At 66.0% G+C, this 113,867-nt stretch carries 93 protein-coding genes, 1 tRNA gene and 1 pseudogene (1 of these 95 running past the window's edge); 46 read left to right on the top strand and 49 right to left on the bottom strand.

Going from position 1 to position 113,867, the window contains the following annotated elements; genetic code table 11:
- Positions 1-168: 168 nt before the first annotated feature.
- Entirely contained in the window at positions 169-1,818 is a 1,650-nt protein-coding gene (locus tag ACFFJK_RS17215; protein ID WP_379680751.1) for a M28 family metallopeptidase, read from the bottom strand.
- Between the two features lie 101 nt (positions 1,819-1,919).
- Complete coding sequence (locus ACFFJK_RS17220) at positions 1,920-5,204, bottom strand: DEAD/DEAH box helicase (protein ID WP_379680752.1); 3,285 nt, start codon at positions 5,202-5,204, stop codon at positions 1,920-1,922.
- Positions 5,205-5,428: 224 nt separating this feature from the next.
- Between ACFFJK_RS17220 and ACFFJK_RS17225 the strand changes: the two genes are divergently transcribed.
- Positions 5,429-5,869 (top strand): nuclear transport factor 2 family protein, encoded by a 441-nt coding sequence (locus ACFFJK_RS17225; protein WP_379680754.1) that lies wholly within the window; start codon positions 5,429-5,431, stop codon positions 5,867-5,869.
- Positions 5,870-5,983: 114 nt separating this feature from the next.
- On the opposite strand, the gene ACFFJK_RS17230 is transcribed toward ACFFJK_RS17225, so the two are convergent.
- The 4 genes from ACFFJK_RS17230 to ACFFJK_RS17245 all read right to left on the bottom strand — a co-directional run bounded on the left by ACFFJK_RS17230 (position 5,984) and on the right by ACFFJK_RS17245 (position 12,503).
- Positions 5,984-6,859: a class I SAM-dependent methyltransferase gene (locus ACFFJK_RS17230; RefSeq protein WP_379680755.1), complete on the bottom strand. Its 876-nt coding sequence runs from the start codon at positions 6,857-6,859 to the stop codon at positions 5,984-5,986.
- Between the two features lie 82 nt (positions 6,860-6,941).
- On the bottom strand, positions 6,942-8,294 hold the full coding sequence (locus ACFFJK_RS17235; protein ID WP_379680756.1) for a GGDEF domain-containing protein: 1,353 nt from the start codon (positions 8,292-8,294) through the stop codon (positions 6,942-6,944).
- Between the two features lie 206 nt (positions 8,295-8,500).
- Positions 8,501-11,689: a S8 family serine peptidase gene (locus tag ACFFJK_RS17240; RefSeq protein WP_379680758.1), complete on the bottom strand. Its 3,189-nt coding sequence runs from the start codon at positions 11,687-11,689 to the stop codon at positions 8,501-8,503.
- 19 nt (positions 11,690-11,708) lie between these two features.
- A complete protein-coding gene (locus ACFFJK_RS17245) occupies positions 11,709-12,503 on the bottom strand; it encodes an NF038120 family PEP-CTERM protein (protein WP_379680759.1) in 795 nt (264 codons plus the stop codon).
- A gap of 492 nt (positions 12,504-12,995) precedes the next feature.
- Here ACFFJK_RS17245 and ACFFJK_RS17250 point away from each other — a divergent pair, with 492 nt between their 5' ends.
- Positions 12,996-14,855, top strand: coding sequence for a hypothetical protein (locus tag ACFFJK_RS17250; RefSeq protein ID WP_379680761.1), 1,860 nt, complete (start codon positions 12,996-12,998; stop codon positions 14,853-14,855).
- 324 nt (positions 14,856-15,179) lie between these two features.
- On the top strand, positions 15,180-16,055 hold the full coding sequence (locus ACFFJK_RS17255) for a CAP domain-containing protein (RefSeq protein WP_379680762.1): 876 nt from the start codon (positions 15,180-15,182) through the stop codon (positions 16,053-16,055).
- 18 nt (positions 16,056-16,073) lie between these two features.
- Here the strand turns inward: ACFFJK_RS17255 and ACFFJK_RS17260 are convergent, their stop codons facing one another.
- Positions 16,074-16,616 (bottom strand): hypothetical protein, encoded by a 543-nt coding sequence (locus tag ACFFJK_RS17260; RefSeq protein ID WP_379680763.1) that lies wholly within the window; start codon positions 16,614-16,616, stop codon positions 16,074-16,076.
- A gap of 210 nt (positions 16,617-16,826) precedes the next feature.
- On the opposite strand from ACFFJK_RS17260, the gene uvsE reads away from it, so the two are divergent.
- Positions 16,827-17,723 (top strand): UV DNA damage repair endonuclease UvsE, encoded by an 897-nt coding sequence (gene uvsE, locus ACFFJK_RS17265; RefSeq protein WP_379680765.1) that lies wholly within the window; start codon positions 16,827-16,829, stop codon positions 17,721-17,723.
- Positions 17,724-17,727: 4 nt separating this feature from the next.
- On the opposite strand, the gene ACFFJK_RS17270 is transcribed toward uvsE, so the two are convergent.
- Positions 17,728-18,432: an alpha/beta fold hydrolase gene (locus ACFFJK_RS17270; RefSeq protein WP_379680767.1), complete on the bottom strand. Its 705-nt coding sequence runs from the start codon at positions 18,430-18,432 to the stop codon at positions 17,728-17,730.
- A 46-nt stretch (positions 18,433-18,478) separates the two neighbouring features.
- Positions 18,479-19,393 (bottom strand): serine O-acetyltransferase EpsC, encoded by a 915-nt coding sequence (gene epsC, locus ACFFJK_RS17275; RefSeq protein ID WP_379680768.1) that lies wholly within the window; start codon positions 19,391-19,393, stop codon positions 18,479-18,481.
- Between the two features lie 256 nt (positions 19,394-19,649).
- On the opposite strand from epsC, the gene ACFFJK_RS17280 reads away from it, so the two are divergent.
- The 7 genes from ACFFJK_RS17280 to ACFFJK_RS17310 all read left to right on the top strand — a co-directional run bounded on the left by ACFFJK_RS17280 (position 19,650) and on the right by ACFFJK_RS17310 (position 26,643).
- Positions 19,650-21,458, top strand: coding sequence for a methyl-accepting chemotaxis protein (locus ACFFJK_RS17280; RefSeq protein ID WP_379680769.1), 1,809 nt, complete (start codon positions 19,650-19,652; stop codon positions 21,456-21,458).
- Positions 21,459-21,552: 94 nt separating this feature from the next.
- Complete coding sequence (locus ACFFJK_RS17285) at positions 21,553-22,038, top strand: acyl-CoA thioesterase (RefSeq protein ID WP_379680770.1); 486 nt, start codon at positions 21,553-21,555, stop codon at positions 22,036-22,038.
- Positions 22,039-22,118: 80 nt separating this feature from the next.
- Positions 22,119-22,685, top strand: coding sequence for a lipocalin family protein (locus ACFFJK_RS17290; RefSeq protein WP_379680772.1), 567 nt, complete (start codon positions 22,119-22,121; stop codon positions 22,683-22,685).
- 68 nt (positions 22,686-22,753) lie between these two features.
- Positions 22,754-22,829, top strand: a tRNA-Phe gene (locus ACFFJK_RS17295).
- Between the two features lie 476 nt (positions 22,830-23,305).
- Positions 23,306-23,446, top strand: coding sequence for a hypothetical protein (locus ACFFJK_RS17300; RefSeq protein ID WP_379680773.1), 141 nt, complete (start codon positions 23,306-23,308; stop codon positions 23,444-23,446).
- 334 nt (positions 23,447-23,780) lie between these two features.
- The gene (gene mqo / locus ACFFJK_RS17305) at positions 23,781-25,499 is read left to right on the top strand and encodes a malate dehydrogenase (quinone) (protein ID WP_379680774.1); all 1,719 of its coding nucleotides are present in this window, start codon (positions 23,781-23,783) and stop codon (positions 25,497-25,499) included.
- Positions 25,500-26,157: 658 nt separating this feature from the next.
- Positions 26,158-26,643: a DUF2231 domain-containing protein gene (locus ACFFJK_RS17310; RefSeq protein WP_379680775.1), complete on the top strand. Its 486-nt coding sequence runs from the start codon at positions 26,158-26,160 to the stop codon at positions 26,641-26,643.
- Positions 26,644-26,651: 8 nt separating this feature from the next.
- Here ACFFJK_RS17310 and ACFFJK_RS17315 read toward each other — a convergent pair whose 3' ends face one another.
- Positions 26,652-27,065 (bottom strand): CopD family protein, encoded by a 414-nt coding sequence (locus tag ACFFJK_RS17315; protein ID WP_379680776.1) that lies wholly within the window; start codon positions 27,063-27,065, stop codon positions 26,652-26,654.
- A gap of 163 nt (positions 27,066-27,228) precedes the next feature.
- Between ACFFJK_RS17315 and coxB the strand changes: the two genes are divergently transcribed.
- The 4 genes from coxB to ACFFJK_RS17335 all read left to right on the top strand — a co-directional run bounded on the left by coxB (position 27,229) and on the right by ACFFJK_RS17335 (position 31,948).
- Positions 27,229-28,185, top strand: coding sequence for a cytochrome c oxidase subunit II (gene coxB / locus ACFFJK_RS17320; RefSeq protein WP_379681052.1), 957 nt, complete (start codon positions 27,229-27,231; stop codon positions 28,183-28,185).
- Between the two features lie 95 nt (positions 28,186-28,280).
- Positions 28,281-30,713, top strand: a complete 2,433-nt coding sequence (gene ctaD, locus ACFFJK_RS17325; RefSeq protein ID WP_379680778.1) for a cytochrome c oxidase subunit I — start codon at positions 28,281-28,283, stop codon at positions 30,711-30,713.
- Between the two features lie 3 nt (positions 30,714-30,716).
- Entirely contained in the window at positions 30,717-31,076 is a 360-nt protein-coding gene (locus ACFFJK_RS17330) for a hypothetical protein (protein WP_379680779.1), read from the top strand.
- A complete protein-coding gene (locus tag ACFFJK_RS17335; protein ID WP_379680780.1) occupies positions 31,064-31,948 on the top strand; it encodes a cytochrome c oxidase assembly protein in 885 nt (294 codons plus the stop codon). The genes ACFFJK_RS17330 and ACFFJK_RS17335 overlap by 13 nt, the downstream gene beginning before the upstream one ends.
- Positions 31,949-31,967: 19 nt before the next feature.
- Here ACFFJK_RS17335 and ACFFJK_RS17340 read toward each other — a convergent pair whose 3' ends face one another.
- From ACFFJK_RS17340 to ACFFJK_RS17350, 3 genes are all read right to left on the bottom strand, one after another.
- Positions 31,968-32,420, bottom strand: coding sequence for an FxsA family protein (locus ACFFJK_RS17340; RefSeq protein ID WP_379680782.1), 453 nt, complete (start codon positions 32,418-32,420; stop codon positions 31,968-31,970).
- Positions 32,421-32,594: 174 nt separating this feature from the next.
- Complete coding sequence (locus ACFFJK_RS17345; RefSeq protein ID WP_379680783.1) at positions 32,595-33,623, bottom strand: glycosyltransferase family 2 protein; 1,029 nt, start codon at positions 33,621-33,623, stop codon at positions 32,595-32,597.
- Positions 33,624-33,637: 14 nt separating this feature from the next.
- The gene (locus ACFFJK_RS17350; RefSeq protein ID WP_379680784.1) at positions 33,638-35,179 is read right to left on the bottom strand and encodes a hypothetical protein; all 1,542 of its coding nucleotides are present in this window, start codon (positions 35,177-35,179) and stop codon (positions 33,638-33,640) included.
- A gap of 229 nt (positions 35,180-35,408) precedes the next feature.
- Between ACFFJK_RS17350 and gdhA the strand changes: the two genes are divergently transcribed.
- Positions 35,409-36,752: an NADP-specific glutamate dehydrogenase gene (gdhA, locus tag ACFFJK_RS17355; RefSeq protein ID WP_379680786.1), complete on the top strand. Its 1,344-nt coding sequence runs from the start codon at positions 35,409-35,411 to the stop codon at positions 36,750-36,752.
- A 26-nt stretch (positions 36,753-36,778) separates the two neighbouring features.
- Here the strand turns inward: gdhA and ACFFJK_RS17360 are convergent, their stop codons facing one another.
- Positions 36,779-37,318 (bottom strand): hypothetical protein, encoded by a 540-nt coding sequence (locus ACFFJK_RS17360; protein ID WP_379680787.1) that lies wholly within the window; start codon positions 37,316-37,318, stop codon positions 36,779-36,781.
- A gap of 35 nt (positions 37,319-37,353) precedes the next feature.
- Positions 37,354-38,925 carry an AbgT family transporter gene (locus tag ACFFJK_RS17365; RefSeq protein WP_379680788.1) on the bottom strand — a complete coding sequence of 524 codons (1,572 nt, stop codon included), beginning with the start codon at positions 38,923-38,925 and terminating at the stop codon, positions 37,354-37,356.
- Positions 38,926-39,134: 209 nt separating this feature from the next.
- Between ACFFJK_RS17365 and ACFFJK_RS17370 the strand changes: the two genes are divergently transcribed.
- Both ACFFJK_RS17370 and ACFFJK_RS17375 read left to right on the top strand, forming a co-directional pair.
- A complete protein-coding gene (locus ACFFJK_RS17370; RefSeq protein ID WP_379680789.1) occupies positions 39,135-39,506 on the top strand; it encodes a VOC family protein in 372 nt (123 codons plus the stop codon).
- Positions 39,507-39,767: 261 nt separating this feature from the next.
- Positions 39,768-40,274, top strand: a complete 507-nt coding sequence (locus ACFFJK_RS17375; protein WP_379680791.1) for a host attachment protein — start codon at positions 39,768-39,770, stop codon at positions 40,272-40,274.
- Between the two features lie 86 nt (positions 40,275-40,360).
- Here ACFFJK_RS17375 and ACFFJK_RS17380 read toward each other — a convergent pair whose 3' ends face one another.
- The 4 genes from ACFFJK_RS17380 to ACFFJK_RS17395 form a co-directional block, all read right to left on the bottom strand.
- Positions 40,361-40,570, bottom strand: a complete 210-nt coding sequence (locus ACFFJK_RS17380) for a hypervirulence associated TUDOR domain-containing protein (RefSeq protein ID WP_379680792.1) — start codon at positions 40,568-40,570, stop codon at positions 40,361-40,363.
- Between the two features lie 106 nt (positions 40,571-40,676).
- A complete protein-coding gene (locus ACFFJK_RS17385; protein WP_379680793.1) occupies positions 40,677-42,641 on the bottom strand; it encodes a PKD domain-containing protein in 1,965 nt (654 codons plus the stop codon).
- Between the two features lie 220 nt (positions 42,642-42,861).
- Complete coding sequence (locus ACFFJK_RS17390; protein WP_379680795.1) at positions 42,862-43,836, bottom strand: MerR family transcriptional regulator; 975 nt, start codon at positions 43,834-43,836, stop codon at positions 42,862-42,864.
- A 192-nt stretch (positions 43,837-44,028) separates the two neighbouring features.
- Entirely contained in the window at positions 44,029-44,565 is a 537-nt protein-coding gene (locus ACFFJK_RS17395) for a DUF2058 domain-containing protein (protein WP_379680797.1), read from the bottom strand.
- A 299-nt stretch (positions 44,566-44,864) separates the two neighbouring features.
- Between ACFFJK_RS17395 and ACFFJK_RS17400 the strand changes: the two genes are divergently transcribed.
- Both ACFFJK_RS17400 and ACFFJK_RS17405 read left to right on the top strand, forming a co-directional pair.
- Positions 44,865-45,512 carry a choice-of-anchor J domain-containing protein gene (locus ACFFJK_RS17400; RefSeq protein ID WP_379680798.1) on the top strand — a complete coding sequence of 216 codons (648 nt, stop codon included), beginning with the start codon at positions 44,865-44,867 and terminating at the stop codon, positions 45,510-45,512.
- A 208-nt stretch (positions 45,513-45,720) separates the two neighbouring features.
- Positions 45,721-47,313: an FAD-dependent oxidoreductase gene (locus ACFFJK_RS17405; protein WP_379680800.1), complete on the top strand. Its 1,593-nt coding sequence runs from the start codon at positions 45,721-45,723 to the stop codon at positions 47,311-47,313.
- 109 nt (positions 47,314-47,422) lie between these two features.
- Here the strand turns inward: ACFFJK_RS17405 and ACFFJK_RS17410 are convergent, their stop codons facing one another.
- Positions 47,423-48,211, bottom strand: a complete 789-nt coding sequence (locus ACFFJK_RS17410; protein ID WP_379680801.1) for a hypothetical protein — start codon at positions 48,209-48,211, stop codon at positions 47,423-47,425.
- A 133-nt stretch (positions 48,212-48,344) separates the two neighbouring features.
- On the bottom strand, positions 48,345-49,637 hold the full coding sequence (locus ACFFJK_RS17415; protein WP_379680802.1) for a serine hydrolase domain-containing protein: 1,293 nt from the start codon (positions 49,635-49,637) through the stop codon (positions 48,345-48,347).
- A 139-nt stretch (positions 49,638-49,776) separates the two neighbouring features.
- On the opposite strand from ACFFJK_RS17415, the gene ACFFJK_RS17420 reads away from it, so the two are divergent.
- Positions 49,777-50,763, top strand: a complete 987-nt coding sequence (locus ACFFJK_RS17420) for an LLM class flavin-dependent oxidoreductase (protein ID WP_379680804.1) — start codon at positions 49,777-49,779, stop codon at positions 50,761-50,763.
- Between the two features lie 62 nt (positions 50,764-50,825).
- On the opposite strand, the gene ACFFJK_RS17425 is transcribed toward ACFFJK_RS17420, so the two are convergent.
- Positions 50,826-51,410, bottom strand: a complete 585-nt coding sequence (locus ACFFJK_RS17425; RefSeq protein WP_379680806.1) for an isochorismatase family protein — start codon at positions 51,408-51,410, stop codon at positions 50,826-50,828.
- 100 nt (positions 51,411-51,510) lie between these two features.
- Here ACFFJK_RS17425 and ACFFJK_RS17430 point away from each other — a divergent pair, with 100 nt between their 5' ends.
- Positions 51,511-52,578 (top strand): serine hydrolase domain-containing protein, encoded by a 1,068-nt coding sequence (locus tag ACFFJK_RS17430; protein ID WP_379680808.1) that lies wholly within the window; start codon positions 51,511-51,513, stop codon positions 52,576-52,578.
- A 104-nt stretch (positions 52,579-52,682) separates the two neighbouring features.
- Here the strand turns inward: ACFFJK_RS17430 and ACFFJK_RS17435 are convergent, their stop codons facing one another.
- Positions 52,683-55,502: a M16 family metallopeptidase gene (locus ACFFJK_RS17435; protein ID WP_379680809.1), complete on the bottom strand. Its 2,820-nt coding sequence runs from the start codon at positions 55,500-55,502 to the stop codon at positions 52,683-52,685.
- Between the two features lie 223 nt (positions 55,503-55,725).
- Positions 55,726-56,892 (bottom strand): PQQ-dependent sugar dehydrogenase, encoded by a 1,167-nt coding sequence (locus ACFFJK_RS17440; RefSeq protein ID WP_379680811.1) that lies wholly within the window; start codon positions 56,890-56,892, stop codon positions 55,726-55,728.
- A gap of 136 nt (positions 56,893-57,028) precedes the next feature.
- On the opposite strand from ACFFJK_RS17440, the gene mepK reads away from it, so the two are divergent.
- The 9 genes from mepK to ACFFJK_RS17485 all read left to right on the top strand — a co-directional run bounded on the left by mepK (position 57,029) and on the right by ACFFJK_RS17485 (position 63,383).
- Positions 57,029-57,568 carry a peptidoglycan L,D-endopeptidase MepK gene (gene mepK, locus ACFFJK_RS17445; protein WP_379680813.1) on the top strand — a complete coding sequence of 180 codons (540 nt, stop codon included), beginning with the start codon at positions 57,029-57,031 and terminating at the stop codon, positions 57,566-57,568.
- 4 nt (positions 57,569-57,572) lie between these two features.
- Entirely contained in the window at positions 57,573-58,382 is an 810-nt protein-coding gene (locus ACFFJK_RS17450; protein WP_379680814.1) for a hypothetical protein, read from the top strand.
- Positions 58,379-58,678, top strand: coding sequence for a hypothetical protein (locus tag ACFFJK_RS17455; protein WP_379680815.1), 300 nt, complete (start codon positions 58,379-58,381; stop codon positions 58,676-58,678). The genes ACFFJK_RS17450 and ACFFJK_RS17455 overlap by 4 nt, the downstream gene beginning before the upstream one ends.
- A gap of 31 nt (positions 58,679-58,709) precedes the next feature.
- Positions 58,710-60,179, top strand: coding sequence for a PQQ-dependent sugar dehydrogenase (locus tag ACFFJK_RS17460; protein ID WP_379680816.1), 1,470 nt, complete (start codon positions 58,710-58,712; stop codon positions 60,177-60,179).
- Between the two features lie 15 nt (positions 60,180-60,194).
- Positions 60,195-60,638 carry a thioesterase family protein gene (locus ACFFJK_RS17465; protein ID WP_379680817.1) on the top strand — a complete coding sequence of 148 codons (444 nt, stop codon included), beginning with the start codon at positions 60,195-60,197 and terminating at the stop codon, positions 60,636-60,638.
- Between the two features lie 5 nt (positions 60,639-60,643).
- Complete coding sequence (locus tag ACFFJK_RS17470; RefSeq protein WP_379680819.1) at positions 60,644-60,955, top strand: hypothetical protein; 312 nt, start codon at positions 60,644-60,646, stop codon at positions 60,953-60,955.
- 199 nt (positions 60,956-61,154) lie between these two features.
- Entirely contained in the window at positions 61,155-61,742 is a 588-nt protein-coding gene (locus ACFFJK_RS17475) for an RNA polymerase sigma factor (protein ID WP_379680820.1), read from the top strand.
- An 11-nt stretch (positions 61,743-61,753) separates the two neighbouring features.
- Positions 61,754-62,242, top strand: a complete 489-nt coding sequence (locus ACFFJK_RS17480; protein WP_379680821.1) for a hypothetical protein — start codon at positions 61,754-61,756, stop codon at positions 62,240-62,242.
- A gap of 28 nt (positions 62,243-62,270) precedes the next feature.
- Positions 62,271-63,383 (top strand): hypothetical protein, encoded by a 1,113-nt coding sequence (locus ACFFJK_RS17485; RefSeq protein ID WP_379680822.1) that lies wholly within the window; start codon positions 62,271-62,273, stop codon positions 63,381-63,383.
- A gap of 70 nt (positions 63,384-63,453) precedes the next feature.
- On the opposite strand, the gene ACFFJK_RS17490 is transcribed toward ACFFJK_RS17485, so the two are convergent.
- A complete protein-coding gene (locus ACFFJK_RS17490; RefSeq protein WP_379680824.1) occupies positions 63,454-63,936 on the bottom strand; it encodes a DUF3016 domain-containing protein in 483 nt (160 codons plus the stop codon).
- Positions 63,937-64,093: 157 nt separating this feature from the next.
- On the opposite strand from ACFFJK_RS17490, the gene ACFFJK_RS17495 reads away from it, so the two are divergent.
- Together ACFFJK_RS17495 and ACFFJK_RS17500 are read left to right on the top strand one after the other, a co-directional pair.
- Positions 64,094-64,834: a DNA-formamidopyrimidine glycosylase family protein gene (locus tag ACFFJK_RS17495; RefSeq protein ID WP_379680825.1), complete on the top strand. Its 741-nt coding sequence runs from the start codon at positions 64,094-64,096 to the stop codon at positions 64,832-64,834.
- Positions 64,835-64,991: 157 nt separating this feature from the next.
- Positions 64,992-66,497: an HD domain-containing phosphohydrolase gene (locus ACFFJK_RS17500; RefSeq protein WP_379680827.1), complete on the top strand. Its 1,506-nt coding sequence runs from the start codon at positions 64,992-64,994 to the stop codon at positions 66,495-66,497.
- A 193-nt stretch (positions 66,498-66,690) separates the two neighbouring features.
- Here the strand turns inward: ACFFJK_RS17500 and ACFFJK_RS17505 are convergent, their stop codons facing one another.
- Both ACFFJK_RS17505 and ACFFJK_RS17510 read right to left on the bottom strand, forming a co-directional pair.
- Positions 66,691-68,631 carry a GAF domain-containing sensor histidine kinase gene (locus ACFFJK_RS17505; protein ID WP_379680828.1) on the bottom strand — a complete coding sequence of 647 codons (1,941 nt, stop codon included), beginning with the start codon at positions 68,629-68,631 and terminating at the stop codon, positions 66,691-66,693.
- A 113-nt stretch (positions 68,632-68,744) separates the two neighbouring features.
- Complete coding sequence (locus ACFFJK_RS17510) at positions 68,745-69,251, bottom strand: hypothetical protein (RefSeq protein WP_379680830.1); 507 nt, start codon at positions 69,249-69,251, stop codon at positions 68,745-68,747.
- A 521-nt stretch (positions 69,252-69,772) separates the two neighbouring features.
- Here ACFFJK_RS17510 and ACFFJK_RS17515 point away from each other — a divergent pair.
- The 3 genes from ACFFJK_RS17515 (at position 69,773) to ACFFJK_RS17525 (ending at position 74,443) form a co-directional block, all read left to right on the top strand.
- Positions 69,773-70,162, top strand: coding sequence for a hypothetical protein (locus tag ACFFJK_RS17515; protein ID WP_379680831.1), 390 nt, complete (start codon positions 69,773-69,775; stop codon positions 70,160-70,162).
- Between the two features lie 119 nt (positions 70,163-70,281).
- Entirely contained in the window at positions 70,282-72,936 is a 2,655-nt protein-coding gene (locus ACFFJK_RS17520; protein ID WP_379680832.1) for a bifunctional diguanylate cyclase/phosphodiesterase, read from the top strand.
- Positions 72,937-73,105: 169 nt separating this feature from the next.
- A complete protein-coding gene (locus tag ACFFJK_RS17525; RefSeq protein ID WP_379680833.1) occupies positions 73,106-74,443 on the top strand; it encodes a DUF2254 domain-containing protein in 1,338 nt (445 codons plus the stop codon).
- Positions 74,444-74,489: 46 nt separating this feature from the next.
- Here ACFFJK_RS17525 and ACFFJK_RS17530 read toward each other — a convergent pair whose 3' ends face one another.
- Positions 74,490-74,801 (bottom strand): BON domain-containing protein, encoded by a 312-nt coding sequence (locus tag ACFFJK_RS17530; protein WP_379680835.1) that lies wholly within the window; start codon positions 74,799-74,801, stop codon positions 74,490-74,492.
- Positions 74,802-74,855: 54 nt separating this feature from the next.
- Here ACFFJK_RS17530 and ACFFJK_RS17535 point away from each other — a divergent pair, with 54 nt between their 5' ends.
- Positions 74,856-75,557: a DUF421 domain-containing protein gene (locus ACFFJK_RS17535; RefSeq protein WP_379680836.1), complete on the top strand. Its 702-nt coding sequence runs from the start codon at positions 74,856-74,858 to the stop codon at positions 75,555-75,557.
- Here ACFFJK_RS17535 and ACFFJK_RS17540 read toward each other — a convergent pair.
- The 3 genes from ACFFJK_RS17540 to queC form a co-directional block, all read right to left on the bottom strand.
- Positions 75,554-76,030: an HPP family protein gene (locus tag ACFFJK_RS17540; RefSeq protein WP_379680837.1), complete on the bottom strand. Its 477-nt coding sequence runs from the start codon at positions 76,028-76,030 to the stop codon at positions 75,554-75,556. The two genes, ACFFJK_RS17535 and ACFFJK_RS17540, sit on opposite strands and share 4 nt — an antisense overlap.
- A 45-nt stretch (positions 76,031-76,075) precedes the next feature.
- On the bottom strand, positions 76,076-76,468 hold the full coding sequence (locus tag ACFFJK_RS17545) for a DUF1622 domain-containing protein (RefSeq protein ID WP_379680839.1): 393 nt from the start codon (positions 76,466-76,468) through the stop codon (positions 76,076-76,078).
- Positions 76,469-76,693: 225 nt separating this feature from the next.
- A complete protein-coding gene (queC, locus tag ACFFJK_RS17550; protein ID WP_379680840.1) occupies positions 76,694-77,404 on the bottom strand; it encodes a 7-cyano-7-deazaguanine synthase QueC in 711 nt (236 codons plus the stop codon).
- Positions 77,405-77,568: 164 nt separating this feature from the next.
- On the opposite strand from queC, the gene ACFFJK_RS17555 reads away from it, so the two are divergent.
- Positions 77,569-79,431 (top strand): autotransporter assembly complex protein TamA, encoded by a 1,863-nt coding sequence (locus ACFFJK_RS17555; RefSeq protein ID WP_379680841.1) that lies wholly within the window; start codon positions 77,569-77,571, stop codon positions 79,429-79,431.
- Positions 79,431-83,888, top strand: a complete 4,458-nt coding sequence (locus ACFFJK_RS17560) for a translocation/assembly module TamB domain-containing protein (RefSeq protein WP_379680842.1) — start codon at positions 79,431-79,433, stop codon at positions 83,886-83,888. The genes ACFFJK_RS17555 and ACFFJK_RS17560 overlap by 1 nt, the downstream gene beginning before the upstream one ends.
- 15 nt (positions 83,889-83,903) lie before the next feature.
- On the opposite strand, the gene ACFFJK_RS22930 is transcribed toward ACFFJK_RS17560, so the two are convergent.
- From ACFFJK_RS22930 to ACFFJK_RS17575, 4 genes and pseudogenes are all read right to left on the bottom strand, one after another.
- Positions 83,904-84,590 carry a methyl-accepting chemotaxis protein gene (locus tag ACFFJK_RS22930; protein WP_446686058.1) on the bottom strand — a complete coding sequence of 229 codons (687 nt, stop codon included), beginning with the start codon at positions 84,588-84,590 and terminating at the stop codon, positions 83,904-83,906.
- A gap of 147 nt (positions 84,591-84,737) precedes the next feature.
- Positions 84,738-85,853: pseudogene (locus tag ACFFJK_RS22935) on the bottom strand (Cache 3/Cache 2 fusion domain-containing protein); the annotation flags it as partial.
- A gap of 506 nt (positions 85,854-86,359) precedes the next feature.
- A complete protein-coding gene (locus ACFFJK_RS17570) occupies positions 86,360-88,432 on the bottom strand; it encodes a catalase (RefSeq protein WP_379680844.1) in 2,073 nt (690 codons plus the stop codon).
- A 226-nt stretch (positions 88,433-88,658) separates the two neighbouring features.
- Positions 88,659-89,549 carry a LysR family transcriptional regulator gene (locus ACFFJK_RS17575; RefSeq protein ID WP_379680845.1) on the bottom strand — a complete coding sequence of 297 codons (891 nt, stop codon included), beginning with the start codon at positions 89,547-89,549 and terminating at the stop codon, positions 88,659-88,661.
- Between the two features lie 97 nt (positions 89,550-89,646).
- Between ACFFJK_RS17575 and ACFFJK_RS17580 the strand changes: the two genes are divergently transcribed.
- The gene (locus ACFFJK_RS17580) at positions 89,647-90,654 is read left to right on the top strand and encodes a sodium-dependent bicarbonate transport family permease (protein ID WP_379680846.1); all 1,008 of its coding nucleotides are present in this window, start codon (positions 89,647-89,649) and stop codon (positions 90,652-90,654) included.
- 17 nt (positions 90,655-90,671) lie between these two features.
- Here the strand turns inward: ACFFJK_RS17580 and ACFFJK_RS17585 are convergent, their stop codons facing one another.
- Complete coding sequence (locus ACFFJK_RS17585; protein WP_379680847.1) at positions 90,672-90,857, bottom strand: hypothetical protein; 186 nt, start codon at positions 90,855-90,857, stop codon at positions 90,672-90,674.
- A gap of 131 nt (positions 90,858-90,988) precedes the next feature.
- Here ACFFJK_RS17585 and ACFFJK_RS17590 point away from each other — a divergent pair, with 131 nt between their 5' ends.
- Positions 90,989-91,507, top strand: coding sequence for a CcdC protein domain-containing protein (locus ACFFJK_RS17590; protein ID WP_379680848.1), 519 nt, complete (start codon positions 90,989-90,991; stop codon positions 91,505-91,507).
- 84 nt (positions 91,508-91,591) lie between these two features.
- Here ACFFJK_RS17590 and ACFFJK_RS17595 read toward each other — a convergent pair whose 3' ends face one another.
- From ACFFJK_RS17595 to ACFFJK_RS17620, 6 genes are all read right to left on the bottom strand, one after another.
- Positions 91,592-91,990 carry a hypothetical protein gene (locus ACFFJK_RS17595; protein WP_379680850.1) on the bottom strand — a complete coding sequence of 133 codons (399 nt, stop codon included), beginning with the start codon at positions 91,988-91,990 and terminating at the stop codon, positions 91,592-91,594.
- A 227-nt stretch (positions 91,991-92,217) separates the two neighbouring features.
- Complete coding sequence (locus ACFFJK_RS17600) at positions 92,218-95,040, bottom strand: ATP-binding protein (RefSeq protein ID WP_379680851.1); 2,823 nt, start codon at positions 95,038-95,040, stop codon at positions 92,218-92,220.
- A gap of 8 nt (positions 95,041-95,048) precedes the next feature.
- Positions 95,049-95,762 (bottom strand): hypothetical protein, encoded by a 714-nt coding sequence (locus ACFFJK_RS17605; RefSeq protein ID WP_379680852.1) that lies wholly within the window; start codon positions 95,760-95,762, stop codon positions 95,049-95,051.
- The gene (locus ACFFJK_RS17610; protein ID WP_379680854.1) at positions 95,755-97,140 is read right to left on the bottom strand and encodes a hypothetical protein; all 1,386 of its coding nucleotides are present in this window, start codon (positions 97,138-97,140) and stop codon (positions 95,755-95,757) included. Before ACFFJK_RS17610 ends, ACFFJK_RS17605 begins: the two co-directional genes overlap by 8 nt.
- 198 nt (positions 97,141-97,338) lie before the next feature.
- Complete coding sequence (locus ACFFJK_RS17615; protein WP_379680855.1) at positions 97,339-98,052, bottom strand: DUF3108 domain-containing protein; 714 nt, start codon at positions 98,050-98,052, stop codon at positions 97,339-97,341.
- A 64-nt stretch (positions 98,053-98,116) separates the two neighbouring features.
- Positions 98,117-99,229, bottom strand: coding sequence for a DUF3108 domain-containing protein (locus tag ACFFJK_RS17620; RefSeq protein ID WP_379680856.1), 1,113 nt, complete (start codon positions 99,227-99,229; stop codon positions 98,117-98,119).
- A gap of 121 nt (positions 99,230-99,350) precedes the next feature.
- On the opposite strand from ACFFJK_RS17620, the gene ACFFJK_RS17625 reads away from it, so the two are divergent.
- The 4 genes from ACFFJK_RS17625 to htpX all read left to right on the top strand — a co-directional run bounded on the left by ACFFJK_RS17625 (position 99,351) and on the right by htpX (position 103,149).
- On the top strand, positions 99,351-100,052 hold the full coding sequence (locus ACFFJK_RS17625; RefSeq protein ID WP_379680857.1) for a PhaM family polyhydroxyalkanoate granule multifunctional regulatory protein: 702 nt from the start codon (positions 99,351-99,353) through the stop codon (positions 100,050-100,052).
- A 90-nt stretch (positions 100,053-100,142) separates the two neighbouring features.
- Complete coding sequence (locus tag ACFFJK_RS17630) at positions 100,143-100,481, top strand: hypothetical protein (RefSeq protein WP_379680858.1); 339 nt, start codon at positions 100,143-100,145, stop codon at positions 100,479-100,481.
- Positions 100,482-100,657: 176 nt separating this feature from the next.
- Positions 100,658-102,223, top strand: coding sequence for a TerC family protein (locus ACFFJK_RS17635; protein ID WP_379680859.1), 1,566 nt, complete (start codon positions 100,658-100,660; stop codon positions 102,221-102,223).
- A gap of 50 nt (positions 102,224-102,273) precedes the next feature.
- Entirely contained in the window at positions 102,274-103,149 is an 876-nt protein-coding gene (gene htpX / locus ACFFJK_RS17640) for a protease HtpX (RefSeq protein ID WP_379680861.1), read from the top strand.
- A 6-nt stretch (positions 103,150-103,155) separates the two neighbouring features.
- Here the strand turns inward: htpX and ACFFJK_RS17645 are convergent, their stop codons facing one another.
- Positions 103,156-103,863, bottom strand: coding sequence for a 2'-5' RNA ligase family protein (locus ACFFJK_RS17645; RefSeq protein WP_379680863.1), 708 nt, complete (start codon positions 103,861-103,863; stop codon positions 103,156-103,158).
- Positions 103,864-104,037: 174 nt separating this feature from the next.
- Between ACFFJK_RS17645 and ACFFJK_RS17650 the strand changes: the two genes are divergently transcribed.
- Positions 104,038-107,265 carry a hypothetical protein gene (locus tag ACFFJK_RS17650; protein WP_379680865.1) on the top strand — a complete coding sequence of 1,076 codons (3,228 nt, stop codon included), beginning with the start codon at positions 104,038-104,040 and terminating at the stop codon, positions 107,263-107,265.
- Between the two features lie 153 nt (positions 107,266-107,418).
- Here ACFFJK_RS17650 and ACFFJK_RS17655 read toward each other — a convergent pair whose 3' ends face one another.
- From ACFFJK_RS17655 to ACFFJK_RS17680, 6 genes are all read right to left on the bottom strand, one after another.
- Positions 107,419-109,122, bottom strand: coding sequence for a tetratricopeptide repeat protein (locus tag ACFFJK_RS17655; protein ID WP_379680866.1), 1,704 nt, complete (start codon positions 109,120-109,122; stop codon positions 107,419-107,421).
- Positions 109,119-109,826: a sensor histidine kinase gene (locus ACFFJK_RS17660; RefSeq protein WP_379680867.1), complete on the bottom strand. Its 708-nt coding sequence runs from the start codon at positions 109,824-109,826 to the stop codon at positions 109,119-109,121. Before ACFFJK_RS17660 ends, ACFFJK_RS17655 begins: the two co-directional genes overlap by 4 nt.
- A 104-nt stretch (positions 109,827-109,930) precedes the next feature.
- Positions 109,931-111,625, bottom strand: a complete 1,695-nt coding sequence (gene mnmC1, locus ACFFJK_RS17665) for an FAD-dependent 5-carboxymethylaminomethyl-2-thiouridine(34) oxidoreductase MnmC1 (RefSeq protein WP_379680868.1) — start codon at positions 111,623-111,625, stop codon at positions 109,931-109,933.
- Position 111,626: 1 nt separating this feature from the next.
- Positions 111,627-112,202: a DNA-3-methyladenine glycosylase I gene (locus tag ACFFJK_RS17670; RefSeq protein WP_379680869.1), complete on the bottom strand. Its 576-nt coding sequence runs from the start codon at positions 112,200-112,202 to the stop codon at positions 111,627-111,629.
- A gap of 159 nt (positions 112,203-112,361) precedes the next feature.
- Positions 112,362-113,051 (bottom strand): DUF4142 domain-containing protein, encoded by a 690-nt coding sequence (locus ACFFJK_RS17675; RefSeq protein WP_379680870.1) that lies wholly within the window; start codon positions 113,049-113,051, stop codon positions 112,362-112,364.
- 119 nt (positions 113,052-113,170) lie between these two features.
- Positions 113,171-113,867: the 3' portion of a DUF4142 domain-containing protein gene (locus ACFFJK_RS17680; protein WP_379680871.1), read on the bottom strand. The gene runs 143 nt beyond the window's last position; only the last 697 of its 840 coding nucleotides appear in the window; its start codon lies off the right edge, out of view; the stop codon is at positions 113,171-113,173.

Below are 113,867 nucleotides of genomic sequence, written 5' to 3' on the forward strand. Positions count from 1 at the left end.
AGAAAGGCTGGTTAGCCTTCTGAAAGACGAACGGCCCGGCCGCAAATGCGACCGGGCCGTCAAGGCAACGCCGAAGCGTTATGCTGTCCGGAAGGTCAAGAAGCTACCTTAACTGAACGGCATTACACCTTCCGGTGGCGTTTTTATTTTGCGCGAACGAAACGTCCTTTACTTTCGCTGGGACGCCGACTTGTCGCGCGCCACCCGGAACTCGGAATCGCGCGACCAGTTCGGCCAGGCGGTCGAGTTGGCCAGCTCGGAACCCACGGCGTAGAGCAGCTCCAGGTCGCGTGCCATGCCGGTGAAGGTCCAGGCGGGGTCGAATTCGTCCGACGGCTGGTGATAGCTCTTCTCGGTGTAGGCCGCTTCAGCCGCCATGCCCGCCTGGGTGCCGCCATCGATCCAGTCCTTGCCGGAGCCGAAGGAAATCGCCGGCACGCCGCGCTTGGCGAACGGGAAGTGGTCGGAACGGAAGAAGTAGCCCGCTTCCGGCTTCGGATCCGGCGAATAACGCATGTCCCACTGCTTGGCCTTGGCCACCAGGCGGTCCAGCAGATCGAGCTTGGCGCTGCCCGAGATGGTGAAGTCGCGCGCGGGGCCGCGCGGGTCGAGCGCGTCCATGTTGATCACACCCACCGTCGAGGCCAGCGGATACAGGGGATTCGAAGCGTAGTATTCGGAACCGAGCAGCCCCTTTTCTTCCGCGGTCACGGCCAGGAACACGACGCTGCGCTGCGGCGCCGGCTGCTTGCCGTAGACGCGTGCCAGTTCCAGCATCGCGGCGATGCCGGTCGCGTTGTCGATCGCACCGTTGTAGATCTTGTCGCCGGTGGCGTCAGGCTGGCCGACGCCGAGATGGTCCCAGTGGCCGCTGTAGATCACGACCTGCTTCGGCTGCTTGCTGCCTTCGCGAATGGCAACCACGTTCTTCGAGGTGACGACCTGGGACTCCGTCGCGTAGTCGGCCGACAAGCTCACGCCTTTCAACTCGACCGGCTTGAAAGCACGGGTTTGCGCCTGCTTCTTGAGCGCCTCGAAATCCAGGCCGGCCGCCTTGAACATGCCGGCCGCGATATCGCGCTGGATCCACGCTTCCATCGGCGCATGCGAGTTGCGCGGCTCCTTGCGCACCACGTCGTACATCACATTGGTATTCGAGTTCTGCACCGTCGCCCAGCCGTAGGAGGCAGGCGCGGTTTCGTGCACGATGATGGTGCCGAGCGCGCCGCGGCGCGCCATCTCTTCGTATTTATAGGTCCAGCGGCCGTAGTAGGTCATCGCCTTGCCGCCGAACTCGCCCTGTCCGGTCTCGAAATCCGGGTCGTTGATCAGGACCACCGCCAGTTTGCCTTTCAGGTCGACGCCCTTGAAGTCGTCCCACTTGCGTTCCGGCGCGGTCACGCCGTAGCCGACGAAGACCAGCGGCGCGTTCTTGAAGGATACCTGCTTGAGGCCGCTCATCGAGGCGCGCACGGCCATGTCCGGTCCCTGTGCGAGCTCGCGGCTGGCGCCGCCCTCGGTCAGGGTCAGCTTCACCGGCCCCTTGATCTCGAAACGGCCGAGCGGCACGTCCTGGGTCCAGGCGCGCTTGCCGCCGACCAGGTCGCCGCCCGGCTGCATGCCGGCGGCCTTGAATTGTTGCACCAAGTAATCGACCGTCTTGGTTTCGCCGGCCGTATTCGGGCTGCGGCCTTCGAATTCATCCGAGGACAATACTTTCACGTCCTGCGCCAGGCGCTTGGGGTCGAAACGGGGCCCTTCGGCGGCATGCGCGGTCGCCACGGCAAGGCCCAGCAGTACAAGGGTAGCGTTCTTCAATGCGTGTCTCCTACGTAGTAATAGATAGTAAGAAATAGATGGCAAGACAATTACAGTAGCACAGGTCGCGGCTTGCGGACAGCCTCTCCCGGACGGCCGCCTCATGCCAGGGGTGCGAAGATCGCCTGCAGGTCATCTGCGCCGATGGCGGGCGACAAGCCGCCTTCGGCATCGAGCAAGCCGTTCGCCAGCTCGCCCTTGCGGCGCTGCATGTCCTGGATTTTTTCCTCGAGCGTGCCGCGCGCGATCAGCTTGTAGACGAACACCGGCTGCTCCTGGCCGATGCGCCAGGCACGGTCGGTGGCCTGGTTTTCGCTGGCCGGATTCCACCACGGGTCGTAGTGGATGACGGTGTCGGCCGCCGTGAGATTGAGCCCGACGCCGCCGGCCTTCAGGCTGATCAGGAACACCCCGGCCTGCCCGTGCTGGAAGGCCGCGATCGGGGTGGCGCGGTCGGCCGTATCACCGGTAAGCACGACAAACTCGACGGCACGCGCGCGCAATTCCTCCGCGATCAGCGCAAGCATGCTGGTGAACTGCGAAAAGACCAGGATCTTGCGCCCCTCGCTCAGCAAGGTTTCCAGCAGCTCCATCAACACACCCAGCTTCGCCGAATCGACGGTACCGCTTCCGGTCTTGAGCAGGCGCGGGTCGCAGCATACCTGGCGCAGCTTGAGCAAGGCATCGAGGATCACGATCTGGCTGCGCGCGATTCCCTTGCGGCCGATCTCGTCGCGTACCTTGCGGTCCATCGCCAGCCGCACGGTTTCGTACAGGTCGCGCTGGGCCCCGCCGAACTCGACCGGCAACACGATCTCCGTCTTCGGCGGCAGCTCGGTCGCCACCTTGTCCTTGGTGCGCCTCAGCATGAACGGTTTTACCCGCCGCGCCAGCAAGTCCCTGCGCATGCTGTCGCCCTGTTGTTCGATCGGCTTGCGGAACCCGGCGTTGAAGGCTTTTTCCTCGCCCAGCAGTCCCGGCATCAGGAAGTGGAATTGCGACCACAACTCGCCCAGGTGGTTCTGCACCGGCGTGCCGGTCAGGCAAAGACGATGCCGGGCATCGAGCAAGCGGGCGGCCTGGGCCGCCTTGGAGCGGCTGTTCTTGATGTATTGCGCCTCGTCCAGGATCAGCAGGTGGTAGCGATGCCGGCGCAGCGCCGCTTCGTCGCGCGCCAGCAGCGGGTAGGTGGTCAGTACCAGGTCGGCGTCGTCGATCCGGTCGAACTGTGCCGCTCGCTCCTTGCCGTGCAGGAGCAGCACCCGCAGTCCCGGAGCGAACCGGGCGGCCTCGTCCTGCCAGTTGCCCATCAGGCTGGTGGGCGCCACCACCAGCGCCGGCGCATCGAGCCGCCCCGTTTCCTTTTCGACCAGGATGTGGGCCAGGGTCTGGATGGTCTTGCCCAGGCCCATGTCGTCGGCCAGAATGCCGCCGAAACCGTACTCGCGCAGGAACTGCATCCAGGCCAGCCCGGCCTGCTGGTAGGGACGCAGCGTCGCCTGCAGGCCGGCCGGCGCGCCGACCTCCCGGATGCCCTGGAAGTCATCCAGCTTGCGGCCCAGTTCGCGCAGGCGCTCGCCACCCATCCAGCGCAGCTGCGCCGCCCCCTCCAGCTCGGCAAGCCGGGCCGCATCCATGACCGGCAACCGCAGCGCCTCGCCGATACGGTCGCTGAAGTACAGCTCGCCCAGGGTGGCCAGGATCGGCTTGACCCGCCCCCACGGCAAGGCAACGCGCGTCAGGTCCGGCAAGTCGACCAGGAGGGCATCCTCGTCGTCGTGGGCCGCCAGGGCAGCGGCATCGAAATCCCGGGGTGCCTCGCGTATCATTTCCAGAAGCAAGGGCAGCAGGGAATGGCGCCGACCATCGACCAGCACCCCGAGTTCGAGCGCGAACCAGGCCCCCGCCCCTTCGCCTTCTTCATTCAGTTCGGCGTACCATTCCTGCGCTTCCAGCAGATCGTAGCGGTAGCTGGCGCCGAACTCGAGCCTCCAGCCGGCGGCGCGCAGGCGCGCCGCGCCGTGTCGGGCGAAATCCACCCACGCCGCATCGGTTGGCAACACCAGTGCGCCAGGCAATTGCGCCAGGACGGCGTCCACGCCTGGCGCGGCGAAGCCGAGGGCGCCAAGCGCCGCCTGCGCCGCCGCCTCCGCCCCGGCATTGCGCGCGATGAGCTCGATCGTGCTCCCTTCCACCCTGCGCAGCTCCGACTCGGCTCCGCCGGCCAGCATGCCGTCGTAATCGAAGAACAGCACGGCATGATCGTGCCACTGCAGCCTGCCGCGTACGGACACCGGCAGGCTGTCCAGGGCCAGCAAGGGAGTCGGCAGGACGTCGTTGCGGTGGCGGGTCGGCATTGCCAGCGGCGGCGGCAGCAGATGGTCCAGGCCCAGTGCCACCGAACGCTCGGCCATGACCGTACGCTGCCGCTCCGCCAGCCGCGGCGCTTGCCGCACCAGGTTCTGCAGGCGTTCCAGCGGCACCGCCGCGAGCTGCTGGGGCAGCACGAGTTCGCCCAGCAGCCCATTTGCCAGGTAGTGCACCGGCTCGGTTGCCAGCACGTGGCCGAGCACCTCACCATCGTCGAAACGCCAGCGCAACCGGACCGATCCGTCGCCGGTATCTTCCGCATGCCAGCCAAGTTCCGCGCGCCGCGACGGCCCCGCATGGACCTGCAACAGTTCGCCGCGCCGCAGATCGGTCAGCGCTGCGCTCCACCACAAGCGGCCTGCGGCGCTCAACTGATTCAGCAGGCGCGCGCCAAGCCGGCCGACGGGCAGGACCTCTTGCCGGTAGATACTGCCTGTCTGCAACGCCGCGAAGAGCCGAATCAGCTCTTCGTCTTCGGACTGGACATAGGCCGGCATCGACGCAAGCAAACGAAAGGTGTCGTTATGGACGGTCGCGCCGCCGATGCTGCCATCCTTGCGCAAGCGTGCCTTGCACAGGTACAAGTACACCATGTCATTGTTGCGATTGGGTATCAGGACATAAATGAGGCGCTCTTTCGGGGGCGGCGGCGCGCCGATCGGCATGATGGACTGCAAGGAGGCAAACTGTCGCAGCCAGAGCTCGGCCGCCGGCGGCAATCCATCCGTGGCATCGGCCTCGAATGCCTGCAGCCCGGCCAGGAGCACGGCCACGACATGCTTGCAGTCTGCCTCCATCGGACAACTGCATTCGCTGTCGAAACGAACGCCATGGCGGCCGGCCTCGACGACAATCGTTTGTTGGTAAACATTGTTCTGGCTACCCTCGACTTCGCCCTCGATCACGTTGTCGAAGAACTCGACGTTGATGACCATGTCCTCCCGGGCATAGCGCTCCCCGCGCGCGAAGGTAGTGGGGTCGAACTGGCGGACGATGTCCTCGAGAGTGAAATACATATACGTGTCGAGTGCGGCAAGTAAGAAGCGGCACGCATTATCGCCGATGCCGACCGGGCCCTGGCGCACCGCCGGTTCGGCGTTCGCGTCGTCTGCGCCATCACGGCATCTGCGCGCAAGCGGATCTGCTTGATTTCCGCGCACGGGGCACTAGGCTGGAGACAGCGGCACGCCGCAGCGGGCCACCCGGCTCCGCCGGCCGCGCCGCTCACCGAGGAGAGGCCATGGACACGCAGGACAACAAGCGCCTGGTGCTGGAGGGGTACGAGCTGTTCAAGAAAGGCGACATCGCCAGTTTGCTCGAGCGCTGCCACGACGATGCCGTCTGGAGCGGGCCGGATTCGGACATCGTGCCCTACGCCGGCGACTATCACGGCAAGCATGAGATCGCCCGCTTCTTTCAGAAGCTGGACAAGGCCTCGGCCGCCACCCGTTTCGAGATCCGGGAATGCATCGCCGAAGGCGACAAGGTGGTGGTCATCGGCGAAGCCACCTGGATGGTGCGGGCCAGCGGACGCAGCTATGACAGCCCGTGGGCCCACGTGTTCACGCTACGCGACGGCAAGGTGGCGCGGTTCGAGACCATCTACGATATTGCGGCGGCGGAACGGGCATTCGGCGCCGACTGCACGATCGCCGCGCCCACGGCGGCGCTGCATCATTGAGTCGGGTGTAAAAGAAGAATGCCACCCGGAGGTTCATGCGAGCAAGCAACGACAATCGTAGGGTGGAGCCGCCCACCCTACGATTCTCGCTAAGTCCGCCCTGTTCGCGGTCGGTCAATGCAGCACCTCCGGCGGCCGCTTGAAGATCACCGCTTCGAGGTACTCGGCCGGCACCACCAGCGAAGCGTCGCCCGCCGTGTTGTAGCGATCGAGCATGGCCGCCAGGTCCTGTTCCAGCGCCTGGCGGCCGGCCTCGTCGAGCGCGCCGAAGGCCTTGTGCACCGGGCCGTAGTAGTCGCGGAAGATCTGGATCCAGTGCCGGGTCGAGGCGTAGCGCATGTTGAAGATCCTGCGCTCGGCGCGGATGCTGGCGGCCTCATGGCCGAACAGCTGGCGCAGGTAGTCTTCGGTGCCCCATAACGACGGCGGCGACAACCCGGCCGGCGGGGGCACGTGCCTGCCGACCGTCTTGAACAACTGGCCGATGAAGCCGTCCGGGGTCCAGCTGGCGATGCCAATGCGCCCGCCCGCGCGCACCACCCGCAGCATCTCGCCGGCGCAGCGGGCGTGCTCCGGCGTGAACATCACGCCGAAGGTGGACAGCGCGACGTCGAAGCTGCCGTCCTGGAAGGGCAGCGCCTCGGCATCGGCTTCCCGGAAATCGACGCTCAAACCTTCGGCCTCTGCCCGCATGCGGCCTTTTTCGAGCAGGGCCGGCACGTAGTCGGTCGAGGTCACGCGTGCAAACCGGCGCGCCGCGGCCAGCGTGGCGTTGCCATTGCCAGCGGCGATGTCGATGACGCGTTCGCCGGCGTGGATATCGACCGCCTCGGCAAGCGACTCGCCGACGATCTGCAGGGTCACCCCGATCACCGCGAAGTTGCCGCTGGCCCAGGTGGCCTGCTGGCGCTGCTTGATCGCGGCATAGTCGGGGACAGTGGCGTCCGGCGCCTGGCGCGGCGCCGGGGTGGAAGCAACAGGTTGGTTCATGACAGCTCTCCTCGGGAATGTCCTTGAGGACAAGTACCCATTGGACAAGCAGCACGCAAAAAAGGTCGCCTGCGCCAGATGTTTAGAGCGCGTCCGCCGCGGCCTGCGTGCCGGCCACGCGCTGCGGCGCCGGCGCCGGGCAGATCCGGTTGCGGCCGCCCTGCTTCGCTTCGTACAGCATGGCGTCGGCGCGCAGGAACAGTTCGTTCTCGCTCCGGCAAGCGGGATAGGCGGCCATGCCGCCGCTGAAGGAAAAGTGTCGTACTTCGCCCGGCTTGACCTCGAACGGGATGGCACCGAAAGCCTGGCGCATGGCGTCGAGGCGGCCCCAGCCCTGCTCGAGCGTGCAGTTCCAGAACACCAGGACGAATTCCTCGCCGCCGAAGCGGCTCAGCAGGTCGCCTTCGGCCAGCTGCGCGCCCAGCGCCAGCGACAGGCGCTTGATGACGATGTCGCCGAAATGGTGGCCCCAGGTGTCGTTGATGGTCTTGAACTTGTCGATGTCGAGCACGCCGAAGGCAAGCGGCCGCTCCTCGCGCGCGGCCTGGCGGATCAGTTCCTGGGCCTTGCGCTGCAGGCCCACCTTGTTGAGCAGGCCGGTGGCGCGGTCCTTGCCGATCAGGTCCTTGTTGACGCGGATTTTGTTGGCGCGGTTGACCAGTTGCGGCGCCAGCAGGCCGGGCGTCCCGGCCGGCAGCACGGCGTCGAAGCCGCTCGCCAGTGCGTTCATGGACAGTGCATCGTCTGGCCGGCATTGCGCCAGCACCACCTCGCGCACCGGATCGGCTTCGATGTTCTTCTTCAGCACCCGCACCAGGGCTTCGGTGCGCCGGTACTCGGCGTCGGTCACGAGCACGATGTCGGGCTGCACTTCCTTGACGCGCACGTGCAGGGTCTGGGCATCGGCATGAGGGATGAGTTCGATGCGCTGGCGCAGCAGCGCGTCCGGATCCAGTCCAGGGGCGTCGCCCAGCACCATCATGCGTACCAGGTCGCCGCGCTTCTGCTGCACGAACAGGTTGAACAGCTTGTCGACCAACACATCGTTGGCGATCGGCTTTTCGGCATAGGCCAGGCAGTTGCTGTCGACCAGGCGCTGCTGCAGCAGGAAGCGGCCGCCCTGGCGTGCGCTTTGCAGGTAGACGTAGCTGTGGTCGCCCGGCAGGCGCTGCAGCAGTTCGCCCAGCATCAGGGTCTTGCGGCTGTCCTGCATGTCGGATTGCATGTTGTGCAGGGCGTCGAGGTCGATCACGTAGAGATTGCCCTCGTCGTCGCGGGCGACGGCCTCGACAAAGCGGCTCAGCTCGTCGAAAAACAGGATGTCGAAGTCGTACTTGTGGGCGTGCAGCAGCAGTTCGGCCCGGTTGTCCTTGATGAAGAAACTCTGCGATAACAGCAGGACGTGATTCCTGTAGAGCGGCGTGCCACTAGTCATGTTTCGTCAATCCCTGTACAAGTCAGGCCGGTCGTGCTGCCACTGCACAGCCGGGGCTGCCATCCATTGTGGGGTGGGCGGCGGGGAAAAGCAACAAATCCGAAGTCCGATAAAAAGCGGGCCGGCAAGAAAAAGGCCGGGCCTGCACGCGACAGGCCCGGCCCGGCATTCGCGCGCAGCCGCCGTGGCGGCTGCGCCGGTACCGATTACAGCGCGTGGATGGGTTCCGGACGCGCGTTCAGGAACATCGGCAGCGGATCAGTGGTGTCGACTTCGACCACCGTGGTGCCGACGGTCGTGGTGCCGCTCTTGTAGGTCACGACGCCCATGTGGCGGGTGCCGACCGCGAGGTCCGACCAGCTCATGCCGACGGTAGCGGTGCCGCCCGCGACCACGCGGCCCGGTGCGGTAACCTTGAAGTTGCCACCGGCCGATGCCGGGGTGACGATCCACGACGACAGCTTGTAGCTGTCGGCGCCATTCTTCGGCGCGTAGCCGATCACGCAGACGCGGTAGTTGCCCGCGGCCGGGTTGGCCAGCTGGATGTTCTCGTTCGAGGTCATGTTGCCGCTGGTGGTCACCGACGCCCAGGCATTGGTGCTCGGGTTCTGGCGCATCAGCTGCAGGTCGAGGTCGCTAGCGCCATTGCCCGAGGTTTCTTCGTCGAACAGGGCGAAGCGCGCCAGCTGGGTACCGGCCGGCACCGTGAAGTTGTGGGCATTGACACCGGTGCCGCCGCCGGCGGCGCAGGCCGCGGTGGTGGCGGCCGACGCGAGGTTCGGCGCCTGCAGCACGGTCTGCGCGTCGCGGGTGGCCGGGATCAGGCCAGCCTTGGCCACGGTCATCGAGCCGCCGAAGCCGGTGCCGACGGTGACGAACTTGCTGCCGGTGACCGCTTCGCTGCTCACCTGCGCAACCGTCACCAGCGACGAAGCGCGTGCCGTCAGCGGGCTGCGCACGACGTGGCCGGCGCCATCGTTCCAGGTCAGCCTGCCGTACACCCAGGTGTTGAACGGTGCGGTGGTACGGGTCAGCTTGACGGTGAAGTCGGCCTTGTCCCCTGGATTCAGGGTCAGCGAAGCCGGCTCGACCACGACATTGAAGCCATTCAGGGTGGCGGTCGGGGTGTAGGTCGCGGCGGTTGCGCCGACATTGGTCACGGTGCGCTTCAGGGTCTGCACGCCCAGCACGTCGGCGGCGGTCAGCGAGGCCAGGTTCAGGTCATAGGCCGGGATCGCACCAAAGCTGGCGCAGGCTGCCGACGACGGGTTGAGCACGGCGGCACCGCACATGAAGCGGATGTAGTCCGGCAGGCCGGCGTCATACACCAGGCCCGGATCGTCGGCCTTGGTCGGGCTGACATGGCCGGCGCCCTGGCCCCACGGCAGGTTGCCGTTGAAGCGCGCGCTGCTGTCCCAGCCGACGATGCCGTTCTGGGTGTCGCCGAAGACGTCGAAGGCCGTCGTCATCATTGCCGACTTGATCATGGCCGGGGTCCAGTCCGGGTGGCGCTGCTTGAGCAGCGCGGCGATACCGGCCACGTGCGGCGAGGCCATCGAGGTGCCGCTGTAGAAGGCGAAGTCGCTCTTCGGCGACACGCCGCCGGCGGCGACCGCGTCGCGCTGGTCGCGGGTCAGGTCGGCGGTGACGGCAGCCAGGATGTCGCTGCCGGGGGCCGCGACGTCCGGCTTCAGGATGTTGGCATTGGCTACGTTCGGGCCGCGCGAGGAGCTTGCGCTCATCATCGGCGCGTTGACGGTCGGGTCGAGGATGCCGCGCAGGTTGCCCATCGAGGCGCTGGCGGACGGATTGGCCGCCATGTAGGCCTTGAGCTTGTCGCCATCGGCCTGGGCCAGGTGCACGGTCGAGACCGTGTGCGCCTGGTTGATGATGGTATTGGCGCCGCCTGCCACGTTGGCGATGATCACGCCTACTGCACCGGCGTTCTTGCCGTTGGCACTCTTGTTGACCAGCACGTTGTCGCCGCGGTCGCATACCAGGATCTTGCCGGCCACCTTGGCCGGATCGAGGTAGACCGGGGTCGCCGCGCCGTCGGCCTTGCCGAAGCAGCGGTTCAGGCTGACGTTGTTCGGGTCGATGCCCGGCATGGCTGCGTCGCGTGCACGGATCAGCTGGGTCGGCTCGTTCTTGGCGTTGCCGGAAGCACCGGTGAGGACCACGCCGTCGCCGAGCACGACATCGCCGGCATACAGACGGTTGTGGGTCGCGTTGCCGACCGAGGTCAGCCAGGGGCTGAGGTGGGCGGTCGGGGTGACGCGGGTCGCGCCGGGACCGCCGTTACCGGCCGAGGTCGCCACGAAGACACCGGCTGACGAGGCGCCCAGGAAGGCTTGTTCCGTCGCTTCCGAGAAGGTGCCGCCGCCGGCGTTCGGTCCGATCGAGAAGTTGATGACGTTCACGCCGTCCTTCACGGCCTGTTCGATCGCAGCCACGCTGTTCGAGGTTGCGCAGCCGTTGGAGCCGGCGGCGCTGGTCCAGCAGACCTTGTAGGCGGCGATGCGGGCGCGCGGCGCCACGCCGCTGATCTTGCCCAGGCTCACGCCGTTGGTGAGTGCCGGCGAATTGGCATTGCCGCCGGCGGTGCTGGCGACGTGGGTGCCGTGGCCGCCCGAGCCTTCGGTACCGGCGACCGAGTCGCGGGCCGAGGAGAATTCCGTCCAGTGCAGGGTCTGGGTCGGCGTCTTGAAGTAGCGGGCGCCGATCAGCTTGTTGTTGCAGTTCGTTGCCGCGAAGCCTTCGCCTTCATCGCAGGCGCCCTTCCAGTTGGCCGGCGGCGCGCCATAGACCTGCTGGTCGCCGGTATGGCTCGGGGTGCCGGTGGCGGAATCGACGCGGTCGGCGAAGCTGGCGTGCTCCGGCCAGATGCCGCTGTCGACGATACCGATGATCATGTCTTCACCGGCTGCTCCCTGGCCGCCGAGCTTGGACCACAGTCCGCCCGGGGCGTCCAGGCCGAGGAAGCCCGGGGTATAGCTGGTGTCGAGCTGCAGGATCGAGTCGGCCGTGATGGCCTGCACGGCGCTGTTCTTCTTCAGCGCGCGCACTTCGTCGTCGGTCAGCATGGCCGAGAAGCCGTTGAACACGACACTGTATTCGTTGGTGATCGGGGCGCCGCTGATGGTGCTCATCACGTCGGCTTTCTTGGCATCGAGGTAGCCGATGTAGGCCTGGACGGCGGCAGCGTCGACGTTCAGGCGCTGGCCCGCGGCCGGCTTGGTGGCCTGCAGTCCGGCGACGTCGCCGGTATAGGTGGCGACCGGCTTGTCGGCCAGCTGGATGATGTAGGAACGGCGTTCGCCGTCGGCCTGGGCGGCGCTGGCGGCCAGCAGGGACAGCGACAGCAGGACGGCGGAAGTGATCGGACGGAGTTTCATGTTGTTGGTCTCCAGGCGCTCAGGCGTTGATAGTGGCAGCGGCGGCGGCAGCGGCAGCGGTTTTGCGGCGGCGCAGCGCGAGCGCGCCCATGCCGAGGCCGATCAGGGCCATGGTGCCCGGCTCCGGCACTTCGCCCAGGTCGATGTTGTCCAAGGCAAATTGAGCCTGATTGACGAAGGGGCTGTCGTCGTCCGGGACGATGCAGCTGGTGCCGTCGTTGACGCAGGCGCGCATGCTCAGGCTGGTCAGGGTCTCTTTCAGGAAATCGGCCGGCAGGACCGAACGGCCGAAGGTCGGCTTGCCGTCGCCGTTCACGGGCGGCAGGTCGAGTGCGGTACTGAGGATGGCGCCGGCCTGGGTGGTCGCGCTCAAGAGCAGCTGGCCATACGAACCCGGGGCCAGGTTGCCGATCGGCGCCAGGAACGCGAAGTCGAAGCCACGCAGCGTGAAGGTCGACCAGATGCCGAGGCGGCTGATTTCCACGCTGCCGTCGTTGATGCCGAAATAGACCAGGCTGTTGTTACCGACCGGGCAAGCGGCGAGCTCGCAGGTGTTCGGATCGAGGCTGTTGCCGATCCCGCCCGCGCCGGAAGTGCCTCCCGGGCCGGCATAGTCGAGGACCTTGAGCTGGAAGCCGTTTTCCACGATCACGTCCCCACCGTTGAGGGCAGATGGCAATTGGCTTTCGAAATTCATGACCGCGGCTGCAGCCGGCGCCGAACCGAGCAGCGCAAGCGAGCCGGCCATGGCCAATGCAACTTTGGTGAGCCCGAGCCGGGCACGGGAGGAACGCGTCTGGATATGTTTCGTCATTGTTGTTTTCCGCCTTGTGGGTTAGTAACGATGCGCTGTCGTCGATGAACTTCGCTGCTATTTATTCAACGAAAGTGTCTTAAACTATATCAAGAGAAATAATTCTTTTTCAAAAAATTGCACTAAATAAAATTTTTCTTTTAAATAACTAAACAGAAGAAAAGATGGTTTCCTCTATGAAAAATCCAAAAAAGCACCCCAGCTACACGTAGTTTTTTTTCTACATTTTTTTACAAATGGAAAAATTACTGGACAAGCAGCTGGCTTGCTGATAATTTTTCTTAATGTTTTCTTAACAGAAATTTTCATTGCAGGTTGCCAATAAAATAAACGGCGCGATGTGCATTGCCCAAGCCAGGCAAAGTAAAGGAAGCTGAGTCATCGCAAGCCGGAATCGTCGTTTTCACCATCCCCGAACTCCACCTTCTCAATCGAGTCCAAGGCAGATCGCCAGGGGCGCGATTGACGCTCGCATGCGTGGGAGGGGAAGCGATGACATCCGTACGTATCCTGTCAGCGGCCGGTATGGCGGCGCTGGCACTTGTTGCCGCTGCAGCCGCGGCGATTGCAGAGGCGGTAGCGGAAAATGCGCCCGCGCGCGCTGCGCAAGCCCCGGCCGAACCTGCCTTCGACCCCCTGTTCGCTCCTGGCGCCGCCTGTGCGCCGGCGCGCGCGGGCCGGCCGCCGCTGCTGGACCGCCTGGTCCTGGCGCAGGCCGAGACCGCACCATTCAAGCCCGGCCAGGCCCTGCCGCCGCCCGTAGGCGGCAGGGCGCCGGCAGACGGCAGGGATGCCCTGCCACCGCTCTACGACAATCTCGGCAGCCTGCACGTCCCGGTCACCACCGGCAATCCGAAGGCCCAGGCCTATTTCGACCAGGGCATGCGGCTGGCCTTCAGCTTCAACCATGCCGAGGCGGCGCGCGCATTCCGGGCGGCACAGCAACTCGACCCGGACTGTGCCATGTGCTACTGGGGAGAAGCGCTGGTGCTCGGGCCGAACATCAATGCGCCGATGTTCCCGTCGGCAGTCGCCCCGGCTTCCGCGGCAGCGGCAAAAGCCGTGGCGCTTGCCGGCAAGACCACGCCACCGGAGCAGGCCCTGATCCGTGCCGTTTCCAGGCGCTACCTGCCGCAGCCGCCGGCCGACCGCGCGCCGCTCGACAAGGCCTATGCCGATGCGATGGCCGAGGCGGCGCGCGCCTTCCCGAACAACGACACCATCCAGGTGCTGTTCGCGGAGTCGCTGATGGACCTGTCGCCGTGGGATTACTGGCAGGCCGGCGGCGCGCAGCCGAAACACCGCACCGCCGAGATGCTGCATGCCCTCGAGCGCGTACTCGAGCGCAATCCCAGCCATCCGGGCGCGGCGCATTACTACATCCATGCGGTGGAAGCGTCCACGCATCCGGAACGGGCGCTGCCCGCGGCCCGGGTACTGGCGCGCCAGATCCCGGGCGCGGGCCACATCGTCCACATGCCCTCGCACATCTACTACCGGCTGGGCATGTACCGCGAGGCGCTGCAGTCGAACCTCGACGCCATCGCGGTCGACGAGCAGTACTTCGGCCGCTCGCCCAGCGATCCGGTGTACCGCGGCGCCTACTATCCGCACAATGTCCATTTCGTGATGGTGTCGGCCCTGATGGGCGGCGACGGCCGCACGGCGCTCGATGCCGCCGGCAAGCTCGATCGATCGATCAATCCTGAACTGCTGAAGGAATTTCCCAGCCTGCAGCCGGTGAAGGCCGCGCCCTACTTCTCGCACGTGCAGTTCAGCTCGCCCGACGTGCTGGTGCAGCTGCCCGACCCCGGTCCCGACTTCGTCCTGGTCAAGGCCATGTGGCATTACGCGCGGGCAGTGGGTTTTGCACGCAAGGGCATGCTTTCCGAAGGCAGGCAGGAAGTCGCGGCACTCGACCACATCGAGCGCAAGGCCGACTTCAAGCCGGTCGCAGACTGGGGCATTCCGGCGCGCGAGATCGTGCAGACCGCGCACGCGGTGGCACGCGGCCGCCTTGCCGATGCGGGTGGCAAGCTGCCCGAGGCGATTGCCGCCTACCGCGAAGCCATTGCCGTACAAGACAGGCTGCCCTACATGGAACCGCCCCACTGGTACTACCCGGTACGCCAGTCGCTCGGCGCGGCGCTGCTGCGCACCAACCAGCTCGATGCGGCCGAACAGGTGTTCCGGGATTCCCTGGCGCGCACTCCCAGCAACGGCTGGGCCTTGCGCGGCCTGATGGCGGTGTACCAGAAACGCGGCGACGCCCCGGCGCTGGCGGCGGCGCAGAAGCGCTTCGAGACGACGTGGCTGGGCGAGCCGGGCGGGCCGCCGCTCGCGCGCCTGTAACGCTGCTGTCGGACAAGCCTGTTGCGTCGGCTGTAGCGGCTTGTTACAGTCGGGCGCTATGCAAGCGCGGAGCCCGCTGCTATATTGGATGCGCCGGGGCCTGCTGAATGCCGCCCGCCTGGCCAACAGAACGCTGACCTGCCGGTCGGCGTTTTTGCTTTGTACCCGACTTTATTTCCTGTCAATTTCTCTTTGCCATGCCGATGCCTGTCCCATCGGCCGGCCCCGGCATTGCGCATGGGCGTCGTCGGCGACGAGGAACCCATCTTGCAATTGCACATGTTGAAATCGCACATGGTGACATCACCAATTCGTTCCCGCCGGATGGAACGGAGCGCGCCGGCACTCCTGTTCGCGCTTGCAGCCGCATGGCCTGGCCTGGCGGGAGCCGTTGCATCCCCGACCTATGGCGCCGAACAGCTGACCACCCTGATCAATGCCTACCGCGCCGCGCCGGGCGTCTGCGAGGGTCGCGCCGCCGCCCCGGCCACGCCGCTCGCGGCGCATCCTGCGCTGGCGCGCGTACGCATCGGCCCGGCGACCTTCATCGAATCGGCGCTCGAGCGCGTCGGCTATGCCGCCGAGCAGGCAGACGCGATCAGCGTGACCGGCCCGGAGAATGCGGCGGACGCCATGAAAGTGCTACAGGAAAAATATTGCAAGACACTGCTCAGCACCCGCTTCTCGGCGGTCGGCAGCTACCGCGACGGCAAGGAATGGACGGTGATCTTCGCACGTCCGGCGCCGCCGCTGCCGTCCGAGACCTTCCCTGACTGGAACGAGGCCGGCAAGGCCATCCTGGCCGGCGTGAACGCGGCGCGCGCCAGCGCGCGCAACTGCGGCAACCGGCAGTACCCGCCAGCGCCGCCGGTCAGCTGGAACCCGCAACTGGGCCAGGCCGCACTGGCCCACAGCCGCGACATGGCCGCGCGCCGCTACTTCAGCCACCGGGGCAAGGATGGCAGCATGGCGGCCGACCGGGCGGGTCGCGCCGGCTACCAGTGGCAGCGCGTCGGCGAGAACATCGCCTTCGGCCAGAGCTCACCCGAGGAAGCCGTCGCCGGCTGGCTCGACAGCCCGGGCCACTGCGCCAACATCATGAACCCGGGCTTCACGGAAATGGGCGCCGCCTATGGGGTCGCGGCGGAGCGCCGCGCCGGCATCGTTTACTGGACCCAGGTGTTCGGCCGACCGCGCTAGCCGCCGCTTTGCCGGTTGTCAGGCGGTCGATGCGCCACCGCCTCCCTGCTTACCGGGCGGCAGTGTCGCGCCGCTGCTCGGGTCGCCGCCTGCCACCGAAGTGCCGTGACCGGACGAGGTGCCGGTACCGGTACGGGTATCGTCCGCCGATGCGGCTTCTCCCATCGCATTGCCGCCGGCGGCCGAGGCGCCAGCTGCCGGGCTGCCGCCGCCACCGAACGAGCCACCCGGGGTGCCGGGCACGCCCTCGGCCGCATTCTGCTGGCGCATGCCGGCGCCGCCCGGCCCCTGGTTGCCCGATTGCGCAGCGGCTGCCGACGCATCGGTGCCGCCGGCCGCGCCGACGATCTCCGCTCCCGGCCGGGCCTGCCCCATCACCGGTTGCGCGCCGCCTTCGGCCAGCGTGTCGCTGCGCGTGACTTGCTGGGTGCCTTCCTGTGCGCCCTGCTGGTTCTGCTGGTTCTGCTGGTTCTGCTGGTTCTGCTGGTTCTGCTGGTTCTGCTGGTTCTGCTGGTTCTGCTGGTTTTGCTGGTTTTGCGTATCGCGTTGTTGGTCGGTCATGATGTCCTCCTGTTGAGCGTTCGCGTACTGGCTGGCCGGAAGCCCGGCCCATGCAGGGCATTCTGCCGAACTTCCCCGCACACGGGCGCGCATATCGGGCCCGATACCGGCCGCCAGCCGACCCCGGCCCTGCAGGTCCTGCCGTACCTCGCCCGACATCCTTCTGGGATAGACTGCTTTCTCCCAGTAGAAAGTCACTACAGGCAAACCATGCAACCACACCTCGGCCTCGTGTGCATTACCGCGTCGAAAGATGTCCGCTACCGTACGATCACGCGCAAGCGCCTGCTCGAGCACAGCCTCGACGTCCAGCGGAAACTGCTCGAAGACATTTATCGGGACAACATCCAGACCCTCGACAATGCCATGCGTTACTGCGAGGCCGAAGACATCAAGCTCTACCGCCTGCCCTCCTCGATCTTTCCCTTCGCCGACGAAGACATCGGCCGCGAAGTGCTGGCGCCCTTCGCCGCCACCCTGGGGCGCTCGGGCCGGCGCGCGCTCGAACGCGGCATCCGCCTGGTGATGCACCCGGACCAGTTCGTCGTGCTCAATTCCGATTCCGAAGCCGTGGTGGCGAACAGCGTCAAGATCCTGCAAATGCATGCCGACATCATGGACCTGCTCGACCAGCCACGCTCGCCCTGGGCCCTGCTGGAAATCCATGGCGGCAAGGGCAACCGCGCCGATGCGCTGGTCGAGCGCATCGCGGCGCTGCCCGATGCCATCCGCTGCCGCCTGGGCCTGGAAAACGACGAGTACGCCTACGGGGCCGAGGAGATCCACGCGATCTGCATGCGCGCCGGCGTGCCGATGGTGTTCGACGCCCACCACCACATCGTGCACGACAAGCTGTCGAGCTACGAGGACCCGAGCGTGGGCGCCATGCTCCTGAAGGCGCGCGAAACCTGGCGCGACCCTGCACACCAGCTGGTGCACATCTCGAACGGCCGCGACGGCTTCAACGACCGCCAGCATTCCGACCTGATCGGCGTGATGCCCTCGTGCTACCTCGCTGCGCCCTACATCGAGATCGAAGCCAAGCGCAAGGAAGAAGCGATCCGCGGCCTGCGCGGCTGGTCAAGGGCGGGTGTCGCCGCCGGTTAGCCGGTCAAGCGCCCCGGCCGGGGAGCACCCGTTCGAGCCAGGGCACGATAACGCCGGCGAGCGCACCGGGCGCCTCGATCGGCAGCATGTGGCCGCTGTCTTCGATCACGACCAGTTCGGAACCAGCAATGCCCGCGTGCAGTTCTTCGGACTCCTCGCGGCTGCGCAGGCGGTCCTGCCCTGCGGCGATGACCAGGGTCGGGCAGCGGATGGCGTGCAGCCGGCCGAGGTCGCTCGCGCGCTCCAGCATCGACTGGCGGCGGAACACCTCGCCGCCCAGGCGCACGCTCATCGCGCGCACGCGCTCGATCATGGCCTCGTTGTCGCGTTCCTTCGGATGCAGGGAGGTGGCGATCGCGACGCGGCTCAGGCCGGAGAACGAGACCGAAGGCGCGGCCTTGCCGACCCTGCCCCTGCTCTGCCGCAGCGCGGGCGAGTCGGGACGCGTCGAGGTGGCGATCAGGACCAGCGCCCGCACCCGCTCGGGCGCGAGGCGGACCATTTCCCGGGCAACATAACCACCCATCGAGAAACCGACCAGGATGAAGGTGTCGGGAGCGCCGGACAGGGCGCGCCGGGCCATCGCTTCGATGGTGGCGTCGTGACGCAGGTCGGCGTGCACCAGCGGCCCGAACTTGCCGAGCGGCCCAAGCACGTCGTCCCAGAGCGTCTCGTCGAGCATGTAGCCGGGTACGAGGAGGATAGACATCGCGCCATGATAGCAAAGCGCGGAGTTGCCCCACCCGGGAGCAGCGTCAGGTATTGCGCGACTGCGCTTGCGACACATTGCTGCCCGGCGGGACGCTCTGCGTCAGCCACACGTTGCCGCCGATGGTCGATCCGGCCCCCACCGTGATGCGTCCCAGCACCGTGGCGCCCGCGTAAATGACGACATCGTCCTCCACGATCGGGTGGCGCGGCGCCCCTTTCACCAGGGCCCCGCTGGCGTCCACCGGGAAGCGCTTGGCGCCCAGCGTCACCGCCTGGTACAGGCGCACGCGCTCGCCGATGATCGCGGTTTCGCCGATGACGACGCCGGTGCCATGGTCGATGAAAAAGCTGCCTCCGATTTCCGCCGCGGGATGGATGTCGATGCCGGTCAGCGAATGGCCGATGTCGGCGATCAGGCGCGCCAGGAAGGGCACGCCCAGGCGGTGCAGGCAGTGCGCCAGGCGGTGGTACAGGATGGCGATGGTGCCGGGATAGCACAGCATGATTTCCGCCACCGAACTGGCCGCGGGGTCGCCCGCGAGCGCGGCCTGCACGTCCGACACCAGCAGCGCCCGGATCCCAGGCAGGCTGGCCGCGAACGCGCGCGTGATGGTACGCGCCTGCTCGGCAAGGAGCGCCTCGTCGGCTTCCGCGAACTGCGGGGTAAAGCGCAGGGCCCGGCGCACCTGTCCGACCAGCCGGTCGAGCGTCACGTTGAGCGTGTCGCCGACGAAGTAGTCGATGCTCTCGTCGTTCAGGTCCGGACGCCCGTAGTGCGTCGGGAACAGCGCCGCCGAGACGCCGTGCACCACCTGGCCCAGCACCTCGCGCGACGGCAGTTCGCGCACGCGCCCTTGGTGGCGGATGTTGTGGGTCGACTCGCGCGAGGTGCGCAGCGCGTCGATGATCGGGCCCAGGTGCCACTGCACGGAGCCGGAAGAAGAGAAATCGCTGTTCATCCGCCGAGCCTACCTGAGACCTGGACGAAAGAGAACGATTTAGATCACAGCTAGATATAAGTAAATCGTCGTATGGCTATTGGCGCCCGGTTTGATTCATTCGGCCACCCCCGGTCTGCATTTTGCTTTACGTTAATTGTTTTCCGGAATATGCGTCGTTGTCGCCGCCGGCACGGCCGCCCGTTCCCTAACGGGGCATCCCGCCGTGTCCCGCCTCAGGGGCTGCGGCATTGCCCATCACGATCCAGGAGCCGAAGTGTCCACAGCAGCCACCCATGTCCGCATGCACGTTCGCACCCAACTGCGCATCGCATTCGCGTTCGTCATTGCCATCTCCTTCCTGTCCGCCGCCGTCGCGATCTGGCGCCTGCAACTGCTGTCGCAGGAAACGGAGGCGCGCATCCAGCATCCGCTGGCCAAGGAGCGCCTTGTCTCGCAGTGGCTGCTCAACCTGTCGGTCTCGGCCAAGCGTACCGCGGCCGTGGCCCGCTCGGCCGATCCGGAACTGGCCAAGGTGTTCGCGGCCGAGAGCACCGAGTCGAGCCGGCGCACTACCGAATTGCAGGGCAAGGTCGCCGCGCTGCTCGATACCCCCTCGGAAAAAGCCTTGTTCGACGCAGCCGTCGAGGCACGCGGGCGCTTCATTTCCAGCCGCGACCGCGTGATGCAGCTCAAGGCCGCCGGTAACGCGGCCGAGGCAATGGCCCTGTACGACAGCACCTTCATGCCGAGCGCGCAACAGTACGTGGACAAGGTGTCGGAACTGCTGGCGCTGCAGTACACCACGATCGACGCCACCGGCGCCGAGGTGCTCGACGGCGCCGCCGCTAGCACCACGGTGCTGGCGGCCTTGTGCGGGCTGGCGCTGGCGGTCAGCCTGGGCGCCTCCGCCCTGTTCTCGCGCGCCCTGTTCCGGCGCCTGGGCGGCGAACCGGCCGAAGCGGCCCGGATCGCCAACGAAATCGCCGCCGGCAACCTGGATGTGCGGGTCGAGCTGCGCCAGGGCGACGACGTCAGCCTGATGCATGCCCTGCTGCGCATGCGCGACAGCCTGGCCACGATCGTGGGCCAGGTACGCGAAGGAACAAGCACCATCGGGGCATCGGTCGACGTGATGGCGAGCGAGGCGCAGGAGTTGTCGCGCCGCACCGAAAGCCAGGCGGCGGCGCTGGAACAGACGGCATCGTCGATGAACGAACTGGCGCATGCGGTCCAGCACAGCGCGGCGAATGCCGAGGAAGCGAACGGCCTCGCCGTCGCCGCCTCGAAGGTGGCGCAACAGGGCGGCGCCATGGTCGGCCAGCTGGTCGACACCATGGGGTCGATCAACGAATCTTCGGCCCGCATCGTCGACATCATCGCCGTCATCGACGGCATCGCCTTCCAGACCAATATCCTGGCGCTGAATGCTGCTGTCGAAGCCGCCCGCGCGGGTGAGCAGGGCCGTGGCTTTGCCGTGGTGGCCGGCGAGGTGCGTTCGCTGGCGCAGCGCTCGGCGGCGGCGGCCAAGGAAATCAAGGAGCTGATCGACGACTCGACCCAGCGCGTATCGAGCGGCGCCGAGCTGGCCGGCCGCGCCGGCACGACCATGAACGGCATCGTCGAGAGCATCGCCCGGGTGACCGCGATCATGGCCGAGATCGTCGACTCGAGCAAGGAACAGGCGAGCGGCATCCAGCAGGTGCATGGGGCGGTGGCGGACATGGACGGCGTCACCCAGCAGAATGCGACCCTGGTCGAGGAATCGGCGGCGGCCACCGAATCGATGAAGGACGAGGCCGCGCGCCTGGCGCAGCTGGTGGCGCTGTTCAAGCTGCCGAAAAAGCCGGCACGCGCCACAGCACCGGCGGCACCGCGCATCGCCGCGGCAGCGGCGAAGGCCGCGCCGGCAACGCCTGCCACTTCCGCTGCTCCGCCCACGGCGGCCTCGCCGGCCGCTGCAGCCGCAAAAGCCGCGGGGGCCGGGGCGCCTGCCCGACGGGCAAGGACGGGGAACCGCCCTTCCCCGGCCAGTGCGAGCGCCGAGCGCGCGGCCGCCGCCGAAGACGCCTGGGAAGAGTTCTGAGCACCGGGGGCGGCGGGCCGGCCTGGCGGCCCTTCCCCCTGCTCATCAGTATTGTGGCAACATGGTGCCGATCCCGTTCCCAGTCGAGTCCTGCATGAACCTGCCCTCCCACCAGCTGTCGATGACGGTCCTGATGACCCCGGACACGGCCAATTTTTCCGGTAACGTCCACGGCGGCACCATCCTCAAGCTGCTCGACCAGGTCGCCTATGCCTGCGCCAGCCGCTATGCCGGCCGCTATGTCGTGACGATGAGCGTCGACCAGGTGACCTTCCGCCAGCCGATCCACGTCGGCGAGCTGGTGACATTCCTGGCCTCGGTGAACTATGCCGGCCGCAGCTCGATGGAAATCGGCATCAAGGTGATCGCCGAGGACATCCGTTTGCAGGCGGTGCGCCATGTGAACAGCTGTTTTTTCACGATGGTCGCGGTGGACGACGAGCGCAAGCCGGTAGCCGTGCCGCCCTTGAGCCCGTCGACGCCCGACGAGGAACGCCGTTTCGAGGAAGCCAAGGGCCGCAAGGCAGCCCGCCTGGAACTCGAACGCAGGCACGCCGGGCGCGCCGCCGTCCGCTCCTGACCGGTCAACGCCGTGCTGGCGTGCGTCGGCGCGCCGCACGGGCAGGTACGATAGGCGCTCGTCCATTCCCGGGAGCGCGCATGAAATCCAGCATCGGCACCGCCCTGCTTGCAGCGCTGGCGCTGCTCACGCCCGACGTCCGTGCAACAAGCCCGGCGCCGGCCGGCGCCGGGCCGCTCGCCACCATCCCGGCTCTCGACCTCAAGCGCTACATGGGCACCTGGTACGAGATCGCCAAGTTCCCCAATGAATTCCAGGAAAAGTGCATCGGCTACACCACCGCCACCTACAGCCTGCGCGAAGACGGCCGCGTGGAGGTCGTCAACCGTTGCCGGCTGGCGGACGGCGGCACCGACAACGCCGCAGGCGTGGCGCGCCAGCTGGGCGGCCCGGCCTCGCCGAAACTGAAGGTGCGCTTCGCGCCGGCCATCGTGTCCTTCCTGCCGATGGTCTGGGGCGACTACTGGGTGATCGACCTCGATCCGGATTACCGGCTGGCCGCGGTCAGCGAGCCGAAACGCGAATACCTGTGGATCCTGTCACGCACGCCCCAGGTCGACCCGGCCGCCTACGGCGCCCTGCTGGGCCGGCTGGCCGCCCAGGGGCTCGACATGAAGCGGCTGGTGCTGACAAAACAGGCGCACTAGACTCGGCGAAACCGATTTCGGCAAAGCACTACCGCAGCGCGAATGCTTGTGCTAGAATGCGAGCCCTTGGCCTGGTAGCTCAGTTGGTAGAGCAGAGGATTGAAAATCCTTGTGTCGGTGGTTCGATTCCGCCCCGGGCCACCAAGAACAGTGTCAACAAAACGCCAACCCATGCAGGTTGGCGTTTTTGTTTCTGGACTTCGTCGTCCTTGCGTAACACCCGTGAACGAATCCACGTCGCTCCAGGTGTCGCGGCCCTACGCGTCCTCGTGGTTGCACGCCGGACTCAACCGGGATCGTCTTTCCCCATGTCGGTCGATCTCCGTCCGCTCCTCAGACAGCGGCTCTTGACGCCAACTCCCCATTGTCGTGCCGACCTTCCCAAGTTCAGGCAAGCATCCCGCTTCACTACCCGTTGTCTAGCCTCCAACGCCATAGCAATCGTCGGCATGGTGGCGAACTGTTGACTACGGGGAATCCACAATTAATTATATTTCCCTAGGCAAATATAATTCTTATTTTTTCAGACTTATGGCTGTATTTCAGAATCAAAAAATGAACAGTTTGGTTAGCTGATCAGCCAAGCTCGCAACGCGTTGTTTGCAGCGCTTGATAAAGAAATGCTGCCGCTGGACCTGACCGCGTTGCAGTTTGTCGTGGTCATCAGTGCGAGGCGCAATTACGCGCGGACCGTCAACGAATTTTGCCAGCTGGCCGGGATCGAGCCTGGCCCAATGTCGCGTCTACTGGACCGCCTGTAAGCCAAAGGGATCGTCCGCAAGGTGCGCGACCTGGAAGACCGTCGCCAGGTCAATGTTGTCCTGACCGATAAAGGCGCCGCGCTCTGCCCACAGATCAACGCGGCGCTCCACAAGATTACGGACAGTTGCTCAATGGGTTCAGCGAACAGGAAGCGCAGGCCTTCAGGCATGCGCTGGAAAGAATTCTCTTCAATACAAGACAGTACAACACGCATGCAGGCACCACTGCGCCATTGGTAGAAAAGTAACCCCCGGATACATCAGCTCGCGTCTGTGCACCGCCTTTGACCGACGGTTGCGTCTCGCATTCAATCTTTCCCAGGAAGCTCATCGTATGAGTCAAGAAACCAGCAAGAATCCAGCAGCGCCCGCCAGCGGCAAGCGCTTCTCCCGACGCAAGTTTATCGGCACTGCCATCGGCGCTGCAGCCGCCGTCGGCGGCTACTCGCTTGCATTCGGCGGCCAGTTCCGTGCTGCCAAGGCAGATCGCACGGTTGACGTGCTGCTGATCGGTGGCGGCATCATGAGCGCGACGCTTGGTGTCTATCTGTCCGAACTGGAGCCAACATGGACCTTCGAAGTGTTCGAACGTCTGGACAAAGTTGCCGAAGAAAGTTCCAATGGCTGGAACAACGCGGGCACAGGCCACTCGGCGCTCTGCGAACTGAACTACACCCCGGTGGACGATAAGGGGCAAGTGCATATTGCCAAGGCGATCGAGATCAACGAGAACTTCCAGATCTCGCGCCAATTCTGGGCGCATCAGGTGCGCAAGGGCGTGCTGGGCAATCCGCGTGAATTCATCAATTCGACGCCTCACATGAATCTGGTGTTTGGCAAGGAGAACCGGGACTTCATGCACAAGCGCGTTGCGGCGTTGAAGGCATCGCCGCTGTTCGCCGGCATGGAATTGACGACCGATCCGGCCAAGATTACCGAATGGATTCCGATCATGATGGAAGGCCGCAAACCGGACGAGGTGCTTACCGCCACCCGTTCGCCGCTCGGCACCGACGTCAACCTGGGCGCGATTACCCGCCAGTTCTACAAGCATCTCAGCCAGACTGTGGGCAGCAAGATCTCGACCGGGTATGAGGTCCGCTCGATCACGCGTAACGAGGATGGATCCTGGCGCGTGTCGGCGTTCGACGTCAACGACAGTTCCAAGGTTCAGACGGTTGATGCGCGCCACGTCTTCATCGGTGCAGGTGGCGCCGCATTGCCGCTGCTACAGTTGTCGGGCATTCCTGAAGCAAAACAGTATGCTGGCTTCCCGGTCGGCGGCGAGTTCCTGGTCACCGAGAATCCGGAAATTGCCTCACGCCATCTGGCCAAAGTGTACGGCATGGCGGACACGGGTTCGCCACCGATGTCGGTGCCCCATCTTGATACCCGCGTGCTGGATGGTAAAACGGTACTACTGTTCGGGCCATTCGCCACCTGGTCCACCAGATTCCTCAAGAATGGGTCTTATTCCGATATCGTGAAGGCAACCACGCCCTCCAATATCATTCCGCAACTTCAAGTCGGCGCCCACGAGTTTGCGCTTGTAAAATATCTCGCGCAACAATTGCAGCTGTCTAAGGAAGAAAAAATGGCAGAGCTGCGCCGCTACATGCCCGAGGCAAAGGATGAAGATTGGCGTTTGTGGCAAGCTGGCCAGCGTGTGCAGATCATCAAGAACGTGCCCGGCAAGGGCGGCGTACTGAAGCTTGGTACGGAAGTCGTGGTTTCCGAAGATCGCTCGGTGTCTGCGTTGCTGGGGGCGTCACCAGGTGGCTCTACTTCGCCAGCGATCATGCTGTCGCTGCTGGAGAGAGTTTTCCCGGATCAAATGAAGACAGCCGTCTGGCAGGAAAAAATTCGCGAAATTGTTCCGTCCTATGGGGAAAAATTGCATGAAAATGTGCAACTGCTGGCGGCCACTTGGGCAAGTACCGCTGAAACACTGCAGCTCGCGATCGCGTCGCCAAGCCTGGAGAACTTCACTCCAGGCTCGGCTGCAATCGTTCAACCTGGGCAAGTGAAAAAAGTGTCTGACATCGCGCTGTAATGTTGTCTAGCTGCAATTTGAGCATGTCTCATTTGAAACTCTCCATGCGTTGAGTGGCCAGACTCGATACTTGGCTAACCGTCCAAGTCGCACTTCGACGCGTACGACGGGAGCCTGGTATTGAAAATCCTTGTGTCGGTGGTTCGATTCCGCCCCGGGCCACCAAGAACAGTGTCAACAGAACGCCAACCCATGCAGGTTGGCGTTTTTGTTTGCGGCATCCACGTCAGCGTGTCCGGTCTCCTCCCGGTGCCAATCCGAACTGAGGCGTCGGCGGAAAGCCGACCGAATCGCGCAACTCGTCCGGCACCCATCATTGCGCGGACATGCAATACTCCCCATCCCCGTCCCCGCGCTCTACCGGTCTGGTCAGCGACATAGCGATGGCCGTCCTTCGTCGTGCAAGGCCGCGCTCCACGGATAACGACAGCAAATGGGCACTCAAGCATCCGACATGCGCTGCAGCTCGGCGGACGGCACAAGCGGGGGCGCTGCCAGGGAGCGGTAGATTCCTATTGAGCATCGCCGAAAAGCCAGCACTGATAAACTTGACATTCGCTCATCATTACAGGGGAGAACATCATGCAGCTCCAACTCACCTAGGAACCATCATTTCCAACGTTGTTCGAATTTGTATGTCAGCTTCTTCCCTTAGCCCATGACCATCAAAAGCCCGCTGCTCAAGCCAGCGCCAGAAAGCACGCGCAGTGCGTTTGCCATCGCCGGCCATCCGGTTCACGCGATGCTGGTGTCGTTCCCGGTCGCCTTCACACTGGGCGGGCTGGCCAGCGACCTGGCTTACTGGTGGACCGGCGATGCTTTCTGGGCGCGCCTCTCGGTCTGGATCATCGGCGCCTCGTTCGTCATGGGCAGCCTGGCGGGCCTGGCCGGCACGATGGATTTCTTAATGGTGCACAAGATACGCCGGCATGTGGCGAGCTGGAGCCACTTCATTGCCGCGGTGATGCTGATCTCGCTGCTCGCTGCGAACTGGTGGTATCGCGTCAATGATTACGAAGCAGCAGTGCTGCCCTGGGGACTGTTCATGTCGGCGGTCAGTGCAGTTTCATTGAGCGTGGTTGGCTGGTTTGGCGGCAAGCTCGTGTTCCATCACAGCATAGGCAGCGACAATGAAGAAGATTAGCCTGGTGCTCAGAATGGTTTTTGCACCACCAGGGCCACCACTGCGGGAATGAGCAGTATTGGCGCCAGCAACAGCATGCGATAGAACCATACCGAATGCACGGGTCCTTCTTCCCTGAGTTGCTCCATCAGGTTGCCGCAATACAGATGGAAGAACACCATGAACAGAACCAGGGTCAGCTTGACAGGCAACCAGCCGCCGGAAAAACCCCGCGCGAACAGCAACCAGATTCCGAAAAGGATGGTAAGCAAACCCGAGGGTGTCATGACGAAAGCGTAGAGCGTGTGCTGCATCTTGAGCGAGCGTTGCCTGTCTTCGTCATCTTGCGCAGAAGCTTGCTGAGCCAGAAGTTGCGGAAAATAAAGCAGTGTGCCGGCCCATAGCAACAGGAAGGCGATATGCAGGGTAAGCACGAGCAACATAAGCGTTAATTCCTTAAAGCAGTACCGTGGAAAATGATCAGCGCGAGCCCAGGCCATGACGTGGTTCACGCATGGATATTATTATTCTTAGCATAGAATCGGCGCCATGCATGATGTTTTACTAATTAACCGTCATCACCGAACCTGCTTGGTAGCAACGTTGATGCTGCTGACGGGCTGCGGGGGCGTCCAGTCTTCCCTTGCGCCCAAGGGCCCGGCTGCAGCGGAAATCGCACACATCAGCTGGATCATGTTCGTCGGCGCAGCGTTGATACTGCTGCTCGTGATGGTGCTGGCTTTGTATGCGATGTACCGCGCCCCGGACAAGCGTGTTCCTGTCGCGGCAAATAAACTGATTGTTGCAGGCGGCGTCGCGTTCCCGGCAATCACATTGACCGCCCTGCTGGTCTATGGCGTGTGGTCCATGGGTGCATTGCGCGGCGATCCCCAGCCCGAACTGACCATCGACGTGACTGGCAACCAGTGGTGGTGGGAGGTGCAATACCAGCGCGACGTGCCGAGTGCGGGCTTCACCACGGCAAACGAAATCCGCATCCCGGTCGGTGTGCAGGTGCAGCTGAGGCTGCATTCGAACGACGTCATCCATAGCTTCTGGGTGCCCAACCTGGCGGGCAAGATGGATGCGATGCCGGGCCGTGTCAACTCCTTGGTGATCCAGGCGGACAATGAAGGGGTATTCCGGGGCCAGTGCGCCGAGTTCTGCGGCGCGCAACATGCGCGCATGGCGTTTTTCGTCATTGCCCAGCCGCGCGACGAATTCGATGCCTGGATGGCGCAGCAGCGCGCGCCGGCAGCAGCGCCGACCAGCGAACTCGGCCGGCGCGGCCTGGAAATCTTCCGCAATAACCGCTGCATGGAATGCCATGCAGTACGCGGGGCCGACGGGATTGCCGTCAAAACGCGTCCGGGGCCGGACCTGACCCATATTGCCAGCCGGACGCACATCGCCGGCGGCACGCTGAAGAACAGTCGCGACAACCTCAAACGTCTCATCGCCGACAGCCAGGGCGTGAAGCCTGGCAGTCACATGCCCTCTTTCCCCGACCTCAGCGCCGACGAGCTCGAGGCCCTGGCCGCTTACCTGGAGGGATCACCCTGATGACATCGCCAGCTTCGCCCTCCTCTCCCGCACCAGACCGTGCGTCCCATCTGGCACGCATGCAGGCAGTCTGGGAGAACCCCTCCGGACTCGGCATGTTCACGGTGGTCAATCACTCGACCATCGGTTTGCGTTTCATTATCACCGGCTTCGTCTTCTTCCTGATCGGCGGCATTCTGGCGATGTGGATACGCAGCCAGCTTACGTTCCCTGGCAACGACCTGCTCGACCATAAGACGTATGCGGAAGCGTTCACCATGCATGGCACCACCATGATGTTCTTTTTCGCTGTGCCCATCATGGAAGGTATTGCGGTCTACTTGCTGCCCAAGATGATCGGCACGCGCGACCTGATCTATCCGCGGCTGTCGGCATTTGGCTATTGGTGCTATCTCTTCGGCGGGATTCTGCTGTATTCAAGCTTCCTGTTCGACGCAGTGCCGGACGGCGGATGGTTCATGTACGTGCCGCTGAACAGTGCACAGTTTTCACCAGGCAGCAACGTGGATTTCTGGTTGTTGGGTGTGACCTTTGCCGAGATTTCGGCAGTAGCAGCCGGCGTCGAACTGATCGTCGCCATATTAAAAACCCGCACATCCGGCATGACCATCAATCGCATGCCGCTCTACGCCTGGTACATCCTCGTGATGGCTTTCATGATCGTGTTCGGCTTTCCTCCGCTGATCCTGGCATCCATCCTGCTGGAGATAGAACGCGCATTCGGCCTGCCCTTTTACGACACCGCGCTGGGCGGCGACCCCTTGCTGTGGCAGCACTTGTTCTGGATATTCGGCCATCCCGAGGTCTACATCATCTTCCTGCCGGCCGCCGGCCTGGTCACGACGATGCTCCCCACCTTTGCGCGCCACCCCATCGTGGGCTACAACTGGGTGGTCATGGCGGTGATTGCCACCGGCTTCCTCAGTTTCGGTCTCTGGGTGCACCATATGTTTGCGGTCGGCATCCCCTTGTTGTCGCTCGCCTTTTTCTCGGCGGCCAGCATGGCGGTCGCCATTCCCACCGGCATACAGGTTTTTGCCTGGATTGCCACGCTGTGGAGCGGCAGGCCGGTGATGAGTACGCCCATGCTGTATATCTTCGGCTTCCTGTTCATCTTCGTCCTGGGCGGGTTAACCGGCGTAATGGTGGCACTCGTGCCGTTCGACTGGCAGGTACATGACACGCATTTCATCGTCGCCCATCTGCACTACGTTCTGTTCGGCGGTATGGTTTTCCCGCTGTTTGCGGCCTTCTATTACTGGCTGCCTTTGCTGTCCGGGCGCGAACCCTCCATGCACTTGAGCCGCGTCGCCTTCTGGACCATCTTCATCGGCTTCAACGTCACCTTCCTGCCCATGCACCTGACCGGGCTGTGGGGCATGCCGCGGCGTGTGTACACCTATGTGCCGGGGCTGGGCTGGGATCTGCTGAATTTCATCTCCACCGTGGGCGGATTCATATCCGCCATCGGCGTGGCAATCCTGATGGTCGACGTGATCACGCATTTTGTCGCGGGCAAGCGAGTCAAACCCAATGTCTGGAATGCAGGGACCCTCGAATGGGCGATGCCGACGCCGGTCCCGCCCTACAACTTCGCGTCGCAGCCGCACGTCGAGAGCCGCGAACCGTTATGGAAGAATCCCGATCTGGCGCGGGAAATACAAGAAGGACGCCATCTGCTGGGCCATGCCGATGTCGCCCGCCGCGAGATCCTGATGACCAGTATCACGCACGCCAAGCCCCAGGCCGTAGTGATTTTGCGCGGCAACACCGTCGTACCGCTCATCGCCGCCGGGTTGACCTCCTTGTTCTTTATCGGCTTCCTGGCGAAGCTCTACTGGCTTGCCGCCATAGGCGCAGCAGCATCGCTGGGCGCCCTGCTGGTATGGGCCTGGCAAAACGGATCGCGTCATGACCTGGGCGACGTGGATGGGGGCGCGCATGGCCCGCTTCCGGTGCATCACAAGCTTTCGCTGACGCCTGGATGGTGGGGCACCCTGTTCGCCCTGCTGGCCGACGGTACACTCTTCATTTCCCTGATCTTTGCCTATTTTTACCTGTGGACCGTGTCGCCGCAGTGGCCGCCAGCAGAATATCGCCAGGCCAGCCTGGGCCTGCCGCTTGCTGCGTTCGCAGTCCTGTTGCTGGCCGGACTGGCGGCGATTCTGGCGGAAGTCTGCATCCGCAAGTTGCGCAGCGGATGGGCACAGGCGCTGTATGCCACTGCGGCCGTGTCCGGCGTGCTGTTCATCGTCTTGCAGGTCTTGGCGCTGCAGGGTAGCGGTGTGTCCGCGAAAGAACATGCGTATGGCGCTTTGATTCATACCATCAGCGGATTCCAGATCGTGCATGTCGTCATTGCGATAGTCATGGCCCTGTTTGCCTTGCTGCGGGTGCGGCATGGCTACCTGCATCGCACCAGGCCTGGCGAGGGCAAGGTGGTATCACTGTTCTGGCAATACACGATGCTGCAATGGCTGCTGGGGTTCGCCACCATCCATGCGTTTCCCTCCGTCGTAGGGGGCTAATTGATGGATTCTTCGACCTTGAAGCGACTGCTCACGCTGGTAAGCGCGCCGCTCGTCTGGATCGTGCATTTCGTCGTCTGCTACGTCATCGTGGCGCTCGTATGCGCATCGCAACTCGATGAAACCCGCTTCATCGGCCTGAATGCCGTGGAACTGGGGGTGGCCGCCTCCACCTTGCTTGCCGGGGCGCTCATCATCGGTATCGCTGTCGTCAGCCAGCGCCGCTGGCGTCATCCTCCGGGCCCCGATCCGGACATCAGCCGCTTCTTCGCCATCAGTACCTTGTTGCTGTGCGCGATATCGCTGCTGTCCATGCTATGGGTCGCGTTTCCAACCTCCATGCTGCCAACATGCGCTTCCTGAATCCGTCTTTCTGGCGGTTTTCCGCCATCGCCCTGCTGCCGACGCAGGCACTCGCCCACGCCGGGGAACATCACGGCAGCTGGTGGACGCTGGACCCGCTGGTCGTCACGCCAATGGCCCTGTTCAGCGCCCTCTATCTCGGCGGACTGCTTTGGCTGCGCCGCAGGAATTACGCAGGCGTTGCGATGCGGCCCCTGACGCTGTCGAGCGCCGTACTCGGAGCAATCGCGCTGTTCCTCGCGCTGATCTGGCCGTTCGACGCCTTTTCAGAATTCAGCTTCGCAGTACACATGGCACAGCATATGCTGCTGATCGTGGGTGCCGCTCCGCTGCTGGCCTTTGGAAGAATTGGCATTCCCATCAATGCTGCCATTGCCGCCGCGTCGCCTGCCACAGCCGGCGCACTTTCCCTTCCACGCAAGTGGCTGCGCCTGTTGCTGATGCCCTCGGTTGCGTTCAGCCTGCACGGCGCGGTCATCTGGATCTGGCATATCCCCCAGCTGTTCGAACTCGCGCTGCGTGTCCGGTGGATCCACATACTGGAACATCTGAGCTTCCTGATTGCCGGCTACTGGTACTGGACAGTATTGATACGTCATAGCGAGGATGAAGGCTACGGATCGGCTGCGCTGTCGGTGCTGTCCACGCTGATGCATACCGGCCTGCTGGGCGCCTTGTTCACCTTTGCATCACGTCCTATGTATGCCACCTACATCGAAGCGCAAGGCAGCGTGGAAATGGCGCTACAAGACCAGCAACTGGCAGGGCTGCTGATGTGGATCCCCATGGGCGCCTGTTACCTCATCGGCGGACTGGCATTTGCCGCGGCATGGCTGCGTAATGCGGATGGGGCCAGGGAACGGCGATCGTAGAAAGGTTCCGGACTGCTTTTCAATCTTTCTTTTCCCTGAATTCACCCTCGATCACCGTATCGTCGGTGCCTTTGAAAGGATGTCGGCCAGTGAATTTGAAGACGGACGATAACATTCGATCGAATATCGCTCGCCTCAACCAGGGGTAGGTGAGAAGAAAAGCCGTCACGAAACCTGTAAACCCTGCAGACACGTATTCGCCTCGCCACAGGAAGTGCAACAAACACAGTGCGAGTAAACCGATTATGAATGGGCGACGGACAGGTTTGGGTAATACACCAACAATGCGCAGCTTACCTTTGATTATCCAGGGAAATCTTGCAAGAAGAGCGCCAAGAAGCAGTCCTGCCATGACCCGGCCCGTGCCGAGATGATCGGCCAAAACCCCGATGACAAGGAACCCGGTGTAGGTCATCGTGCTGGCCAGCGCTGCCAGCACCAATAATGCAACAGCGATCGTTAGCTTTGGCATACGCATCGCCGCTGTGACGAGAAAACGTAGGATTTGTGTACTCCGGCAAATGGGGTATCGGAAGGCTACCGCAAATTTTAACAGCACTCTCCCGTGCCAGGGTTTTCAAACAAAACGCCACCTTCGGGTGGCGTTTTGTTGTTCGCTGCAACCTGCATCCGGTATCGTGCCGACTTACCTCTCCGCGCATTCTTCGTGTGGCTCGGCCGCTGCCGCCACCGCCGGCGCCGCAAGCCGGAACGGCGCTGCGTGACGGCCGCTCTTGAGAAAATACAGCGGCCGCTTCTTGCTTTCGTCGAACAAGCGCGCCAGGTATTCGCCGATGATGCCGATGCTGAGCAGTTGTACGCCGCCCAGGAACAGGATGATCACCACGAGCGATGGATAGCCGGGGACGGGATTGCCGTACAAGAGCGTGCGTACGGCGAAATAGGCGCCATAGGTAAGCGCGACCAGGGCGCTGGTCAGGCCGGCATAGGTGGCCACCTTCAGCGGCTCCCCGGTGAACGAGGTAATGCCTTCGAGCGCAAAATTCCACAGCTTCCAGTAATTCCATTTGGTGGTGCCGGCGAAGCGCCCTGCCCGCCGATACGGTACGGCCTTTTGCGGGTAGCCGATCCAGGCAAACAGGCCCTTCATGAAGCGGTGCTGCTCGCGCAACTGCTTGATCGCGTCGACCGCACGCCTGCTCAGCAGGCGAAAATCGCCGGTGTCTTCCGGGATGGCAACCCGGCTGATTTTCTGCATCAGGCGGTAAAACAGAAATGCCGTCGCCCGCTTGACCACGCCTTCGCCATCGCGCTGCGTGCGCTTGGCGTACACCACGTCGTAGCCGTCGAGCCAATGGCTGACCAGTTCGGGGATCAACTCCGGCGGGTCCTGCAGGTCGGCGTCGATGACGATGACGGCGTCGCTGTCGGCATGGTCGAGGCCGGCCGTGAGCGCGATCTCCTTGCCGAAATTGCGGCTCAGATCGACCAGTTGCACCTGCGCCTGCCGCGCGTCGAGTTCGTGGATGACTTCCAGTGTTCGATCGGTGCTACCGTCGTTGACATAGATGATCTGGCTGTTCATGTCGAGCGTGGCGAGTACCGCGCAGACGCGCCGATGGAATTCGGGCAGGACTTCCATTTCGTTATACACCGGCACGACGACCGACAGCGACCGCCTGGTGTCATGCGTCCTCATTGATTCCCGCATCATGCCGTGTCCTTTCCTTAATGACTCGATCTGCTCGACAGGACCGGCTGGCGCGGGACGGTACGCAGCAGCACGGAATACCGCTTGTCACGGAAGACCTCCCTGAAACTGCCGTCGGTCAGCAACAACTGCCGGATCGGCGCATTCTTGTCGACGATCGCGTAGTCGATCGCGTGCCGCTCGAACTTCCGTTTCCAGTCGGCCTGACCTGAGTACATCTGCATGTAGTCCTTGATGAAGGTATCGCCATATACATCGGCCCGGCCATCGATGAAGACCTTGCGTTGCGGCCCGAGCCGATAGATCAGGTATCCGCCGTCCTTATAGACGTTGAACATGTTCCCCTGGATCCGGTTGGCAATCACATAATCCGCCGCTCCGGCCGGCAACCGTTCGGCCTGTTTTTCCGCCGTAGTGCGAAACACCGGGCGGTAGAGCGACAGCACCATGACGATGACCAGCAGCAGGAGCCAGTTCAACAGGCCTTCCGCCTGGCCGCCCAGTTGCTTCCCGCCTCCGACGGCACGCGCATACCTGCGTCCGAGCCACGAACCCTGCCACCTGGCGGCACAAGCAGCCGTGCTGCCGCGTGCCAGCGCAAGCGCGATGAAGGGCAGCATCGCCAGTACCGCAAGCGGAACGTGCCTGACCGAGACGAACCCGTTGAACAGGAAAAATCCCGGAACCAGCAGTTCGGTGATATCTGCCTTGGGCGTCGCGTAGACGTACGACAGCAGGAACAGGCCGCACAGCAGCAGATACATCTTGGGCAGGATCTGGTGGAAATCGGGACTCTGCCATTCCTGGATGTAGTGGTTCGCCTCCATGCCGAGGACCTGGAACGGATACAGCCAATGACCGACGAATTCGGGATTGACCAGGCTTGCCAGCGTGGTGGCCGCGGCAATCAGGCTCAATTCAAGCAGGCGCTGCTTCTGCACAGGCGTGCGTCCGGCGCCGAACAGGTAATTGAGCCATTCGGCGCCGGTGAACAGCGCAACGAGCGCGATTCCGATCAGGTAGCCGCCGTGGACATTCACCCATATGACCATCAACACCGGCAGCACGAACAGGGTGCGCCGGGCGCCGTGATACTTGTAAGCCAGCAGGATGGACAGGTACAGGGCGAAAAACAGATAAGTCACCAGTTGCGGACGCGGCGTCCATCCGCCGGCCAGTACGACACCGCCGCAGATGGCCAGGAGGGATGCGACGAGCGACGATTGTCCAAGCCGGCGCATCAGGGAAAACGTCACGCCGAGCGTCACCACGGCGAAGAGCGCCGTCAGCAGTTTGACGCCGGACGACCCCCACAGTGCAAACGCGCCGAACAGCATCACCTCGAACAGCCATTCGTGCAGCACCCAGGGCTGGCCAGCGTGCGTGAAGGAGAAGATGTCACCGGCCGGTAGCCCGCGGTGGTTGACAATGTATTCACCCGCCTTGAGGTGCCAGAAGTAATCCGGATCATTCAGCGGCAGGACCAGGGCCAGCACCACGAACAACACCACGAACGCCAGCCGGGTCTTGGTGAGCAATGCAGCAGCAGTGATCAACATTGGAAAGGCCCGAGGAAAATGAACAAGGACCAATATAGGTGGGTGGCGCCCTCAAGTAGTTGACGCCAAACAACATTTAAAACGCCGCTGCTTGTCGTCGGGCGGTCGTGGTTTTCGTGGCGGACAGCGTGCACCGGCGTCCATTGGTACTATTCCAAAACGGACAAGCAGCGCCAACGGCGCATCTGTCCCCTCTCGTCACACGAATGCCCTGCGCCTGAGGATCCACATGAAATACGCTTCCGTACACCAGTATCTGCAACACGTCGCCGACAGAAACCCCGGCCAGCCTGAATTCTTGCAAGCTGTTACCGAAGTCATGGAGAGCCTGTGGCCCTTCATCGAACGGCACCCGAGGTATACCGAGCAGGGCTTGCTGGACCGCCTGGTCGAACCCGAGCGCGTGGTCATGTTCCGTGTTTCCTGGGTAGACGATCACGGCCAGGTCCGGGTCAACCGCGGCTACCGCATCCAGCACAGCATGGCGATCGGCCCTTACAAGGGCGGCCTGCGCTTCCACCCGTCCGTCAACCTGTCCGTGCTGAAGTTCCTCGCCTTCGAGCAGACATTCAAGAATGCGCTGACGACGCTGCCCATGGGCGGCGGCAAGGGCGGTTCCGATTTCGACCCGAAGGGGAAAAGCCCGGGCGAGGTCATGCGCTTCTGCCAGGCTTTTGTTAGCGAACTGTTCCGCCATGTCGGCGCGGACACGGACGTTCCCGCCGGCGACATCGGCGTCGGCGGCCGCGAGGTCGGCTACATGACCGGCATGATGAAAAAGCTCAGCAACCGCGCCGACTGCGTGTTCACCGGCAAGGGCCTGAGCTATGGCGGCTCGCTGATGCGTCCCGAAGCAACCGGCTACGGTACCGTGTACTTCGCGCAAGAGATGCTCAAGACGCGCGGCCGCTCGTTCGACGGCCTGCGGGTGAGCGTCTCGGGCTCGGGCAATGTCGCGCAGTATGCGGTGGAAAAGGCGATGGCACTCGGCGCCAGGGTCCTCACCGTATCGGACTCGAGCGGAACGGTCATCGACGAGGAAGGCTTCACCGCCGAGAAGCTGGCCATCCTGATGGACGTGAAGAACCACCTGTATGGCCGCGTCAGCGACTATGCCGCGCGCACCGGCAGCCGTTTCGAAGCCGGCGTGCGTCCATGGCATGTCCCCGTGGATGTGGCACTGCCCTGCGCCACCCAGAACGAACTGGATGCCAATGATGCCGCCACCCTGATCGGCAACGGTGTGCTGTGCGTGGCCGAGGGTGCCAACATGCCCTCCACCATCGAGGCCGCCAAGGCGTTCGAGGCGGCCGGCGTGCTGTACGCGCCAGGCAAGGCCAGCAACGCCGGCGGTGTCGCGACGTCCGGCCTGGAGATGAGCCAGAACGCCGAACGCATGAGCTGGCCGGCCGAGGAAGTGGATGCGCGCCTGCTGCAGATCATGCAGGGCATCCATGCGGCCTGCCTGAAGTACGGCGCCCACCCCGACGGCAGCATCAGCTACGTGGACGGGGCGAACATCGCCGGCTTCGTCAAGGTGGCCGATGCCATGCTGGCCCAGGGCGTGATCTAGGCGCCGAGGCGCCGAGGCGCCGGAATTCAGCCCGGCACGCGCCGCATGACGAATTCCGCGCGCGGCTTGGCATGCCGCTCCAGGCGGTAGGTCAGCACGGTGCCGTCCTCGCTCAGGCTGACGGTCCAGACATTGGTTTCGGCCCCGGGGACGATGCGCGCAGTGTAGGCGTCGGCCAGGAAGGACTGGGCGCGCGCCGTCCCGCCCGCCTGCGCCATGCCGCCATACATGGTGACGGCGTCGGGCGTGCCGTCCGCATGGCGGTGGTCGTGCCGCAGTTCCAGCCCGGCCGGCGGACGGGTGAAGATCCAGGTGCGGGAACGGTCTTCGCCGACCTGCACCGGCATGCGCACCCCTTCCGCAGTACAGACCACCTGGGTCGATATCTTCTTGCCGGCGAATTCGCTGTTCGGATCGATCGCATAGGCCAGCGCGCCTTCGAAGCGCTGGCCGCACATGCCCTGCAGCGTGGCCATGAACTGGTCGCGCGTATCGACGGGCGCCGGCGTGGTGGCGCAACCGGCGAGCAGGCCGGCGGCGGCGAGTACGGGAATGATGGATTTCATCGGGTTTCCAGGATAGGGTTGACTGGCTTGCTGCCTCATGGCGCCGCCGGATACGTATAGGTCGAGCCGATGCCCAGCGGGATGTCCAGTGCCCAGAAACCGAGCAGGAACGAGGTCCACAGGACCAGCATGGCGATCGAATACGGGAGCATCAGCGCGATCAGGGTGCCGATCCCCGTCGATTGCACATACTTGCGGCAGAAGACGATAATCAGGGGGAAGTAAGGCAACAGCGGCGTGATGATGTTGGTCGAGGAGTCACCCACGCGGTAGGCGGCCTGCGTCATGTCCGGCGACACGCCCAGCTCCATCAGCATCGGCACCATGACCGACCCGATCAGTGCCCACTTGGCGGAAGCCGAGCCGACGAACAGGTTGACCATGGCCGTCAGGAGCACGATGCCGGCCAGCGTGACACCCATGGGGAAGGCCATCTCCTTCAGCCACAAGGCGCCCTTGATCGCGATGAGTGCGCCCAGGTTGGACTGGCCGAACGCGAAAATGAACAGCGCGCAGAAGAACGCCATGACGATGTAGTAGCCCATGCCGCTCATGGCGTGGCTCATTCCCTTGACAATGTCGCGGTGGTTCTTTGCGGTGCCGGCGACGTAGCCGTAGACCACGCCGGGGATCAGGAAGAAGATGAAGATGAGCGGGACGATCGACTGCATCAGCGGCGCGGCCGAGTGCGTCAGTTCGCGCGTGTCGGGCGAACGCCATGCGGAGCCTTCCGGCATGACCGACAGCACCAGCAGCGCCAGGCTCGCAATCATGGCGATGCCGGCCCAGCGCAAGCCCTTGAGCTCGTTGGGCTGCAAGGGATCCATGGTGGGCAGGCCCGCCGGATCGCCGTCCACGGCGGTCTTTTTCAGGCGCGGCTCGATGATCTTGTCGGTCAGTACCCAGCCGATCAGAACGACCAGTAAGGTCGACGCCGTCGTGAAGTAGAAATTATTCAGCGGATTGATGACGATGTTCGCGGCTGCCGGATCGGACGAGAGCCGTGCGGCAACCTGGGTCAGGCCGGCAAGCAGCGGATCGAGGCTGGACGGCAGGAAGAAGGTGGCGGAGAAGCCGCCCGACACGCCGGCGAACGCGGCCGCGATGCCGGCCAGCGGATGGCGCCCGGCGGCGTAGAAGATCACGGCGCCCAACGGGATGACCAGCACGTAACCCGCATCGACGGCGATGTGGCTCAGCACGCCGACGGCGACCAGGACGGGGGTAAGCAGCAATCTCGGCGTCACCGACAGGATCTTGCGCAGGCCGGCATTGATGAAACCCGTGTATTCCGCCACACCCAGGCCCAGCATCGCCACCAGCACCACGCCCAGCGGCGGGAATGTGACGAAGGTATTGACCATCCTGGACGTGAACTCGGTCAGGGCAGCGGGGGCCAGGAGGTTCTTGACCTGGATGGCCTGGCCCGAACGCGGGTCGATCTCGTTGAACACCATGCCGGACATGGCCCAGGAAATGACCGCGACCACGGCCAGCAGCAAGGCGAACAGGATCGCGGGATCGGGAAGCTTGTTGCCGACCACCTCGATGACATTCAGGATACGGTTCAGTACGCCCGGCTTCCGGGCGGTCGTTTGTTCAGTCATATGTCCCTTATCGGCAGATCATGCCTGTCGTATGTCGATTGATTGCACCACCAAGCCAGACCATGCCAGACTACGAAGGAACGGCCGACTTTTTGTGTACCTCGGGATATGTTACGTATAAGCTGTGTTATCGCAAAGCATTATTCACAACTGTACCGGTTTGCCCGGATCTATCCGCAGCGCAATTAGACAACCAGAACGGAGCCGCCATGCCCCATATTGCAGGTATCGACCACGTCCAGGTCGCCATTCCACCCGGCGCGGATCAGGAGGCGCGCGCCTTTTACGGCGGCATCCTCGGCCTGCGGGAAACCCCCAAGCCTGCGCCCTTGAACGCCTCGGGCGGCATGTGGTTCGTCACGGGCGCCACCCAGCTGCACATCGGCGGCCAGGCCGGTTTCGTGCCGGCCAAGAAAGCGCATCCGGCCTTCATCGTGGACGACTTCCCCGGCTATTGCGCGCTGCTGCGCCAGCGTGGCGTGGCGGTGCGCGAGGAAGAGCAGGTTAACGGCCGGCGGCGCGCCGGTATCGAGGACCCGTTCGGCAACCGCATCGAACTGATCGAGGCCGCCCGGGCCTGATGCCGGCGCCACGCGCACCCGACAGCGCCGGTGCGCCGTGGTTCCTGAAGCAAGGCTATACTGAATCATCACCATATCGCCCTGCCGAGGGACTCGGACAGGCTGGCTGCACGCGGGCGTGTTCCCAGCGTCATCGGTCCTTCACGTCCGTGCGCTGCAGGCGATTGCCGGTCCATGGCGGTTACGCCCATGCGAACACGTCCGCGTGACCTTGCAGGGCGGCGAACCACATTAACGATTCAATTACTGACAGGGGGTAGCATGCAAGCAACCTGGATCATGACGGCCAATGCCGGCCGGGCACGAATCTTTTCCGAATCCGATCCCGCACAACCGCTGCAGGAAGTGGAAGACATGGTCAATCCGGCCGCGCACCTGCGCACGGCCGAGACCGAAACCGACAGGCTGGGGCCGACTGCGGCAACCAACAGCAGCCACAATATCGGGGGCCAGGGAACGCCTGGATATTCGCACACTGCCAATGCCGGCGCACCGAACAAGACTTACCAGCCGGCTGTCACGCCCGAAGAGCACGCGGCTGAAAAGTTTGCGAAGGATATTTCAAAGTTTCTCATGCAGGCCCACCAGGAAGGCCGCTTCAAGCAGCTGATCCTCTCCGCTTCGCCGCAGTTCCTCGGCACGCTACGCGCGAACCTGGACCAGCATATCCTGTCGGCGATCACGCAAGAGTTCAACAAGGACTACACCAACTCGAATGCCCAGCAGTTGCGCGAGCAGCTGCACGCGCAGCAGGCCAAGTCCGAATAAGGCCTTCGTTGCACAACCGACGACGCCACCTCCGGGTGGCGTCGTCGTTTCGGGCCGATGCGCCCGCCGGCAATGCGCAACAGGCTTCAGCGTTTCTTGAGCGCGCTGCCCTTGTGCGCCGCCTCGGCGCCCGTCCTGTCGCTGACGACCAGGTACTCCGGATTCTCGGCCGAGGCCGCGACATGGTGGCCCTTGATCTCGGTCGGCGCGGTCAGCTTTTTCTTGACCGTGCCGTGCACGGTGCCCTGCGACGATTCCCACTGCACCTTGTCGCCGGCCTTGAATGTGTCCGTCATGATGGCTTTCCAGAAGTTGGCGGGATGGCTGTCCCGGTATTGGAACATACATCCCGCCCCTGCCCTGCACGCTTCGTCGCAGGCAGGCAAGCAAGCAGGCAATACCTTACTCTTCGGAGACGCTGCCTTCCACGATCTGGCTACCGGCAGCGTTCGGCTGCGCCCGGCCGTTGTGGTAGTCGACCACCTCCTTCTTCGACACCGGATCGGTGTGCCAGACCTTCAGGCTGATGGTGGAGCCGCCGGCCGCCGGCGCGCCGGTGCCCGTGGCCAGCCTGAACTGGTACCCGTCGACGCCGTTGACCCTGGCGCTGCCTTCGAAATGGCGGCGTCCGCCCTGCAATCCCAAGGGCTTCACGGCGACGCTGCGCAGGTTCAGCCCGGGCAGGTCGACATGCAGTTGCGCCGCACCGGCCGCCGCGCGTGCGCTGGACGGCGGCGCGAGCAGGCTGAACGTGGCCTTGCCGGACCGCTGCGGCGCTTTCGCCAGCGCGCCCTGCGGCGAGATGAAGGCCCCGGTGCCGGCCACCACGCCGGCCGACGGTTCGTACACGACGACCGTACGGCGCACGGTGGTGCTGCGGCCTGCCCGGTCCACCAGCGTCACGCCCACCGTGTAGATGCCGGGCGCCGAGAAACTGTGGCTGGCGCTGGCACTGCCGGTGCCGTTCGACTCGCGCACCCGCCCCGCCTGCGCGCCACTGCCGTCGCCCCACGACCAGGTGGCGCTGCGCGTCCCGGTCCGGTCTTCGTCGACGAAGGCGACCGAGGCGTGCAGCGGTGCGCCCACCTTGACCAGGCCGGGTGCCGTCACCGGGCCCACCGCGTGACCGCCCTTGTGGCCATGGCCCGGCTGGAGCAGCACCAGGCCGGCATTGGAGGTGGCGACGATCGCGCCGTTGTCGGAGATCTCGACGGCGTCGTCCAGCACCAGGCCGGCCGGGGCGCGGCGCAGGCGCGTGTTCAGGTCCACCAGGCCGGTCCTGGCGGTCCAGACGAAGGCGCGGTCCTGGCCGGCGCGGTTGTCGGCCGAACCGACGATCTGCCCGAGGTTGTTGACGTCGTGCGTGCGCGAGAAGCGGCCGCCGAAGGTGCCGATGTCGCGCAGGCCGGTGCCGCGGGTCCAGTAGCTTCCGCGCTGGGTGCCGTCGGCGTAGTTGATGATGCCCGCGGCAAGCCCCTTGTCGTTGATCGCGCCGAGGCCCGCTTCCACGCCGCGGCCCGTACCCAGGTCCAGCATGCCGGTGGTGCGGCTCCACAGGAAGGCGCGGTAGCGGGGGTTTTCCCGGGTCGCCAGGAAGCTGCCGACGATCTCGCCCCGTTCGCTCACCGCGGCAGGCAGTGCATACACGCTGCCCAGCGTGTCGATGTCGACCGCGCCGGTGGCCCGGGTCCAGGCGAACAGATGGTCGCCGATCGGGGGATCGCCCACCCTGCCGATGCCGGCGATCAGTCCCGCATCGTTCAGCGCGGTAGCAGAGGACATGCCGGGCGCCCCCGGCGTGCGTGCGCTCAGGGTTTCAAGGCCTTCGCTTGCGCTCCAGCGGAACGCGAGCGGACTGCCGCTGTAGATGCCGATCACGACGCCCGCGTTGTTGATGGCCGTGGCGACCGAGTAGGCTGTCGCCGCCGGGCCGCCGAGGGTGCGAATGCCGCTGCCCGCGCTCCAGATGAAAGCGCGGTCGACACCCAGGGGCGTGGCGGACCAGCCGACCACCTGCCCGGCGTTGTTCACGTCGACCGCGTGCGTGCCACCGCCGAACGAACCGATGTCCTGCACGCTGGTACCGTTGTAGAAGTAGCCGCGCTCGCCGGTTTCCGGGGTGAACAGCGAGAAGGCGACCTGTCCCCTGTCGTTCATCTCCGGGAGCGAGCTCAGGGCGCCCGAGCCCAGGTTGATCACCCGGTACGTCGTGGTCGTGGGCGCGCTCCCGGTCTTGCCGTCCTCGACGGCGCCGGGCGCCTGCACCTGGGCGCTTGCCGCGCCCACGATCGCCACGCCGGACAACAGGCAAGGCAGCCACCAGCCCAGGCGCCTGCCCGGTACGTCGTTTCCATCGATGCGTCGCATTTTTCTCTCCTGTCAAAGAAGACAACCGGACCCGCTACGCGGTGCCCGGGACAGGCCAGCCCGGCCCGACCGGACCGATCATGCGCCGCACGATGGCTGCACATTTGCGCGCAACCCGGCATCCGGCATCTTCCTGCTGGAGATCACACGTTTTCTGCTTCAGTTCAAACCAATTTCCCAGCGATACGTGTTTATTTTTCTCGACGATATTGTTTCTTCGTCAGGGCGCCTTGCCCGGCAAGGGCAGGCCCTCCGCCAGCGCCAGTCTTTCCATCGCCTCTTCCAGCACCATGCGCGCCCGGCCCGCGGCCAATCCCAGCTCCTGGTGCAGCCGCGCATCTTCCTGGTGGCGCGAAGCGCATTGCGCGCTGTAGCGCTCGAAACTGCCGACCATCATCAGGATCTCGGACAGGTGGCGCGGGCATTCACAGGTCAGGCGGTTGCCGGCCGCGGTGATGGCGGCCAGCGCATTGTCGTCGAAGCGGCGTGGCGCCACCGGTTCGGCGGGGGTTTCCGGCGCCGGCAAGCCCTGCCCCGCCAGCGCCGAGCGGCACAGCAGCACCAGCTCGCCGATCTCGGCCGGCACGCGCGCCACCAGGCAGCCCGAGGCGCGCAGGGCACGGATCGTGGCGCTGCCGCAGAACCGGTACAGCACCACCACCGCCGACGCCCGCGTGGCCTCGCGCGCCGCGGTCACCTGCGCCACCGACGCCTCGTCGAGCTCGGAAGATTCGACCAGCAGCACGTCCAGCGCCACGCCATCCGCGAGCGGGCCCACCTGGTCGAGCCGGGCGCAGTGCTGTTGCAGCTGCAAGGCACGGCCGTCGCGTCCGCTCGCAACGATGCGGCGCATGAGGCTGTCACCCACGACGAACACGCGCATCGGCCCGCTGACTTCCACGGCGCGGGCGGCGTTGGGCGCGACCATTTCCTCCAGCCGCTCGACCGGCAGCCCGGTCAGGACGCCGATCGGGTGCCCGAGATCGACCAGCTGCTTGAGCAGGCCGAGGCGGCGCACCTGTTCGGCGGTGTACAGGCGCTGGCCGTGGGCGGAACGCTGGGTATCGGACAATGCATAACGCCGTTCCCAGACCCGCAGCGTTTCCACCGGCAGCCCGGCAAGACGCGCGGCGACGCCGCTGCGGTAGGTTGCCTGCCGGATGGCGGCCTGTTTGTCATCGATGTGTTCGCTCATACGACCCGCCCTTGAACCAGTTGAGTGAGGAATGTCCCGCCGAAAAAGGTGGACGTGTTCGAGTGTAGCGCATTTGCCAATCCTGCAGCAGTTCAATACCGCTACATGGCGGGGATCTTCGCCAAAGAAAACGCCACCTTGCGGTGGCGTTGCCTGCGTCTGCTGCAGTGATGTGGCGCTTACCGGGGCACTCTACCAGGTGAAATCGTCCGGAATCTGGAACGCGGCATACGGATCGTCCGCATCCGCTTCGTTGCTGGCCGCCTTGACCTGGATGACACTGGCCGGATCGCGTTCGGCGATCTTTTCGCCGATGACTTTCGGCACCAGCTCGTAGTTCCCGTTCAGGAACACGATGACCAGGCGGCCGGCAACGAGGTGCTTCTGGATCTCGGCCGAGACGTAGATCCGTTCGATCTTGGTACCGTGGGTGAAGTTGTAGGCGATGTCGCCCTTGCCGCGCGGCTGCCGGTTCACCTGCACCAGCTGCGCGATCTGCGCCTTGATCGCCTTCTGCATGGCGGCCGCGTCGCGCTGCGCGTTCAGTTCGCGCGCGCGTTCGGCCTGCTTGCGCTGCTGTTCGAGCGCCGCTTCGCGCGCTTCGTTCACCGACTCGGTGCCGGTACGGCGCTCGATCTTTTTCTGCTTGCTCTTGTCCTGGTTGACCTTCTGGACCTTTTTCTTGTCCACCAGGCCAGCTTTCAGCAACTGCTCCGCGAGCGAGACCATCCTTGTGCTCCTTCTGAATGCTGGCCCGCACGGTGCCGGCCAGCGTAAAGCCGCTAGCATAGCAAACCGTGGGGCCGGCCTGAAGCGGCGGCGGCCGTCCACGCTAGGCACATGTCGAGATTTTTTACATATTTACAAGATTTTCTAATAGTAAGCAAGTCCTTTATTAGCAAAATCAATAGCTTAGTTGCTTGGCACGATCCCTGCTACTCCTCTTGGACTGAGCTCCGGCGCTTGCGCGTCATGGGGCTATATTTCCTGGGTGCACCTGCCCTTCTCATAACGTACGGAGGCGCTACATGATCAAGAAGTTGATGGTTGCCCTGACACTCGCATCGGCGATGGGCGTTTCGCAGGCCGCAGTCCTGCTGCAGGAAGATTTCGACAACGTCGCTTCGCTGCCCGCGCAGGGCTGGGTATTCGAGAACGCCAGCCAGCCGCCGGGCATCGCACCGGGTTGGGTGCAGGGCAACCCGGCCGTGTTCGACGCCCACCAGGGTGCGCCGGACGCCTACATCGCCTCGAGCTTCGAGAGCGCGGCGCCGGGCGGCCGGCTGGACGACCGCCTGTTCACCCCGCTGTTCTCGCTGGAGAACGGCGCCATCGCCACCTTCTGGCTGCGCGGCGCCGCCGATGCCGGCTTCAGCGACATTGTCGTCTACGGCTATACCGACGGTCCAGCCGATCCGGGCCGCTTCATCCAGCAGATGGCGATCACGGCCCCGACCGACGACTGGACGATGTTCACCCTGACGATCGCGCCGCAGGCGGGCGTCATGGCGCGGCTCGGTTTTGTCCACACCGGCGAGGAAGCGACTTCCAACTACGTCGGCCTGGACACCCTGCGCATCGAAGACATGCCGCGTGGTGCGGTGCCGGAGCCGGGTTCGCTCGCGATCCTGGGGCTCGGCCTGGCCGGCCTGGCAATGGCGCGCCGCCGCTCCTGAGCTGCCTTCCGGCGCCTTCGGTGCCGCCTGCGCCGCCTGCGCCAGCCGCCAACTGGCGTTCCAGACTGCCCGGTGCATCGTGCTCCGGGCTTTTTTTCATCACAGTAGACTGTCCGCAGGTTCCAGATGGGCTGCCGGCCGCCGCCGCGGTCCGTACCGCATTCCTGCGCGCCACAGCATCGGCGCCTTACACAGAAAGGATGACGACATGTCTGCTACGACGAACGGCGCTTCGGTTTCGGTCTGGATGGATACCGCCGAGGTGCCCTCCTATCCCCCCCTTCCCGGCGATATCGATGCCGATGTCTGCGTGATCGGCGCCGGCCTGGCCGGCCTCACCACCGCCTACCTGCTTGCCAGGGAGGGCCGCAGCGTCGCGGTGATCGATGCGCTCGGTATCGGCGCCGGTGAAACCGGGCGCACCACCGCCCACCTGTTCCCACCCGATGAATGGTACGTCTTCATCGAAGACAAGTTCGGCGCCGCCAACGCCCGCCTCGTCGCCGACAGCTACGCGCGCGCCATCGACCTGGTGGAATCGATCTCCTCGCAGGAAAACATCGACTGCGAATTCGAGCGCCTCGATGGCTACCTGTACGCCCTGCCGGGCAACGGCTTCAAGGACCTGGAAAAGGAATACCACAGCGCCACGCGCGCCGGCGTGCCGGTCGAACTGCTGCCCGGCGTGTCCGGCCTGGCGTTCGACACCGGGCCGGCCGTGCGCTACCCGAACCAGGCCCAGTTCCATCCGCTGAAGTACCTGGCCGGCCTGGCCCGCGCCATCGAACGCCACGGTGGCAAGATCTACGGCGGTACCCATGCCCACCGCGTGCGCGGCGACCGCCAGCAGCAGACCGTCAGCACCGACCACGGCGACATCCGTGCACGCGCAGTGGTGCTGGCCACGCACACGCCCTTCAACGACCGCGTGGTGATGCACACCAAGCAGGCCGGCTACCGCACCTACGTGGTCGGCATGCGCGTGCCGCGCGGCGCGGTGCCGCGCATCCTGCTGTGGGACACCGGCGACCCCTACTACTACGTGCGCCTGGAAACCCCCGACCCGGCACTGGACCACGACATCCTGGTGGTCGGCGGCGCCGACCACAAGACCGGCCACGACGACCATCCGGAACACCGCTATGACGAGATCGAGCGCTGGACGCGCGAGCACTTCCCGCAAGTGGAGGCGGTAGCCTACCGCTGGTCGGGCGAAGTGATGGAGCCGTCCGACGGCCTGCCCTACCTGGGCCGTAACCCGATGGACGACGACAACGTCTACCTGATCACCGGCGACTCGGGCAACGGCATGACCCACTGCACCATCGGCGCCATGCTCGTGACCGACCTGATCGCCGGCCGCGACAATCCCTGGAAAGACCTGTACGACCCATCGCGCAAGCCGGTGCACGGGATGGCGGACTTCGCTTCCGAGCAGGCCAAGGTCATGGCGCGCTATGGCGAATGGCTGACCGGCGGCGATGTCGACTCGGTACAGGAAATCGCCGCCGGAGAAGGCGCGGTGGTGCGCGACGGCCTGCGCAAGATCGCGGTGTACCGCGATGCCCAGGGCGGGCTGCATGCGGTATCCGCCAAGTGCACCCACCTCGGTTGCGCGGTGCACTGGAATTCGGCCGAACGTTCCTGGGACTGCCCGTGCCACGCGTCGCGCTTCGACATCGAAGGCAACGTGCTGCACGGCCCGGCGCCCGAACCGCTCGAGAAGATCGACCTGGCACCCGACGGCGCGCCGCCTCCGCGTTCGCCGCGTGCCGGTACGCGTGGCCGCAACGCGCGCTGACGGGTCCCTGCGCGCTCTCCGTAAACGACGACACCAGCCCGCAGGCTGGTGTCGCATGCGGCCCCACCGGGCCGCATGAAAGGCAGTGCTACGCCCTAGCTGCCGGCGATCAGTAGCCGCGGCCGGTCGTGCCGCCGCCGGTGCCGCCGCTGGTGGTGCTGGAGCCGGTCGTGCCGCCGGTGCTACCGGTGCCGGCGCCGGTGGTACCCGAGCTGCCCGTCGAGCCGCTGCCGGTGTTGCTGCTGCCGCTGGTGCCCATGGCACCGCTGCCGCCGGTGGCGCCGCTGGACGAACCGGTGCCCATCGAGCCGCTGGTGCCCGACGAACCGCTGGTGCCCATCGAACCGCTCGAACCCGACGAACCGCCGGTGTCCATCGAGCCGCTCGAACCCGACGAACCGCTGGTGCCCGAACGGGTTTCCGGTTCGCTCGAAGCGCCGGTGGCGGTGCGGCCGGCTTCGACGCCCGAGCTGCCCGAGCCGGTCCAGCCGCTGGTACCGGTCGCACCCGACGAGCCCGACGAACCGCTGGCGCCGGTGCCACCGGTCGAACCGCTCATGCTTCCCGAGCCGCTGGTACCGCTGGTGCCGCTGGTGTCACCCATGCTGCCCGAGGCACCCGAGCCGCTGGTGCTGCCCGAGCCGCTGGTGCCGCTCGCGCTGCTGCCGGAGTGCTGCTTGCTGCGCTTCTTGTCCTGTTTCTGGGAGCTGCCGGCGCTGCTTGCCGACGAGCTGCCGCTGCTTTGATCGTTCATGCTGCCGCTTTGGCTGCCACTCGTTGCGGTGCTGCCGCTTTGTCCGGCGGTGCTGCTCGATTGCGCATGCACGGTGGTGGCGCCAAACATTGCAGCTGCGACGGAAGCACTCAGCAGGCCTTTCAGTAGCTTATTCATCTTCATGTCGATCTCCTAATAATGTGTTCGGGGCTAAAAACTCAACAATATCAATGAGATATTGAATGTGAAACTCAGTTTAAGGAGAGCGCCACGAGGGAGGCGCACGGTAGCCTCGCGGAAAATAAATAAATTGTTTTCAGCGACGACCGGCAACCGCCGCGGATGCATCCTGCGCCTGCACCGCCTGTGCCGACAGCGTACCGAGCTGGGTGTACAGCCCCAGCACATTGCTCTTGTCGTCCGGGTAGACGCGATTGGACAGCAATACGTAGAAGGTACGCGTCTGCGGGTCGACCCACAGGATGCATCCGGTGAAGCCGGTATGGCCGTAGGATCCGACCGGGAACACCGTGCCGCGCGGACGCTGCGCATACGGCGAGTCGATGTCCATGCCCATGCCGCGCAGGGCCAGGCCGGGCGGCGACTGCACGGTGGTGAGCAGGCGCACGCTGTCCTTCGAGAGCACCCGCACACCATCGAGTTCTCCGTCGCCGATCAGCATGCGGGCAAAGCGCGCCACGTCGCGCGCCGTCGAGAACACGCCCGCGGAGCCGGCCACGCCCCCCATGCGGCGCACGGTCGGGTCGTGCACCACGCCTTGCAGCAGCTGGCCCGGCCCGAGATCGCCATGCAGCGCCGCGCCGGCGGCATCGCCCCCGCGCTGGGTCGGCGCGATGGCGCCGGCCTGTACGCGCTTCAAGGGCAGGTAGCCGGTGTCGCGCATGCGCAGCGGCGCAAAGATGCGCTCCTGCGCAAAGCGGTCCAGCGGCATGCCGGCCACGCGTTCAACCAGTTGCCCGAGCAGGATGTAGTTGATGTCGGAGTAGCGGAAGAAGCTGCCCGGCGCATGCGACACGGCCTGGGTGCAGGCCAGCGTATGTGCTGCCTGCGCGCCCTGCCAGGCGGGCGTCGCGGGCAGGCCGGCCGGCAGCCCGGACGAATGGGTCAGCAGCTGGCGCACCGTGATCGCTTCCTTGCCGCCGTTGGCGCACTCGGGAAAGTAGCGCGCGACCGGTGCTTCCAGGTCAAGCCTGCCCTCCTGCGCCAGCAGCAGCACCGCGGGCGCGGTGGACAGCACCTTGGTCAGGGAAGCGGCATCGAACACGGTGTCCGGGGTCACCGGCGCGGCATCCGCTTCGTAGGTGAAGCGCCCGAAGCTTTTTTCGTACATGGCGCCGTCGCGCTCGAGGAAGAATACGGCGCCGGGCAGCCTGCGCGCGGCGACGCTGTCGAGGATGGCGCGGTCGATCTCCGCCAGCCGCGCGGCATCGAACGGCGGCGCAGCGGTCCGGGAGTCGGCACGCACGGCCGCCGGCGCCGTTGCCGGCAGCTGGGCGCAGCCGGCGGCGAGCAGCGAGGTGCACACGGCGGCAAACAGGGTGGCGACTGGGGGCGTACGGCGGCAGCGGGCGGTCGGGAATCTGGACATGGGCAGGATAAAAGAAAGGGCTTCGCGGACGATCATAAGGACGGGCCTGCCGGGGGTCAATCTTTACAGTCTAGCAAGCACACGGCGCCGTTTCGGCGTGGCGCGCACGCGAATTGTCACATCGGCGTATCATAAAAAAATGATTCCTTTCTCGATACTCGACCTCTCGCCCATTGCGGAAGGCAGCGATGCGGCAACTTCTTTCCAACGTTCATTAGACCTCGCCCAGCACGGCGAGCGCTGGGGCTACAAGCGTTTCTGGCTGGCGGAACACCATGGCATGCCCGGCATTGCCAGTGCCGCCACGGCGGTGCTGATCGGCCACGTCGCGGCTGGGACGTCGACCATCCGGGTCGGCGCAGGCGGCATCATGCTGCCCAACCATTCGCCGCTCGTGATCGCCGAGCAGTTCGGTACGCTCGAGTCGCTGTTCCCGGGCCGGATCGACCTGGGCCTGGGCCGGGCGCCGGGCTCGGACCACACGACCGCACGGGCCCTGCGCCGCAACCTGGCATCGGATGCCGACGAGTTCCCGCAGGACGTGGTGGAGCTGATGGATTATTTTGCCGACTCGCCGCGCCGCCAGGTGCGCGCGATTCCCGGCGCGGGCCTGAACGTGCCGGTCTGGATCCTCGGTTCCAGCCTGTTCGGCGCGCAGCTGGCCGCCGCGCTCGGCCTGCCCTACGCCTTCGCGTCGCATTTCGCGCCGCAGATGATGATGCAGGCGATCGACATCTACAAGTCGACCTTCCGTCCCTCGGCCCAGCTCGACAAGCCCTACATCATGCTCGGCTATAACGTGTTCGCCGCCGATACCGATGAAGAAGCGCAAGTGCTGGCCACCTCGATGCAGCAGGCCTTCGTCAACCTGCGCAGCGGCCGCCCGACCAAGCTGCAGCCGCCGATTCCCGGCTACCTCGACAGCCTGGGCACGGCCGAGCGCATGATGCTGGAGAGCGTCCTGTCCTGCACAGCGATCGGCTCGCCAGGCACGGTGGAGTCGCAGCTGCGCGCCTTCATCGCGCGCACCGGTGCGAACGAGCTGATGATCACCTCGCAGGTGTTCGACCACGCAGCGCGCCTGCGCGCCTACGAGATCACGGCCGAGATCAACCGCAAGGGCTGAGTCCCGATCCGCGTCGGGTGGGCGGCGCCCCCACCACACCAACACTGGTCCGCAGCGAAAGCTCAGGCGTCCCCGGTCCCCGCCTGCAGCATGTCGATCAGCGTCCGCGTCGAGCGCACCCTGCCCATGCGCGGGAAGATATGCTGGCACGCAAACCGGTGGGCTTCGGCGTCGAGGCTGGTCATCGCATCTTCCGCGAACACCAGCTTGTAGTTGCGGTCGAACGCCGCGCGCGCCGTGGATTCGACACCGAAATTGGTGGCGATGCCACCCAGCACCAGCGTGTCGATGCCGCGCCGGCGCAGCAACTGGTCCAGTTCCGTGCCGTAGAACGCGCCCCACTGGCGCTTGGTGACCACGACGTCGGTCGCCTCGACGCCGGCCATCGCGGCCAGCTCGGAGGCGTCGTAAGGCGGCGCCCCCGACGGCCATATCGGGGCGTCGGCCAGCGCTGTCGGCAACTCGTTCACCAGCACGCGCACGTACACCACCATCGCGCCGCGGTTGCGCATTTCTCCCGCCAGCAACACGCAATTGCCCACGGCCTGCTCGGCGGTATAGGGCGCGAGTTCGCGCCCGACATTGCTGTTCTGAAGATCGATCAGCACCAGGGCAGTGCGTGCGAGGTTCAGGGACTGTTCGGTCATGGCATGCTCCTGCTGTCGTTTCGTCCTCGAGTATTCACGAATCGGCCTCCTCACGGCGCACAGGGCTACAATGCCCCGAACCCATCAATCTGGAGCAAGCATGCAACGTCGCCAGTTCATCCGCCTTTCCTCGCTCGCCGCCACGGCAGCCATGCTGTCCGGCTGCGCCGCGGTCGCGAACCTCACTACCCGGCCGCTGATCGAACGCCACCTGCCCGGGGACTACAGCGGCGTGGCCGCCGTGCGCAAGGATGCACGCTCGACCCTGGTCATCCATGCCGGCGGCCTGGCGCTGCGCGAGGAAAAGCAGCCCAACACCAAGGACACGCGTTTCCTCATCGGTTCGATGACGAAGTGGCTCACCGCCGTCACCGTGCTGCGCCTGGCCGACATGGGCAAGCTCGACCTCGATGCGCCGATCGCGCGCCACCTGCCGGAACTGCCGGCGGCGAACGGCGCGGTCACGCTGCGCCAGCTGATGTCGAACCGCAGCGGCATTCCGAACGGCCTGGGCGAAGCCCTGCGCAAGGACAAGGCGCTCGAGAAGCTCGAGATCGGCCCGGTCGAGGCGGCCCTGCGCTTCGGCGCCGGCGCGCTTGCCTCGGCGCCGGGCGAGCGCTGGGATTACTCGTACACGAACTGGATACTGGTAGCGGCGGTCGTCGAGCGCGTCCGCAAGGAGCCGTTCACGGAGACGGTCGAAGAACTGGTACTGGCGCCCGCCGGCGTGCGCGATACGAGTTTCGCCGCCACCGGCTACGAGGACGAAGTGGGCATGGCGGTTGCCTACAGCGCCACGGGCCAGCGCAAGACCCCGTCGGTGCCGCCGATGCTGGCGGCCAGCGGAACCCTGTACAGCACGGCACGCGACCTGGTCGCGCTCGCCGATGCCGTCTACGCTACCCGGCTGCTGTCGGACAAGGCGCGCAAGGAACTCTCCACCATTGCGGTGGCGTCCGAAGAATATGCGCTGGGTGGACGCGTGAAGACGATCACGACGAAGCAGGGTGCCCGCACCCTGGCCTGGGTGACGGGCAGCATGGGGGGCTACAAATCGCTGCTGGCCTACGACCTGGCGGATGGCCGCGCCGTCGTGCTGCTGAACAACACGGACATGCCGCAGCCGGAACTGGCGAAGATCGCGACTGCGTTGTTCGAGAATGTGTAGTGTGGCCGGCCATGCCGGCCGCGCGTTCAGGTCACATTGAATAGACGAGACAACTATTCATCGGCTGGTTGGACGCGCGGCCGGACAAGCCGGCCACCCTACGATTACTGAGCCGGCGCGCCGGCCGCCGGAGCGCCGGCCGCCGGATTCCCGTCCGTGTCGATCCTGCGCACTTCGCCGATGTTCAGCGAACGGATGCCCTGCTCGACCTTGCTCATGTCACCCACCACCACCCACACCAGGCGCTCCGGCGTGAAGCTGCGCGCCGCCAGCGCATTGGCCTGCTGCGGGCTCAAGGACAATGCCTTCTGGGTATAGGTGTTGTAGTAGTCGTCCGGTAGGCCGAACTGCACGATGTTGGTGTAGGCATTGGTCAGCTGGCCGGCGGTTTCGAAGCTGCCCGGCAGGCCCAGCGTGTTGTTGTCCACCGCAGCCTTCAGTTCCTCCGCCGTAATCGGCTTGCCGCCGGCGATGTCGCGGTACTCGCGCACCAGTTCCTGCATCGCTTCACGGGTCTTGTCGGTCTGCACCGGCGAGACGCTCATGAACGGACGCTGGCCCAGGGCCGCCTGCAGCTGGCTGCGCACGCCGTAGGACCAGTGCTTGTCTTCGCGCAGGTTCATGTTGATGCGCGAGCTGAAGGTGCCGCCGAACAGGTCGTTGACGATCTCCAGCGGCAGCGCGTCCGGATGGTTGCGCGGCACGGCCAGCTGGGCGCCGACGATCACGCTCTGCAGCGCGCCCGGACGGTCGACCAGGTAGACCACGCTCTTTTCGGGCGCGGAGACATCCGTCAGCACCTTCTTCGGCACCTCGCCCGGACGCCAGGAGGCGAAAGCCTTCTCGAGCATCGGCTTGACCTCGGCCAGCGTGGTATCCCCGACGACCAGCAGGGTCGCGTTGTTCGGCTTGAACCAGGTGGCGTGGTACTTCGCCAGGTCGTCGCGGGTCATGCGCTGCACCGATGCCTCGGTGCCGGTGCCGGTGAAGGGCTTGGCGTACGGATGGTCCTTGCCGTACAGGATGCCCGGCAGGACGCGCAGGGCCGTCAGCTGCGGCACGGTCTTCTCGCGGGCGATCGCGGCCAGGCGGTCCTTCTGCAGGCGCTCGAACTCGTTCTGCGGGAAGGACGGGTTCAGGATCAGGTCCGAGTACAGATTCAGCGCCTGCGGCATGGTGGCCTTGAGCGTGTTCATGTACACCATGCCGCTGTCGAGGTTGGCCCCGGCGCCGAACTGCGCACCCAGGCTTGCGAAGGCTTCGCCGATCTCCAGCGACTTGCGGGTCCTGGTGCCTTCTTCCAGCATGCGCATCGCCAGGCTGGCCACGCCCGGCTTGTCCGGCGCATCCGACGCATAGCCGCTGTCCACCAGCAGCTGGAAGTTGACCACCGGTGCGTCATGGCGCTCGGCCAGCACGACCTTCAGGCCGTTCGACAGCGTGGTCTTCTGCATTTCCGGCAGCTTCAGGGCCATCGGCTTGCCGAGCGCCGGTTCCTTGCTGCGATCCACGGCCGGCGCGCCCGCGGCCAGGTTGGTTGGGTACGGGTCGACCCGCAGGATGAAGTCGCCGCTGCTCAGCCAGTCGTTCATGGCCTTCTTCACGGTGGCCGGGGTCGCATCCTTGATGCGCTGCAGGTAGACCTTGTAGCAGTCCGGGTTGCCGGTATAGGTCTGGCACGAGGCCAGCAGGTCGCTCTTGCCGCCGAAGCCGCCGACGCGCTCGATCATGCGGGTGTACTGGGCCAGGATGGTGGTCTTGGCCAGGCGCAGTTCGGCCTCGGTCGGTCCGTTCTTCATCAGGGCGCGCAGTTCCTCGTCCGCGATGCGCTCCATCCTGGCGACGTCGGCGCCCGGACGCGCGGTCAGGGTCATGTAGAACTGCCCGCCGATCTCGGATGCGTTGTCGCTGGCCGACGCGCTGGTGGCCAGCTGGTCCTTGTACACGAGGCGCTTGTACAGGCGCGAGGTCTTGCCGCCGCCCAGCACCAGGCTTGCCAGGTCGAGCTGCGCTTCTTCCGGCGTGTTTGCGCCGGGAACGTTCCAGGTGCGGTAGATGCGCGACTGCGGCACGCGGTCCTGGACCGTGGTGCGGTGGGTGCCGGTGCGCTTGGCGATCCAGGCTTCATGCTTGGCCAGCGGCGGGCCCGGCGGGATGTGGCCGTAGTACTGCTCGACCTTCTGGCGAGCCACCTCCGGCGAGATGTCGCCGGACAGCACCAGCACGGTGTTGTTGGGGCCGTAGTTGGTCTTGAACCAGTCGCGCACGTCGGTCATCGATGCCGCGTCCAGGTCTTCCATCTTGCCGATCACGGTCCAGGAGTATGGGTGGCCGACCGGGTAGGTATTCGTCACCAGCAGCTCGTAGGCCACGCCATAGGGCTGGTTCTCGCGCTGGCGCTTCTCGTTCTGCACCACGCCGCGCTGCAGGTCGAGCTTCTTCTGGTCCACGGTGCCGAGCAGGTGGCCCATGCGGTCGCTCTCGGCGAACAGCGCATAGTCCAGCATCGAGGTCGGCACGTTCTGGAAGTAGTTGGTGCGGTCCTGGTTGGTGGTGCCGTTCAGGTCGGTCGCGCCGATGCCTTCCATCGCGTTCAGGTAGGTCTTCTTGAAATTGTCGCTGCCGCTGAACATCAGGTGTTCGAACAGGTGCGCGAAGCCGGTCTTGCCCGGCTTTTCGTTCTTCGAGCCGACGTGGTACCAGGTGTTGATCGCCACCACCGGAGTCTTGCGGTCTTCGTGCACCAGCACCGTCAACCCGTTCTTCAGGGTGAACTTGGTGTAGGGGACGTTCGGAATGGGAATGTCGGGTGTGCTGGCCGATGCTTTGGCCGGGGCCGCGTGGGCGGTGGACACGGCGGATACGCCAGTGGCGAGCGCGAGCGCTGCTGCCAGCTGGAGACTGCGACGAACGGATACTGCCATCTTGCTCCTCCAAAGGATCATCCGGGACGGATGGAACGAGCATTCTAGGCAGCTTTTCTAATTGCAACAATGAATGGCGGATGGATGGAGGAAATCCATGCGCAACGCATGCGCAGGGTGGCCGGCTTTGCCGGCCGCGCGTTCGACTGAACGATGAAACCGCACCACGTTCGTCTCCGCGCTGGTTGAACGCGCGGGCGGGCAAGCCGCCCATCCTACAAATTTATTGCGGCACGATGCGCAGCAGGCTGCCCTTCTCTTCATCCGTGATCGCATACAGGTGCCCGTCCGGCCCCTGGCGCACGTCGCGCACGCGCTTGCCGATTTCCAGCCGCTCCTGCTTCACGACCTTGCCCTGGGCATCGAAGGCCACGCGGCGGATGTCCTTGGTGGCCAGGCCACCCGAGAACAGGCTGCCGCGCCAGGCCGGGAAGGCCTTGCCGGTGTAGTACGTCAACCCCGACGCGCCCGTCGACGGCGACCAGACGACGATCGGATCCACCATGCCCGGCACCACCCGCTTGCCGATCGGCTCACGGGACTGGTAGTCCAGGCCATAGCTCTGCAGCGGCCAGCCGTAGTTCTTGCCGCCTTCGATCACGTTGATTTCGTCGCCGCCGCGCGGACCGTGCTCGTTGGCCCACACGCGCCCGCTCTGCGGGTCGACCGCCATGCCCTGGACGTTGCGCAGGCCGATGCTGTACAGCTCCGGCAGCGCACCCTGCTGCCCGAAATTCGGGTTGCCCGGAGCCGGCTTGCCCTCCGCAGTCAGGCGCAGGATGGCGCCGTTGTGGCTCTTGACGTTCTGGGCCTGGTCGCGCGCCAGCATGTCGCCCACGCGCGCAGGCGGGTTGCCGCCGTCGCCGATGCTCATCAGGAGCGTACCGTCCTTCAGGAACACGATGCGCGAGCCGAAGTGCTGGCCGCCGCTCTTCGCCGGCGAAGCGGCGAACAGGGTCTTCACGTTGTGCACGCGCTTGCCGTCGAAAATGCCCTGCACCAGTACCGTGCGGTTCTCGTCGGAGGTGCCGCTCGCCATCGTCATGTAGATGCGCGGGTTCGGGCCCTTGTCCGCCGGATGGACCGCGATGTCGAGCAGGCCGCCCTGGCCGCTCGTGAACAGCGACGGCAGGCCCTCGACCGGGATGTTCTCGAAGCGCTTGCCATTCAGGAGATGCAGCGTGCCTTTCTTGCCGGTGACGAGCATGCGGCCATCGGCCAGCCAGGTCATGCCCCAGGGCTGCGGCAGGTTGTCGGCCACCGTTTCAAGTTTCCATCCCTTGGCCGCCGGCGGCTCATCCACGACTTCCACGCCCTGCGCGAACGCGAGCGGGCTCAAGGTCGTGAGCAAGGTGGCAACGGCTGCCGAGATTCGTTGATAACTCGTCATCTAATCTTCTCCTTTGTTGGTCAAAGCATTAACATCGTAGCTTATTTAGCGCATTTTGCTTCATTTTGTCTGCACGTTTGACACAGGAGGGCGTAGAATTCACATTTCAGCGAACCAGCCACAAGGATTCCATCCGATGATGCAACGCCGAGCGTTTCTGAAATCCTCCCTCCTTCTTGCAGCACCCACCCTTGCCGTACCAGCACTTGCCAAAACAGCACAGCCCGACTCCGGCGAGCGTGTCCTGCGTCTGTACAACACGCACACCGGCGAAAAGATCAAGAGCGTGTTCTGGGCCGAGGGCGAATTCATCCCGGATGCGATGAAGGACATCAACAAGGTCCTGCGCGACCACCGCACCAACAAGGTCGCGCAGATGGATCCGGAACTGCTGCTCCTGCTCACCCAACTGAACGACAAGCTGGACAACAACCGCGAACTGCACATCATTTCCGGCTACCGCTCGCCGGAGTCGAACGCCAAGCTGCATGCCGCCAGCGGCGGCGTGGCCCGGCGCAGCCTGCACATGGACGCCAAGGCCATCGACATCCGCATCCCGGGCAAGGACCTCAAGATGCTGCAGCGGGCGGCCATGTCGCTCAAGGGCGGCGGCGTGGGCTACTACGCCAGCTCGCAGTTCGTCCACATGGACACCGGCCGCGTCCGTTACTGGTAATACCATGGCGCGGCCCCTCGTCCGCGTTCTCCTGGGACTGGCCTGCCTGGCCGGTCCCGCTGCCGCCCTCGCCCAGGCCGCCAATCCGGGCGCCGTGCAGCCCGCCACCGTCACGGTGCAGTCGACCCGTGATCCGGTTGATAAATCCTACCGAAAAATGATCCGGGGCATGGAACGGTTCGAGCGCGAGCGTGCGCTGGCGCCGCATGCGCCGCTGCGCTTCCAGCTGCTACCGCGCCTGCCGACCGTGAACATGCAGGGCATCACGCTGCGTATCGCGGGCGAGACCGTGAGCATTCCGGTCGCGGTCGCGCCGGACAACAGCTTCGTCCTGCCGCGTAACGAGAAAGCATTGCGCGAGGACGCCGCCGTGCTCGCCAACCGCAAGACCACCAGCATGACCTGGCGCGCGCTGATCGTCACGCCGGGCCTGCCGCCGGGCACGCGGCGCCTGGGGGACATGCGGCTCGAATGCCTGGTCGGCGTCGAGGCCGGCCTGGTGTCCAACAGTTCCCCGCTGTTCGGCTGGATCGCCAATGCGCTCACCACGCCCGAGCAGGTATGCAACAGCCCGAACGGCAATTACCTGTTCTTCGCCGACCGTCCCGTCTTCGGCGTGACGCTGCGCGCAGGCGGGCGTGTGGAAACGCTGCCGTTCAGGATGCTGTACGCAGGTGGAGAACAAACGAAAGCCGACCTGCAGTACTGCGATTGCCAGGTCATGCTCGACCGCACCTTCTACGCGCCGATCTGGGACAAGTCCTGGCCCGACGACACGCTCGTCGAATTCGAGTACATGGAGGATGCACCATGAAGCTGCGCATGCTTTTACCTGCCTTGCTGCTTGCCGGCTGCGCCAGCACGGCCGCGCCGCCCGGCACGCAGGTGGCGGGCGAGCGCCTCCAGCAGGCCGTCGTTCCGGGTACGACTACCAAGGCGCAACTGCTGGCCACCTTCGGCCCGACCAAAAACGTCGTGTTCGACAGCGGCTATGAAGCCTGGGTCTACCAGTCGCCCGCGGGCGGTGGGCGCTTCGCCGAGTTCGTCGTCCTCATCGATCCTGCCGGCATCGTCGCCAGGACGCGCACGCGCGCCCCCGCCCTTCCCTGATCGCTGGCACAATGCAGCAAGGAGGTGCTTCATGGAGGCTGGCATGCGTGTGCGGACGATCTTCCTGGTACTCATTGCCTTGTTCCTGTCGGCCTGCGGCGGCGGTGGAGGCAGTCCCGGCGCCCCGGGGCCGGCCATGCCGAACCCGCCTGCGGCCAGCACGGGTTCCCTGGCCATTGTCGCGGGCGGCCTGCCTGCCGGCGTCAACGCCTCGGTGCGCGTTACCGGTCCCAACAATTACCAGCAAGACCTGGGCGGAACGCAGACCCTGTCCGGCCTGGCGCCGGGCAGCTACAGCGTGGCTGCCGCGCCGGTCACTTCCGGCAGCGTCACCTATACCCCTTCGCCCGCCACGCAGAGCGCCGTCGTCACTGCCGGCAGCACTGCCACCGTCACGGTGTCCTACGGCGGCGGCGCGCCCGCCGGCGTGGCATTGAGCGAAGTGGCCAGCAACCTCGACGGCCCGACCTGGCTGACGGCGCCCACCGGCGACACGCGCCTGTTCGTGGTCGAACGGCCGGGGCGCGTGCGCATCGTCCAGAACGGCAATGTCCTCGCCGCGCCCTTCCTCGACATCAGTGGCCGGGTGTTCACGGGCGGCGAAGGGGGCCTGCTGTCGCTGGCCTTCGACCCGGACCATGCCCGCAACGGCTACTTTTATCTCTACTACACCGACCCGCAGCAACACATCGTCATCGAGCGTTTTACCGCCGGCGCCAACCCCAACCTGGCCGACCCGACCTCAAGCCTCGTCATCCTGCGCATCCCGCACCCGAACTACACGAACCATTTCGGCGGCCAGGTGGCCTTCGGGCCGGACGGCTACCTGTACCTGGCCACGGGCGACGGCGGCGGCGCGGGCGACCCGCAGGGCAATGCCCAGAACCTGAACTCCTTGCTGGGCAAGCTGCTGCGCGTGGACGTGCGCGCCGCCACCGCCGCGCAGCCGTACACGATCCCTGCCGACAATCCCTACCGCAACCAGGCCGGCCGGCGCCCCGAAATCTGGGCGTCCGGCCTGCGCAACCCGTGGCGCTTCAGCTTCGACAGCGGCCTGCTCTACCTGAGCGACGTCGGCCAGGACCGGCGCGAGGAGGTCAACATCAGCCCCGTGGGCACAGCCGGCCTGAACTATGGCTGGAACACGATGGAAGGCACCCTGTGCTTCAACGCAGCGACCTGCGACCGCAGCGGCCTCACCCTGCCCGCCTTCGAGTACGACCACGGCACCAACGACGCCAACGGCTGCTCGATCACCGGCGGCTTCGTGTACCGCGGCAGCGCCCTGCCCGAGCTGGCAGGACGCTATTTTTACTCGGATTTCTGCCGTGGCTGGCTCAAGAGCTTCCTCGCCGGCGGCGGCAGCATCCTCGAGCAGCGCGACTGGAACGTGGGCAGCATCGGCAACGTCGTCTCGCTGGGGCAGGACGGCCAGGGCGAGTTGTATCTCATGACGTCGCGCGGCAGCATCTATAAAATTGGCCGGTCTTCCACGCCTTGAGCTTAGAATAGAGAAATGGCACGCTTACAACTCAACTTCCCCGAAGACCAGTTTTATTATTCCACCCCGATGTCGGTACGGGTCACCGACATCAATGCCGGCAACCACCTCGGCAACGATTCGATGATCTCGATGATCTCCGAGGCGCGGGCGCGCTTCCTGTTCGAGTTCGGCGTCGCCGAAACCGAGCGCGACGGCACCGGCATCATCGTCACCGACCTGGCGACCACCTACCGCGCCGAAGCGCACGCGCGCGACCAGCTGCTGTTCGAAGTCGGCGTCATGGATTTCAATAAATACGGCGGCGACATCATCTTCCGCATCACCCGCCCGCGCGACCGCAAGCTGGTTGCGATGGCCAAGTCCGGCTTCGTCTTCTTCAACTACAAGACCAGCCAGGTGGTGGCGATGCCGGACGACTTCCGCGGCAAGTTCGATCGCGTGAACTGGGTCGATTGAGCACGATGGACCGACTCAAATCACTGATCCAGCTCGGCGTCATCCTGCTGGCGCTGGCCGTCTTCGGCTACTTCGGCGCCAAGTACGTCGGCAACATGACGCAGGACTCCACGCTGGAGCGCCTCGAGACCGTCTGGCCGGAATTCAGGACCATGCCCGAACAGGACCGCGACTTCCTGATCGAGGCTTCGCTGACCTGCAACGTGCTGGCCCGCCCCGCGGTGCGCGCCGACGTGGTGGACTGCCTGCGCTCGACTGCACCAAGATTGACGCCGGAAGCGCAGGCGAAGCTGGACGCGCTGCTGAAGGACCGTTGAGCCCGGCGCTACGGCGCCGGCGCGAGCGCCCTGTTCGATGCGCGCTACCGCAGGCGCGCCCCGGCCGTGTGCTGATCTCCCTCCGGCCGCACCCGCGGCCAGATTCTCCCGGCATTCCCCGCCAGCCCATCTTTTTCCCGTTCCAAAAATAGTTGGAACTTTTCCGCCTCCCCGGCGGAATACGGTGAAAGATGACACCATGACCACGAACGAGACACCCGACACCGAGCTGCTGCGCCAGGTCCACGCCGGCCGCGCCGATGCCTTCACGGCGCTGTACCGGCGCCACCAGGGCCCCTTGTACCGTTACTGCCTGATGCGCTGCGGGTCAAGCGACACGGCGGCCGACGTGGTGCAGGAAGCCTTCATGGGCCTGCTGACCGGGCGCTTCCGGTTCGACGCCCTGCGCGGACAGCTGCAGCACTTCCTGTTCGGCGTGGCGCGCAACCTGGTCCTGAAGCTGGAAGAAGCGCGCCAGCGCCAGATCGCGCTGCCGGAGCCGGATGAAGACGGCGAACTGGCGCTCGACCTGGCCTGCGACGGCGCCGAGCCGCTGGCCCGCCTGCTCGGCAACGAGGCGGCCGAGGAGGTGCGGCGGGCGCTCGGCCTGCTGCCGCCGCACTACCGCGACGTGGTCATCCTGTATGAACTGCATGAGCTGTCCTACCAGGAGATCGCCACGGTCTGCCAGGTGGACATCGGCACCGTGCGCTCGCGCCTGTCGCGCGGCCGCGCCGCCCTGGCCAGGCGCCTTGCCGCGCACCGGCCCGCATGTCTCGTGAATTGATGGAGCAAGGAATGGATACCAAAGACAAGCACAATGAACTGCTGGAGGCAGGCTTTGCCGCCCTGCGCAGCGAACTGGCCGCCACGGAGACGCCGCGCTGCGTCGAGAAGGAACTGATGCAGGCTTTTACCCGCCAGTTCCCGCCGAAGCGCCGCTGGTACCACGCCCTCACCCTGCCCCAGTGGGGCACCGCGGGCGCCCTGTGCTCGCTGACGGCGGTCGCCGTGCTGCTGGCGCTGTCGCCGCACCAGGCGGTAAGCGTGAGCAGCCAACCGTGGATCAGCATCGATGACGGCGCCGCCTTCATCGCCCTCGACTCGATCGAGCGCATCGAGGCCGAACCGCACGCCCGACTGGTCGAGGCCGAGGTGCCGCGCACCGCGCTGGCGCCGCTCGGCGTGCCGGTGAGCCCGGAGAACGCGGGCGACACGGTGCGCGCCGAAATGCTCGTTGCCGCCGACGGCCACCCGCTGGCCGTGCGGCTCAGTTCCACCCATTGAAACGCCAACCTACCCACACGAGGATGTGATGAAGACCAAGAAGATTCTGATTGCAGCACTGCTGGCCTGCGCCTTCACGCCGGCCCTGGCCGAAGAGATGGGGTTCGAGGACGCGCCGCGCCTCGAGCCTCGAATCGAGCGCCGCATCGTCACCCGCACCGGCGGGGACATGCAGGCCCAGGCGGGCGGCATGGCCGGCCTGCACGGCCTGCATGGGCTGGAGGCGCTCGGCGGCGACGGCACGGTCATCCACTTGGGGCAGGGCCGGCTGGTCAAGAACGCGCCCTACAGCGCCGAGATGGTGACCGAGCGCAGCCAGACGCTGGCCGACGGCAACCAGATCGTCAACAAGACCAGCGCGATGAGCTACCGCGACAGCGCCGGCCGCACCCGCACCGAAGTACGCAGCGCCGACGGCGAGGTGCGCAGCGTGACGATCCATGACCCGGTCGAAGGCGCACGCTACGTGCTGCGCCCGCGCGACAAGACCGCCATCAAGATCGCGGCGCCGAATGCCACCGCCCTTGCCGCTCGCGAGCACGCCCGCGCCCAGGCCGCCGAAGCGCGCGTGGCGGGCGCCGAGGCCCGCCTCGCCGCCCAGCAGGCGCGCGAGCAGGCCCGGGCGAAGATCGAGGAACTGCGCAAGGAAGGCAAGCTGCCGGAAGGCGTGCACGAACGCATGATCGTCAAGCAGGTCGAGCGCAGCGGGCACGGCGAGCACAAGGACGTGCAGATCCGCATCGCGCAGGTCGCGCCGGGCCTGGCGGCTTCCCGGATCGGCCCGGTGCTGGCCGGCGCGATCGGCGAGCACAAGTGGGCGGCGAAAGCGGAAACGAAAGACCTGGGAACCCGTGAATTCAACGGCGTGAAGGCCACCGGCACCCAGCGCAGCTACGAGATCCCGGCCGGCGAAATCGGCAACCGCAACCCGATCGTCGTCAGCACCGAAACCTGGACCTCGCCGGAACTGGGCGTCGTGTACCAGAAGCGTAGCGACCCGCGCGCCGGCGACACGGTGTTCCGCCTGGAAGGCTTGAAGCGCGAGGAACCGGCGGCGGCGCTGTTCGCCGTGCCGGCGGATTACACGGTGAAGGATCCGGTGTCGGTGGCCAGGAGCCGCATCGAGAAGAAGGGCCAGTAAGGATCGGCCGTTGCAATAAAAAACGGCACCTCGCGGTGCCGTTTGCGTCCGACATGGCAGGCCAGCCGGCTTACTTCTGCAGGATGGTCTTGTTGAACCATTCGTCGATCATGCGCTTTTCGAAGCGCAGGCTGTCGCCGTCCGAGAAGCGGCTGGTGCGCTGCAGGTAGCTCATGTCCGACAGGCGCTCGCTGCCGCTCTTGAGCACCTGGCCATTGCTGGTGAGCGTGTAGCGCAGCTCCATCATCGGCCAATCGGCCATGCCCTTGAGCACGCGCAGCTCGCGGCCCGAGCGTACGTTCGGATATTCGCGGCCCGCCAGGTCGATCTCGGTGATCTCGACATTCAGGTCCTGGCCCGGCGGCAGCTCCTTGCCGCGCTTGGCGAAGTGGTCCGCGATCTCGCGCAGCACTTCCTGGCGCTCCCATGGTGCAAACGGCAAGTCCGCAAACTTGTCGGATTCCACATAATTGACGGTCACGCCCGCCGAGGCGGCGCCGGCACCCAGCGCGAGCAGGCCTGCGAGGGCCACGTTGCCAACCAAGGATTTCATCGCTTTCCCTTTCATTCATCCGGACTCGTTCACGATCCAATATACGCCCTTTGTCCCGGCTTTCCAGTAGAGGCATGGCGCTGTTTTGTATCGAAATGTTAGTCCCCGCACACCGGCGTTTCAAGCCAGAGTCGACAATGGGGGCGGGAGGACAGCCATGCCGGAAGGACCGTCACTTTATATCTTGAAGGAACTGGTCAAGGACTTCAGCGGCCAGGACATCGTGCGCGCCGACGGCAACGTCCGCGCGATCGACCCGGCACGCCTAGTCGGGCAGCGCATCCTCGCGATCCATACCTGGGGCAAGCACCTGCTGATCGAAACGCCGGCCATGATCGTGCGCGTGCATTTCCTGCTGTTCGGCACCTACCGGATCAACGAGCGGCGCGAAGGCAAGACTCCCCGGCTGTCGCTCGAAGCGGCCAACGGCAATGAAATCAATTTTTACGCCTGCCAGGTCAGGGACATCGACCGCGCCACCTACGAAGCCTACGACTTCAGCGCCGACGTCATGTCGGACGCGTGGGACCCGAAAAAGGCGCGCAAGAAGCTGCGGGCGCAGCCGGACATGCTGGCCTGCGACGCCCTGCTCGACCAGGACATCTTTTCCGGCGTCGGCAACATCATCAAGAACGAAGTGCTGTTTCGCATCCGGGTACACCCGCTGTCCACGGTCGGCGCCCTGCCGGCCCCGAAACTGCGCGCCCTGGTCGACGAAGCCCGGCAGTACAGCTTCGACTTCCTGGAATGGAAGCGCCAGTTCGTCCTCAAGCAGCACTGGCTGGCGCATGCCAAGAAAATCTGTCCGCGCTGCGACATCCCCTTCCACAAGGCCAACCTCGGCCGTAGCAACCGGCGCAGCTTTTACTGCGAGAAGTGCCAGAAGCGCTACGTGTGACGGCGTTTTTCCCTGTCCGGCGCACCCTCCCCGGTTGTGTGACATTGGCAACCAACACTTTTAATATTGCCTGTTGTTAAGGCTCAATAGCCGTACTACAATGGACTTGACTTGCGGCACTTTATGTCGATGTTCAACCCAAGGTAACGGAACCCTTATGTCCTTCCTGTCTTCTGCTGCGCCGAAGCTGGCTCCATGGAAAGTCCTGCTGGTCGACGACGAGCCGGACATCCATGACATCACCAAGCTGACGCTGTCGCGCTTCCGCCTCGACGGCCGTGCGCTGTCCTTCCTGCATGCCTACAGCGGGCGCGAGGCCAAGGACATCCTGGCGCGCGAGAAGGACATCGCGCTGGTGTTCCTCGACGTGGTGATGGAGCAGGAGGACAGCGGCCTGGAAGTGGCGCGCTGGATGCGCCAGGACCTGGACAACCAGTTCACCCGCATCGTGCTGCGCACCGGCCAGCCGGGCCAGGCGCCGGAAGAACGCGTGATCGTCGACTACGACATCAACGACTACAAGGAAAAGACCGAGCTCGATCGCACCAAGCTGTTTACGACGACCTTTGCCGCCCTGCGCGCCTACCGCGACATCATGAAGGTCGAGGACGCCCGCCGCGCCCAGCAGACCTACCGCGAAGGCCTGGAGCGCGTGATCGCCGCCTCCACCCACATTTTCCAGCAGCGCAACCTGAAGGACTTCGCCAACGGCCTGCTGCAGCAGGTGGTGGCGCTGCTGCGCCTCGAGCAAAGCATGCTGCTGCGCCTGAAGGGCGCGAGCGTGATCACCGGCGAGAGCCAGTACGAAGTGCTGGCGCAGATCGGCGATCTTGGCGGCGACGAGATCGGCCCCGAACTGGTCGCCCGGCTCGACGACGCGCGCCACAACCGCATCTCGCGCCTGCATGGCGACACCTATGTCGGCTACTTCCCGAACCGCACCGGCAAGGCTTCGCTGCTGGTGTTGAAAGGGGTGGAAGAGATCGCGGAGATCGACGCCCAGCTGCTCGAGGTGTTCTGCTCGGGCGTGGCGATCGCCTTCGACAACATCCTGCTGAACCAGGAAATCACGGACACACAGGCGGAACTGATCCTGCGCCTGGGCGACGTGGTGGAGTCGCGCTCGAACGAGGCGGGCAACCACGTGCGCCGCATGGCCCAGGTGTGCCACCTGCTGGCGCAGGCTTCCGGCATGCCGGAAGACGAAGTTGCCACCCTGATGCACGCGGCGCCGATGCACGATGTGGGCAAGATCGCCACGCCGGACGCGGTGCTGCTCAAGCCGGGCCGCCTGACCGCGGACGAGTGGGAGATCATGAAGCAGCACCCGACGGTGGGCCTGCAGATCCTGGATGGCTCGCAGCGCCCGATCCTGAAGGCCGCGGCCGTGATCGCGCACCAGCACCACGAGAAGTTCGACGGCAGCGGCTACCCGCAAGGCCTGAGGGGCGAGGCAATCCACCCGTACGCGCGCATCGTGGCCGTGGCCGACGTGTTCGACGCCCTGAGCCACAAGCGCTGCTACAAGGACGCCTGGCCGGCCGCGAAGGTGACCGAGCACCTGCGCGAGGTGGCAGGCCACCACCTGGATCCGTATTACGTGGACCTGCTCATCAAGAACATGGACAAGGCGCTGGAGATCAATGCGCAGTGGCCGGATTGAGCGATTGAGGGCTGCCTTGCAAGCCTGAGCAGCTGCATGCTCACAATTGCCCGCAACCTTCGAACCGTCATTCCGGCGAAGGCCGGAATCCAATTCCAACCTGGATCCCCGCCTTCGCGGGGATGACGATTCAAGCGGTAGTGGTAGTAATCGATAATCGAGGCGCCGCCCGTGCGCCTCGTTTCGTATCCGCTTACTTCTTCTGCGACCGCGGGAACCGCAGGTGGTACTGCAAGCCCTTCCCCGGCTCGCTCTCGGCTTTCACCGTCCCGCCCAGCGCCCCCGTCACCAGGTTGTACAGGATGTGCGCCCCCAGCCCGCTGCCTCCCAGGCCGCGCTTGGTGGTGAAGAACGGGTCGAACAGCTTGTCCAGCGATTCCCTGTCCATCCCGGCCCCGTCGTCGGCATAGTCGAACACCACCTGCTCGCCCTCCAGCGCGGCGCGGATCGTGATCTGGCCGGCCCGGTCGCGCTCGAAGCCGTGCAGCAGCGAATTCACGACCATGTTGGTGACGATCTGCGACAGCGCGCCGGGGTAGCTGTCGAGCACCAGGTCCTGCGGGCAGTCCACCACCACCTTGACCGGCCGTCCCTTGAGCTTGGGCTGCAGCGACAGCAGCACTTCGTTCAGGTAGTTGTGCAGCTTGAAGCTGCGCAGGTCGCCGGACGACTGGTCCACCGCCACCTGCTTGAAGCTGCGCACCAGCGCCGCCGCACGCTGGGTGTTGGTGGTCATGATGCGCAACGTCTGGTCGACGATGTCCAGGAAGGCGTTCAGGCTGTCCTCGGTCATGTCGCCAGCGGCCAGCTCCTCGCGCGTGAGCTTGAGCTCCTGCACCAGGTGGCTGGTCGCGGTCACGCAGATGCCCAGCGGTGTGTTGATCTCGTGCGCCACGCCGGCCACCAGTCCGCCCAGCGACACCATCTTCTCCTGCCGCACCAGCTCCGCCTGCGCTTCCCGCAGCTGGGTCAGCGCTTCGTTCAGCGCGCCGTTCTGCACTTCCAGCGCTTCCTTGGTCTTGCGGATCTTGCGGTCGGCCTGCATGCGCGCCAGCGCCACCGCGACGTGGCTGGCCATGAAGGCCAGCAGGTCGAGGTCGGCCTTGGTGTACACGGTGGACGGATCGTAGCTCTGCACGACCAGCACGCCGTAGGGCTGCTCGTGCACCAGCATCGGCGCGCCCATCCAGCTGACGATATCGGGGTTGCCCAGCGGCTCCTTCACCAGTCCGTTGGCGACCAGGTGACGGACGCTGGTCGCGTCATGGAGCTGGGCCTGCTTGCTCGACAGCACATACGAGCAGATTCCCATCCCGAACGGGAAGCGCTTGCGCGGCGCCTCGCGGTCCTTCTCGTCCACGAAATACGGAATGCTGACCTCCTGCTTGTCCGGGTGGTACAGGCCGATCAGGAAATTCTTGGCGACCATCAGCTCGCCGATGATCCGGTGCAGGCTGGCGCTCAGGACGTCGGTGTCGAGCGCCTGGGCCGACAGGCTGGCGATCTGGTACAGGGCGTTCTGCACCTGCTCGGCGCGGCGGCGCTCGGCCACCTCGAAGGCCAGGGCGGCGGTGCGCTCGCGCACGGCGCGCTCGAGCCGGTCCTTGCTCTGCAGGCCCTGCAGCGCGGCCGAGACGTGGTTGGCGATCTGCGAGAACAGCGCCTGGTCTTCCTCGCCGTAGGTGACGTTCTTGGTGTAGCTCTGGATGACCATCGCGCCCAGGGCCTGCTGGTCCCGGTCGAGCAGCGGCGCGCCCATCCAGTGCTCGGCGGCGCTGCCGCGACCCCACTGCATGCCCTCGCGCTCGCGCGCCTCGAAGTCGTCGGCCGTGATCATCAGCCGCTGGCGGTTCACGACCACCCAGGAAGTCGGCGACTGCTCCGGCGCGGCAAGCGGCATCCGTGCATCGGGCGGCGGCACCTCGTGGTCGGTCTCGTCGACAAAATAGGGGAAACGGAGCGTCCCGTCCTCGTGGTCGCACAACGCCACATAGAAGTTGGCCGCATACATGATGCGGCCGAGCGCGCGGTGCACCGCGCCGATGAATTCGGTGATGTCGCTGCAGCTCGTCGACAGCTGCCCGATTTCGAGCAGCATCGACTGGACGGCTTCCAGCCGGGCGAGACGTTCCATGGATTCCCCAAGTGAGTGATGCAATAAATAATGCACTAGGGAAATAGTAACAGTTCGGCCCGGCTACTGGAACCCGGTACGGGCGCGTGTCGCTTCTCGGCTTACGGCGCGGCTCAGCCGCGCGGGGCGCGGAAATCGTTCTCGACCCAGGCATGGGCCGAGGCCGGCGTCAGCTTGAAGCTGGCCGGCACCCGCACCTTGGCCACCTGCTCGCCCATCTCGTCGGTGGCGGCCAGGATCGCGTACGGATCGTCGTCGTCCGGCACGATGTCGAGCGTCACCTTCAACTCACCGTGTTCGGTCGAGATCGTGGTGTGCTTGTGCAGGATCGCGTGCAGGTGCTGCTCGTGGCGGCGGATGACTTCCGACGCGGTCTTGACCAGGGTGTTGAAGGCGTTGACGTCGAGCGGCTTCGGGTTCTTCTTGTCGCGGCCCATGGTCCACGGACCGACCAGGGCCGGTTCCGGCTCGCCGTCCTTGAACATGGCCACCGCCCAGCCTTCGTCGTCCTCGTTCTTGATCACGCGTGCGGTCCAGCCGTTGCCCTGCCACAGGCGGGCTTCCTGCACGGGCGCATTGTCCTCGCCGCCGTCGTGGTCGTGGTCGATGTTGTCGTTCATGGTCGTGTTTCCTCGTGCTTCAAAGCACAGATCATAGAGGAAACCGGCCCCATGAAGAAGCCCGATTCACGGCGTTTTCGGCTTGACAGGTCAGGCGTAGCGCGGGCAGCGCCAGTCCGGGCCGCGCGGCGGCCGCACGGGTGGGCGCACCGGCGCGGGCCGGGGGTCGACGGCGGGAGACGGCCGCTCCCGGTTGAACGGATTGATGATGATCGGCGGTATGGTCGGCGGCGCCGATGGCGGCCCTTTGGGACCGCTGTTGGCCGACATGGGATGCACGATGACAGGCTGCATAGGATCCCCCCTTACAGAGCAGGCTGTCAGTATAGGCAAGACCTCACGCATTACAAGGTCAAATCGATCATGCTTTGCGAGTTGTTCCGAATCCACTTATCCCGCTTCGCAACGTCTCGGTGGGCAAAATGTGCAGCCTGTCGCAATCCCGTGGTTCGTGCAGACGCGTGCGCTTACAGTTCACCCATGCCAAGCGCAATTGAACACTCAACCCGATGAGGACCGCCATGAAAAAGTCTGCCCCGAATTACGCCCTGTACATCATTCTCTTCCTGTTCGCCCTGCTGCTGTGGGACGTCGCCACCGATGCCGGCGACTTCATGACCGTGAACGTCGACGGCGAGGAGATCGGCGGTCCGCTGGGTGCACTGCTGGCGCTGCTGTTCGCGGGCGGCGGCACGATCATCGCGGGCATCGTGATGATCGTGGTGGGCCTGGTGCTGGCGGTGGTGTTCGCCGGCGTGGGCGTGATCCTGCTGGGCGCCCTGGGCGTGGCGGCGGTGGCCGTGGCGCTGGCGATCTCGCCGCTGCTGCTGCCGCTGCTGGTGCCGGTGGCGATCGTCTGGTTCTTCGTCGCCCGCTCGCGCAAGGCACGCGTGGCGCAGCCTGCGGCCTGACGCCTCGATGCCTCCTTCTGGAACGGCCGGGTCTTCCCGGCCGTTTTCATGTGCGTCTCTGTTGCGGATGCGGAACGGGTAGAATTGTCTAGTAATCATTCTGGAAAGCCCGCCAGGACATGCAAGCACCGAACCCATCAGGCCTGCGCCAGACCCGCCCCTACTCGCTGGCGCGGCTCGTGGTCGTGACGACCGGCCTGGTCGTGGCGCTTGGCCTGGTCACCGCCTCGATGCTGTATGCGAGCTACCAGGACGCGCTGCGCGAGCAGCAGGTCACCCTGCGCAACGTGGCCATCGCGTTCGCAGCCCAGACGGCCGGCGTGGCTCAGGGCATCGACAGCGCGGCGCAGGGCGCGGCCCGCATGTTGCTGGTGCGCGAGGACGACGGGCCGCCCCCCGCCATCGACGGCGGCCAGGGGCCCGCCCACCCTTACCTGCTGCGCATCGTCCTGTTCGATGCCGCTGGCCGCCTGGTCGGCAGCGTCATGCCCGGCACCAGCGGGCAGGACATGCCCAGCTTCCCGGCCCCGCCCGCGGGCGACAGTCCGCGCCACATCGGCATGAGCGACATCGACCGCGCCACCGGCCGCGGCATCCTGAATTTCGTGCAGCCGGTGCTTGACCGCAGCGGCCGGCGTGCCGGCACCGTGGTGGCGCAGGTGGATTCGGTGCGCTTCGAGCGCCTCTACAACCTGGTCGAACTGGGCCCCGGCGGTTCGGTGACCCTGCTGCGCCGCGACGGCACCATGCTGGTGCGCGGTCCCGCCTATCCGCCCGGAATCGGCCGCTCGATGGCCCACACGCCGCTGTTTCGCGAACATCTGCCGCGCGCCAGCCGCGGCGCCTTCCAGGCGGACAGCCCGATCGACGGCTCGCCCGGCCTGTACGGCTACGACATGGTCGAAGGGGCCGAACTGGTGATCATCACCGGCATGAAGCGCAGCGTCGCGCTGGCAGGATGGTACGGGCGCCTGTGGACCGCGCTGGCCTTCTACCTGCTGCTGTCGGCCGTGCTGGCGCTGCTGGCCTGGCGCGTGGCGCGCGATTCGCAGCGCCAGTTCCGCCTGGTCGAACTGGTGTCGGCCAGCGAGGCGCGCCTGGTCAAGCGCTTCGATTACCTGTCCTCGATCGTGAACGCGATCGGGGCGCCGGTCTGGGTGCTCGACAGTGCGCGCCGCATCGTGCTGGCGAACGACGCCTTTGCGCGCCTGGTCGGCAGGCCGCGCGACGCCCTGCCCGGCCTGGAAGAGCGCGCGGTGTTCGACGGCGCCGACGCCGAACGGGAACGCCGCTACGAGGCGGTGCTGGCGCACGGCGCCAGCCTCGATGCGGCCGGCTCGGTGCGCGATGGCAGCGGCGAAACCCGCACCGTGATCCAGCTCACCACCCGCCTCACCAGCGAGGACGGCAAGGCGCATTTGGTCAACGTGCTGACCGATATCACCGAGCGCGAGCGGGCCGAGGCGCGCCTGGCCTGGCTGGCCGAGTTCGACGCCGTGACCGGGCTGCCGAACCAGTCGCAATTCTGGCGCCTGCTGGAGGCGCGCATCGCTGCGGCCGCCTCCGGCGGGCGCGAGCTGGCTGTGATGGCGCTGGTGCTCGAACGCCTGCACGAGATCGTGGACCTGCTCGGCCACGATGCCCGTGACCGCGCGCTGGGCCAGGTGGCCGACCTGCTGCGAGCTGCCTGCGGCAAGGGTGACGAAAGCGCCGTGGCGGCGCGCATCCGCGGCGGTGAATTCGCCTTCGTGCTCGATGCCGGCGGCGGGCGCCAGGGCGTGGAACGCTTCGCCCGGCAACTGCATGGCCTGATGTCGGCCCCGCTGCAGGTGGACGGACGCGACTTCTTCCTCGATCCGGTGCTGGGCGTGGCCCTGTACCCGCAGGACGGCGGTAGCGCAGGCGAGCTGTACCGCAGCGCGCAAGGAGCGGCCAGCGGCGCCGGAGGCGAGGTAGACGACGCCGTGCACTTCTTCTCGGCCAGCAGGCACACCGAACTCGGCCAGCGCCTTACCGTCGAGGCGCACCTGCGGCGCGCGCTCGAGCGCGGCGAGCTGCGCCTGGTGTACCAGCCCAAGGTTACCGTGCGTGAACAGCGCGTGGTCGGCTTCGAAGCCCTGCTGCGCTGGACCAATCCGGAACTGGGGACGGTGTCGCCACTCGACTTCGTGCCGATCGCCGAGCGCACCGGCCTGATCCTCCCGATCGGTTCCTGGGTGCTGGAACAGGCTTGCCGCCAGATGGAGCAATGGACATCGCGCCTCGTCCGGCCCGTGAAGGTGGCGGTCAACCTGTCGCCGCGCCAGTTCCACCAGAAGTCGCTGATCGACACGATCCGGCGCTGCCTGGCCCAGTACCGGGTCGGAGAAGGCTGCCTCGAACTGGAAATCACCGAGACTGCCCTGATGAGCCGTGAACACGAAGTCGACCGGCGGCTGCACGAGATCCGCGAGCTCGGCGTGGAGCTGGCGATCGACGACTTCGGCACCGGTTATTCCAGCCTGGCCTACCTGCAACGCTTCCCCGTATCGCGCCTGAAGGTGGACCGGGCCTTTGTCCGTGATCTCGGGCGCGACGAGGACAGCGCCGCGATCGTGCTGTCGATCGTCAACCTGGCGCGCGGCCTGAAACTCCAGGTGGTGGCCGAGGGCGTCGAGACGGAAAGCCAGCTGGCGGTGCTGCGCGAGATGGCCTGCGACGAATACCAGGGCTTCCTGTTCAGCAAACCGGTGGAAGCGGACGAGGTGCCGGCGCTGCTGGCGCGCGCCGGCTAGCGCACCGGGCTGCGAGGCTGTCTCCGGGCTTGACCGTTTGAACAGGCTGCCCGGGTGGCCAGCGCACATTGTGCGCACGGGCTGTCGGGCTAGCATGGTCGTGCGCGTCCGCCGGACGCGGCACTGCCCGCCCTGGCGGGTTTCCATCCCATTTCACCGAAAGGCCTGCATGCAGAACGCCCTGGCGGACAGCCGTTTCAAGCAATTATGGGTCCAGGTCCATTCCAGCCTATGGTTCGTCCCCACCCTGGTGATCGCAGGCCTGATGCTGCTGGCGCCCGGCCTGGTGGAACTCGACCGCCAGGCCGGCGAGACCCTGCGGCAGGACTGGCCGCGGCTGTTCACGGTGGGCGCCGAAGAGGCACGCAGCCTCCTGTCCGCCATTGCCGGCGCCATGGCCACCATTGCCGGGGTCACGTTCTCGATCACCATGGTTGCCCTGACCCTGGCATCTGCCCAGTACACCTCGCGCGTGCTGCGCAACTTCATGCGCGACAAGGGCAACCAGGTCGTGCTCGGCATTTTCATCGGCATCTTCCTGTACTGCCTGCTCGTGCTGCGGGCGATCGGCGGGGAACCCGAACCCTTCGTTCCTGTCTGCGCCGTGCTGGGTTCGGTGCTGCTGTCGGTGCTCGCGAGCGGTGCCTTCATCTTCTTCATTCACCACATCTCGTCGAGCATCCAGGCAGCCGAGATGGCCCAGGCCATCACCCACGAAACCCTCGACATGATCGACAAGTACTTCCCGGACGATGCAGCCGACGGCGAGCGCGCGCCCCCTCCTCATCTGGCAAGCGCCGCCTGGTACCCTGTGCCGGCCCGGCAATGGGGCACCATCCAGACGGTTGCCGAGCATCATCTGCTGGCATGGGCCTGCAAGCACGATGCGGTCGTGCGCATGGAGCACAAGCCGGGCGAATTCGTCGGCATCGACGAGACGCTGGCGTCGGTGGCCATGGCCCGCCCGCCGGACGACAAGATGATTGCCGCACTGAACGACGCCTATGGCATGGATGCTTTCCGCACCCTCGACCAGGATCCGGCCTTCGGTGTACGCCAGCTGGTCGACATGGCCCTGAAGGCCTTGTCGCCGGGAATCAACGACAGCACCACGGCAGAGACCTGCCTGGACCACATCGGCGTGATCCTGGCTTGCTGCGCCCGCCGCAACCTGAAGCCGTGCAACCGCTACGACAAGCAGGGTAAGCTGCGTGTGCTCTCCATCGGCATCGATTTCGCGTGGCTTGCCAACCTGGCCTTCCGCCAAGTGGCCGAGAACGCGCAGGGCAACACGGCGGTGCTGCTGCGGATACTGGACACCATCGCCGCGGTGGGGCGAGCCTGCGCCGGGAGCGCGCAACGCGGCGCGCTGCTGCACCAGGCCGAGGTCACCGGCGAGATTGCGCTGCGCAGCGCGAAATCGGAGGCCGCGAAGGAAGAGCTCGCTGCCCGGCTGCGCCTCCTCCGCGCCATGCTGGCGCCGGACGCGCAGCGGCCCGGCCACTAAGGAGGTGCATCCAGGGGCCCGGCCGGCACACCCGCGCGGCCAGGGCTTACTTCACGATCAGCGCGTTGCGCACTTCACGCACGCCGTCGACGCGGCGGGCGATGTCGGCCGCGCGGGCTACGCTTTCCGGGTTGTCGACGAAACCGCTCAGCTGGACAGTGCCGCGGAAGGTTTCGACGTTGACGTTCCTTCCCTTGACGTCGGGATCGCCCAGCAGCGCGGTCTTGACCCTGGTGGAGATGGCCGTGTCCGACAACGCAACCCCGACCTTGCGGGTGTTCGGATCGGTCGAGCACGCGCCGAGCGCGACGAGGGTGGCGGAAAGCATGGCGGCTCTGCAGATACGTGCGACATTCATGTCGTCCTCCCTGGATAAGAATGGCAAGGACATTCATGATGCGTGCTTTCGGGGATGGGCGACGCCAGCTTGACCCTCGGCAAACTCGAGTATGCCGATGCCGGCGTGACGATCCGGGTGCACTGGTGGATCGAGCCGCTCTACCGGGGCGATGCGCTCGCCGGACAGGCGGACGACATCGGCGCTGCGCAGGCGCTACCATCGGCGGTATTCCAATCAATTCCAAGGCAGGAGAGGCGCATGTTTTTCGACAGCTGGAGCGACATCGTCCGTGTCTTCCTGGTGGGCGTGCTGGCCTATGCCGGACTGGTGTTCCTGTTACGCATCAGCGGCAACCGCACGCTTTCGAAGATGAACTCGTTTGACCTGGTCGTCACCGTGGCCTTCGGCTCCACCCTGTCGAGCATCCTGATCAGCAAGGACGTCAGCCTGCTGGAAGGACTGGCGGCGCTGGCCCTGCTGGTGCTGCTGCAGCTGGTCATCACCTGGACCTCGGTGCGCTCGCGCTTCGTCAGCAAGGCCGTCAAGACTGCGCCGACCGTGGTCCTGCGCGATGGACAGCTGCTGCACGATGCACTCAAGCGGGTGCGCATCACCGAGGACGAGGTACGGTCGGCGGTGCGCCAGCACGGGCATGGTTCGCTGGCGGCCATCGACCTGGCGGTGCTGGAGACCGACGGCAGCCTGTCGGTGATCGCGGCCGACAAGGCCGGCGACCGCTCGGCATACGGCAAGCTGGGTGAATCCCGCTCCTAGCCGCTTCGCCCTGCATCGCCGGCCGGGCCACGCAAGGAACGCACCAGCAGGTATTGCGTCAGCCGCTGCAGCCCGAGCAGGACGACGGTGATGCCCAGCGCCAGGCAGAACAGGACCAGGTTGCTGGCGTCGCCCGCCTTCAGGCCGAAGCTGAGCGCGGTCGCCACGGCGGGCGGATGCACGGCGTCGAGCACGATCATGAGGACGATGGCCGAGACCATCGCCACGCCCGCCGAAGCATAGCCCGGTCCGAACGCCAGAAAGGTAAGCATACCGATCAGCGCCGCCCCGAGCTGGGCCAGCACCAAGGTCCGCGCCTGGTTGACGCTGTGGCCCGGATCGAGATAGATCAGGAAGGCGCTCGAGGCCAGCGAAGCGAACAGCAGGCGCTGGTTGCTCACTGCCTCGACCAGCGCCAGCACCAGCAGGACCGTTGCGGTGGGCGCAATGGCCAGCAACAGTTCCTTGCGCAACCCGAGGCGGCGCCGGCGTGTCGGCAGTTCGCCCTCGCCATGGCCTCACCCCGCCCCGCCGGCAGGCCTGCGCTCGAGCTCGCGCTTGCCTGGCTCCTGGATGGCGCTTTCATGCTCCATTTCCTTGTTGAGGAAATAGTTCAGCGCGGTACGGATCACGGCGATTGCCGCCAACTTGCCGATCTGGTCCCAGCTCGGCGCCACCGAGGTCGACAGGATGTCCGCGGCCAGCTGCAGCTCCAGCGCCAAGGTGAGGTAGCGCGCGAACGCCAGGCGGATCGGGCTGAAGCTGCCCCCCTCCCTGGACAGCAGGCGGCGCACCAGCGCGATCACCACCAGCACGATGCCGACCGCGATCACCAGCGCACCCAGCGCCTCCACCAGCAGGCGCAGCCACGCGACGCAGGCCCGGACCTGCTGCTCTACCTGATCGAACATTGGCTCCTCCTCATCCGGCAACGGCAGCGCGGCGGCCAGCATGCCGATGGTCGAAGAAAGCGACAGCTAACGGACCGTCACACGGGAGCGCCGCGCGAACCCGCCACGCGATTCCAAAAACGTTTCATGGGTGCCATGTATAGCGCAAATTCTCGTGCCTCGACGCACGGCCCGGGCTATTGCCGGAGAACGCCATGCCGGCCTGGTGCCGGACGCGTCGTCTCCTCAGGTCGCCTTGCCTGCCACATACTGCGCGTAGCCGCGCGCCCGCAATGCGCAGGCCGGGCAGGTGCCGCAACCATGGCCCCAGGCGTGGGCGGCGCCGCGCTCGCCCAGGTAGCAGGTGTGGGTATCGAAGCGGATCAGATCCACCAGTGCGTCGCCGCCGCAGTCGTGCGCCAGCTGCCAGGTCTGCGCCTTGTCGATCCACATCAGCGGCGTCTCGACCTTCAGGCGCGTGGCCATGCCGAGGTTGAGCGCCACCTGCAGCGCCTTCATGGTGTCGTCGCGGCAGTCCGGGTAGCCCGAGAAATCGGTCTCGCACATGCCGCCCACCAGCACGTTCAGGCCGCGGCGGTAGGCCACCGTCGCCGCCACCGTCATGAACAACAGGTTACGGCCCGGCACGAAGGTGTTCGGCAGGCCGTTCTCCTGCATGGCGATGGCCACGTTGCTGGTCAGGGCCGTATCCGATATCTTCGAGATCAGGGACAGGTCGATCATGTGGTCCCCGCCCAGGCGTGCATCCCAGCCCGGGTCGAGCGCGCGCATCTTCGACAGCAACGCCGGACGCACTTCGAGCTCGATGGCGTGGCGCTGGCCGTAGTCGAAGCCGATGGTTTCCACGCGCGCATAGCGCTGCAGCGCCCAGGCGAGGCAAGTGGTGGAGTCCTGGCCTCCGCTGAAAAGAACGAGCGCGGTATCGAGAGATTGCATGGTCGTGGTCCGGAAAAAGATGGGCGAATGGCCCGGGGAAACCGCGCATTCTGGCATAAAACCGGGCTCCCGTGCAGCCGGCAGGTCACGCACGGATGGGTTAACCGTCCGTCATCATTTTTGACAATCCGTTAAGATGTCATGAACCTTTTTATCGGAGCGCCATGTTTCCTGCCAGATCGATCCCACGCCGCCTGCGCGCCCTGCCCCGCGCCCTGATGGGTGTCGGCGCTTTGGTATTTGCCACGGCATTGCACGCACAGGGCATCGATTACCAGGTCCGCATCGACGCACCGCGCCAGCTCGACGACATGCTGGAAGAAAACCTCGACCTGATGCGCTGGCGCGGCAATCCGCGCGTGGACCTGGAACAGCTCCAGCGCCTGGTCAAGGAAGCGCCGGAACAGGCAAGGGCCCTGATCGCCACCGAAGGTTATTACTCGCCCAAGATTTCCGCCGGCCTCGACACCAGTGGCAGCCGTCCGGTTGCCCGCATCATCGTCGACCCGGGCCCGCCGACCGTGGTCGGCGACGTCGACTTGGTGCTGCAAGGATTTGTCCCGCTGGAACAGGGCGCCGCGCCTTTCGACGCCGCCGCCCTGCGCCAGCGCTGGACGCTCCCGGTCGGCGCGCGTTTCGTCCAGGACGACTGGGAAGCGGCCAAGCGCAACCTGCTGCGTGAAGTCACGCAGACGCGCTTCCCGCGCGCCCAGCTGGTGGAAACCAGCGCCACGGTCGACCCGGAAGAGCGCCGCGCCGTGCTGCGCGTGGTGATCGACAGCGGTCCCGAGATGCGCTTCGGCGAGCTGCGCATCCGCGGCCTGAAGCGCTACCCGCGCGAGGTCATCACCAACCTGAACAAGATCAATCCGGGCGACGAGTACAGCGAAGCCGCACTGCAGGCCTTCCAGTCGCGCCTGCAGGACACAGGCTACTTCAGCAGCGTGGAAGTGAGCGCCGACATGAGCGCCGTGCTCAACAACGAGCTGCGCGAACTGAAGGAAGGCGACGACGACGAGGATGCCGGTTCGGCCACCGGCGCAGCCACCGCGCAGCCGCCCACCGGCCCGACCGTGCTGCCGGTGCTGGTGCGCGTCACGGAAAACAAGCGCAAGAACGTCGAGGTCGGCCTCGGCTTCTCCACCGACACCGGCGCCCGCGCCCAGCTCAGCTACGACGACCTGAACGTGCTCGGCAAGCGCATGAAGAGCGACCTGATCTACGAACAGAAACGCCAGACCGTGCGCACCGATTTCTACTGGCCCACCACGCCGAAGGGCTACAACGACAGCGTCGGCGCCGGCATCGAGCGCAACGACATCCGTGGGGAGATCACCACCCTGGCCACCGTCGCGGCGCGCCGCCAGTGGGGCTCGCCGCTGCTGGAACGCAGCCTCACGCTGGAAGCGCTGGTCGAAAGGCGCGAGGTGCCGCCGCAGGAAGCCACCACCACGCGCAGCCTGCCGCTCACCTACGCCATCACGCGCCGCAAGCTCGACAGCCTGATCCAGCCGACCAACGGCTACGTGCTGCAGGGCCAGCTGGGCGGCGCGCTGCTGCCGGTCCTGACCGACGAAAAGTTCCTGCGCCTGTACACGCGCGGCCAGATGTTCAAGCCGCTCGGCCCGAGCGGCACCCTGGTGCTGCGCGGCGAATTCGGCGCAGTGGCGGCCAAGGAAAAGCTGGGCGTGCCGAGCACCTTCCTGTTCCGCGCCGGCGGCGACCAGTCGGTGCGCGGCTACGGCTACCGCGAACTGGGCGTGCGCGAGAACGGCGCCATCGTCGGCGGCAAGTACCTGCTCACCGCCAGCGCCGAATACCAGTATTATTTCCGCCCGCCCTGGGGCGTGGCCGTGTTCTACGACGCCGGCAACGCGGCCGACAAGGTCGGCGACCTGAAACCGGAGTCCGGCTTCGGCGTCGGCGCGCGCTGGCGCAGCCCGGTCGGCCCGATCAACGTCGACCTGGCCTACGGCCAGGCGGTCAAGAAAGCGCGCCTGCACTTCTCCCTGGGATTCACCTTCTGATGGACACGAACGACACCACCCCGGAACAGACCACGGCCCCGGCGCCCGCGCCTGCTCCCAAGCCGCGCCGCTGGCCGCGCCGTCTTGCCATCGGCGTGGTCGTCACCGGCGCCATCGTCGGCGGCACGCTCTGGTACCTGGGGCGCGAAACCACCTTGCAAATGATCGCGCAGAAGGTCGCCGCCTCCACCGGCGGCAAGCTTGAGCTCACCGGCGTACGCGGCTCGCTGTACGGGTCGATGTATATCGAGCGCGTGGTCTGGCGCACCGACGAGCAGCTGGTCATCGCCAACAAGATCAACCTGCAATGGTCACCGTCACAGATCGTCTCGCGCGGCATCCTGGTCGATCGGCTGCATGCGGCCAGCCTGCGCATGGAAACGCTCAAGGAGACCGAGGAGCGCAGCCCGATGCCGGCCAGGCTGGCGCCGCCCTTCCCGGTGTCCATCGACGACGCGCGCCTGAACCGGGCGACGTTCGTGAGCCAGGGCGCGGAAACGCACATCGACAACATCCGCCTGCGCGTCGCCGGCGACAAGGAGCGCTGGGAACTGCGCGATGCCGCCGCCGTGACGCCGTGGGGCGACGTGGCCGCCAATGGCCGCATCGGTGCCCAGCGCCCGTTCAAGATCGACGCCAGCGCTAGCCTGACGCAATCGCAGGCCGCGGCCGAAGGTGGGCCAAGTTCGCGGGCGGCCCAGCTGCGCATGAAGGTCGGCGGCGACCTGGAAACGACCGTGCTCGACGCCACCGGCCAGGCCGGGCGCGCGGTGGGCGACGCCCACTTCGAGCTCTCGCCCTACGCCGAGATTCCGCTGCGCGCCATGCGCATCAACGGCCGCAATGTCGACCCGGGCTTCTTCAACCCGGCGCTGCCGACGGCCGACCTGACCTTCGCCATCAACGGCAGGCTCGATGCCAAGCGCAACATCAGCGGCAGCGTCGACATCACCAACGACGGCCCGGCCGGCACCATCGACCAGCAGCGCCTGCCGCTGCGCCTCATGCGCGGCCAATTGGGCGGGAACCTCGAAGCCTTGCAGGTATCCGACGTGCTGCTGGATTTCGGCGCGGCCGGCCGCTTCACCGGTACCGGCGGCGTGCAACGCGGACAGGACGAAGAAGGCATCGGCACCGCCCGTTTCACGCTGCACACCGACCGCTTCGACCTGAAGGGCATCTACTCCACCATGAAGCCGACCGCGATCCGCGGCGACATCCAGGTGACCAACGCCGGCGACACCCAGACCTTGCAGGCCAACCTGGCCGACAAGGCCCTGCGCCTGGCGGCGCTGGCGACGCTCGAAAACAACGTCGTCACGGTGCGCGAAGCGCGCCTGTCGAGCGGCAGCAGCCGCGTGGACGTCAACGGCAACATGAACCTGCTCGAGGACAAGGCCTTCAAGGCCAGCGCCACGGCGAGCCGCTTCAATCCGGCCGATTTCGGTGACTTCCCGCAGGCCGACATCAACGCCAGCGTCAACGCCGCGGGGGCCCTGGCCCCGGCCTGGCGCGTCGACGCCGACTTCGCCGTGCGCCGCAGCCGCCTGCTGAACCAGCCGCTGTCGGGCGCAGGCAAGCTGCGTGCCGACGCCAAGCGTATCAGCGGCATCGACGCCAACCTGGCGCTGGGCCAGAATACCGTGGCCCTGAACGGCGCCTTCGGCGGCGCGGGCGACCGCCTGCAGTGGCGCGTCGACGGCCGCCAGCTCGCGGCCGTGCGCAGCGACCTGTACGGCGCGGTCACGGCCAGCGGCGTCGCCACCGGCACCATGGCCGCCCCGCGCACCACGTTTGACGTCAATGCCAATGGCCTGGGCTGGGTGGCCGCCCAGCGCAAGAACGCGGGCGGCAGCCTGCGCGCCAGCGGCGAAGCCTGGCTGGGCGGCCCGGAAGGCGCCAGGACGGTCGAGGCCAAACTGGCCGGCGCCGCACAGGACTTCAACCCGGCGGCCTTCGGCTCGCCGCTGGCCGGGTCGATCAATGCCAACTTCAGCGGCAACGGCCGCGGCGGCGCGAACTGGCGCGCGGCGCTCGACCTGGACGTCAAGGATTCGACGCTGTCGAAGTCGCCCTTGTGGGGCCATGCCAGGCTGACGGCGGACCGCCGCCACATCTCCAACGCCGACGTCGACCTGCACGTGGGCGCCAACGTGGTGGCCGCCAAGGGCAGCTTCGGCGCAAGCGGCGACCAGCTGGCCTGGCGCATCGATGCGCCGCAGCTGGCGGCGCTGGGTCCGGACTTCTCCGGCCTGCTGCGCGGCTCGGGCACGCTGTCCGGCACCATGGACACGCCCTCGGTCACGGCCAGCATCGAAGGCCAGAACCTGCGCGTGCTCACGCACAACATCCGCGCGCTGCGCGCCACTGCCAACCTCGGTTCCGGCCGCGGCGCGCGCGACGCGCTGGCGAGCGACGTGCAGGTGACGGATTACGCCAGCGGCGACACCCGTGTCTCCTCGGTGCGCCTGCACACCGAAGGCACGCGCGGTGCGCATGTACTGCGCCTGTCGGCGCTGGGCGAAGGGTTCGACGCCAACACCGAGGTGCGCGGCGGCCTGGCGGGCGACACCTGGACCGGCACGCTGGCGGCATTGCAGAACCGCGGCCGCTACGCGATGGCGCTGCAGGCCCCGGTCCCGCTGAGCATCAGCGGTCCGAAAGGCAGCGGCTTCATGGGCCTGGCGAAGCCGGAACGCATCGCCTTCAACGGGGCGGTGGTGCGCCTGCCCGCGGGCAGCATCACGGTCGATTCCCTGGTCAAGAACGGGCCGCGCTGGAGCAGCCGCGGCCACGCCGACAACGTGCCGCTGACCTACCTGGCGCAATTCTCGCCGGCGATCCGCGAGAACACGCGCGGCGACCTGACCCTCGGCGCGCGCTGGGAGGCCGACCTGCGCACCGCGACCGCCACCGGCGGCGCCCCGGCGCTGGACGGCATGGTGCACGTGTTCCGCGAGAAGGGCGACGTGATCGCCGGCGGCGACAGCCCGGTACCGCTCGGCCTGCGCACCTTCGATGCCCGCGCCGACGTCGAGGGCGGCGCCATGCGCGTGCGCGTCGACCTCGACGGCACCCGCACCGGCACCGCCAACCTGGATGCCACGGCCCAGCTGCTGCAGGGCCGCCTGGACAGCGACAGCCCGCTGCGCATGACGGCCAGCGCCAACATGGGGTCGATCGCCTGGCTCGCCTCCTTTGCCGGCCAGCCGGGACTCGAACTGGGCGGCGCGCTGCGCCTGGCCTTGAACGGCAGCGGCACCATCGGCACACCGAGCCTGAACGGCAGCGTCACCGGCGACGGCCTGGCCGTGCGCTGGGCCGAACAGGGCGTACGCCTGCAGAACGGCCAGTTGCGCGCCGGCCTCGCAGGCGACCAGCTGCAGCTGCAGCGCCTGTATTTCGAAGGCCGCCAGGGCAGCGCCTCGGCCGAAGGGTCGCTGCGCTTCTCCGGCGGCCTGGCGGCCGCCAACCTGCGCGTGACGGCCGACAAGCTGGAGGCGCTGTCGCGTCCCGACCGTACCGTGGTCGTCAGCGGCAACGCCGCGCTGGTACGCGACGCCAACCAGTTCACGCTCGAAGGACGGGTGCGCGCCGACCGCGCCCTGATCGAATTCGCGCCGCAGGGCCGCCCGACCATGTCGGAAGACGTGATCGTTCTGGGCCGGGGCGGCGCCAAGCCGCTGCCGTCGAACAAGGAAGCGGAGCTGCCCCTGAGCATCGACCTGCGGGCCGACCTCGGCGACGAGTTCCGCCTGCGCGGCCTGGGTATCGACGCCACCCTCGCCGGCAATGTACGCGTTCGCAAGGTCGGCGCCGCGGCGCCGCGCATCAACGGCACCATCCGCGCGGTCGAAGGCAATTACGCGGCCTACGGCCAGAAACTGGCGATCGAACGCGCCGTGATGACCTTCAGCGGTCCCTACGACAACCCGGCGCTCGACATCCTCGCGGTGCGCCGCCGTCCGGAGGGCGAGCAGCTGTCGGAAAACAACGTGGAAGCCGGCGTGCAGGTGCGCGGCACCGCGCAGTCGCCGCAGGCGCGGCTGGTCTCGACCCCGAACGTGCCCGACAGCGAGAAGCTGTCCTGGCTGGTGCTGGGGCACGGCATGGAAGGCACCAGCGGCAACGAGCGGGACGTGCTGACCGCCGCTGCTGGTGCACTGCTGGGCGGCAAGGGCGGCACCGGCGGCTTCACGCAGAAGCTGGCGACCTCGCTCGGCGTGGACGAACTGGGATTGAAGCAAGCCAGCGGCCAGGCGACCGGCCTGGAAAGCACGGTGGTCACGGTGGGCAAGCGCATCTCCTCGCGCGCCTATCTCAGTTTCGAGCAGGGTGCGAGCACCGCGTCGAGCCTGGTGCGCCTGCGCTACAAGCTGAACCCGCGCATCACGCTGCAGTTCCAGACCGGCACCAACACCGCGCTCGACGTGCTGTATGCGTGGGCGTTCGACTGAACGCCCCACTAACGGTTAGTTGAGAGCCAAGGCCCGACGACGATTCGGCTCCGCAAGCGCCACTGCGTCATCGCCAATGCGAAACAGGCGGACGGCACGTGCCAGTTCCGCCGCCTGGTCCTGCATGGCCTGAGCGGCAGCACTGGCTTGTTCGACCAGGGTGGCGTTCTGCTGGGTGGTTTCATCCATGTCGCCTACCGCGCGGTTGATGTGCTCGAGGCCGTCGGTCTGTTCGCGGCTTGCCGCGGAGATCTCGGACATGATGTCGGTCACTCGCGCGACACTGGCCAGTACCTCTTTCATCGTTACGCCGGCCTCGGCCACGAGCTTGCTGCCGGCATCGACCGCGCCGTTCGAAGCCTCGATCAGGACCTTGATCTCCCTCGCCGCGGCCGCGCTGCGCTGGGCCAGGTTGCGTACCTCGCTTGCGACCACCGCAAAACCGCGCCCTTGTTCCCCCGCGCGTGCTGCTTCCACGGCAGCGTTGAGCGCCAGGATGTTGGTCTGGAATGCAATGCTGTCGATGACAGTGGTGATTTCCGAAATCTTGCGGGAGGATTGGTTGATCGCCTCCATCCGCTCGATGACCTGCGCGACGGTGCCGCCACCGCGCTGGGCCACATCCGACGCGCTTTCGGCCAGCTGGTTGGCCTGGCGGGCGTTGTCGCTGTTCTGGCGTACAGTGGCAGTCAACTGGTCCATGGACGCCGCCGTGGTAGCCAGGCTAGCCGCCTGTTCCTCTGTGCGCTGGCACAAATCCAGGTTACCCGATGAAATCTCCTGCGAGGCGTTGGCGATCTGCTCCGCCCCTTCGCGCACCTTGCCAACCACCTGCGACAGACTCGCACCGATGGTATTGATGGCGTCGGTCAGTAAGCCGATCTCGTCGCGACGAGCGCTCGACATGCGAGCGCTCAAGTCGCCTTCGGCGATGCGCATGGCGATATTGCGCACCTCAGCCAGCGGGCGCGATACACTTGCGCGTACTATGGCGTAGAGAGCGGCTGCAAGGACGGCCAACGCGAGCAGGCCGAAGCCGACCGAACGATTGCGCAGCTCGGTGGCAGCGGCGGTGATCTCGTCGTGATAGGTACCGCCGGCGACTACCCAGTTCCAGTCCTTGATATGGATGTAGGCGACGAATTTTTCGCGCGACAGCTTCTCGCCAGGGTTCTGCCACGCGTAGCTGACGCTGCCGTTCTTCTTCTCGAGCATGTCCTTGATGTACGTATGGCCATTAGCGTCCTTGCTGTCGAGAATGTTCGCACCTTCCCTGGCCGGGTGCACAATCAGTTCGCCATAGTGCTTTCCAGGCGCCGCATTCAGCACGTAGAAGTAACCGGTATCGCCGACCTTGATCGCGCGGATCCGGTCCTTCAGCAAGTTCATGTCTTCGCTAATGTCCACGCCCACATACAGGACGGCTACCGTTTTTCCTGCAGCGTCGTGGACGGGCTCGTACTGGGTGATGTACTGCTTGCCAAACAAGTTCACGAGCCCGATCTAGGTGCCGCCCTGGCGCAATACCGCATAGGCCGGGCTACTCCGGTCGAGTTTCGTGCCGACGGCGCGTTCCCCATTCTCCTTCTTGACCGAGGTCGTCACCCGCACGAAGTCGTCGCCGTCGATGGCAAAAATGGTAGCGGTACCGGCGGTCTGTGCGGTAAAACGGTCGGGTACGGAAAAGTCCAGGTTCAACACCTCGCCGTCGAGCTTGAGCGTCGGCGTCGGTGTGCCGCCGATGTCCACGGTGGTGCTCGTGTCGAGCTCGAAATCGCCCGGCAAAGCATTTCGGAAGATACGACCAAAGCTCTTCGCGGAGCTGCTGACGCTCTTGTTAAACATCTCGACGGTGTTGGCGACACTAGCCAGTTCATTGGCGACATTGTGAGCAGCACGCTCTTGCAGCTTCGCCGACGTGATGGCGGTAATGATCCCCACGAGCGCGGCAATAATAGTTCCCATCAGCACAAAGGTAATGGCGCTGATCTTTGTCCCAACGGTCCAGTTAGCAGGAGAGTACTTGTTGTGAGTCACGGTATTGCCATGTAGGAATAATCTTACATAAGACTACATCAATCAGCGATCACGTGTGAAATTTATGTAGAGCACCATGTGACCTTGTTGCCTCACTGCAACGGAAATTTGACTACATGACCATCAGGTGGGATGAAGGCGGGCAAACGACCGAGGAAATGGCGAAGGGTTGTCGTGCATTACATCTGTCCAAGCTCGATCCCGCCGCTGTCCAGGAAGCTGGACTGCACGAACGCTGCCGAGCAGGCGAACCCGGCTGCAGTCAGGTGAAACAAGGTAGTCATGGCCGTGCCGGGCCGCGGCCGCTGAACCGGGCCTGCAGCCGAGAATGTTCGAACGCGCCACCGGCTCCGATGTGACAACGCAGCCCACGGGCTGCGTTGTCATTCAACCGGCGCACGCCTGCCGGAGCTCCCCCTTGGGGGGCTTCCCGCTCAGGGCAGCATGCGCACCGATGCCTCGCGTTCCCACAGCCGCTTGCCGGCTTCCGAGACGAACTTGTGCGCATCGGAAGCGGCCATGATCCCGGCGTCGGGTTTCACGCCCGCGATCCGCAACAGTTCGGCCGCGCCGTCGTCGTGGGCGATCGCCTTCAGGTGGCCGAAGGCGTTATGCACGAATTCGATCGCCGCGGACTCGCCCGCCAACTTGGCGCATCCCTCCTCGGACAGCACCAGCGCCACCGCATCGAACAGCACGGACGGGGTGCCGGCCAGCTGGCCTCCCGCCGCCTGCCAGCTGCCGTCGCTCAATCTGGCACCGCCCACCTTGGGCGCCACCAGCTTGACCTTGGCGCCGACGGCGCTGGCCGCTTCGCACAGCGCCTTGATGGTGGCCGCATCGGACCCGTCGGCATACAGGATGCCGATGCTGCGCCCTTGCGGCGTGCCTTTCATGTTGCCGATGAGCTGCAGGGCCGGCGAAGGCGGCAGGTCGCGCACCGGTGCCGCGGTCGGCGGTGCCGGCGGCAGTTCCGTCATCCCCAGGCCGTCGGCGACCCGCTGGGCCAGCGATGCGTCGATGTGGCGCAGGTGGCCGACCATGGCTTCGCGAATGTGGATGTGGTCCACCTTGGACAGTTCGAACACCAGCGCCGAGGCCAGGTGCGCCTGCTCGATGTCGGTCTGGCTGATGTAGAACTGGCGCGCCTGGCTGTAATGGTCGGCAAAGCTCTCCGGACGCACCCGGCCCTTGTTGCCCTGGTCTGCCGGCGTGGCGTGGCTGCGGAAGCCCCGTACCGGATCTTCGCGCGGCGAGGATGTATCCAGCGTACTCGGTTCGTAGCTGACCCGGCCCTTGGGCACGTGCATCTGCATGTGGCCGTCGCGCTGGTGGTTGGCGAACGGGCACTTCGGCGCATTGATCGGCAACTGGTGGAAGTTGGGCGAATTGTGGCGCAGGATTTGCGTGTCCAGGTAGGAGAACAGGCGCCCCTGCAGCAGCGGATCGTTGCTGAAGTCAATGCCGGGCACGACGTTGGCCGGGCAGTAGGCCACCTGCTCGGTCTCGGCAAAGAAATTATCCGGATTCCGGTCGAGCACCATGCGCCCGACCACGGTCAGCGGCACCAGTTCTTCGGGGATGAGCTTGGTGGCGTCGAGGTGATCGAACGGGAAGCCGTCCGCCTGCTCCTGCGTGAACAGCTGGACCGCCAGCTCCCATTCCGGATAATTGCCGGCCTCGATGGCCTCCCACAGGTCGCGGCGGTGGTAATCCTGGTCGGCGCCGGCCACTTTGACGGCCTCGTCCCAGATGTGGGACTGCATGCCCAGCTTGGGCCGCCAATGGAACTTGACGAAGGTGGATTCACCCTTGTCGTTGACCAACCGGAAGCTGTGCACGCCGAAGCCTTCGATCATCCGCAGCGAGCGCGGAATCGTCCGGTCGGACATTGCCCACATGATCATGTGCATCGACTCGGGCGTGAGCGAAATAAAATCCCAGAAGGTGTCGTGGGCGGCGGTCGCCTGCGGGAAGCCGCGATCCGGCTCCATTTTCACGGAGTGGACCAGGTCGGGGAACTTCATGGCGTCCTGGATGAAGAACACCGGAATGTTGTTGCCCACCAGGTCCCAGTTGCCTTCCACCGTATAAAACTTCACCGCGAAGCCGCGCACGTCGCGCGGTGTGTCGATCGATCCCCTGCCGCCGACCACCGTGGACAGGCGGGTGAAGACCGGGGTGCGCACGCCCACCTCGGTGAGCACGCGCGCCGTGGTGTAGTCGGCCAGCGAATGCGTGAGCTCGAAGTAGCCATGGGCACCTGCACCGCGGGCATGCACGATCCGTTCCGGTATCCGCTCATGATCGAAATGCATCATTTTTTCGCGGAAAACGAAGTCTTCCAACAAGGTGGGGCCGCGCATGCCTGCCGGTCTCAGGGAATTCTGGTTGTCGGCGATCGGCACGCCCTGGTTGGTGGTCAGCGGCGGATGGTCGCCGCCGGCCTGCTGGTGCAGTTCGCCTCCGCGTCCACGTTCCGCTTCGGTGGCGGATGCTTGTGGCATATTCGAGCTCGCGTTTGTCATGGCTTGATCCCTTTATCATGGTCAAGCTTACATGGTCGGGCATGTCGGGGGGTGTATCTGTACGCCAAGGCACATAGTTGGGACAGGCGTCCGCCATTTCGGCGCATGTTCTCTCAGGAATCGAACGGTGCGACGCAAGCGTATTGACCGCGTCGCGCGACGGGCGCACGCTGACCGATGTCCTGACCGCCCCGCCGCTGGTGCGTTACCGCTGCCCAGCCTGTTCGAGATGATGCAGGAAAGCGGTGGCCACCGGCGACAGCTTCTTTCCTTTCCGGTACAGGGTCCACCAGTTCGATTGCACGGGAAAGCCCTCCACCTGGAGCACGGCCAGTCCCTCGTCGGCCGGCCTGTCCTCGAGCGCATGGCGTGAAATGACCCCGAGGCCGAGGCTGGCTGCCACCGCCTGCTTGATCGCCTCGTTGCTGCCCAGCTCCATGCGCACGTCGGGCCGGAAGCCCAGCGCCCTGAAATGGTTGTCGCAGGCGAGCCGGGTACCGGACCCCTTTTCGCGCAGGATGAAGCGCAGCGGCGCCAGCTCGGCGAGGGCGATGCGGTCGCGCCCGATCAATGGATGCGATGCCGAGGCGATGACGTCGAGCGGGTTGGACAGGAAGGCGTGGCGCTCGAGCTCCAGGTCGCCCGGCGGCATCGACATGATGTAGAGGTCGTCCAGGTTGTCGCGCAGGCGCCGCACCACGCCGTCGCGGTTGAGCACTTCGAGCGCGATGTCGATGTCCGGATAGGCAGCGCAGAAGCTCCCAAGCAGGCGCGGGACGAAGTATTTCGCGGTGCTGACCACCGACAGGCGCAGGCGGCCCCGGGTCATGCCCTTGATCCCGTCGACGTGCTGCTCGAATGCCGTCCATTCGTCGAGCATGGCGCGCGCCGTGCGCGCCAGGGCTTCGCCCGCCGCCGTGAGGTACAGCCGCTTGCCGACCTGCTCGTACAAGGGCATGCCGACGCCGTCGGCCAGTTCCCGCAACTGCATGGAGGCGGTGGGCTGGGTGACGTGACAGGCGCGGGCGGCGGCCGTCACGCTCAGGTGTTCGGCAAAGGCGAGAAACAGGCGCAACTGGCGGAAGGTGGCATTCATCGATTTTTCTCTATTCTACTCATCATAATAATCGATTTTCCTTTATCCTCGACAGCGCTTAGGATGCAGGACCTTTTGTTGAGTTGAAGACGAGAACATGCACAACTTCCTCGATCCTGCCATCCTGTTTTTTGCCTTCGGCATTCTTGCCGGCTGCGTGAAGTCGAACCTCGAGATTCCCCAGCCGATCTCCCGCTTCCTGTCGCTGTACCTCCTGATGGCGCTGGGCCTGAAAGGCGGCTTTGCGCTGGCGCAATCCGGCATGACCGCGGAAATCGCCGCCAGCCTGGGTTGCGCCGTGCTGCTGGCGATCGTGATCCCGCTGGCGGCCTACCAGCTGCTGAAACGCTTCGTGTCCGGCTTCGACGCGGCGGCGGTCGCCGCGACCTACGGCTCGGTCAGCGCCGTGACCTTCATCACGGCGACGCAATACCTGGATGTGCAGCAGGTTGCCTACGGGGGGCACATGGCCGCCGCCATGGCCTTGATGGAATCGCCTGCGATCATCATCGCGGTGGTGCTGGCGAACTCGCTGCGGCAGACCGGCACGGCGCCGGTCGCCCTGGCTTTCGTGAATGGCACCGCCGTGCTCGGGAGCGTCCCGGGGCCGCGCGTCGGGTTGGGGAAGATCCTGCACGAGTCGTTCACCGACGGCACCCAGTTGCTGCTGCTCGGCGCCATGCTGGTCGGCCTGCTGACGGGCGAGGCGGGGAAAGCGGCCATGGCCCCCTTCTCGGTCGACCTGTTCAAGGGCATGCTGGCGTTCTTCCTGCTCGACATGGGCTTGATGACCGCACGCAACCTGGGCAAGCTGCGCGGCCAGTCGCGCTGGCTGCTGGCCTACGCTGCAGGGGCGCCGGTCGTCCATGCGGGCCTCGCCCTGGGCATGTCCGCCCTGCTCGGCCTGTCGGCGGGCAACGCGGCCCTGTTGATGGTCCTGGCGGGCAGCGCCTCGTACATCGCCGTGCCGGCCGCGCTGCGCTACTCGATTCCCGAGGCGAATCCGTCGGTGTATTTCAGCATGTCGCTCGGGGTGACCTTCCCCCTGAACATCCTGCTCGGCATTCCCGCCTACACCTGGCTTGCCACCACCGTGCTGGGATGAGGGTGCTCCGCCCCCGGCTAGGCGAACAGGCTGGGCTTGGGGTCGGGCACCGGCTCGTCATCGTTCTGTGGCAGGTGCGGATGGCCGGGCTGGTGGTGCGGATAGGGCGTGTCGAACGGCTCGGGCGACGGCTCCTCGATGGGTGCCGGGTCGGGAGCGCGGTGCGCCTCGATGGGAAAATCAGCGGACAACACGGCATTCATGGCTGGAATCTCCTCGAAAAAGCGGAGTAGGCACCTTACCATGACGGCCTCGAAGCCGCCGTTCGCCGCCGCCACGCGTGCGGGCCGGCGCCCGTCCATTACAATGACGGCCTGAACAACCTCATCGCAACATGGATATCTCGATCACCACCCTCGCCCTGCTCGTCCTTGCGCCGCTGCTCGTCTGGCGCGTCTACAACCGCATCAAGAGCCGCATGGTGCGCCAGCGCTCGATCGTCTCGCGCCACTACACCGGGGTGCTGGTGTTCGGCGGGATGATCCTGGTGCCGGCGGCGCAGCTGCTGGACACCCCCTTCAACCTGGGCGCGCTGGCTGCCGGGGCCGCACTCGGCATCGGCTGGAGCGTGTATGGCCTGAAGCGGACGCGCTTCGAGGATACGCAGCAGGGTTACTACTTCACGCCGCCGGCGCGCCTGGGCATCCTGATGGCGATGATCCTGGTGGCGCGCCTCCTGTACATCGGGGTGGAAATCTATGCGAACCAGGGCAAGGGAATCCCGGCGCCGCGACTGACGGACGAGCCGCTCACCATGCTGTGCGTGGGGCTGACGGCGGGCTACTTCGGGTGGTTCTCGGCGGGGCTGCTGCAGTGGCGCCGCAAGCTGCGCAAGGCGGTCGATGTCGATTGAGCCGGGTCGGTGACGCTCCGCGGCCATGGCGGCCCGGGGTCTCGGGTTCACTTGAAGAAAAGGGCCCACCGGCCCTTTCTTGCGTCACAGCGGCGTCACCGGCGCGTACTTGCTCTTCAGATCCACATACAAGCCCATCAGTTCTTTGAACGCCGCATTCGATCCTATGCAGGTCTGTCCCCCAGGGATGGAGAAATTGTAAGGAACGTTGTTCCTGACGATCGTGATCTCGTAGCCCAGGTGCCGGCATAGCCCATGGACGCCGGTATCGACTCCCAGCGTGCGGATCAGGTCGGCCGATTCGACCAGCGCCGCCAGGCGCTTGAAATCGGCAGCGTCGATCGCGACGTCGACCTGCTGGTGTGGCAGGCCGCCGACCTTCGAGGAATGGACGAAGCGGGTGGGCGTGATCTCCGTCACCTCGCTGCCCGGCTCCACCTGGCTGCCGAGATTGACGACCTTCACGCTTTGCAGCGTCGCCACCTACGCCGGAGGTGTTACCTGGACCGGAGGCGCATCGCTGCCGCCCCCGCCGCAGGCCGACAGCCCGGCCATCATGGAAAACATGACCGCAGCCGGCCAGCCAAAACGTTTCATTATCCTTGCCTCCCTGTTTGACTTTCACAGGATAACAGCACGGCCGTGGCGCAAGCATCACACATTGTCACCCACGCGAGGGAACGATGAACAAGGGGCCGAGCCCCTTGTTCTTACGCGGCCTTCGCCTCGTCCTTGCGCCTCTGCAGCACGAAGATCGGCTGCGCCCACTGCACATCCTTCTTCTTCTTGCTGGTGATGAGAGTCAGCTCGGACGGGTCGTACACGTCGGTGTTGTGCGTCAGCGGCGTCGTCATCAGGTACTGGGCGTCGGTGTTCTTCAGGAACTCGCCGACCAGCTGGATGTTGCGGATATCCAGGTGGGCGAACGGTTCGTCGATGAACACGAAGCCGCCCGAGCCTTCTTCCGACTTGAGCAGGCCGATCAGGAGCACCAGCGACTTCATTACCTGCTGGCCGCCCGAGGCTTCGCCGTCGTTCATGCCGATCTGGTCCTTGCCGTCGAACTTGAAGCGCACATGCAGGCCGGCCTGGGCCAGTTGCACGTCGTCGTTCTCCAGGCGCACCGGGTCGGCCTGCACGTCGATGCCGGCCAGTTCGCCCAGCTCCTTGATGTTCTTGGAGTAGGTCTTGATCGTGTAGCGCAGGCGCTCGATGTAGGCCCCGCGCGCATTGGCGGTGGCCTCGATCGCGCGGTTGTTCTGGTAACGGCGCTCTTCGGTCTCGTTCTGGCGCCCCGACAGCTGGTCGTTCAGGCGCGCGTACTGGTCGATCACGGTGCCGTCCTGTTCCCAGTCGTCGCGCGCCAGGGAGTGTTCGAGCGTCGACAGGCGCAGGTTGACCTGGTGCGCGTTCTGGTGCTTGGCCACGATGGCGCCGCGCCAGCCGGCGTTTTTCCAGTTCTTCGGCACGTTGCGCCAGCCGCGGCGCAGCCCCAGCAGCGCCTTGGCGTGCTCCGTGCGCTGCTCGATGGTGCGGCGGTTGTTCAGGCGCATGCCGGCTTCCGCTTCGGACAGCGCCATGCGCGCGTTCTGCCACACGGTGTCGGCGCGGGTACGCGCCACGGTCGCGTTCTTGGTGAGCATCGAGAGCTCGCCCAGGCGCGCGCCGACTTCCAGGCGTTCGGCCTTGAGCGGCGCCAGCGCGCGGGTCGCTTCCTCGAACTCGGCCTGGCGTGCCGACAGTTCCTTGGCGGCGTCCACGCCGGCGATGCGGCCCTTTAATGCTCCAACCTCGGCGGCGAGTTTGCTGATCGAGAGCGTCAGCGCGTCTTCCTGCGCTTCCAGGCTCGGGAGCAGCTTCTGGATCGCTTCCAGGCGCTGGGTCTTGCCGGCCGAACCGAAGCGGTAGCGCGACGGTTCGACGTACAGCGAGCGGCCGCCGCGGCGTTCGCGGTGGTAGGCGTCCGGGGTGATCCACTCGTCGCAATCCGATTTGAAACCGGCGTCGACCGAGTCCACGCGCTCGATGCGTTCCAGCTGGTCGATCAGCCAGCCCGGCGCCTTGCCGGAGAAGCGCACCACCGACAACAGGCTGTCGTCCCTCACCACCGGCGCCTCGACGCAGTCCGGCACGATGAAGTGGCGATAGCGCTCCTTCTCGGCCAGGCGGTAGGCCGCCGGCGCATCCTTGGCTTTTTCCAGCAGCACGACCGACGCGTAACCGCCGAGCACACCCTCGACCGCGCCCTGCCACTTCGGGTCCGTCACTTCGACGATGTCCGACAGCATGGCGTGGGCGATGCCCTCGTCGCGCAGCGCGCGGCGCATCTGGCGCTGGGCTTCCGGTTCCGGCATCGCGCTCTTTCCCTGCAGGGCCGAGATGGTCGCCATCTCGGCGGCAATCTTCGTGGCGACGTTGTCGCGCGCCGCCTTCTGCTTGGCCAGCTCGGCTTCTTTTTCGTTGAGCTGGTTGGCGACTTCGGCCAGGTCGGCGCCGGCATCCGCCGACAGCTTCTGCAGGCGCTCCTTCTGCTCCAGCAGGCTTTCCAGCGGCTTGAGTTTCTGGTTGACCTGGCTCAGGCGACCGGAAAGCTCGGTGGCTTCCTGCTCCAGCTGGGTCTCCAGCTTCTGCGCTTCGGTCAGCGCGCGCTGCTGGGCGGCCAACTGCTGGCGCTTCTCGGCCAGGATCGAGTCGGCGGCAAGCAGGGGCTTCCTCGCCTCTTTCAGGTTGCGGCTGATGGCGGCGGCCTTTTCGCGCGCTTCAATGTATTCGAGCGCCGGCAGCACCTCTTCCTGCAGCGCCTTCTTTTCCTTGTGCAGGTCTTCCCACTGGTGGTAGTTCGCCACGCGCAGGCGCAGGCCTTCCAGGTTGATGCGCGAGGTTTCGAGTTCGGCCTCGAAGCGCTTCAGTTCCGTCTCGGTGTCGCGCTGGTGGCGCTTGGCTTCGTCGTAGGCGTCCAGCACTTCCTTGTCGCCGAAGACCTGGAACACCAGGTCGAGCAGCTGGCGCGGCGCGTATTCGCACAACTTGTCCGTCTCGCCCTGCTCCAGTGCCAGCACCTTGGACATGGCCGGCGACAGGCCCGCCGAAGCCAGGCGCTTGCGGTAGTTTTCCACGCCGAGCCAGTCGGTCGCTTCGGTCACTTCCTCGATCTCGACGTTCCCCGGACGCATCAGGTACTGGCGCTTCCAGTCGCCGCCGTTCTTCTGCACCTGGCAAAACAGCGTCACTTCGTCGTCGGCGAAGAAGCCGGAATGGCGGAACGGACGGTTCGACAGCTGGCGACCGACCGGCTTGTTGTCGACCACGGCGCGGATCCAGGCGCTCTGCTGGCCCGAATGGCGCGCATAGTGTTTATAAGTGCGGCCCATCGAGCAGTCCAGGCCGAACAGGGTGCGCAGCGCGTCGAGCAGCGTGGTCTTGCCGGAGCCGTTCTGGCCGGCGATCGTGATGATCTTGGCGTCGAGCGGGATGTTCTTGATCCGCTGCCAGTAATCCCAGTGGACCAGTTCGAGTGATTTGATGTGGAACATGGGCTACCTCAGGTGGGGGTTTCTTCGTCGGCGGCGTCCGGGACGACTTCCGCGACCGCGTCATTGGCGGCATCGATCTTGCGCGGGGCCGCAGCCAGCGGCGCGCGCTTGAACACTTCGGCCAGCGCGCCGTTGATGATGCGTTCCTTCAGCAGGTCGGTGTCCATCATCAGGTCCAGCAGCGGGCCTTCCAGGATCACATCGCCGCGGCGCTCGATGAAGCCGAGCTTGGACAGCACGCCCAGGTTCATGTCCATGCGGGTCTTCTTGCCCAGCTTGTCGCCGAAGTCCGACAGCAGCGCGGTGTACGAGATGCCGATCGAGGTGTCTTCGGCGCGCGGGATCGGCGCGTCCTTGTCGAACATGTCGGTCTGGTCGTCGTCGACCGTGACGTGGGTTTCCTGGCGCTCGCGCTTGGGCAGGATGATCTGCGCCCACAGCACCACCAGCAGGGCCACGCCGTCGCGGGTCAGGCCGAAGTTGTTGTTCTGCCAGATGTCCTTGGCGCCGAAGATCTTCGGCTCGACGTTGCGGTGCAGGGCGATCGTCACATGGTCTGCATAGACGTTGTCGAGCAGCTTCAGGCCGGCCTCGAACAGGCGCTTGTCGACCTCCTGGCGGAACTGCTCGTCCGACAGCGCGCGCTTGACCATCTTGTCGTCGCGGCGCAGGGTCTGGTGCGTCAGCAGGCGCGCGATCAGGATTTGTGCGTCGTCATTCATCTTGAGTACCGCTTTCTGGACTGTCTAAATCGAGATTCAATGAGAGGGTGGCGATCGACATGGCCGCCACCTCGGGGTCGTCGAGCTGGATCATGGCGTCGGTCGGCTCGAACTTCACGGGCAGGCGCGCCAGGTCGGCGGTCGCGCCCTGCAGGCTGGCCTCGGCCGCGTCGCCCAGCAGCGGCAGCAGCGAAGCACGGTAGGACGCCACCGCGAAGCTGGCCGGCAGCAGCGACTCGTGCAGCGCCACCTTCTTCGGGCCGCTCTCCGAAAACTCGGGGAAGTTGCCGAGGTTGGCGAAGTCGGCCAGCTTGTTGATCCAGTCGTTCAGTTCCGCCTGCATCGCCGGGTTGTCGTTGACCGTCAGCGGCGCATCCTGGCCGGACGGCAGTCCTTTCGGGCCGGTCGACGTGACGCGCTCGAGCAGCAGCTCGGTCTCGGCCACGTCGATCATCTCGGCCGGCGTGCCGAACAGCGGCACCACCGGGCGGTCGATCGCGCCCTCGGCCAGGCTGGCCAGGTCGTCGTGGGCCAGCAGCCAGCGCTTCACGTCGGTGGTCGACAGGCCCGACTGGCCCAGGTGCACGCGCTGGCGCTCGATCTGGTTCAGGGCGCGCGAGAACATGCCCTGCATGTTCAGCAGCGCGCTCTGGGCGCGGCCGATCGCCTGCGCCGCCTTGTGGGTGGCCGAATCGGCCTGCGGGTCCTGGGTGATGGCGCGCAGGATCACGGAGCCCTTCTCGACCCAGTCGCAGGCCATGTGCCACTTCGCCTGCGAGGTGCGAAGGCGGAATTCGGAGCCGGAGGCGATGGCGTCGCGGAATTCCTCGGTCAGTTCCACCAGGCGGCCCAGCAGGTGGCGCAACTGCTCCACGGTGACGCCGCCCACGGCCTGGGCGCCGGCCACCTGCGACAGCAAAAAGCCCATCTCGGCGTCGTCTTCTTCCGGCTTGGCCAGCGCGATGAGGGTGTCGAGGGCGGACAGCACGTTGCGCGCCAGCGGCGTGATGCGGTACACGGCAGCCGGGGCGTCCCAGGCCAGCAGGCCGTGGCCGCGCAGGCGGTTCAAGACCGTCTCCAGGCTTTCCGCGGTCAGGTAGGCCAGCTTGTTGTTGATGTCCGCGCGCGAGAACGCCGAGCTGGCGGTGTCGCTGGCCAGCTCGCGCAGCACCAGCAGGCGCACCAGCACACCGTCCTGGGTGCCGTGGAACAGCGCCGTGAAGGCCGACAGCATCGGCTGGGCGCGCTTGAGGTGGTAGACCTGCTCGATCTCGTCGGGCGCGACGCCGTTCTGGAAGTGCGCCTGCAGCGGGTCGTCTTCCTGGGTCGTCGAAAAGGAGTCTGCGGCGAGCGCTGCGCCGGCGAGGTGGTCGATCATCGTAGGGGTACCGTTCTTCGTGCGCGGGCAACGCACGCCCGTCAGGCAGGCGCGGCCGGTCCGCGGGGGCGCCAGTATAACAGTTTAGGCTGGGCAATTAGCAGTCTGGCGACCCGAAGAAAGGGAGCTTATTGCAGGAAAGTCACACTATCGTCTTGCATCAAAACGAAGACAATGTGGCAAAAATGTGACATCCACTCAGCGTTTCGTGACAGTGGACAGGGTCTGCTCGACCTGCTCCTTGTCGCCGTCGACATAGCGCAGCTTGACCGGATACCACTCGTGCTGCGGCGCCAGCCACACGTCCACCGCCTGGTCTTTCTTGTCCGCCGGGGGCTGGCGCGACACCAGCACCGCCTCGACCTCGCCCAGGCCGGTCCGGACCTTTTCACGGCGCACGACCTTGAACACCCAGGTTTCCGCATCGCGCCGGCCGGCTACGAAGAAGTGCCACACGGAGCCCGGCTTGAACTTGTCGCCCGCCGCGCGCGCCACCGCCACCAGTTGCCAGGTGACCGAGGCGCGGTCCTGCTCGCCCCCCTTGAGCGGGTACGTCTGCCTGCTTTCGCTGAAGCCCAGGGTTTTCGTGTCGCGGTTGAAGGTGGTTTTGGTGGGGTCCTTGCGCAGGCGTTTCTCATGGAACTCAGCCGGCGCCAGTCCATGGGTGTCCACCGTGCCGCTGCTGCGGTCCTCGGTGAGCGTGCCCAGCAGCGGCACTTTCGACACCGCGTTCACGGCGTACTTGCCGTCGCCGGCGCGCCAGGTCACGGTCGCTTCGCCCTTCAGCCCGAAGCCACGGTGGCGCGCCTGCAGTTCGTAGCGCAGGTCGGCCGACGGCGGCAGGTCGAACGGGCGCTTGACGGTCGTACGCGCGTCCTGCGCGGCGGCCTGCCCCAGCGTCAAGGCCAGCACCAGGGCGCAAGCGGCTTGGGGAAAGGGCGATCGGAATGTGGAGCGAAGCGTAAAGCGTTGCATATCAAAATCCTGGTTGGGTCAAGGCGATATTATTCACCGTTTGGGTCGTCACGGCGCCACTGGCTTCGGTGCTGCGGATCTGCACCGGCATCCAGCCGTGGCTCGGGGACAGCCAGATGTCCAGCCGCGTCTTGTACGAGCCGGGCTTGGGCGGGCGCGCCAGGCGCACGGTCGCCAGGCGGCCGAGGGCGGTGTCGATCTCTTCCTGCCCCATCACCTTGAAGGTGTACACGCTGCCGTCGCGCTCTTCGCCGACGAAGATGTCGATGTCGCCCGCGAGCTGGGCCGGATCGCCGCGCGCAATGGCGGCCAGCTGCAGCGGCACCGTGGCCTTGTCCTGCGCCCCCGGCATCAAGCCATGCCTGGCCTGCGAACTGGAAAACGTGAGCGCGTTGGCCGGCCAGTCGAAGTGCGTGGCCGTCAGCGCCCGTCCGCGGCGCTTCTCGGTCATCCTGACCGGCATGAAGCCGGTGTTGCCGACCGTGCCCTCGCTGGTGAGCACGACCAGGTTCACACGCGCGAACACGACCCGGATGCCGGCTTCGATGCGCACGCGGTAGGCCGCCCCGTCCATCTTCCATGACAATAGCGCCTCGCCGCTCCACTGGGTGCCGTCGGCGTCCTGGCGGGCGACGTCGAGCCGGATGTCGGCCGGCGGCGGCACGTCGACCTTGTAGCGCCGGATCTCGGGCGCGGGCGCCGGCTCGTCCTCCGGCGCCGGGACAGGCAGGGGTACCGGCTCGGCCGCGGCAACCCGGGGCGCGGGTTCGGCAGCCACGCTTGGCGTGTCCGCGGGCGGGCCCGGCTGCACGGGCTCGCCCGCCACATCCTCGATCACCACCACGTTCGGGGGCAACGGTGCAAAGTCGGGCAAGGGAGGCTGCGGCAGCCGCGGCTCGGGCGGCGGTACGGGAGCCGGTGCTTCGCTGCGGGAGGCCGGCAGCAGTTCGGCCAGGCTCACCAGCGCGTCGCCGTCGCGCCCGGGCAATGCCGAATCCTGCGTGCCGGACATGCCGGACATGATCCAGCCCAGCACCAGCCAGTGCAACAGGACGACAAGCGTGCCCAGCACCAGCGGACGGCGCCATTGCCGGAAAAACGAAGCGCTACTCATGCCGCTAGTGTAGCCTGACGGCGAGGCCAGTGCTGCAGCCGGGCGCATCGGACTTTGCCGCGCTGCTTTGAAGCCTTGTTATTTATCTGCTACGCTAGGGTGTCCACCACAGGAGAAAACCATGCTCAAGCCGCCCATGCCGAACGCTGCAGGAATGACCGACACGCTGGAATTCGTCAAGAACCTTTGGGGCGGCATGGGCATCCCCGGCGTCTCGATGCCGGGCATGACCGGTTCCAGCCTCTCCATCGACGAGCTGGACAAGAAGATTGCCGACCTCAAGGCGGTAGAAGCCTGGCTGAACCTGAACATCGGCATGCTGCGCGGAACCATTCAGGCATTGGAGGTGCAGCGCGGCACGCTCGCCACGCTCAAGGCCATGGGCGACAGCATGGCGCAGGCCATGGGCCGCGCCGGCACCGACCCGTCCCTGGCGGCGCCGTTCGCGCAATTCTTCGCCCAGCCGGGCGCCGCCAGCCCGCCCCCGCCGGCGCAGCCGGCGGCCGCACCATCGGCCGCACCCTCGGCGCCGCCATCGGCCGCGCAGGCACCCGCAGGGACCGAGCAAGCTGCCGCCAATGCGATGCCCGCTGCCGTCGCTTGGTGGAATTTGCTGCAAGAACAGTTCCGCCAAGCGGTCGCGAGCGCCATCCCCCCGCAGCAGGGCGCCGACGGGGCAACCGCGAAAGCGCCCGCCGAACCGAAAGCCGCAGGCGGCTCGCCCCTGGACGTGTCCGGTGGGGCACCGGAACCGGCGCCCGCCAGCCCGCCCTCGGGCAGCCGGGTCGGGCGCAATCCGCGCACCAGGGCGGACAAGGCCTGAGCTACCGGCCCGCGGCCACGGCCGCGGGATACTGATCAATTCCCGGCAAGGGACATGCTATACTGACCGCGTCATGTCCCCCAAGATCGTATGAGACGAGTCCTCGTCATTGTCCTTATCCTGCTGTTCCCCCTGAACGTGTTCGCACTGTCGATGTCCGCATCGCTGCTGCAGGACGAGGCCGTGACGGAACAGCTGGAGCCATCGGCGTCCGCCCTTGCCGATGCCAAGCCAGGCAAGACGCTCTCATGCGCGCCTTTCTGCGATCTCGACCCCGATGAGCCGCCAGGAAGCCCGGATCTCCACGATATCGTGAACCACGAGGCTTCCCCGCGCCTGGCCGGCCTGCCCGGTGGCGGCGCCCCGCCCCGCGATGCCCGCCGGCACTGCCATTCCCCACCCCCTCCCGTCAAACCGCCACGCGCCTGACGCCGGCCAACCCGGCGCATCGCCTGGTCCGTTTCCCGTCCGCACACATTCCGTGTGACCACCGGCGGGACCGGCATTCGCGTTCGATTCCCTACCGCCACCTGGCGGGCGCATGGCGCCGCCGTGGCATGGCGCAGCGCGGGCCGAACGTTTAATTCATGTAAAAGGTGTTCAAGATGGAATGGCTATTCGACCCGACCATATGGGTCGGTCTGCTGACCTTAGTACTCCTGGAAATTGTTCTGGGAATTGACAATCTGATTTTCATCGCCATCCTGGCCGACAAGCTGCCGCCGCACCAGCGCGACAAGGCACGCCTGATCGGCCTGTCGCTGGCAATGGCAATGCGGCTCGGCCTGCTGACGATCATGTCGTGGCTGGTCACCCTCACCACGCCGCTGTTCTCGCTGGGATCGTTCAGTTTCTCCGGGCGGGACCTGATCCTGCTCGTCGGCGGCCTGTTCCTCCTGTTCAAGGCCACGGTCGAACTGCACGAGCGCCTGGAAGGCGTGGTGCACACGCAGTCCCAATCGAAGGTGTATGCCAGCTTCGCCGCCGTGGTCGCGCAGATCGTGGTGCTCGACGCCGTGTTCTCGCTCGACGCGGTCATCACGGCGGTGGGCATGGTGGACCATCTCGGCGTGATGATGGCGGCCGTGATCATCTCGATCGGCGTCATGATCGTGGCCTCCAAGCCCCTGACGCGTTTCGTGAATGCCCACCCGACCGTGGTCGTGCTGTGCCTGAGCTTCCTCCTGATGATCGGACTGAGCCTGGTCGCGGAAGGCCTGGGCTTCCATATCCCGAAGGGCTACCTGTATGCGGCGATCGGCTTCTCGATCCTGATCGAGACCCTGAACCAGTTCGCGCGCCGCAACTTCCTCAAGAACGAGGCCCGCCTGCCCTTCCGCGAGCGTACCGCCGATTCGGTGTTGCGCCTGCTGGGCAACCGCAAGCGCACCGAGCCGGCAGCCGATGCCGACAGCGAACAGGCGAAGCAGGAAGAGGTGTTCGCCGTGGAAGAACGCAACATGGTGAGCGGGGTACTGACCCTGGCCGACCGGTCGATCCGCTCGATCATGACGCCGAGGTCGGACATGTCCTGGGTGAACCTGGAGCATGCTCCCGGCGACATCCTGCAGCAGTTGCATGCCACCCCGCACAACCAGCTGCCGGTGTGCCGCGGCGAGATCGACAACGTGATCGGCATCGGCCGCACCAAGGACCTGATCGGCAGCCTGATCCTGCGCCAGGATATCGACACCTCCGATGCGGGACCGCTGAAGAAGCCGATCATCCTGCCGGAGACGGCCGGCGTGCTGCGCGCCATGGACACGCTCAAGCGTGCGCGCGGCCAGCTGGTGCTGGTGTCCGACGAGTACGGCACCGTCCAGGGCCTGCTCACGCCGGTCGACATCCTGGAAGCCATCGCCGGCGAATTCCCCGACGAGGACGAGCAGCTGGCGATCCGGCCTCAGGGGCCGGGCCTGTGGGAAGTCGACGGCGCGGCCGACCTGCACCTGCTCGAGCAGGTGCTGGAAACGGACGCGCTGGTGACCGACACCACCGACTACACCTCGCTGGCCGGCTTCCTGCTGGCGCGCTTCGAAACCCTGCCTGCGGCCGGCGAAGCGCTCGAACTGGACGGCCTGCGCTTCGAGATCCTCGCCGTCGAGGACCGCCGCATCGTGAAGGTCGCGATCCGTCGCATCGAACCCATTACCGAAGCCCCCCACCTGTAACACGCCAGGTCCACCTTGTCTGGCATTGATTTATTTGTATTGGAGAAACCATGAAACGCGTCATCCTGTTTATTGCAACCAACCTGGGCGTCATGCTGGTGCTCAGCCTGACTGCGAGCCTGCTCGGCGTAAACCGTTTCCTCACCGAAAACGGACTCAACCTCGGCATGCTGCTGGTATTCGCCGCCCTGATGGGCTTCGGCGGCTCGTTCATCTCGCTGCTCCTGTCGAAACCGATCGCGAAATGGTCGACCAGCGCCCAGGTCATCACCCAGCCGCGCAACGCGACCGAACGCTGGCTGCTCGACACGGTGGCGGCGCAGGCGCAGCGGGCCGGCATCGGCATGCCCGAAGTGGCCATCTACGAGGGCGCGCCGAACGCCTTTGCCACCGGCGCGACCAAGAACAGTTCTCTGGTGGCGGTCTCCACCGGCCTGCTGGCCTCGATGACGCAGGAAGAAGTCGAAGCGGTGCTGGCGCATGAAGTGGCCCACATCGCCAACGGCGACATGGTGACGCTGACCCTGATCCAGGGCGTGGTCAACACCTTCGTGATCTTCCTGGCCCGCATCGTCGGCTACTTCGTCGACCAGATGCTGCGCAAGAACGATTCCGAGCAGTCCGGCCCGGGCATCGGCTACATGGTGACCGTGATCGTCTGCGAAATCCTGTTCGGCATCCTGGCCAGCATCATCGTGATGTACTTCTCGCGCCAGCGCGAATTCCGCGCCGACCGCGGCGCCGCGCAAATCCTCGGCCGTCCGCAGCCGATGATCGCCGCGCTGCGCCGCCTGGGCGGCCTGGAGGAAGGCGAACTGCCGAAGAACATGGCCGCCTTCGGCATTTCCGGCAAGGGCGCGGCGGCGCTGTTCTCGAGCCATCCGGCGATCGAAGACCGCATCGCCGCCCTGCAGGCAGCGCGCTGAGCGTACTCAGGCCAGGGACCAGGCTTCCACCCGCTGCAGCGAGCCGCTGGACATGGTCCAGTCATTGATGACCAGTTCCAGGCTGTCCACCTGCATGCTGCCGAGCGGCTCGTCGCGCAAGGCCTCGAGCAGCGCGGCGAAGCGGGACGGCTCGCGCAGCGGCGCAACGAAGCGCAACAGCGTGACGTGGGCGGTCACCAGCCGGTAGCGCTGGTCGAGCGAGCCGTCCAGCCCGCGGGCGCGCAATGCGCCGCGCAGGCGCTCGCGCAGCATTTCCAGTGCCGGGCCGCGGGGAAAACCGCGCGCCAGCACCGCGCCGCGCGACAGCGTGATGCCGCAAAAGTCGATCCCGAACGTCCCGATGCCGTCCAGTGCCGAGCGCACGGCGGCACGATACTCGTCCACCCGCGCCAGTTCGGCTACCGGGTCATCGGTGACCGTGAACAGCGACAGCACGGTCACGTGCATGTCGGCTCCTGGTTGCCGGTATTGCCGTGGCTCGCAGCCGGCGAGCCGGTCGAGCAGGGCATCGAAGCGGCCTGCCAGCGCCGCGCCGGGCCGTGCAATCAGGGTCAGGCCACGGCGCGGGTCGGGCCCGGCCGCGAGGCGTGCATCGCAGTCGATGTCGCCCGTGGCAACAGCGCCGAAGGCGCGCTCCCACATCGCATCGTAATGCGCCTGTAGGTCGATCGGGGCACTGGTAGGGATGCTCATGCTTGCCATTTTCTTCCAAATTCCGCACGCGCAGGCTTGCAGCACGCCGCTTTGCCACGGACACGCAAGCGCACACGTTTGATGCAAACGGTAGCGCACGCCTGCCTGGCGTGCTGAACTGGACCAAGCAGACCGGACAGTCGTGGTCCGGTCCATTGTCCTGTCGGAGTGCGCGTGCCCTCTTTCGATCCAGCAAGCCTGTCAACGGCCCAGCTTGCCGACCTGCGCCGCAAGCTGGAAGCGGCCGGTTGCCGCCCGCCGGTGCACGCGGGCACGCTCGACGAACTGGCCGAAGCGATCGTCGAGTTCCGGCGGCGCTATGGCGTCGCCGGGCGCGGCATCATCGACGAGACGACGCTGCAGCGGCTGGACGAGGTCAGCGGCTTCACCTTCGGCGACGTCTTCCGCGACGAACTCGACCTGCTGCGCCCCGCCCCCGACGCCGAAGCCGGCGCCGACCTGCCGGCGCGCGCCCACGCGGCCGGGCTGGTCGGCCTGGCCCTGTCCGGCGGCGGCGTGCGCAGCGCGACCTTCGGGCTCGGCATCCTGCAGGCGCTGGCCGGCCACGGGCTACTGCGCCGCCTCGATTACCTGTCGACGGTGTCCGGCGGCGGCTTCATCGGCGGCTGGCTATCGAAGTGCATCCATGAACAGGGCGGCGACGTGGCCAAGGTCGAAGCCATGCTCGCGCCCGGGGATGGCGCCGCGGCCGGCCAGGGCGAGGCGCCGGCCGTACGCTTCCTGCGCCAGTACAGCAACTACCTGTCTCCGCGCGGCGGGATGTTCAGCGCCGATACCTGGACCCTGATCGGTACCTACGTGCGCAACACGGGCCTGAACCTGACGATGCTGGTCGCCTGGCTGTGCGCCCTGCTCCTCCTGCCGCGCGCCGCCGTGTGGGCGGTGCACCGACTGGTCAACCCCGGCGCGCCGTGGGAAGCCTATGCCGATATCGCGTGGATGCTCGGCATCGTGCTGTTCCTCGTCGCGGTGTTCTTCATCGCGCTGAGCATTTCCAGCAAGCCGTCCAGCTCGCGCGGCCTGCGCCGTTTCCCCTTGTCGCAGGGCGCGGTGCTCTGGTGGATCAACCTGCCGCTGCTGCTGGCCGGCTTTCTCGGCAGCGTCGGCCTGTGGCGCCACGGCGGCGAGGATTTCAGCGTCTGGCAGGCAAAGCTGCAAGGCCGCGAAGCCTGGCTGCTGGTACCGGCCTTCATCTACTTCGTGGTCTGGGCCCTCGGCTGGTACCTGGCCCACGACCGCACCAGCGCCTACCGGCGCGTCGGCTACACGATGTGCAGCGCCGCCACCGTGACCGTCATCGCGGCCTTCATCGCCACCGGGCGCGCCTTCGCGCCCGAGCTGCTGGCGCGCTTCGTGCTGCCTTCGACGGCCGACTACGTGATCGACGGCCTGTTCATTCTCGCCGCCATCCTGGTGCTGCTGGCGGTCGGCCTGGGCGCCACGCAGTGGTGGCAGCTGCGCCCGACCCGCGCCCCGGTCGACGTGACGCGCGCCGAACTGGTCGAAGGCTTGTCGCACCTGCTGTCGGCCATCGGCGCGATCACCTTCGGCACGGTGCTGCTGCTGGCCGGGCTGGCGATGCTGCCCGCCCCAGCCAGGCATCCGGTGCTGAACAACGCGATCGCCTTGAGCACCTTCGGCATGCCGCTGATGATGGCGCTGTTCGCCGGCACCATGACCCTCATGATTGGCCTGGTGGGCCGCATGTACAGCGACGCCAGCCGCGAATGGTGGAGCCGCCAGGGCGCCTGGGCCTGGATCTTCGCCATCGTCTGGATCATGATGTTCGGTGTCGCCTTCTTCCTGGCGCCCTTGCTGCACTGGGCCTGGCTCACCCTCAACCTGTGGTCGCACCTCGGCACCCTGCTCGGCTGGCTGGCGGTGACCTGGTTCGGCCTGAAGGCCGGCAGCGGCAGCAAGACCGGCGTACACGGCACCGGCATCCGCACCGGCGACTGGCGCCTGGACCTGGCGGCGCGCCTCGCCCCCTACGTGTTCACGGCCGGCGTGTTCGCCCTCCTGAGCGCGCTGGTGCAGGTGACGGTGGCGCCGCCCCGCCTTGCCTGCCCGGAACCGATCACCCTCACCTGCGTGTACGGCGCGCATGCCCGCGCCACGCTCGCGACCGACGGCGCCTGGCTCGCGAAGCTGTTCGCCGCTTTCCTGTCCTGCGCGCTGCTGCTCGGCTGGCGCGTCGACATCAACAAATTCTCGCTCTACATGCTTTACCGGAACCGGCTGGTGCGCGCCTACTTCGGCGCCAGCAGCCGCGCGCGCAATCCGCATCCGTTCACAGGCTTCGACCCCGGCGACGACCCGCTGCTCGAAAAACTGAAGCAGCAGCGCCCCTGCCACATCGTCAACACCTCGCTCAACCTGGTCGGCGGCCAGGAACTTGCGTGGCGCACCCGCAAGGCGGCTTCGTTCACGTTCACGCCCAGGTATTGCGGTTTCGAGCTGCCGGCACAGGCCGCCGCCGGTGCGCCGGGTTCCGACGCGGCGCGCGGCTGCTACCGCCCCACCGGCCTGTATGGCGCGCGCTCGACGGCCGGGGCCGACGACGACGCCGGTGTGCGCCTCGGCATGGCGGTCGCGGTATCCGGCGCAGCCGCCAGCCCGAACATGGGGGCGCACTCCTCGCCGCCGCTGAACTTCCTGATGACGATGTTCAACGTGCGCCTGGGACGCTGGTGCCCCAACCCGCGCAAGACGGCGTGGCAGCAGTCCTCGCCGCCGGTCGGCCTGTTCAGCCTGCTCGCCGAACTGTTCGGCCTGACCAATGCCGATGCCAGCTACGTCTACCTGTCGGACGGCGGCCACTTCGACAACCTCGGCATCTACGAGCTGGTGCGGCGGCGCTGCCGCCTGATCGTCGCGGTGGACGTGGCGAGCGACGGCGCGCTGTCTTTCGAGGACCTCGGCAACGCCATCCGCCGCTGCGCCACCGACCTGCACGTGCGCATCGACCTGGACGTGTCGAAGCTGGCGCAGCGCAGCCAGGATGGCCTGTGCGGCGCCAGCTGCGCGGTCGGCACCGTGCGCTACACCCAGGTGGACCGCGGCGGCGTCGACGGCACGCTGTTGTACGTGAAGCCGGCCATCGTCGGGCGCGAGAATGCCGACCTGCTCAACTACCGGAAGGTGCACCCGGCCTATCCGCACGAGAGCACGGCGGACCAGTGGTTCGACGAGGCGCAGTTCGAGAGCTACCGGGCGCTGGGCCAGTACATCGGCGACTGTGCGGTGGGCGAGGCGGCAAAGGCCGCCCGCGGGCAGGACGGCGGCATCGACGTGGGCCTGCTGTGCGCGGAGCTGGTGCGCCGGCACGGGCCGGCGGCGCAGCCGGCGCGGTGGGAGGGTGTAAGGGAGCGGTTCCGGTAAAGCGCTGGTCGTGCACTGCAAATTGGGTACCCGCCTACGCGGGAACGACGTTTTGAAGTAGCGGACCAGGAAAGCGCTTCGTGGTCAGGAGAAGTCCAGCCAGAAGTCGAGCCGTCGTGGGGGCGAATCCGATCGCGCGGCGCAGCCGGAAACTCAGGCGGCGGGCGCCGCGCCGCCAGGCACCGGATCGGGCGATTCTTCCTTCGGCACCAGCAGCTTCAACTGCTCCATCAGCTGCGCAAAGCGCTGCTGCCCCGGTTGCAATTTGTCGACATGGACCAGCACCGCATGCGCCTCGTCCGACAGTGCGATGTCGAAGCCGCGCTGCTGCATGTGCGACACCAGGATCTGGGCCGAGTTGAACAGGATGCGCACGTTGTGCGGCAGCGCCGCGCGCGCCTTGCGCATCCACTCGACGGCGTCGCGCAGCTTGCCGGTCTTCCAGAGCAGCACGCCCTGGTTCATCAGGTCGATCGCTTCCTTGCGCGCGCCGCGGATCAGGGCTTCGCCCTCCTCGCCCATGCGCGCCTTCTCGAAGATCTTCTGCACCTCGTCCTGCAGCAGCGTGTTGTCGTGGTTGTTGCGGATCACGTAGCACAGCAGCTCCACCGGCGCTTCCCTGACGCCGACAGCGAACAGCAGCGTGGCCATCTCGAGGCAGGTTGCCACGTCCGGGCGCTCGGCCGTCGATTGCAGCAGCGCCTCCAGTTCGTCGCCGGCCTTGCGCGCGCGGCGGTAGTCGCCGCTCTCGTGATACACCAGGCCTTCGGTGATCTTGGCACGCAACTCCATGTCCGGGTGCTCGGCGCCGAACTCGCGCTGGGCCGCGATCAGGAGCTGCAGCGCTTCCTTCGGGTCGTTCTTCAGGCCACACACGCGCGCCAGGCCCAGGTAGGCGTCCGGCGTCTTGCGGATCGAGTATTCGCCGACCGCCATGCACTTGCGGAAGGCCTTCTCGGCCATGCCCACGTTCCCCAGTTTCAGGCAGGCCTGGCCGAGGTTGCGCTGGCGCGGCACGGAATTCGGCGACAGCCTGGCGGCGCGTTCCAGGATACCCAGCGCCTCCTCGTGCTTGCCCATGCTCTGGTAGGCCAGCGCCAGCTGGTCGTAGGCATCGATGTAGTAGCGGTTCTCGGCGATCACGGTGGCGAACATCTGGCGCGCCTGTTCGTACTCGCCGTCGGCCATGCGGATCTTGGCCAGGCCGGCGCGCGCCCACTGGTATTCGCGCTGGGCCAGCACCCGCTCGTAGGTCTCGCGCGCCTTGCCCGGTTCGCCGCTTCGCTCCATCAGCCGCGCCTTCATGCGCAGCAGGTCGATCTCGTGCGCGCGGTTTCCTTCGATCTGCTCGTCGCACAGGCGCGCGGCGCGCAGGTAGTCCTTCTCGGCATAGGCCTGGTCGATCAGGCTGAACACCTGCTTCTTGCGCCAGACCCGGTTCAGGCGGCTCAGGAGCACGCCCTCCGTGATCGGCTTGACCAGGTAGGCGTCCGGCTGGTGCTCGGCCGCGCCCATCACCGACTCGACGCTCTTCTCGGCCGACACCATCAGGAACACGCTCGATGGCAGCAGCAGGTTGCGCATGCGCGCCTCTTCCAGCACTTGCTGCCCGTTCTTGCCTTCGCCGAGGTTGAAATCGCACAGCACCACGTCGTAGCGGGTCCGGCTCAGGAGCCCCATCGCCTCGCCGCCGCTGGAGGCCTGGTCGATGTTGCGCGCGCCCAGACTGCGCAGGCTCTCGCGCAGCAACTGGCGCACGCCGATGAAGTCGTCCACCACGAGGTAGTTCTTGAGGGCCCAGTCGACCTGCTCGGCGGTAGTGGCGGCAATGCCCAACGCGCTCATGCCCGCGCTCATGGTAGTTGCAGGATGAAGCAGCCGCCGCCCAGCATGCCGCCGTTCTCGAGCCGAACGGCGCCGCTGCGCTCGCGATGGCGATGCATCCTCGCGACTTCGCGCGAGAAGTGCAAGCCCAGGCCGGCGCTGTTGGTCAGGAAGCTCATGCTGGAAGCAAGCCCGCTCATCGCGGCGCTGCCGGCCTCCAGCAGCGCGGCCGGGTAGCCGTCGCCGTTGTCCTCGACGCGAACCTCGAGCCAGCCGTCCCGCTCGCGCGCCGACAGGCGGACGCGGTCGCGCGTGTAGTGCACCGCGTTGTTGATGGCGTGCGAGACCACGCCGACGACCAGGTCTTCGTCGAAGTGCCACACCAGTTCCGCATCGATGTCCAGCTCCAGCGCAATGCCGCGCGACTCCAGCAGCACGCGCTCCAGCGCCACCACCTGCTCGGCCAGCTGGCCGATCTCGAGCGGCTGCACGTCGAACGGGTACGCCGGGGTGCCGACGTGCTTGTACAGCGCCAGCAACTGCATCAGCTTGTCGTTCAGGCGGCGCGTCTGGTACAACATCTGCGCCATCTGCGGGTAGGCCTTTTCGGTCGCAGGCGTGGCGTCGTCGAGCAGGCGCTCGAGCGTGCCGGACAGGACGCTGATCGAATTCTTCATGTCGTGCGCGGTGGACGCCAGGAACAGGAACAGCTCGTTCGATTGTGGGGTGTCTTCCATCGGTCGGACCGCTCGGGCCGAAAAGTTACCGTAGGTCAATTATACCGCTGAGGATTTGACAATCCGCTTCTAGAATGTAACTTATTGCGGTGACACAACACTGCTCAGATGGTCTGCGACGCACGGCCGGTGCGGCGGGCACGCAGCACGAAACGGGCGGGGTCGAGCGCGTCGACCAGGCTGGTTTCCAGCGGCAACGGTTCGCCTTCGAGCCCCGCAGCCAGCAATTCGGCGCCCAGCGGCGCCCAGATCAGGCCGCGCGACGCATAGCCGAGCAGCGCATGCAGGCCGGGATGGCGCGGCACGTCGCGCAGGCGCTCGGTGGCGCCGGCGGCGGCGAAATCCGGCAGCCGGCCGACCAGGGGCAAGCGGTCGGGCGCCACGCAGCGGAAGCCCACACGCCCGGCGAGCGGTGCGGCCTCGGCCACGCCGGGATCGGACACGAGCGCACGCAGCCGTTCGATGTTCTCCTGCTGGCTGGAGGCGCGCAGCGCCGGGTCGTCGTCGAGATCGTAGGTGGCGCCGGCGCAGGCCACGCCGCCGGCGGCCGGCGTGAAATAGGCTTCCCGGCACAGCACCACCGGCAGCGCGGGCACCGTGCCGCCCGCGAGATGGGTCACCTGCCCGCGTAGCGCCGCCAGCGGCAGGTCGGCGGACTGCGCCAGGTGGCGCGCGCCGGCGCCGTTGGCCAGCACGACGGTCGGCGCCTGGGCGACCACCTTGCCGTGCGCATCGCGCGCCAGCCATTCGCCATGCTCGCCGCCTGCGCTGCCGTGGCGCTCCAGCGTGATGCTGCCCACGCCGAAGCGCCGGGTCAGGCGCTCGCCGCAGCTCGCCAGCATCGCATCGCACACGCTGCCCGGGCGCGCCCAGCCGCCCTGCGGGAACAGCCAGCCGCCATCGGGCGCGGGCAGGCCGAGCAGCAACTCGGCATCCGGCCGCTCGAGCCAGCGCGCGAACCCGGGCGGGATGTTCCCTTCGCGCGCGATCGCCCGCGACACCTCGGCATGGCTGGCATCACGCGCCAGCTGCAGCACGCCGCAGGCCTGGCCTTCGATGCTTGCGCCGATGCCGCCGAGCTGGCGCCAGGCGCGCAGCGCGTACAGGTAGGCGGCGCGCGTGAGACGGGTCGGGATGTTGTCGTCTTTTGACAGCAACGGCATGAAGATGCCGGCCAGGTTGCCCGAGGCTTCCATCGCCGTGGCCGGATGGCGCTCGACCAGCGTCACGTCCCAGCCGCGCGCGCACAGGCTGGCACAGGCGGCGGAGCCGGCCAGGCCGGCGCCAACGACGAGGGCGCGCCGCTCCGGGATCGGCGGTACCGGCAGGCGCGGCTTGCGGCCGGCGAAGACGGCATAGCCCTGGCTCTCGTCGAACACGAAGCCCTGGGCCTGCAGCGCCGCCCGTTGTGCTTCGTCGAGGTCATCGGCGAACAGGCGCGCGTCGGCGGCCACGATGCGCGAGAGCGGCCGTGCAAGCGGACCTGTGAATCCGGCGCCGGCGGCGTCCTGCAGCAGCACGGCGTCCGGCTGCGCGGCCAGCTGTGCCAGCGCGGTATCGAGCGGCACGGCGAGCAGGGTCAGGGTCAGGCGCGGATCGTCCTGCGGGATGCGGTGAAAGCCCGGCAGCAGGCCGTGGCCTGCCCCGAGTGCGACGATGTGCAGCCGCGCGGGCTTGTCGGGGTCTGCGCGCCAGGCGTCCTGCAAGGCGCGCACCCTGGCGCCGTCGCCATGATCCGTATCGAGCACCGTGTAGCGCGCGCGGCCGCGCCAGTGTGCGCCCAGCACACGCAAGTCCATGTCAGCGCCCCGCGTGGCGGAAGCACGCCCGGTCATGGTCGTCCACCATGCCGATGCCTTGCATGTAGGCATAGATGATGGTCGAGCCGACGAACTTGAAGCCGCGCTTGCCCAGGTCTTTCGAGATGCGGTCCGACAGCTCGGTCTTTGCCGGGCGCGCTCCATCCGGCCAGTCGTTCACGATCGGCTTGCCGCCGACCCAGCCCCACAGGTAGGCGTCCAGCGTGAGTCCCTGTTCGCGCATGGCCAGATAGGCTTTCGCGTTGGTGATCGCGGCCGCCACCTTCAGGCGGTTGCGCACGATGCCGGGGTTGGCCAGCAGCTCGGCCACCCTGGCGTCGTCGTAGCGGGCGATCTTTTCGGCATCCCAGCCGTCGAAGGCGGCGCGGTAGTTCTCGCGCTTGTTCAGGATGGTCTCCCACGACAGGCCGGCCTGCGCGCCTTCGAGGTTGAGCATCTCGAACAGGGTGGTTTCGTCATGGCAGGGCACGCCCCACTCGTGGTCGTGGTAGGCGAGGTAGCGCGGGTTGGCCATGTTGGCCCAGGAGCAGCGGGTGGGAGGTGTCGCGGCGGTCATCCCGCAAGTATAAATCAGCGCGTGCCGTCGACGGGAATGGGCGACGAGCCATCAGCGACAGTTGGCCACGTCGTCCACGCTTCGAATGGCGAACAGGCCGCGCGACCGGCGGGTGCCTGTGCCAGCCGGCGGCCGCTGGCGGCGCCGCCAGCGCTTGCCTTATTTCTTCATCGGGATGGGCTCCTTGCCCGTGATGGTCGTGGTGTCGTTGCCCGGCGTGCCCGACGTACTGGTGGCGCTGCGCGCCGTCTTGGCGATCAGTTCATCGGCCTGGAGCAGGTGCTGCTCGACGATCGGGCGCATCTTCATGGCGAGGGCCTTGATGTCCGGGTCCTTCAGTTTCTCCATGTTGTCCTTCAGCTTCTCGTGCGTGATACGGTGGTCATAGCGACCCGAATGCCTCAGGTAACTGCGGTCGAAGACATCGCCATTCAGGGCTTCGAGCATCTTGCTCTTCGCCTTGTGGGTGGCGCTGAGCTCCGTGGGAAGCTCGACACCCTTGGCTTGCGCCAGCGCCTGCACTTCGGCCAGTACCGGCGTGTGCTCATCGACCATGCGCTGGGCAAAGGCCCTGATCCCCGCATGCTGGCTCTTGCTGAGCGCCAGCTTGGCGGTCGCGATCTCGGCCATGTTGGACATGGCCATGTCGGTCAGCGCGTTGCGGTCCGCACGATCCAGTTTGGCCGCCGGTTTCGCTGCGGGGGTGGCCGTGGCGGCGCCCTGGGCTGCCGGCTGGGCGGCGCCCTGCCCGCTCTGCCCGCCGGTCTGGGCATGGACGGCACTCGCGGCGAACATCAGGCCGGCGAGCGACAGCGCAAGCGCGCGCTGGATGCGCTGTGGTTTTTGCATTGCTTTCTCCTTGACGCACATGCGTGCGAGCCGGCAGCCCGGGGTGCCGCGCCGCCGGCCGACTACTTATTGGTGACCAGGCCGGCAGCGCCGGCCTGTGCTGCTTATCTTACTGATGATTACTTGCCCGAAGCCGTGCCCGACGTCTTGCCGGTGTTGCCCGACATCTGCTGGGCTGCCTTCAGGTGCTGTTCGACGGTCGGCGTCATCTTGGTAGCCAGTGCCTTGACGTCGGGATCCTTGGCTTTCTTGCTGCCGGCGACCAGCTTGCTGTGGGTGGCCTTGTGGTCGGCCACGCCGGCCTGCTTCATGTAGGCCTTGTCGAAAGCGTCACCGCTCAGCTTTTCCAGCTTGGCCGACATGGCCTTGTGCTTGGCGTCGAGCTCGGTCGGCAGGGTCACGCCCTTGGACTGGGCCAGTGCCTGGACCTCGGCCTGGGCCTTGCTGTGATCGTCGATCATCTGCTGGGCGTAGGTCTTCACGTCCGGGTTCTGGCTCTTGCTCAGGGCCAGTTTGCTGATTTCGATTTCAGCCATGTTGGACATGGCCATGTCGTTGATCACCTTCTTGTCGGCTGCGCTGAGCTGGGCCGCGCCGCCGGCCGCGGTTGCCCCGGCTGCACCCGAGGCGCCGGATGCCTGCGCGCCGTCGCTACCGGTATGCGACTTGGCACCCTCGCTGTGGGTCGTGCCGGCCGTGCCGGACGCGCCCGATGTGCCCGACGAGCCTGAAGCGCCGGTCTGGCCGCTGCGGTCTTCCATGCCCTGGCTGCTGGTATTGTTGACGGTCCCGTCGGCGGCGGTCTTGCCGGTGAGG

The sequence above is a fragment of the Massilia consociata genome (assembly GCF_042432755.1).
Lineage (GTDB): Bacteria > Pseudomonadota > Gammaproteobacteria > Burkholderiales > Burkholderiaceae_D > Telluria > Telluria consociata.

What these genes read in the sequence shown, in the direction of transcription:
- ACFFJK_RS17220 (WP_379680752.1), bottom strand. Translation starts at nt 5,204, where the DNA reads ATGTATTTCACTCTCGAGGACATCGTCCGCCAGTTCGACCCCACTACC.
- ACFFJK_RS17225 (WP_379680754.1), top strand. Translation starts at nt 5,429, where the DNA reads ATGGACACGCAGGACAACAAGCGCCTGGTGCTGGAGGGGTACGAGCTG.
- ACFFJK_RS17230 (WP_379680755.1), bottom strand. Translation starts at nt 6,859, where the DNA reads ATGAACCAACCTGTTGCTTCCACCCCGGCGCCGCGCCAGGCGCCGGAC.
- ACFFJK_RS17235 (WP_379680756.1), bottom strand. Translation starts at nt 8,294, where the DNA reads ATGACTAGTGGCACGCCGCTCTACAGGAATCACGTCCTGCTGTTATCG.
- ACFFJK_RS17240 (WP_379680758.1), bottom strand. Translation starts at nt 11,689, where the DNA reads ATGAAACTCCGTCCGATCACTTCCGCCGTCCTGCTGTCGCTGTCCCTG.
- ACFFJK_RS17245 (WP_379680759.1), bottom strand. Translation starts at nt 12,503, where the DNA reads ATGACGAAACATATCCAGACGCGTTCCTCCCGTGCCCGGCTCGGGCTC.
- ACFFJK_RS17250 (WP_379680761.1), top strand. Translation starts at nt 12,996, where the DNA reads ATGACATCCGTACGTATCCTGTCAGCGGCCGGTATGGCGGCGCTGGCA.
- ACFFJK_RS17255 (WP_379680762.1), top strand. Translation starts at nt 15,180, where the DNA reads ATGGAACGGAGCGCGCCGGCACTCCTGTTCGCGCTTGCAGCCGCATGG.
- ACFFJK_RS17260 (WP_379680763.1), bottom strand. Translation starts at nt 16,616, where the DNA reads ATGACCGACCAACAACGCGATACGCAAAACCAGCAAAACCAGCAGAAC.
- uvsE (WP_379680765.1), top strand. Translation starts at nt 16,827, where the DNA reads ATGCAACCACACCTCGGCCTCGTGTGCATTACCGCGTCGAAAGATGTC.
- ACFFJK_RS17270 (WP_379680767.1), bottom strand. Translation starts at nt 18,432, where the DNA reads ATGTCTATCCTCCTCGTACCCGGCTACATGCTCGACGAGACGCTCTGG.
- epsC (WP_379680768.1), bottom strand. Translation starts at nt 19,393, where the DNA reads ATGAACAGCGATTTCTCTTCTTCCGGCTCCGTGCAGTGGCACCTGGGC.
- ACFFJK_RS17285 (WP_379680770.1), top strand. Translation starts at nt 21,553, where the DNA reads ATGAACCTGCCCTCCCACCAGCTGTCGATGACGGTCCTGATGACCCCG.
- ACFFJK_RS17290 (WP_379680772.1), top strand. Translation starts at nt 22,119, where the DNA reads ATGAAATCCAGCATCGGCACCGCCCTGCTTGCAGCGCTGGCGCTGCTC.
- ACFFJK_RS17300 (WP_379680773.1), top strand. Translation starts at nt 23,306, where the DNA reads ATGCTGCCGCTGGACCTGACCGCGTTGCAGTTTGTCGTGGTCATCAGT.
- mqo (WP_379680774.1), top strand. Translation starts at nt 23,781, where the DNA reads ATGAGTCAAGAAACCAGCAAGAATCCAGCAGCGCCCGCCAGCGGCAAG.
- ACFFJK_RS17310 (WP_379680775.1), top strand. Translation starts at nt 26,158, where the DNA reads ATGACCATCAAAAGCCCGCTGCTCAAGCCAGCGCCAGAAAGCACGCGC.
- ACFFJK_RS17315 (WP_379680776.1), bottom strand. Translation starts at nt 27,065, where the DNA reads ATGTTGCTCGTGCTTACCCTGCATATCGCCTTCCTGTTGCTATGGGCC.
- coxB (WP_379681052.1), top strand. Translation starts at nt 27,229, where the DNA reads ATGCTGCTGACGGGCTGCGGGGGCGTCCAGTCTTCCCTTGCGCCCAAG.
- ctaD (WP_379680778.1), top strand. Translation starts at nt 28,281, where the DNA reads ATGTTCACGGTGGTCAATCACTCGACCATCGGTTTGCGTTTCATTATC.
- ACFFJK_RS17330 (WP_379680779.1), top strand. Translation starts at nt 30,717, where the DNA reads ATGGATTCTTCGACCTTGAAGCGACTGCTCACGCTGGTAAGCGCGCCG.
- ACFFJK_RS17335 (WP_379680780.1), top strand. Translation starts at nt 31,064, where the DNA reads ATGCGCTTCCTGAATCCGTCTTTCTGGCGGTTTTCCGCCATCGCCCTG.
- ACFFJK_RS17340 (WP_379680782.1), bottom strand. Translation starts at nt 32,420, where the DNA reads ATGCCAAAGCTAACGATCGCTGTTGCATTATTGGTGCTGGCAGCGCTG.
- ACFFJK_RS17345 (WP_379680783.1), bottom strand. Translation starts at nt 33,623, where the DNA reads ATGATGCGGGAATCAATGAGGACGCATGACACCAGGCGGTCGCTGTCG.
- ACFFJK_RS17350 (WP_379680784.1), bottom strand. Translation starts at nt 35,179, where the DNA reads ATGTTGATCACTGCTGCTGCATTGCTCACCAAGACCCGGCTGGCGTTC.
- gdhA (WP_379680786.1), top strand. Translation starts at nt 35,409, where the DNA reads ATGAAATACGCTTCCGTACACCAGTATCTGCAACACGTCGCCGACAGA.
- ACFFJK_RS17360 (WP_379680787.1), bottom strand. Translation starts at nt 37,318, where the DNA reads ATGAAATCCATCATTCCCGTACTCGCCGCCGCCGGCCTGCTCGCCGGT.
- ACFFJK_RS17365 (WP_379680788.1), bottom strand. Translation starts at nt 38,925, where the DNA reads ATGACTGAACAAACGACCGCCCGGAAGCCGGGCGTACTGAACCGTATC.
- ACFFJK_RS17370 (WP_379680789.1), top strand. Translation starts at nt 39,135, where the DNA reads ATGCCCCATATTGCAGGTATCGACCACGTCCAGGTCGCCATTCCACCC.
- ACFFJK_RS17375 (WP_379680791.1), top strand. Translation starts at nt 39,768, where the DNA reads ATGCAAGCAACCTGGATCATGACGGCCAATGCCGGCCGGGCACGAATC.
- ACFFJK_RS17380 (WP_379680792.1), bottom strand. Translation starts at nt 40,570, where the DNA reads ATGACGGACACATTCAAGGCCGGCGACAAGGTGCAGTGGGAATCGTCG.
- ACFFJK_RS17385 (WP_379680793.1), bottom strand. Translation starts at nt 42,641, where the DNA reads ATGCGACGCATCGATGGAAACGACGTACCGGGCAGGCGCCTGGGCTGG.
- ACFFJK_RS17390 (WP_379680795.1), bottom strand. Translation starts at nt 43,836, where the DNA reads ATGAGCGAACACATCGATGACAAACAGGCCGCCATCCGGCAGGCAACC.
- ACFFJK_RS17395 (WP_379680797.1), bottom strand. Translation starts at nt 44,565, where the DNA reads ATGGTCTCGCTCGCGGAGCAGTTGCTGAAAGCTGGCCTGGTGGACAAG.
- ACFFJK_RS17400 (WP_379680798.1), top strand. Translation starts at nt 44,865, where the DNA reads ATGATCAAGAAGTTGATGGTTGCCCTGACACTCGCATCGGCGATGGGC.
- ACFFJK_RS17405 (WP_379680800.1), top strand. Translation starts at nt 45,721, where the DNA reads ATGTCTGCTACGACGAACGGCGCTTCGGTTTCGGTCTGGATGGATACC.
- ACFFJK_RS17410 (WP_379680801.1), bottom strand. Translation starts at nt 48,211, where the DNA reads ATGAAGATGAATAAGCTACTGAAAGGCCTGCTGAGTGCTTCCGTCGCA.
- ACFFJK_RS17415 (WP_379680802.1), bottom strand. Translation starts at nt 49,637, where the DNA reads ATGTCCAGATTCCCGACCGCCCGCTGCCGCCGTACGCCCCCAGTCGCC.
- ACFFJK_RS17420 (WP_379680804.1), top strand. Translation starts at nt 49,777, where the DNA reads ATGATTCCTTTCTCGATACTCGACCTCTCGCCCATTGCGGAAGGCAGC.
- ACFFJK_RS17425 (WP_379680806.1), bottom strand. Translation starts at nt 51,410, where the DNA reads ATGACCGAACAGTCCCTGAACCTCGCACGCACTGCCCTGGTGCTGATC.
- ACFFJK_RS17430 (WP_379680808.1), top strand. Translation starts at nt 51,511, where the DNA reads ATGCAACGTCGCCAGTTCATCCGCCTTTCCTCGCTCGCCGCCACGGCA.
- ACFFJK_RS17435 (WP_379680809.1), bottom strand. Translation starts at nt 55,502, where the DNA reads ATGGCAGTATCCGTTCGTCGCAGTCTCCAGCTGGCAGCAGCGCTCGCG.
- ACFFJK_RS17440 (WP_379680811.1), bottom strand. Translation starts at nt 56,892, where the DNA reads ATGACGAGTTATCAACGAATCTCGGCAGCCGTTGCCACCTTGCTCACG.
- mepK (WP_379680813.1), top strand. Translation starts at nt 57,029, where the DNA reads ATGATGCAACGCCGAGCGTTTCTGAAATCCTCCCTCCTTCTTGCAGCA.
- ACFFJK_RS17450 (WP_379680814.1), top strand. Translation starts at nt 57,573, where the DNA reads ATGGCGCGGCCCCTCGTCCGCGTTCTCCTGGGACTGGCCTGCCTGGCC.
- ACFFJK_RS17455 (WP_379680815.1), top strand. Translation starts at nt 58,379, where the DNA reads ATGAAGCTGCGCATGCTTTTACCTGCCTTGCTGCTTGCCGGCTGCGCC.
- ACFFJK_RS17460 (WP_379680816.1), top strand. Translation starts at nt 58,710, where the DNA reads ATGGAGGCTGGCATGCGTGTGCGGACGATCTTCCTGGTACTCATTGCC.
- ACFFJK_RS17465 (WP_379680817.1), top strand. Translation starts at nt 60,195, where the DNA reads ATGGCACGCTTACAACTCAACTTCCCCGAAGACCAGTTTTATTATTCC.
- ACFFJK_RS17470 (WP_379680819.1), top strand. Translation starts at nt 60,644, where the DNA reads ATGGACCGACTCAAATCACTGATCCAGCTCGGCGTCATCCTGCTGGCG.
- ACFFJK_RS17475 (WP_379680820.1), top strand. Translation starts at nt 61,155, where the DNA reads ATGACCACGAACGAGACACCCGACACCGAGCTGCTGCGCCAGGTCCAC.
- ACFFJK_RS17480 (WP_379680821.1), top strand. Translation starts at nt 61,754, where the DNA reads ATGGATACCAAAGACAAGCACAATGAACTGCTGGAGGCAGGCTTTGCC.
- ACFFJK_RS17485 (WP_379680822.1), top strand. Translation starts at nt 62,271, where the DNA reads ATGAAGACCAAGAAGATTCTGATTGCAGCACTGCTGGCCTGCGCCTTC.
- ACFFJK_RS17490 (WP_379680824.1), bottom strand. Translation starts at nt 63,936, where the DNA reads ATGAAATCCTTGGTTGGCAACGTGGCCCTCGCAGGCCTGCTCGCGCTG.
- ACFFJK_RS17495 (WP_379680825.1), top strand. Translation starts at nt 64,094, where the DNA reads ATGCCGGAAGGACCGTCACTTTATATCTTGAAGGAACTGGTCAAGGAC.
- ACFFJK_RS17500 (WP_379680827.1), top strand. Translation starts at nt 64,992, where the DNA reads ATGTCCTTCCTGTCTTCTGCTGCGCCGAAGCTGGCTCCATGGAAAGTC.
- ACFFJK_RS17505 (WP_379680828.1), bottom strand. Translation starts at nt 68,631, where the DNA reads ATGGAACGTCTCGCCCGGCTGGAAGCCGTCCAGTCGATGCTGCTCGAA.
- ACFFJK_RS17510 (WP_379680830.1), bottom strand. Translation starts at nt 69,251, where the DNA reads ATGAACGACAACATCGACCACGACCACGACGGCGGCGAGGACAATGCG.
- ACFFJK_RS17515 (WP_379680831.1), top strand. Translation starts at nt 69,773, where the DNA reads ATGAAAAAGTCTGCCCCGAATTACGCCCTGTACATCATTCTCTTCCTG.
- ACFFJK_RS17520 (WP_379680832.1), top strand. Translation starts at nt 70,282, where the DNA reads ATGCAAGCACCGAACCCATCAGGCCTGCGCCAGACCCGCCCCTACTCG.
- ACFFJK_RS17525 (WP_379680833.1), top strand. Translation starts at nt 73,106, where the DNA reads ATGCAGAACGCCCTGGCGGACAGCCGTTTCAAGCAATTATGGGTCCAG.
- ACFFJK_RS17530 (WP_379680835.1), bottom strand. Translation starts at nt 74,801, where the DNA reads ATGAATGTCGCACGTATCTGCAGAGCCGCCATGCTTTCCGCCACCCTC.
- ACFFJK_RS17535 (WP_379680836.1), top strand. Translation starts at nt 74,856, where the DNA reads ATGGGCGACGCCAGCTTGACCCTCGGCAAACTCGAGTATGCCGATGCC.
- ACFFJK_RS17545 (WP_379680839.1), bottom strand. Translation starts at nt 76,468, where the DNA reads ATGTTCGATCAGGTAGAGCAGCAGGTCCGGGCCTGCGTCGCGTGGCTG.
- queC (WP_379680840.1), bottom strand. Translation starts at nt 77,404, where the DNA reads ATGCAATCTCTCGATACCGCGCTCGTTCTTTTCAGCGGAGGCCAGGAC.
- ACFFJK_RS17555 (WP_379680841.1), top strand. Translation starts at nt 77,569, where the DNA reads ATGTTTCCTGCCAGATCGATCCCACGCCGCCTGCGCGCCCTGCCCCGC.
- ACFFJK_RS17560 (WP_379680842.1), top strand. Translation starts at nt 79,431, where the DNA reads ATGGACACGAACGACACCACCCCGGAACAGACCACGGCCCCGGCGCCC.
- ACFFJK_RS22930 (WP_446686058.1), bottom strand. Translation starts at nt 84,590, where the DNA reads ATGGACCAGTTGACTGCCACTGTACGCCAGAACAGCGACAACGCCCGC.
- ACFFJK_RS17570 (WP_379680844.1), bottom strand. Translation starts at nt 88,432, where the DNA reads ATGCCACAAGCATCCGCCACCGAAGCGGAACGTGGACGCGGAGGCGAA.
- ACFFJK_RS17575 (WP_379680845.1), bottom strand. Translation starts at nt 89,549, where the DNA reads ATGAATGCCACCTTCCGCCAGTTGCGCCTGTTTCTCGCCTTTGCCGAA.
- ACFFJK_RS17580 (WP_379680846.1), top strand. Translation starts at nt 89,647, where the DNA reads ATGCACAACTTCCTCGATCCTGCCATCCTGTTTTTTGCCTTCGGCATT.
- ACFFJK_RS17585 (WP_379680847.1), bottom strand. Translation starts at nt 90,857, where the DNA reads ATGAATGCCGTGTTGTCCGCTGATTTTCCCATCGAGGCGCACCGCGCT.
- ACFFJK_RS17590 (WP_379680848.1), top strand. Translation starts at nt 90,989, where the DNA reads ATGGATATCTCGATCACCACCCTCGCCCTGCTCGTCCTTGCGCCGCTG.
- ACFFJK_RS17600 (WP_379680851.1), bottom strand. Translation starts at nt 95,040, where the DNA reads ATGTTCCACATCAAATCACTCGAACTGGTCCACTGGGATTACTGGCAG.
- ACFFJK_RS17605 (WP_379680852.1), bottom strand. Translation starts at nt 95,762, where the DNA reads ATGAATGACGACGCACAAATCCTGATCGCGCGCCTGCTGACGCACCAG.
- ACFFJK_RS17610 (WP_379680854.1), bottom strand. Translation starts at nt 97,140, where the DNA reads ATGATCGACCACCTCGCCGGCGCAGCGCTCGCCGCAGACTCCTTTTCG.
- ACFFJK_RS17620 (WP_379680856.1), bottom strand. Translation starts at nt 99,229, where the DNA reads ATGAGTAGCGCTTCGTTTTTCCGGCAATGGCGCCGTCCGCTGGTGCTG.
- ACFFJK_RS17625 (WP_379680857.1), top strand. Translation starts at nt 99,351, where the DNA reads ATGCTCAAGCCGCCCATGCCGAACGCTGCAGGAATGACCGACACGCTG.
- ACFFJK_RS17630 (WP_379680858.1), top strand. Translation starts at nt 100,143, where the DNA reads ATGAGACGAGTCCTCGTCATTGTCCTTATCCTGCTGTTCCCCCTGAAC.
- ACFFJK_RS17635 (WP_379680859.1), top strand. Translation starts at nt 100,658, where the DNA reads ATGGAATGGCTATTCGACCCGACCATATGGGTCGGTCTGCTGACCTTA.
- htpX (WP_379680861.1), top strand. Translation starts at nt 102,274, where the DNA reads ATGAAACGCGTCATCCTGTTTATTGCAACCAACCTGGGCGTCATGCTG.
- ACFFJK_RS17645 (WP_379680863.1), bottom strand. Translation starts at nt 103,863, where the DNA reads ATGAGCATCCCTACCAGTGCCCCGATCGACCTACAGGCGCATTACGAT.
- ACFFJK_RS17655 (WP_379680866.1), bottom strand. Translation starts at nt 109,122, where the DNA reads ATGAGCGCGGGCATGAGCGCGTTGGGCATTGCCGCCACTACCGCCGAG.
- ACFFJK_RS17660 (WP_379680867.1), bottom strand. Translation starts at nt 109,826, where the DNA reads ATGGAAGACACCCCACAATCGAACGAGCTGTTCCTGTTCCTGGCGTCC.
- mnmC1 (WP_379680868.1), bottom strand. Translation starts at nt 111,625, where the DNA reads ATGGACTTGCGTGTGCTGGGCGCACACTGGCGCGGCCGCGCGCGCTAC.
- ACFFJK_RS17670 (WP_379680869.1), bottom strand. Translation starts at nt 112,202, where the DNA reads ATGACCGCCGCGACACCTCCCACCCGCTGCTCCTGGGCCAACATGGCC.
- ACFFJK_RS17675 (WP_379680870.1), bottom strand. Translation starts at nt 113,051, where the DNA reads ATGCAAAAACCACAGCGCATCCAGCGCGCGCTTGCGCTGTCGCTCGCC.